We start from the raw sequence: 114127 nt of genomic DNA on the forward strand, positions 1-114127 counted from the left end.
GCCATCGGCAGTGCCCGCTCGATTTTTAGAAAAGGGAACGCCCCCCCGCTGACCCACGCCGCAGTCCTCACCTACACAGCGGTGTACACCACCCACATCACAGCAACGGCAATCCCAGGCAGCGTCACCACGCCCGACACCCACCCACGCAGGCGGCGAAAAAATGTCGGATAGAACCACGGCCTTTCCCTGTTCCGCCGGCGGAGTCTCCTGTGGACGGTGCTGGTGCTCTACGGGGGCGTAAAGCCGGGCCGCCGGATTCCTATTTGGAGCCACTCAACCCGCACGGGAGCCCCTTTTTCTTTGGATTCCAAAAACCGTTCTTTTTCCAGCAGGGAAAAAGAAACGGGTTTTGAACCGTCTCTCCCGTCCTTTCACGTAACAGAAAGACAAAGAAACGAAACGCAAAACCACACCTCAATGCTCCCCCTCATCCGGCGGCTAACGCCGCCACCTTCCCCCCAGGGGAAGGCTCACGGACAAGGGGCCTCCCCTTTACCCTTTGTACTCCAGCAGCACAGCCCCCAGGGCCCGAGCGAACATCCGGGCGGCGGCGAGGGCCTCCTGGAGGGTGTTGCCGTGGCTGCCCACCTCCACCAGCATGGCGCCGGGGGCGGTCTGCTGGTTGTAGCGGTTCTCCCGCAGGCCGATGGGACGGGCCAGGGTGGGCCAGAGGGTGTTCATCTCCTTCTGGACCTGCACCGCCAGGGCCAGATTTTCCAGCCAGTTGGGGTGGTCGTAGAGGGCGTTGGAGCCCATGACCAGCATGACCTGGGCGCACTTCTCCCCGTTGATGGTGGTGATGGGCTTGTAGACGGTGCCGTCGGAGCCGATGAGGGCGTCCCGGTGGACGTCCAGCACCACCTGGATGGTGGGGTACTGCGCCAGCCAGTTCTCCACCGCCGCCAGGGAGCGGTCATAGGCGCCGTTGTACTCGGGGTAGTCATAGAGGGCGGTGTCGTGGACCACGGTGAGGCCCATCTCGGTGAGCACCTTGGCGATCTCGTCCCCCACCCGGACCACGCTCTTCTCCGTATCGGTGGTGCGGCACTCCCCGGTGGCCACGTAGGTATCGGTGCCGTCGGGGGTATAGGCCTCGCTGCCGTGGGTGTGGACGATGAGGACCTGGGGGCCCTCCTCGGGAAGGGTCAGGGTGAGCTGGGTCTGAGCTAGCGCCGCCACGTCCAGGGCCAATCCCGGCCGGTTCTCGATGTACACCCCCTGGGCGCTGTCATAGCCCTCGCCGCTGGTGGGGAGCAGGGTCCTGCCCACGATGTCCTCCGGGGCCACCGTGACCTCGGGCACCTCCTCCGGGTCCTCCGGGTCGTCGGGCTCGCCCGTGGGCTGTGGGGACTCCTGGACCGCCTCCCCGGTCTCCCCCTTGCCCACACCGGCGGAGAGGGTGGGGGACTGGCCCAGCACCAGCTTCTGCCAGCCGGTGAGACCGGTCTCCTCCTCCTCCGGCAGGTTGCCCAGCTCCGCCCGCAGGGCCGCCGACACAAAGGCCGGGCTCTCCGCCAGGGTATGGAAGGTCTCCGCCGCCGCCCCCATGTCCGCCGTCAGCGACAGCACCCACACCGTCACCGTGGTCAAAAAGAGGGCCACCCCCCTCCGCAGCATCCTCGTCCACCGGCCTTGTCCCTTTTTCATGGCTCTCCCCGTCCTTTCTTTCGTTTCTTGGAGAGTCTATGCGCCGGGTCCGGCTCCTATGTCCCCCGAAAAACGACGGGAAAGCCTTTGAGATTCTCCCCGTCCTGTGATATACTGGATGGACACTTCAGATAAAGGCAGGTAGGGCTATGCGGGCGATGTGGGACTCCTCGGGGGTGCGCTTTATACGGGAAATGGTCACGGTGTACTTCGACCGGCGGGTCTCCCGCTCGGCGGCGGAGCTGGCCTATTTCCTGGTGCTCAGCTTCTTCCCCGTCCTCATCTGCATCAACGCCTTCGTGGGTCTGATGCGGCTAGACGTCAACCTGGTGCTGGAGGCGGCGGACGGCTTTCTCCCCCAGGAGATCCTCCCCATCCTGGGGGAGTACATCCGCTATATCTCCATCAACCAGTCCAACGCCATGTTCTTCGCCGGGCTCACCATGGTCCTCTTCTCGGCCTCGGCGGCCTTCCGGGCCCTCATGAACATCATGGCCGACATCTACGAGCGCCCCACCTACCGTGGGATCGGCCAGATCGTGGCCAGCGTCCTCTTTTCCCTTCTGTTTTTGGTGACCATCTACCTCTCCATGGTGGTCCTCCTCACCGGAAACTGGTTCCTCCACCTGGTGGAGGGCCGTTTCGTCTGGATCGCCCGGCTGGTGGGTGACTGGCAGTCCATGCGCTTTTTCATCCTCTTCTGCCTGGTCCTTCTCTTCGTTCTTCTGGCCTACCGCCTGGCCGCCCCCAAGGGTCACCCCCGCCCTCCCGTCCTCACCGGCGGCATCCTGGCCACGGTGTCCCTGGTGGCCGCCTCCATGCTCTTCTCCTGGTTCATCGGCCTCTCCTCCCGCTACTCCCTGGTGTACGGGTCCCTGGCCTCCGTCATCATCCTGCTGGTGTGGCTCTACCTGTGCGGCAACATCTTCATTTTGGGCAACGTCTTCAACTATGTCTGGTACAAGCACCGGAAAAACTAAATGACCGCCCCTCTCCCAAGCCTTTCCGGCCGGGGGATGGGCGGTCCTCTTTTTCGGACTCGTCCGTTTTAAAAGTCCGTTTTATTGTACTTTCTTTCTGTTATCTTTGAGATACAACAAAGGAGCGGAAAGGAGCGCTGAAAGATGGAATACAGCATGCGTTGGGTAAGAGGACACATCGAAGTCTATGACGGGGCCGGGCGGTTCCTCTTTTCGGCGGACAGTGAGTGGGAGGCCGAACGGGAGCTGGAATCCTCCGCGGCGTAAAAACGGAAAGCAGGGACCTTCCCAGCTTCACAGCCTTTGTGGAGATGGGGAGGTCCCTTTTTGATGTGGGGCGCAGTAGTCTCCCTGAAACGCCCCCTCTTCTGCGGCGAACATGCACCAGCTGCCCCCTTTCCGTATAGAATGGGGGCAGCACAGGGAGAAGGACGGTGACCGGGAGATGGAGGAAGACATCCTGGCGGGGGAGGCGCGGACACTGGACGACTCCCTGGGCTACATACTGGCGGTGATTGGGTCGGTGCTGCTCTCCTACAAGGCCACGGCCCTCCAGCGGGACGGGGTGTGCCTGGCCCTGGCCGGGGACGACACCGGGGCGCAGGACGCCCAGGAGCGGGTCCGGCAGCTGCGGCTGCTTTCCGGGGCGGTCCTCATCGGCGCCCTGGGGTATTTCCTCTGCCTGGCCCTCCGGGCGGTGGATCAGGCCAGGGGCGACCCTGCGGCGGAGGGCTCCGCCCGGACCAACCTGACGGCCTCGGTGCTGGTGCTGCTGGCGGCCCTGCTGCGGTTCCTGGACCAGAAGGGGCAGACTGCCGCCTGACGCCGCATCGGGAGGAATACCATGACAGATCTGGAGCTTTTGGCCCGTATCATCCAGTGCGAGGCCGGGGGCGAGGGGGAGCAGGGCATGAAGGCGGTGGCCTGCGTGGTGATGAACCGGGTCCAGGTGGACTACGGCGAGTATGGCCGGCTGGAGCCCACCATACGGGCTGTGATCTACCAGCCGGGGCAGTTCGACTGCGCCCGGGAGTCCATCGGGGGCCGCTACAACGCCCAGAACATCTACAACATGTCGGTGGAGCCCATCCACTACGAGATCGCCGAGTGGGCCATCGCGGGGAACCGGCTGACCAATCTGGGCTTTGCCCTCTGGTACTTCAACCCCTTCAGCCCCACCTGCCGGCAGAACTTTCCCTCCAAGGTGGGGGAGTTCGTGGTGCGCATCGGCAACCACTGCTTCTACAACCCCACCCCCGCCTACGCCGATACTTAGCAAGGAGGATCGCTATGAACCAATTCTATCCCAACGCCGTCCGCAGCATCGCCATGGACCAGGCCCAGGGCTCCGGCGGGCTGGTGACCCCGCCGGAGGAGAACTTCAACACCGACACCATGCGGGGCTCCCTCCAGCAGATCTTATCCGACAATCTGGGGGCCTACGTCTCCTGCGAGTTCCTGGTGGGGCTCCAGGCCATGATTAAGAAGGAGGGCATCCTCTACTCCGTGGGCCGGAGCTACCTTACCCTCTACGAGGAGGCCACCCAGACCTTCATGGTCTGCGACATCTTCTCGCTCAAATTCATCACCTTCTACCTGCCTGGCCGCCGGCCGGGACAGACAGGAGCCTCCACGGTGCCCACGGTGACCGTCCCCGGTGTGGGGGAGGTGCCGGCGGGCAATTACGGCCTGGGCACCGGCAACATCTCGTGGAACGTGGGCCGGGGAGGCTGAGGTCAGTCTCCCTCCGCCCAGCGGCAGAAGCCCTCCCAGAGCTCCATGGCCTTGAATTTGATGACATAGCCCTCGCTCTCCCCGGTGAGGAGGGCGGCCTCCTCCTCACCCAGGGCGGCCAGGACGGGCTGGGCCTCGGTGGCGGAGCTCTGGCACAGGGGCGGGAAGACCACGCACCACCAGTTCCGCCCGGCGCCCTCTCCCAGCACCACCCGCAGGGCGGTATACTGTCCCTGGGGGAGGGCGAAGCCGTCATAGGTCTTGGTGGGGAACCACACATCGTCCTCCAAGGAGGCGGAGACCGCGCAGTCGGCTCCGGCGGCCGTCACCGCCTCCTCCGCCGCCGTCTCCAGCGCCGGCAGGGCCTGGCGGAGCAGATCCACCGCCTCCTCGGCGGTCTGAGCGCCGGCGCAGGCCTCTGCCGCCGCCTCCAGCACCCGGTCCCGGACCTGGAGCTTCAACGCCTGGTCGGCGTCGGAGTCGGAGTTTGCGATGACGTGGAGCCGCACCACCTGCTCTGCCAGGTCGGCCTGCTCCCGGTCCAGCCACACCCCCGTCAGCAGGGCGATGGCCAGCCCCGCCATCAGGGCCGCCTCCCAGCGGCGCAACCGCTGTCCGCCGTTTTTCCACACGCTTTTTTGTACAAGCTCCATATCCGCTTCCTCCTTTGTCTCAGCTGCCTCTATTGTGCCCGCCGCCGCCCCGTTCCAGACGGGAGGGCGGCAGTTTTTTCCACCCCTTTTTAACCAAATTTTCATCTTTCCTTGCCCTTTTCTTTTAAAATCACATGGTATCCTTGCAGTACAGACAGGAAAGGAGGATTCGCCATGTTCACTCTGTTCGCCCTGACGCTGCTCTGCCTGGCCGGCGTGGCCGCCATCAGCGTGGTGGTCGCCCTGGTCCTCACCCTCATCGGCCTGCCTCTGGCCATTTTGTTCAGCCTGCTGCCCTGGCTGCTGCGGCTGGCCGGCATCGTGCTGCTGGTGAAGGGCTTGCTGGACCGCCCCTTCCAGCCGGAGAACCTGCTCCCCGCCGTGGGCGCCTTTGCCGCCAGCTGGCTCCTGGGCCTGCTGTTCTGATGCGGCTTTGTGATGTTTTTCTTACGTTTCCCCCCAGTCGTTGACTTTCCCCGCTGTCAGCGGCTATAATCATAGCCAAACGGACTGTGAGGAGGGGAGCGTCATGGAGGTCCATATTTTGGTGGTGGATGACGAGCCGGAGATTGCCGATCTGGTGGGGGTCTATCTGCGCAGCGAGGGCTTTGTCGTCCACACCTGCGGCACCGCCCAAGAGGCCCTGGACACCCTGGCCCACCAGAGCGTGGACCTGGCCATTCTGGACGTGATGCTGCCCGACAAGTCGGGCTTCGACCTGTGCGGGGAGCTGCGGCGGGAGTACCGCTTCCCGGTGCTCATGCTCACTGCCAAGAGCTCCGACATGGACAAGATCACCGGCCTCACCATCGGGGCCGACGACTACATCACCAAGCCCTTCAACCCCCTGGAGCTGGTGGCCCGGGTGAAGGCCCAGCTGCGGCGGTACACCCGCTACAACAGCAGCCAGGAGAAGGCCCCGGGCAGCGAGGTCATCGACTTCAACGGCCTGGTCATCGACCGGGGCACCCACCAGTGCACCCTATACGATAAGGAGCTCAGCCTCACCCCCATCGAGTTCGACATCCTGTGGATGCTCTGCTCCAACCGGGGACAGGTCATCTCCGCCGAGCGCCTCTTCGAGACGGTGTGGGGAGAGAAGTACCTGGACCGGAACAACACCGTCATGGTCCACATCCGGCGGCTGCGTGAAAAGATGGGGGAGCCCAGCCGGGACCCCCGGTTCATCAAGACCGTCTGGGGCGTGGGCTACAAGGTGGATTGACCCCCCCTCAACAGCAAAGAAAATTCTTCAGGAAATTTTGATATTTTAGTTGACAACCGGCGGGACATCGGGTATACTATCTCTTGCCCTGTTCATGAGGGCCGATATGGCGGCATAGCTCAGTTGGCTAGAGCACTCGGTTCATACCCGAGTTGTCCCCGGTTCAAATCCAGGTGCCGCTACCATGCAGCGTATGCTGCACCGCATGGCGCGTTGGTCAAGCGGCTAAGACACCGCCCTTTCACGGCGGTAACACGGGTTCGATTCCCGTACGCGTCACCAACGTCTCCCATATGGAGGCATAGCTCAGCTGGTAGAGCGCTCGCCTCACACGCGAGAGGTCACAGATTCGAGTTCTGTTGTCTCCACCACGAAGAAAGACACGACTTACGTCGTGTCTTTCTTTTTTCTTCCATATGAAACGGCCCGATCCCGCAAATGGGATCGGGCCGTTTTTTGTCTCAGGGGAAGGCATAACCGTAGGCCTCCCCCACGGCCAGGGGCACCTCCATGCGGCAGGTCACCTGGGGGTCCACCATCTGGCAGATCCGCACGTCACCCGCCACGCTCAGCAGCATACCGGCCTCGTGGGCCTCCATGCCCACCTGATGGATGAGGACGTCCCGCATGCGCAGGGTGGCGTCGGAGGCGGCAGCCTCCAGCGTGGAGGCGGAGGAGATGGTCATGAAGGCCGTCTCCGTGGTGAGGAAGGGTGTGGGCAGGGGGCAGTCGTGGAGCACCGTCACCCGGACGGTGACCCGCCCGGCGATCTCCACGCCGCACACCACCACCTCGCCGTCCCCCATGACGGCGTGGAGGTCCCCCATGGCCAGGAGGGCCCCTTCCACCGCCACCGGCAGATAGAGGGTCGCGCCGGGGCCGATGCGCTTGCAGTCCATGTTCCCGCCGTGGGGGCCGGGGGTGCCGGTGGGGACGGCCCCCGCCGCCGGGGCGGTGCCGATGACCCCGATCATGGGCCGGATGGGAAAGGAGAGCTTGTCGTTGAAGACCGCCCTGCCCGCTCGGATGGGGATGAGCTTGGTGGACTCCTCCGTGAGGACGGCCCCAATGACCCCCTCGTTGGGGGCGTCGGTCATGACCCCGTGGTCGGCCAGGGCGATGTCCAGGATCTCCACCTTTAATACATCGCCGGGCTGTGCCCCCTCCACGTAGAGGGGCCCCGTGGCCGGGTTGATGTTGTCCCAGTCCAGGCCGCCCAGCCGCTGCTCCGGGCTGGTGATCTGCCCGCCGAAGCAGTCGATGGTCTCAAAGCACACCGTGGCCCCGCTCTCCGCCCGGGCGGCGGGGGGATTGTCGGGAGACATGGCGTAGATGACGGTCTTTCTGCTGATCTCCATACGCAAAAACCTCCTGTCCTGCGGCCGTTCCCGCCTTTGGAGGGCAAACGGCCCACTTGCTTGTCCTCATTGTAATCAACGCCATAGGGGGTGTCAAGGCCGCCCAAAGGAGCGGAAAGGCCCGGGACANTTCTGTGAGGCCAATGAGATGATTGACCGCTATATCAATTTTTACAACCACGAGCGCATCCAGCTAAAAACTGGAGTGGCGCCGCTCACGCTGCGCCACTCCGCTTAAAACTTCATATTTCCCTACATTGAGGCCTTTTTGTGCTGTCCGCACAATTTGGGGCGGTTCACAGGTCCGCGGCCTTTTTTCAGGAAATGAAATGGTGTTACTCCGCGTCGGCGGTGAGCAGGGCGCTGGCACGGACCATCAGGGTGGCCAGCTCGGCGCGGGAGGCGTTGCCCTGGGGATTCAGGGCGCCGGTGTCGCTGCCGGTGAGGAGGCCGTTCTCCACAGCCCAGGTCACAGCGTCAGCGGCCCAATCGCTCACGGAAGCGCCGTCGGGATAGGCGGTCAGGTCGCCCTCGGCGGCGGGGCTGCCGGCGTAGCGCCACAGCATGGTGACCAGCTGCTCGCGGGTGAGCACGCCCTCCATGTTGGTGCCGTCGGACACGCCGTTCTCCACGGCCCAGGCCTGTCCGTCGGCGTACCACACATCGCTGACGGTGGTGTCATCGCCGGCGCAGCGGGCCAGGATAGTGACCAGCATGCCGCGGCTGGTATCCATGGCGGGGGAGAAGGTGGTCTCGCTAGTGCCGTTCATGAGGCCCAGCTCGGTGACGGAGGCCACGGCGTCGGCGTACCAGGCGTCGGCGGGGACATCGACAAAGCCGGTGGTCTCAGTGGTCTCGGCGTTCAGCACGCTCACAAAGGCGGCGTTGGAGATGAAGTTGAACTCATCCCGCTGGTTGACCTTGTTGGTGAGGGTGTTGGCGAAGAGGACCACGTCCAGACCGGCATCCTGATAGGAGATGGCCTGGATGGAGTTGTTGAGGAAGTCGTCGTAGTGCTCGCCGTCGGCGGGGAGGAAGCCTTCCAGCAGCTCCTTGGAGCCGTCCAGCTGCACCAGCACCTGGGCGCCCTCGGGGATGGCGGCGAAGTAGCCGGCGCCGTAGCCGTAGAGGATATCGTCACCCTCGGCCACATAGCTGGCGGTGATGAGGCTGTCGGTGGGGTAGGTCACATAGGCCAGGGCGTCCATGGCGTTGTCGCTGACGGTCTCCCGGACCAGAGCGCCTTCGGCGAAGAGAGCGGTGGCGGAGTCCACGGCGTCGGCGCCGTAGCCGATGTAGGGGGTGCCGCTCTTGACGGCGGCCAGGGCCTGCTCATCCAGCTCGGCGGCGCCGATGATGAGGTCGGCCTTGGAGGCGTCGTCGGTGACGGTGAAGCCCAGCAGCTCCATGGCCTGCCGGTCGTAGTTGTACTCGTAGGCGCCGCTGACCAGGGTGGTCTTGATGAAGCCGGCGTCGTTGTCGGCGGGCTTGCCGGAGATGTAGATGACGGGGGCCTTGGTGAGGGCCTGGGCGGCGGGAGCCTCCTCAACGCCCACGCCGGAGATCAGGTAATCACCGGCCACGCTCTGCCAGTCGGCATAGGAGCACAGGAAGCTGCCCTTGTACTCGCCCTCGGTGATGAGGGAGACGGCCTTGCCCGCCTTCAGCAGGGCGTTGACGGCGGCGGTGGAGTCCTCGGAGGCGTTCATCAGCACCACCTGGGCGTTCTCCACACCGGTGAAGGAGGAGGTGAGGGTATCCACGTAGGCCAGGGTGGCCTCGTAGTCCATGGCGTCGCCGCAGGCGGCAGCGATGGTCTCGTAGGCGGCGGGCTCGGCGCACACCACCATGTCAAAGCCGCGGGTCTTGTCGAAGGCGGTGATGCCCTCGGAGTAGAGGACGGGCCAGCCGGTGATGACGGTGCCGTCATAGAGGACGCCGTTGGCCACGCTCCGCTTGGCCTGGTACATGGAAACGATCAGGGTGCCGGCGGGATACTCCACACCGTTGTAGTTGAAGGCCTTCTCGGTGAGGTTGACCTTCACGCCGTTGCGGGTCAGGTACACCATCATGTCGGCGGCGTCCTGCAGGTTGGACTGGTTGGCGCCGTCCATGGGGATGATGTAGCACTCGGGGTAGAAGTTGCCGTTCTGGCCCTCGCCGTCATACTCGGGACGGAAGAGCTCGGCCTCGGCGCCCTCCACGTCGTACTGGTCGCAGAACCACTGGCCCACCAGCTCATAGGCGTCGGAATTGGCGTTGGTCACGCCCCGCTCGAAGATCTTGGTTTGGTCCAGCAGGTAGCTCTCCTTGTTGTTGGCCACATAGACGCCCTGGCCCAGAGCGCCGTAGGCCACCAGGTCCACCGCGTCGTCGTTGTGGCTGGGCAGCTCCACCGTGTAGGAAACGGTGCCGTGGAGCATGGCGTACTGGGGGGTGTAGCTGGTGGACATGTCGTCCCAGGGGTCCAGCCACTGGGTCTGATAGGAGCCGTCCTCGTTCACCTCGCCGGTGTAGGACAGGTAGTCACGCTGGGGGGTGGAGTAGCTGTTGAAGGTATCGTTGTTGGCCACAGCCGCGATGCCCAGCGCCTCACCGCCGCTCATCAGGTGCTCGGCCAGCAGGTCATACTCGAAGTTGGGCTCGTGGGGGGGATCGCAGGGCTCGCACTGGAACTCCTTGTGCTGACCGTGGAACTCGGTGAAGCTCACAGGGTTCCACTCAGTGATGAGCTGGGTCATGTTCTGGGTCTCGGCCTGGGTCTGGAAAGAGTTGTCCCGGTTCAGGTCAAAGCCGCCGGAGGAGGTACGGGTCACATAGGTGCGGCCCTCCACGTTCTCCTCGGGCACGATGAGGAAGAACACGTCGTCCAGCAGGTCGTCCATGTCCACCGTGACGGTCTCTACATTATAATACTTCTCCAGGTCCAGCTTGTAGGAGGTGGTCCAGGGGGAGACGGTGCCCTCCTCGTCGGTAGCCTTGATAAAGCCCAGATAGGTGGCGGTGTCGGCCACCAGGTCGGGGATGGCGATGCTGCCCTCCTCGCCCACAGGGCCCATCTGCTCGGCCAGCTTGGCCTCGCCCTCGGCGGTGAAACCGGTCATGTTGTCGTAGGAGATGGTGCCCTCCTCGCTGGCGGCGGCCTCCACCAGCATCCAGGCAAACTTCATCACGCCGTCAGGGGCGGCCACCTCATTGGCGTGGACGTTGGAGAAGAGGACGGGGACCTGGTAGTCGCCCAGGGTGCCGTTCTCGATCTTCTCGATGAGCCCGGTGGGGTCGCTCTCGGCCTCGGCCTTGATGCTCTGCCACTTCTCCACCGCGGCCTCGCTCTTGGCCACGATGAGGTAGGGCATGTCCAGGCTCTCCATGCCGTTGTCGCCCTGGCTCATGCCCATGGACTCCTTTACCACATAGAGGTCAGTGTTCTCCTCGGCATAGGCCACCAGCTCATCCATGCTCTCGTAGAGCTCTTTCATGGTGTTGAAGTCGTCGTAGGGGGTGATCTTGATCCCCTCCACGGCGCCCAGCACGGTGCCGTCGGCGGCGGTGGCGGTCAGGTCATACCAGCCGCACAGGTCCAGATAGGTGCCGCCGTTGGTCTGATAGCCCCGCAGGTTGTTGGGCATATCGGCAAAGAGGTCATAGTAGTAGTCGTTGGCAAAGGTCAGCTTCAGGTAGACCTGGCCGTCCTGGGTGACCGCCTCGGTCTGGACGTCGGTGAACAGGTTACCCTCGCCGTCCTTCAGCTTCCAGCTGTCCAGGGTGCCGCCCTGGGTGTGGTTGGGGTAGAGCTCCGGGTCCACATAGCCGGACGCCTCATCGTAGTCCAGGGACCACACCACCGTCTCGGCGGCGGCCTGGGCCTCCTCCTCAGTCATGTCCACGGGGAGCATGGCCTGGAAGGTGCGGGCGTCACACAGGCTGATGTAGTTTTCCCCACCGTCACCGGTGGTGTTTTCAAACGCCGCAACAGGGGTGGCGGCGGTGGTATCTTCCGCGGCGTAGGCCGGGAGGACACACATGGACAGCAGGAGCGCGCCTGTCGTTACCAGCGACAGGGCGTTCCCAAGGAACTTGTGCTTCTTCATGCTCATCACCATTCTCTTTCCTTCAAATCCTCGATGAAATAATATTCATATAGGTTGAATATTGTTTATGAATAATACCACTAAACCCCAGAGACGTCAAGTATAGAAATGCATAAATCTCAGTTGTTAATCGTATTTATTCTCCAGTGCACAATACGGAGGGGAATATATGAATATATATTTATCTATTTTAGTACAATACATAATCACCGTGCGAAAGAGATGAGCGAATAAAGGGCCGGGGCGGCCGCCTATATCAAGGCGGTCGCCCCGGCCCTTTGTGTCTCTCATTTACCGGTAACAGCGTCACGCTCCCGCCGACACAAAGCATGGAGCCTCTCTCTGCACCTTATTCAAAGTACCGTATCAGGGCCTGGGTACCCAGATCTCCCATCCCGCGGTCGGCCAGGGTCTGATACATGGTTAGCACCTGGTTTGTGATCGGGAGGTCGGTCTGAACCGCACGGCTCTCCTCCTCCGCAATAGAGAGGTCCTTGACCACCTATAATGGTAGTCTTACAGAACGCGAGCTTCTTCTTTTGGCCGAAAATGAAGCCCCATCTGTACTTTTGTGCAGTGGAATTTATTATGAAAAATGGCAGCATATTTGTGAGAAACTGACCAATCAACCGCTTTTGGTCAATTTGGATGAGTCCGGACCCAACGGCTATGAAAAATGGTTGGCTGAGCCAATCGATTTGCCTGATTTTCTTCCCAGTGCCGAGGATATCTTGATGCTGATCCATACTGGTGGAACAACTGGTGTTCCAAAAGCTGCAAAGCTTTCTTATCGAGCAATCACAAATAACTCCATCAGTACTGTCTTAACCCATAACCTCACTCCGAACGATGCCACGTACCTCATGCTCCCATTGTTTCACACGGCGGCTTGGAATAGTGTTTCGCTCGGGATTTTGCTGGCAGGCGGAAGGCTGGTTTTGAAGCGGAAGTTTGATGTAGACACCACCTGTGATATCATTGAAAGCATTCGCCCCTCGTTCCTATTGGGCGTTCCTACAATCTATCAAGCTCTTGCTCAATCTCCCCGCTTTCAGACAACAGACTTTTCCTCATTGAAAGCCCTCCGATGTGGAACGGCACCTCTCCCGAGATCGCTGTTTCAGCTCTATGATGCCCACAATCTTCCCCTATGTAATGCCTATGGCCTAACTGAATGTGGTCCAAGCAATTTCTCATTTGCCATGCACTTGGTTACACAGGACATCCTACGAGCCAAAGTAGGTTCTGTTGGTCAACCAATGTATTACAACCGGGTCCGTATCGTGGATGATAGCGGCAATGAAGTTCCACCTGGACAGCCAGGTGAGTTACAGTTTTCCGGCCCTCTGGTGTTTAGCGGCTATTGGAACAATCCTGAGGAAACCCAAAAAGTCATCTGCGGAAATTGGGTCAACACAGGTGATATTGCCACCTGTGACAGTGATGGATTTTATTTTATTATTGGCCGCAAAAAAATATGTTTATTACCGGGGGAGAAAATATTTTCCCTATTGAGATCGAAGATGTTCTCATACAGCACCCTTCCGTGCAGGACTGCTGTGTAATCGGCGTGGAGGACTGCCATTGGGGTGAGGTTGGAAAAGCATTCGTTCAGTTGCGGTCAGGCTGTGAGGAAACACCAGAATCTATAATAAATTACCTGGCCGAGTATTTACCAACCATAAAGCAACCGAAGTATATTTCTTTTGTAGACAATATCCCAAGGAATTCCGTCGGAAAACTTTTGCTCTCTAAGGTAAGGGCGCTCCATGACGAGGAAATGCGGAAAAACCCTGCACCAAAGAAGATTGTACCAACCAAGAAATCCGGTACATACGCTATTTTGTTGCTTTAGCACAATCTCCGCCTTTTTTCAAACAAGCCCTAGTCAGGCGGAAATTACTTCCATCGTTGACTGCGTCACTACCGTGCCCTGTTCACAAATTGTATATTATTTTCCTGGAAAAATTTTATAAACGCAAATTGCAATAACAAGTTGGACACGCCGTGGTAGACAGCCTCGGTCTCGGATGGAGCCGCAGGCTCTGTCCGGGACCGAGGGTGCCGCAGCCGTCAGGCTGCGTATACAGCGTCCAGGAACGATTCAAACAACTCCTCCGAGGTGCGGTAGCCGAGCTTTCTGCGGGGCCGTCCGTTCAGCTCGTCAGCAGCGGCGAGGATATCCTCGTCGGTGAATTGCTCAATGGACTTGCCCTTGGGGAGGAAGGCCCGAAACAGGCCGTTGTGGCGCTCGTTCTGGGGCCGCTCCCATGAGGTGTACGGGTGAGCAAAGTAGACCTTGGTGCCCCATTTTTCTATCTGAGCGAAGTCAGCGAATTCGCTGCCGTTGTCCACAGTAATCGTCTTAAAGACCTGGTCGAAATGCTCGCCGTACTCGGCATGGAGGGCGGTCATGGCTGCCATCACCGCCTCGCTGGTTTTGCCGGGGATACGGAACGCAAGGTAGTTCTGGGTCTTCTTCTCCAGCAGAGAGAAGACTACGGACTCCTTTCCAGACCTCCTTCCAACCACGGTATCGCCCTCCCAGTGGCCTTCTTCCATGCGGAGAGAAGCAATCTCCGGACGGTCTGAAATGCTTGCGCCGTAACGCTTTTTGTTCTCCCGAACCCGGTGCTTCTTCGTCTTTCGCTTCAATGCTTCAGGCAATTCCGTGGGATGGATGGGCAGACATCCTCTCCACACCATATTGTAGAGTGTGCGGGAGCAAACCATCTTAGACGGCTCAAACAGGTGGTGCAGCTTGGCGTAGCCGCAGCAGGCATCCAGCGACCACTTGTGTTCCTGTACCTGCCGGATCACCCACTTGGAGAAGTCCTGGCAACCGTCCGATTTCGGGTTCCTGTGGCAGGTTGCTCTGTTTGCCTTGTACACCGCCTCTCCCAATTTCGGGGAGTAGCCGGGGGCTTTCCCCTTGGTGCTCTTACGAACCGGTGTACCACGCCGCAGCTCGTTTGTAATGGTGGATGGAGCGCAGCCCACCTCTCTGGCAATGGCCCGTATGCCAAGGCCTTGCTGTTTGAGGGCCTTAATGGCACCCCGTTCTACCATACCGAGATGCTGTCCCTTCTTGCGTTCTGCTGCTACTGTGATATAATCTTGGTAGTCCATAGTGATTGCCTCCCATAGTGAATTTGGTGTAGCAACTTCATTCTACCACGGGAAAAAATCACTATGGACTTTTCTCTTCAAGTGTCCAACTTGATTTTACAATCAACCAAAATTTTATAAAAAGAGGTTTAACACTTAAGAACAGGGTATCTGCCGGCCAGTGTGGTCGATGGTGTAGTCGGTGTTATAGGTACCGGGTAGGATGAGCTCCGACACCGGCACCAGGGTGTAGCCGTCCTTCAACAGGGCCTCGATGATGCCAGGCAGAGCCTCCGGGGTGTGGAGGGCAGCGTTGTGGAAGAGGATGATGGACCCAGGCTGCACCTTGGAGGTGACCCGCTGGGTGATCTCACCTGCCGACAGGTCCTTCCAGTCCAGGCTGTCCACGTCCCACTGGATGGGCTCGATGCCCAGGGCACGGACGGCAGTGATGACCTTGTCGTCGTACTCGCCGTAGGGGGGGCGGAAGAGGGTGGGCCGGACCCCGGTGACCGCCTCGATCTTATCGGCGCAGGCGGAGACGTCGGCCTGGATCTCCTCCCGGCTGAGCTGCGACATGTGGGGATGGGTGTTGGAGTGGTCCATGACCTCATGCCCCGCGTCGGAGAGGGCCTTCACCGACTCAGGGTATTTGTCCACCCACTCGCCCACCACAAAAAAGGTGGCCTTCACGTCGTACTTTCCCAGGATGTCGATGAGCTGCTGGGTATCCTCGTTGCCCCAGGCGGCGTCGAAGGTGAGAGAGGCCACCTTCTGGTCCCGGGCCACGCAGTAAATGGGCAGCTGCCGGGTGGTGGCCGACGCCCCCACGATGGCCGGATGGTTCACCACATAGAGCATGGCCGCCGCCGCCAGCAGACACAGCCCCACCGTAAAGACCCGCCGCCGGATCAGGTACAGTTTCATTCCATACGCCTCCTTATTGGTTCCCCCACAACGGGGTGTCTTGCACAGTTCCACTATATGACGCCCGGTCCGGCCTCATGTTTGGTCCACGCCTGGAGCTGGACATCGCCGCCTGCCGTAAAAAGGCATAGTAAATTTGTAGGTTTTTCACCAGAACCAGGCAGTTACACAAAATAATTCTCACGTATTTTATGAAAATAATTTGTAACTGTTTTTAGTTGTATTTTGGGTCCTTTCTTCGCTATAATCACGAGGCTGCCCAGGGCCAGATCTCACCGGCCCGGGACAACACCGTGATAGGAGAAAGAGAAGAAATGAGCAGATTGAACCACCTTCGCAGAGCCGTTTCCGGGCTTTTGAGCCTGGCCCTGACCAGCTCTTTCTGTACCATTGGATATCCTGCCGCTCTGGCTGCCAGCGGAGCGGAACACGAGGCCGACCCCACCGGTTCCATCGCCCTCACCGTCCGCTTCGACCTGCCCCAGCAGGCCGACGAGGTGGCCGACCAGGACCTCCGTCTGACCCTGACCGGCAGCGGCAAGGCCGTCACGGTCTCCCTGGCCGACGGCACCGCCGACGGCGCCGACGGCCTTGCCGTCTCGGTGGAGGCGCAGAACATCCACGGCGTCCCCCTCACCACTGAGGAACAGATCGGCTACTACCAGGTGACCGTGGACGGCCTGGCCACCGGGGACTACACCATGGCCCTCTCCGGCCGGGGCTACACCACCTGCCCACTCCGGTGGAGCTGGAGACCTATTCCCAGCACGTGCTCATGAGCACCGGCAACGGCAGCTTTGCCCTGGGCGACGTGGACGGCGACGGTGCCGTCACCACCGCCGACCGGGACGCCATGGACGCCCAGCTGGGAAAGACCAGCCGCCTGGATACCTACGACCTCAACGGCGACGGGGTGGTAGACGTCACCGACCTCTCCTATATCAATAAGATGGTGGGCCTGGAGGGCGGCGGCACCATGACCGTTCCCTTCAATATCGCCGCTCCCGACGGGGTCCACGCCACCGGCCGCACCGCCGGCCAGAGCGTCATATCCATCAACCTGGGCAAGAAGGTGGCCGTGACCAAGGTCACCATCACCGTCACCAAGGTGGAGGGTCAGACCGGCGAGACCCCGTCGTTTGCCGCCGTGACCCAGATCCAGTTCCTCAAGGACATCGTCTCCGACGCCATCCAGGCCGACACCCAGGTGAAGGGCCTGTCCGCCGCCAGCGGCGACGGGGAGGTGAAGCTGGTGTGGGACAGCGTGAAAAACGTCACCGGCTACACCGTCTCCTATGGTCAGGACCGGAACAACCTGAACCAGCGCCTGTCGGTGAACACCAACAAGGCCACCCTCTCCGGCCTCACCAACAACAAGACCTATTACTTCCAGGTGTCCGCCGCCAGCGACGGCTGGAGCGGCACCCCCTAGGCGGTGATCTCCGCCGTGCCCACCCCCAGCAGCGCCCCCGGCGCCCCCTCCAACATCCTGGTGGAGGCCGCCGACACCGCCCTGCGCCTGACCTGGGGCTCCACCAAGGACGCCACCTACTACCAGGTGTTTTACCGGGAGAAGGGCGAGAGCGACTTCCAGCGCTGGGGGAGCGACATCGCCTCCACCGGCACCGTGATCACCGGCCTCACCAACGGCACCGAGTACGAGGTGGCGGTGAAGGCGGGCAACCTCCGGGGCACCGGTCCTCTCTCCGCCATCGCCCTGGGCACCCCCAAGAAGGAGGCCTTTGACATGCCGGAGCTGCCCACCGACGGGCGCATCGACAATTCCTCCATCACCTCCATTGTGATGAAGGACCCCTCCAACGTGGATAAGAGCCTGTGCCCCAACTTCGACGTGACCACCCACCTCACCGACGGCGACCCCAACACCTACTGGGTGGCCCGGGACTACCGCCCCTCCAGCGACATCACCTACACCTTCGACGGCTCCTATGATATGAACTATGTACTGGTGGTGCCCTATCTGGACGCCCGGTACAAGGGCCGCATCAAGACCTTCAATGTGACGGCCCGGGACGCCGCCGGGGAAGTGATCTACACCGCCGAAGGGCTCTCCGCCGACAGCATCACCGCCGACAGCTACGTGGTCCTGGCCTTCCCCGAGCTCAAGGGGGTCCATAGCCTCACCATCGCCCTCAATGAGATGGAGGGCGGTCCCCGGGTGAGCATCTCCGAGATCGCCTTCTACAAGAGCAACACCCTCAGCGACGACATCGCCGCCCTCTTCGCCAACGGCTCCTTCACCGCCCTGAAGTACTCCGTGGAGCAGAGCCACATCACCGCTCTGCGGGAGCGGCTCACCGCCCTGAGCAGCTTCTATCTGGACCGCACCCGGCTGAAGGACGAGCTGGATCTGGCCCAGGCCCTGCTGGAGCGCAAGGACAACGCCCTGGCCCTGGTGAAGAACGACTTCCAGAGCCGCTCGGCCTCCGCCGCCGGCGACCGGGCCGCCGGTCAGACCGCCAGCGCCCTCCAGCCCCTTGGGATCACCGCCAGGGCGGGGGCCACCGTGGCCATCTACGCAGACCTGCCCGGCGACCAGCCCGTCTATGTGGTGCCCACCCAGTTCTACGGCGAGTCCGGCGTGTGGAAGGGCAGCCCCATTGAGCTGAAAAACGGCCGCAACTACATCACTGTACCCGAGATCGGCTCTCTGAAGGACACCCGTGGCGGCGTATTCTACCTGACCTACGCCGGGGACCGGCCTGAGGACATTGAGATCCAGATCCGCAACGCCTCCAACGTCTGGCAGATGCCGGTACTGGAGCTGTCCGGCTGGTACGACATGGACGAGGGCGGCCGCAAGGACGTCATCCGGACCTATGTCCAGGATTTGGAGGCCTATGTCTCCGGCCTCACCGGCACCAGCCTCACCACCGATATCCGCAACGCCACCGAGATCGCCACCCCCAGCGCCCTCCTGTCCCTGCCCGCCGACCAGGTCCTCACGGGCCTGAAGGGAGTGAGCCACGATGAGGACGCCATGGTGGAGACCATGTACCAGAACGTGCTGGCCTGGGAGGAGGAGCTCTTCGTGGTCAACCAGGTCCAGGGCATCATCGACGCCGGCGCCGACCTGGAGAGCTACCGCTATCCCATGACCACCCGCCAGAACATCCGTTACATGCGCATGTTTGCCGGCGCCTTCATGTACGCTGCCGGGGAGCACATCGGCATGGAGTACGGCTCCACCGCCGCCCTGGTCCAGGGCAAGCCCGCCGCCCAGACCGCCGGGGAGCCGGAAAACGGCCTCTTCGGCTGGGGCATCGCCCACGAGATCGGCCACAACATGGACAAGCTGGGCAAGGCCGAGTGCACCAACAACCTCTATTCCCTGGCCACTCAGGCCTGGGACGGGGAGGCCATGACCCTCTCCACCCGGCTCACCGCCGACAGCCGCTGGGCGGACATCTTCAATAAGGTGGCCCAGGCCCGCCCCGGCACCGCCAACAACGTCTTTGTCCATCTGGGCATGTACTGGCAGCTCCACCTGGCCTACGACGGGGCAGAGGAGCCCATGGCCTTCTACAACCAGTTCTTCCGGCTGTGGAAGTCCGGCGCGTACAGCGGCTACGGCTATGACGAGCGCTTCGCCCTTATCGCCGCCCAGGTGGCCGACCGAGATCTCACCGAGTTCTTCACCCGCTGGGGCATGGAGCTCAGCCCCTCCGTGAAGGCCACCCTGGCCGAATACCCCGCCGAGGACCGGGCTATCTGGTACCTGAACGACGCCTCCCGGAACCACCGGCTGGAGGACGGCGCTGCCGCCTACGGTGAGGCCTCCGTTGCCGCCTCTGTGGAGGAGTCTGAGGTGACCCTGACCATCGACCACACCGACAGCGCCCACATCCTGGGCTACGAGATCCGCCGGAACGGCACCGCCATCGGCTTCACCACCGAGGACGTCTACGTGGATGACCTGGGCGCCGCCAACAACCTGACCTACACCTACTCTGTGGTGCCCGTGGACCAGCTGGGCAACCTGGGCAGCGAGGCGGAGGCCAATAAGGTCCGGGTGGCCTACGACAAGACCATCGACCCCGACCTCTATGATTTGGAGCGGTCCGGCGAGACCATCACCATGAAGGAGGGGGCCGTTCCCGTCACCGGCATCAAGGTCACCGGCGGCGACCTCAGCGGCGGTTACACCGTGCGGGTGAAGGCCGACGCCGAGGCGGAGGACTGGACCGACGTCAAGGTGGGCGCCCTGTCCGACGGCCAGGCGGCCTACTTCCAGAAGCCGGGCGCTTCCGAGGACGACACCCGCATCTGGACCTATGACGCCGCCGTGCTGGAGCTCACCGGTATCCCGGAGGAGGCCAGCGTGGAGCTGCTGGACTACCCCGGCGATCGGGTGGACTTCTACGACGGCGCCGCCGTGGGCATCCTGGCCGACGACTACGAGTACAGCGACGGCGAGGTCATCGAGGCCGGTACCCTGGTCATCCTGGGCACCTACCGGGGCGACCCCCGCTACAACTACGTGGAGGTGGAGGCGGTCTACAACACCACCGCCGAGGCCGGCAGCATCACCACCATCACCCGTCCCATGAACGGCTACGGCCTGCTCCTGGCCGAGATCCCCACTGACGGGGCGGTCGGCGACACCAGCGACGGCTTCCTCCTCTTCGTGCCCGACCTGGAGGCCGAAAAGTCCCTCAACGCCCAGAGCGGCGTCACCGACGACTACCCCCTGGAGATCCGCATCAACTTCTACCGCACCGACGTGCCCGGCGACACCAGCAGCAAGCGGCTCACCAGCCGCACCCTGTGGCTGCCCTTCCCCGACGGCGGGGAAGGCACCGCTGAGGACCCGGGCTCCCTGCCCCTCATCGAGCTCAAGAGCGACAACAGTCAGGAGGACACATAACATGCCCCGCAGAACTTCCTTCCTCTCCATCCTGCTGGTCCTGGCCATGACGGCCGCCGCCCTCACCCCCTGGGCGGCGGCTGCCTCCGGCGGCCTGGCCCTGGTGACCTCCAGCCAGGAGGCCACCAGCCAGACGGTGGGCTTCACCGGCGTGCCCGCGGACTGCCAGAGCCTCCAGGTCACCTTCATCCTCTCCCAGTCCGGCCCCAGCTATGACTTTGCCCTGGACGGCTCCCTGGCCGCCCTGCCCGGCGTCCACGCCGCCTTCCAGCAGGAGGGGGACAGGGTCACGGTCTACGTCACCCTCCGCACCGGGACTCTCACCGACAACGGCAGCCTCACCCTGGGCACCATCTCCACCACCGGCACCGCCTTTACCGTGACCGGCTTTTCCGACAGCAAGCTGCTGGGGAGTGACAGCGGGGAGCTGGACACCGGTACTTCCGACAGCGGCAGCTCCGGCAGCAGTGCCGACGATGACGACGACCTGTGGTCCATCCAGGTGGACCGGCCCACGGGCGGCACCCTCACCGCCAGCCGCTCCCAGGCATCCAGCGGCAGGACCGTCACCCTCACCGCCGTGCCCGACGAGGGCTACGTGCTCCAGGAGGTGACCGCCGTCACCTCCGCCGGCAAGTCCCTCTCCCTCACCAAGCAGAAGGACGGGACCTACACCTTTACCATGCCCGCCGCCAAGGTCACCGTCTCCGCCGCCTTTACCCCGAAAAGCCAGACAGAAGGGGAGGGGGAGGAGCCTCTGCCCTTTGCCGATGTGGCGTCCGATGCCTGGTATGCCCAGGCGGTGGCCTACGTCTACCGGCAGGGTCTCATGAGCGGCACCGCACAGGACCACTTCTCCCCGGACCTCACCACCAACCGGGCCATGCTGGTCACCATCCTGTACCGTCTGGCGGGTAGCCCCGCCGTTGACGGCGGCAGCGCCTTTACCGACGTGGCCAGCGGCGACTGGTACGCCAGCGGTGTGGCCTGGGCCAGCGCCAACGGCATCGTCACCGGCTACGGCGATGGCCGCTTCGGCCCCAACGACCCCATCACCCGTGAGCAGATGGCCGCCATCCTGTACCGCTACGCCGGTTTCGCCGGACAGAACACCGCCGGGCAGGCCGACCTGAGCGGCTATACCGACGCCGGGCAGGGCTCTCCATACGCCGCCGAGCCCATGGGCTGGGCGGTGGACCGGGGGCTTATCACCGGCGTCAGCGCCGACACCCTCGCCACCGGCGGCTCCGCCACCCGGGCCCAGGTGGCCACCATCCTCATGCGCTTTTGTGAGATGGCGCAGAACTGATCCAAGCAGCGCAGAGAGCGGCCCCGGCGGCATGTCGCCGGGGCCGCTCTTTTTTCCCCGTGCACGCCAGAGGCCGCATGGCCGTTGCATTTTTGCCGTTCACCCGGTACAATGGACCATACCAGCGGCGGCTGACCGCCGCGATTTAAGGAGGCTCTTATGGAACAAAAGACCGTCCTCATCACCGGCGCCAGCCAGGGCATCGGCGCTGCCGCCGCCCGGGCCTTCGCCGCCGCCGGCTACGCCGTGGCCGTCCACTACCACGCCTCCAAAGCCGAAGCCCTGGCCCTCACCCGGGAGCTCACCGCCGCCGGACACACCGCCATGGCCGTCCGGGCCGACGTCTCCGACCCGGAACAGGTCCGGGCAATGGTTGACAATGTGTTGGATATTTTTTGTCAACTTGACATTCTGATATGTAATGCCGGCCGCTCCTGGACCGGTCTTCTGTGCGACATGAGCGACCGGGAGTGGCGGACACTGATGGGGGCCGACCTGGACGGCGTCTTCTACTGCTGCCGGGCCGTGTACCGCCACATGGTGTCCCGGAAGCAGGGGCGCATCCTCACCGTCTCCTCCATGTGGGGCCGGTCCGGGGCCTCCTGCGAGGCCGCCTATTCCGCCGCCAAGGCCGGCGTCATCGGCCTTACCCAGGCTCTGGCCAAGGAGCTTGGCCCCTCCGGCATCACCGTGAACTGCGTGGCGCCGGGGGTCATCGACACCCGGATGAACGCCCATCTGGGCCCCGAGGCCCTGTCCGAACTGGCCGAGGAGACCCCGCTGGGCCGCCTGGGCACCCCGGAGGACGTGGCAAACACCCTCCTCTTTCTGGCCTCCCCGGAGGCGTCCTTCCTCACCGGACAGGTCATCGGAGTGGACGGCGGGTTCCTCTGAGGGCGGACATTGTGATTTATGTTCGTAATTTGGGCATATTTCCCCTCCCCGGTTGGTCAAAACAACGGTTGACAATTTACAGGGCACAGGCTTATAATTGTCAACAACCTAAAGGAGGTTTTTGCAATGAAAATGAATCGCGCTTTGTCTCTTGCTCTGGCTGGCGCGCTGGGCCTCAGCCTGCTGGCTGGCTGCGGCGGCGGCAGCACCAGCACCCCCGCCCCCGCCGAGACCGGCTCTTCCGAGACCACTCCCGCTGAGACCGGCTCCACCGCTGCTTCCGGCGTCATCAAGATCGGCGGCATCGGCCCCCTGACCGGCTCCGCCGCCGTGTACGGCCTTGCCACCAAGCAGGGCGCCGAGGTTGCCGTGAACGAGATCAACGCCCTGGGCGGCCTCCAGTTCGAGCTGGACTTCCAGGACGACGAGGGTGACGCCGAGAAGGCCGTCAACGCCTACAACGCCCTCATCGGCGACGGCGCTCAGATCATCTACGGCTGCACCACCACCACCCCCTGCGTGGCCGTGGCTGCCGAGACCAACGCCGCCCGCTACTTCCAGCTGACCCCCTCCGCCTCCTCCACCGACGTGACTGCCGGCCGTGACAACGTATTCCAGGTCTGCTTCACCGACCCCAACCAGGGCATCACCGCCGCCAACTACATCAAGGACAACAACCTGGGCACCAAGGTGGCCGTTATCTACAATAACGGCGACGCCTACTCCACCGGCGTCTACAACGCCTTCCAGGCCACCGCTGACGAGATCGGCCTGGAGATCGTCTCCGTGACCACCTTCCCCGACGACACCAACACCGACTTCACCGTGCAGCTGGGCGAGGCCCAGAAGGCCGGCGCCGACCTGGTGTTCCTGCCCATCTACTACACCCCCACCTCTCTGATTCTGAACCAGGCCAAGACCATGGGCTATGAGCCCACCTTCTTCGGCTGCGACGGCATGGACGGCATCCTGGACCTGGAGGGCTTCGACACCTCCCTGGCCGAGGGCCTGATGCTCATGACCCCCTTCAACGCCTGGGGCGAGGATGAGCGCACCGTCACCTTCGTCACCGAGTACCAGGAAGCCTACGGCGGCATCCCCAACCAGTTCGCCGCTGACGGCTATGACTGCATGTACGCCATCTATGAGGCCTGCCAGGCCGCCGGCATCACCGCCGACATGAGCGCCCAGGACATCTGCGAGGCCCTGATCGCCCAGTTCACCTCCGCCGACTTCAGCGTGGACGGCCTGACCGGCACCGGCATGACCTGGTCCATCAACGGTGAGGTCTCCAAGGCCCCCGTCGTGGTCAAGGTCGAGGGCGGCGTCTACGTCACCCAGTAAGACCCAGAGGAAACAGCCCTGAGAAAAGGGTTGCCGGGCTCCGCCCGGCAACCCTTTTTCACCGTTTCGGGCCTCACGGCCCTTCCCGCCTGTATGGCGGGCACATCCGCAGCCCGAGCCGGCCGCGGATGTGCCTGCCATACAGCCATTCCCCGAGAGAGAAAGAAAGAGGTGACCCGACATGAGTATCCTCAATAACCTCATCAACGGCATCAGCCTGGGCAGCGTCTACGCCATCATCGCCCTGGGCTACACCATGGTCTACGGCATCGCCAAGATGCTCAACTTCGCCCACGGCGACGTCATCATGGTGGGCGCCTACGTCTGCTTCTTCGCCACCGGCCAGTTCGGCCTGCCCCCCCTGGTGGGCGTGCTGCTGGCCATGGTGGTGTGCACCATCCTGGGCATGGTCATCGAGCGTCTGGCCTACAAGCCTTTGCGGCAGGCGCCCTCCCTGGCCGTCCTCATCACCGCCATCGGTGTGAGCTACTTCCTCCAGAACTCCGCCCTGCTGCTGTGGAAGTCCGACCCCAAGGTGTTCACCTCTGTGGTGGGCACCGGCTCGGTGAAGCTCTTTGACGGCCAGCTCACCGTCACCCACGTGGCCATCGTCACCGTGCTGGCCTGCGTGGTCATCATGCTGGCCCTCACCTGGTTCACCGGCCGCACCAAGATGGGCAAGGCCATGCGGGCCTGCTCCGAGGACAAGGCCGCTGCCCAGCTCATGGGCATCAATGTGGACCGCACCATCTCCATGACCTTCGCCATCGGCTCCGCCCTGGCCGCCATCGCCGGCGTGCTGCTGTGCTCCACCTACCCCTCCCTCATGCCCACCACCGGCTCCCTGCCCGGCATCAAGGCCTTCACCGCCGCCGTCTTCGGCGGCATCGGCTCCATCCCCGGCGCCATGCTGGGCGGCATCCTGCTGGGCATCATCGAGATCTTCGCCAAGGCCTTCAACACCAACATCTCCGACGCGGTGGTCTTCGCCGTGCTCATCGTGGTGCTGCTGGTCAAGCCCACCGGCCTGCTGGGCAAGGCCGTGCGCGAGAAAGTGTGAGGTGGTCCCTATGAAAACGATCGCTCCCGGCCGCAAACGGCTCGTCAACAACGTCATTACATACGGCATGGTCATCGCCGCCTTTGTGATCCTCCAGATCCTCAACGCCGGCGGCATGCTCTCTCCCTCCCTCCAGGGCCAGCTGGTGCCCATCTGCGCCTACGTCACCATGGCCATCTCCCTCAACCTGGTGGTGGGCATCTCCGGCGAGCTCAGCCTGGGCCACGCCGGCTTCATGAGTGTGGGCGCTTTCTCCGGTGTGGTGGCCAACCTCTCCCTCCAGTCCGCCATCCCCTCCGGCCCCGTCCGCCTGCTGGTGGCCATGGTCATCGGCGCCATCCTGGCCGGTATCGCCGGTACCATCGTGGGCGTCCCCGTCCTCCGGCTCCGGGGCGACTACCTGGCCATCGTCACCCTGGCCTTCGGCGAGATCATCAAGAACATCATCAACATCCTCTATATCGGCGTGGATGAAAACGGCCTCCACTTCTCCACCCAGAACGAGATGGCCCTCAATCTGGCCGAGGGCGGCAAGGCCATCCTCAAGGGGCCCATGGGCGTCACCACCAACGTGAAGCTCTCCACCTTCACCGCCGGCTTTATCCTGGTGCTCATCGCCCTCACCGTGGTCCTCAACCTGGTGAACAGCCGCTCCGGTCGGGCCATCATGGCCCTGCGGGACAACCGCATCGCCGCTGAGAGCGTGGGCATCGGCGCCACCAAGTTCAAGCTCACCGCCTTCGTCACCTCCGCCGTGCTGGCCGGTGCCGCCGGCGCCCTCTACGCCATGAACTACTCCTCCCTGGCCGCCAAGAAGTTCGACTTCAACACCTCCATCCTCATCCTGGTCTTCGTGGTGCTGGGCGGCCTGGGCAACATCCGGGGCTCCATCATCGCCGCAGCCCTCCTCTACGTGCTGCCCGAGCTCCTGCGTGACTTCTATGACTACCGCATGCTCATCTACGCCATCGTCCTCATCCTGGTCATGCTGGCCACCAACAGCCCCTTCTTCCGGGATCTGAAGGGCCGGTTCCAGGAGTGGCTCCGGGAACGGGCCATGGCCAAGGCCGATGCCAAGGCGAAAGGAGGCGAAGGCCATGAGTAAGTTCCAGAAAGAACCCACCAAGCTGGTGCCGGTGCCCAGCACCAACAAGATCCCCGAGCGTGACGTGGACAAGTCCCCCATCCTGGAGGCCCGCCACCTGGGCATCGACTTCGGCGGCCTCACCGCCGTCAACGACTTCAACATGGCCATCGGCCGCACCGAGATCGCCGGTCTCATCGGCCCCAACGGCGCCGGCAAGACCACCGTCTTCAACCTGCTGACCAAGGTCTACCAGCCCACCCGGGGCACCATCCTGCTGGACGGCCACGACACCGCCGGCAAGACCACCGTGCAGGTGAACAAGATGGGCATTGCCCGTACCTTCCAGAACATCCGCCTCTTCTCCAACCTGAGCGTGGAGGACAACGTGAAGATCGGCCTGCACAACCACATCGGCTACGGCCTCTTCAGCGGCCTTCTGCGCCTGCCCAACTACTGGAAGGAGGAGAAGATCGCCCATGAGCGGGCGTTGGAGCTCCTCTCCATCTTCGACATGCAGGACCTGGCCAACGCCAAGGCGGGCAGCCTGCCCTACGGCGCCCAGCGCCGGCTGGAGATCGTCCGGGCCCTGGCCACCAATCCCAGCCTGCTGCTGCTGGACGAGCCCGCCGCCGGCATGAACCCCTCCGAGACCGCCGAGCTCATGGAGAACATCGTCAAGATCCGGGACACCTTCCAGATCGCCGTCCTCCTCATCGAGCACGACATGAGCCTGGTCATGGGCATCTGCGAGGGCATCGCCGTGCTCAACTTCGGCCAGATCATCGCCAAGGGTACGCCCGATGAGATCCAGAACGACCCCGAGGTCATCAAGGCCTACCTGGGTTCGGGAAAGGGGGAGTGACGCCATGAGCATGCTCCAAGTGGACCACATCAACGTCTATTACGGCGCCATCCACGCCGTCAAAGACATTTCCTTCTACGTGGACGAGGGGGAGATCGTCACCCTCATCGGCGCCAACGGCGCCGGCAAGTCCACCACCCTCCAGACCATCTCCGGCCTGCTGCGCTCCCGCACCGGCTCCATCGAGTTCCTGGGCAAGCCCATCCAGAACGTCCCGGCCTCCAAGCTGGTGGCCCACGGCCTGGCCCAGGTGCCCGAAGGCCGCCGGGTCTTTCAGCAGATGACCGTGGAGGAGAACCTGGAGATGGGCGCCTTCACCCAGGCCAATTCCACCATCGCCCCCAACATGGAGCGGGTGTACGAGCAGTTCCCCCGGCTCAAGGAGCGGCGGCGGCAGGTGGCCGGCACCCTCTCCGGCGGCGAGCAGCAGATGCTGGCCATGGGCCGTGCCCTCATGTCCAACCCCAAGCTCCTCATGCTGGATGAACCCTCCATGGGCCTGGCCCCCATTCTGGTGGAGCAGATCTTTGAGATCATCGAGCGTCTCCACAAGGCGGGCACCACCATCCTCCTGGTGGAGCAGAACGCCCAGATGGCCCTCTCCGTGGCCGACCGCGGCTACGTGCTGGAGACCGGCCGCATCACCCTCACCGGCCCCGGCCAGGAGCTGCTGGCCGACGAGGCCGTGAAAAAGGCCTACCTGGGCGGCTGATCACCTTCATTTGATTTCGCCGTCTGCGGACGGCGAAACTCTGCGAGGCTTTTTCCAAACATCCAGCTCATATTGGTTTTTCAATCTGGAGCGCCCGGCGAAAAAATTCGTCGGGCGCTTTCGCTTATCGAAAAGACCTTTTCCACAAGCGAAATGCTTTCCTGTTTTGCGAAGCCCCTCTGTCAACCGCCAGTTGACGCAATGGAAGGGGGCGCTTCTTGCCATTTGAAGAGAAATCGGATAGGATAGAGGCAAAAAGGGAGGCGGCTTTATGACATTGGGACAGCGCATCCAGGCCCACAGGACCAGGCTGGGTCTCTCCCAGGAAGGGCTGGGGGACAAGCTGGGAGTATCCCGTCAGGCGGTAAGCAAATGGGAGGCCGACGGAGCGGTGCCCGACACCAACAAGCTCATCGCCCTCTCCAAGCTGTTTGGCATCAGCCTGAATGAGCTGCTGCAAGTAGATGGTCCGCCTCCGGCAGGGGAGCGCCCTCCTATCCGCCGCCCCGGGGCAAAGGCCGTTCTGGCCGGTGTGCTGGTCCTGGCTCTACTGGCCCTGACGGGCACCACCCTCTCCCTGGCCGCCCGGGTGACCGCCCTGGAGGAACAGGTGGCCGCCCTCCAGAGCGGGGCACAGGAGCTGGACCCCGCAGAGCTGGTGGCGGGCTGGGACTTTGGGGTGATCAATGACAACGAAGCGGGCCGGACCGTTGAGTTTCAGGTAACCGCTGCCCGGTATGATCCGGAGGAGGAGCTGGAGGTGTTCTTCCTGCTCAGCGGGCTTGGCGTGGGTGCAGATCGGGCGCAGGCTGACAGGATTTCGTCCGCACAGGACGCCGGCGTATACACCGCCACCATCAATCTGGAGCAGCGGCTGTCCAACGACCCCTTTACCCTCTCTGTGGGCTTTGTCAAGGACGGCGTGGAATACCTCCAGCCTCTGGCGGACTTTTCCTTCCTGGACAGGACATCCAGCATCTATGAACCCCTCTGGCCATAAAAACGCCTCCGGCCAGATCGTCAGCCCCGGCGCCGGGCGAAGCTTCGCCGGGCGCTTTTTCTCTTTGGCGAATTTTCCACTTTCCCCGGGACGGAAATGGTGGTAAAATACCATCCGAATCCCTGTTTTATTGAAAAAGGAGAGAGCGGTCATGCCCAACTACTTTGCCCATCTGACCTTCGGCGCCCAGTGTCTGGACCGCCTGCCCCGGGAGCTGCGCGCGCGCCTGGAGCGGGAGCGTCCCGCCTTTGATCTGGGCTGTCTGGGCCCGGACCCTCTCTTTTTCTACCGTGTGGGCAGGCCCAACGCCGTCCGCCGTGAGGGCATGACCATGCACGCTAAGTCCGCCATGCCCGCCTTTGAGCGCCTCCGGAGCGCCCTGGAGGAGGGACTCCCCATGGCCTCCGGCTACGCCGCCGGTTTCCTGTGCCACCTGGCCCTGGATCACGCCTGCCACAAGTGGGTGGACCAGCAGGCTGCCGCCGGCCCGGTGACCCACCTGGCCATGGAGGCAGAGTTCGACCGGCTCCTCATGGAGCGGGCGGGGCTTGTCTCCCTGGGCAAGTCCTACCTGCCCGCCCCACCGGAGGCCGCCGTCTTTACTGCCGCCGCCCGGGCCTACGTTAAGTCCTCCCCCGAGCAGGTGGAGGAGGGCTACCGCTCCATGCGCCGGGACACCGCCCTCTTTGCCCGTCTCTCCGGCCACAAGCTCAGCCGTCCGGTGAACCACCTGGTGGGCACTCTGCCCGCCCTGCGGGCCCTCCGGGGCGTCTTCCTCACCGCCGACTCCCACAGCCGGTACGCCAAAAGCAACGATTTCCTCACCCGCCGCCTGGCCGATACCGTCCCCGAGGCCGCCAATCAGATCGTCCGCCTTTTCCGGGCCGTGGAGACCGGCGCCGCCCTGGACCCCTGGCTGGACCGGGATTTTAAGGGGCTCCTGCCCCAGGAGGAGTTCCACAGCATCCCCACCTCCGCCCCCGCCTATTGAGGTCCGTCTCTACATCATATAAATGTATGCTGAAGACCCGCCGCCAGCGTTTGCTGACGGCGGGTCTTTTACCGTGCCCGGCCCGTCTGGCCGGGGACATTGCCCCAACCCGGACCGGCCCGGATTTTCGGGACAGGGGACCATATGGTTCCAATTCCGCTGTCCGTTTCCCCCTTCGTCGGAGGAAACGCCCCCGTCCTTTCGCCTTTCGCCAGAGGGTGACGTCACCCGGCACCGGCTTAAAAGGAGAGGTCTTTGTCCAGGTCCAGCGGACTGCCTTTCGGCCTGTCCGAGTCTAGTATGTCCCGGCCCATGCGGAACATACACACCATTTTTTGGTATAGGACCTGTCATATTTGTCCAAAATAGGCATAGAGTCTACTGAAAACAGGTACGACCGGAAAGGAGGCGCTGCCATGGTGGAGGCCCAGCGCAAAAAAGTCTTTTTCTTCCGCCGCCGGGGGGAGAGCGTACGGGAAGGGGAGCTCCGCGCCCTGAAGGAGGGCCTGGACCGCACCCGCGTCCTCATCAACCAGGCCTACGCCGGCTTCAACGGAACCGACGACCCCGACCTCATCGAGTCCTACGTCTTTGAGATCAATTCCCTCCAGGCCCGGTACGCCTATCTGCTGCGCCGGGTCAAGAGCCTGGAAGGGCAGGTGAAGGGCGATGGCCATGCTGGGTGACACCCTGCCCTGGCTGCTGGTGGGGCTCACGGCGGTGGGCGCCCTGCTCCTCCTCCGGGAGCCCATCCGCTGCCTGGGCGGCCTGTGCCTGCGCACCCTGGTCTCCCTGGGCGCCCTGGCCGCCTTCAGCCCCCTGGGCGCCCTTCTGGGCTGCTCCCTGGGGGTCAACCTGGCCAATGCCCTGGTCATGGCCCTGCTGGGTGCCCCGGGCTTTGGTCTGCTCCTCCTCCTCAACTGGGCCCTGGCCGTCTGACCGGGGCCTGAGGCTGTCGACAAAGTCGACAGCCTCTCTCAAAAATGCAAGCATTTTTTCGAAGAGATACAGGCCACTGCATCGCACGGCGCAGCCGAAGAGGCTGCGCCGCACGTTTGCGGCCTGAGCAGTGTTTTTTCCGAGGCACATGTCCCCGGAAAAAACAAATTTTATTTCATTCCATCGTCTGCGGACGGCGGAACTCTGCGAGGCTCTTGCAAAAACTTTGAAGCATTTCTACTTTTTCGACAGACTGGGGCCCTGGCCGTCTGACCGGGGTCCTTTTTCTTTTTTCGACCTTGTTCACATTTTAGAAACAAAAGTAGGATAAAATGTACCCTGCTCAAATACCATGCCCGCCCCTCTCACCGGCGGGACATAGAAAAGCAGGTGACTCCAAGGATGAAACGAACAATCTGCGCGTGGCTCCTGGTCCTGGGACTGGCCGTCGGCACTGCCGTCCCCGCCTCCGCCGCCGCGTTTACCGATGTGGCCTCCGATGCCTGGTACGCCCAGGCGGTGAACGAGGTCTCCGCCGCCGGCATCATGAACGGCACCACCACCTCCACCTTTTCCCCCGACGAGCAGGTGACCCGGGGCATGGTGATGGCTGTCCTCTGGCGGCTCGCCGGCAGCCCCGCCCCCAGCGCCCCCAGCACCTTCCCCGACGTGGAGGACTGGTACTACTACGCCGACGCCGTGGCCTGGGCCCAGCAGGTTGGCATCGCCAGCGGCCTGGGTGACGGCACCTTTGGCGGCGGCAACATCGTCACCCGGGAGCAGCTGTCCGTCTTCCTCTACCGGTACAGCCAGTACGCCGGCCAGGAGCTGGCCAACGGCGTCCTGGACCTCTATAACGATGTGTACAGCGTCCACACCTGGGCCAAGGAGGGCATGGCCCACGCCGTAGGCGCCGGCCTCATCACCGGCACCGACGAGGGCAATCTGGAGCCAGCCGGCCCCGCCACCCGTGCCCAGCTGGCCGTCATCCTCCAGCGGCTCATGACGCCCGCCGTGGGCTGACGGTGTCATCCCTTCGCCATTTTCAGTCAAACAACGTCCCCTGACTCTCTGCGCACTCCCGCCCACCGGTGGAAGCCGACGGGCGAGAGTGCCTTTTTTGTTATTTTCCGGAAGATAAAGTGGGCGATATTTTTCGTTATGTTACAGAATTGTTACGGCAAAATCACGAAATTTTCCATCGGCGCCGGGGGGACAAGCCCCCCATTTCAAGTACCATATCGGTAAAAACATGCGAAATAACATTGTAAACCAATGTTATATTCACTTTTTCCCGTTTAAAAGGTGCTGCGCCGCCCGACCTGCTTCGACCAAAAAGGACTTGACGGTGGGGGGGAAAGCGTGTATCATTCCTTTGTAACCTTTTGTAATCATTTATGTTCGGTTTGTCATTTTTGTCCGACTATTCCAGTCGGAATTTCTGTAAATCGTGCAAGGGAGGCATCACCTGCATGGATGAAATCCTGCATTCACCACAGCGAGAACTGCCGCGCCGTCGGCAGCGCAAAGGCTCCGTCCCCGCCGGGGAAGAGAGGGCCGAGCGCCTGAAGGAGCGGTTTTCCAAATTCATGGACGCCGCCGGCGCCAGGAGCGAGGTGCTCCGCCGGCAGGGCACCCGGGTCTATCACCGGGCCTGGTCGGCCATCGCCGGCAAGCCCAAGATGGCGCCGCTGCCCTTCCTGGCCATCAGCGTCGTCATCGGCGTGGCGGCCGTGGTGGGCACCATGTACACCCCCGCCTATGTGGTCACTGTGGACGGTACCGACGTGGGCGTGGTCCGGGATCAGGCCGTGTTTGAGCAGGCCGCGGCCCGGGTGGAAGAGCGGGCCAGCGAGATCCTGGGCTATGACTACACCCTGGATCACACCGTGACCTACGCCTCCGCCCTGGTGGAGCAGGATGAGCTCACCCCCGCCGCCGAGCTGGAGACCTACCTCTTCGATCAGATCGGCGAGGTCATGAAGAGCTACGTCCTCACCGTGGACGGACAGGTGGTGGGCGCCGCCGAAGACCGGGCCGCTCTGGACCAGCTGCTGGAGGACCTGGCCGTCCCCTATGTCAACGAGAACACCATCTCCGTGGACTACACCAAGAGCGTCCACATCACCCGTGAGTACGTTCCCTCCACTGTGGAGCAGGACGTCACCAACATGATGGCCGCCCTCACCGCCAACACCAACGGCCAGACCACCTACGAGGTCCAGGCGGGCGACACCTTCATGGCCCTGGCCTTTGACAATGACATGACCATGGCCGAGATGGAGGCCCTCAACCCCGACGTGGACATCAACAAGCTCTATATCGGTCAGATCCTCAACATCAAGGAGGAGATCCCCTTCCTGGGCGTGGAGACTGTGGACTCCCTCACCTACACCGAGGCCATTGAGTGCCCCGTCCGCGAGGTGGAGGATGACAGCATGTACCAGGGCGAGTCCAAGGTCCTGGACGGGGGCATCCCCGGTGAGGCCCTCATCACCGCCGACGTGACCTACGTCAACGGCGTGGAGCGGGAGCGCAACATCACCTCCACCACCACCGTCCGCGAGGCCACCGAGAAGGTCATCTCCGTGGGCACCAAGGAGCGTCCCACCTGGTACCCCACCGGCAACTATATCTGGCCGGTCTACGGCTCCATCACCTCCCGGTTCGGCTACCGCTATATCTTCGGCTCTTACAGCTACCACTCCGGCCTGGACATCGCCGTTCCCTACGGCACCAGCGTGAAGGCCTCTGACGGCGGCACCGTCACCTTCGCCGGCTACAAGGGCAGCTACGGCTATCTGGTCATCATCGACCACGGCAACGGTGAGCAGACCTACTACGGCCACAACTCCAAGCTGCTGGTCTCCGCCGGCGACAAGGTCTATCAGGGCCAGGTCATCGCCAAGGCCGGCTCCACCGGTCGCTCCACCGGCAGCCACTGCCACTTCGAGATCCGCATCAACGGCACCGCCGTTAACCCCTCCGCCTACCTCAACTAAAATGCAAAGCAGCCCCTGAGCCAACGGCCCAGGGGCTGCTTTTTTATGCCCGGCGGCAAAAAGGGAGGGGCTGCGGCAGATGCCGCGGCCCCTCCCGTCGTCTTTTACATGCGTCCCTTCCGCTGGAGGCGGATGTCCTCGCCGAAGAAGGGGAGGACCCGGTACTCGCCCTCCAGCCTGGAGGCGATCTGGGGGCTGTACCGCCCCCGCACGTCGTCCATGGTCAGGTTGGAGCTGATGACCGTCCGCTTCTCCGCCGTCAGCCGGCTGTTCACCAGCTGGTAGAGGGCCGACTGGACAAAGGGGGTGGTCATCTCGCTGCCCAGGTCGTCCAGGATCAGCAGGTCGCACCTCAGATACCGCCGGGTGTCGTCTCGGGCCTCCCGGGCGTCCTCCTCGTCCCGGGAAAACTTCTGGGTCTCAAACCGGGCAAAGACCTCGCCCGCTGTGTCGTAGACCACCGAAAAGCCGTTCTCCGACACCGTCCGGGCGATGCAGGCTGAGAGGAAGGTCTTGCCCAGGCCGGTGCTGCCGCTGAGAAAGAGGTTGTTGAAGTAGTAACGACCGAAATTCTGGGCATAATCCCGGCAGATCTTCAGCACCTTCTCCATGTTCTCCCGGGGCGACCGGCCCCAGGCCGGCCACACCTCCGGAGAGTAAAAGCCCAGATCGAAGGTGTCGAAAGACTGCTCCCCCAGGTCCAGAAGCTGGGAGAGCTCCTTGATCTGCTCCTGGGTGCAGAGCACCTTCAGGCAGTCGCACATGTCGGAGCCAACCCAGCCCGAGTCCCCGCACTTAGCGCACAGGGGCTTGTCGTCCAGGGCGTCGGCGGGGAAGCCGTGGCCGGTGAGCAGTTCGGCGCGCTCCTGCTGGAGGGCCTGGTTCTTCTGACGGATATCCGCCACCTCGGCGGTGGGATCGCCCCCCTCCCGGAGGGCGGCGGCGATGACCTGGGCCATGGTGCGGCGCAGCAGCCGGTCGATCTCGGCCACCCGGGGCAGCTGGACGTACACCTGCCGCCGCAGGGCATCCTGCCGTGCCTGCCGCTCTTCCCGCCGCTGGGAAAGCCGGGCCTGGGCCCGGCGCAGTACATTGGGGCTGTATGACATGGCTTACTCCTTTCCCCCGGTCTGCTCCAGGAAGCGGTCCATCCAGTCCATGTCCTCCTTGAGCCGCTCCACCGCCTTGCCGGTGGGCTGGGCGCCGGGACCCTGGGGCGCCGGCGCCTGGGCCGGACGGTCCTTGGGCCAGGCCGAATCCCCGGCCTCCACCTGCTGCCGGGTGTGGAGGCCCTTCTGGTGCCAATTGCGCAAAATGGAGTTCATGTACGGCCAGTTGAGAGAGCCCTTCTTGAGGACGGTCTTCTCGTAGGCCAGGGCGATGGCATCGTCGTCGAAGCCCATCTCGACCCAGGCGTTGATGTACTTGCGCTCCCCCTCCACCGGCACGCGGCCGGAGATGCCCAGCAGGGGGAGGAGCCGTCCCTCCCGGCTCCGGAGTGCGGAGAGGGCCCGGACGTGGGCGTCGGCGGCCTCGGGGGTGTCCACCCCCAGCCGCCGCCACACGAAGGCCTCCTTCTTGAGCTGGGACATACGGGGCTTCCGGCCGGGGCCGTACTTCCGCTCGGTCTCCTCGATGCACCAGGTGGCCAGCAGCAGAATGACCTCCGCCGGCAGAGCCAGGTAGTCGAACATGGTATAGAGCATCTTCAGGTCGGAGGCGGAGAGGACCTTCCCCAGCCGCCGCTCCAGCTCCCGGACCAGGTGAGGGAAGGCGCCGGGGCCCTCCATCTCCCGGGCGATGTCGGCAGAGGTATAGTCCGGCGGGCTGTCCGGCTCCGGCGGGGCCGGGGCGGGGGAGAGGTCGGCGTCCTTCCGGGCCAGGCCCAAATCGGCCAGCTGGGTGTAGGTGGTGGAGATCCGGTCCACCGACCAGCCCAGGGCCTTCCGCACCCCCTCCGCGTCGAACTGTCCCCCCTGACGGAGGAGCTGGAGATACAGCAGGGCGGCGTCCCCGCTGCCGGACCGGACCAGCCGCTCCGCCGCCGAAGACGTCATGGAGAGCACGCCACCCGGGAGCAGCACCCCTGCGGCCATATCCATCTCCTCCTTTCCTCATTTACGTAGGAACTATTTTATCTCAAAATCCGTCGGAAGAAAAGACAAATTTCTGCCACTTTCCCTCCTGCGGCCCAGGTGGGAAAGCCCCGCCGCCCCTTGTCCCGGCGGGGGGAGTTATGGTATAATATTCTCCAAGCATCTTTGCTCCGGTCTATGGGACTTTTCCCGCCGGAACACGCCTGAAAAACAGATAGGGAGGGCCCGTCGTGAAAAATAAGATCACAGTCAATATCGCCGGTCAGAGCTATACTCTGGTGGCCGCCGAGGACGCGGCCTATATGGAAAAAGTGGCGTCCCATGTGGACGCCAAGGTCCAGGAGGTTTTGGATGAGTCCAAGGTCTCCCTGGTGGACGGCGCCATCCTGGGCGCCCTCAACATCGCAGACGAGTATTTTAAGGAGGTGGAGGCCTCCGAGAACCTGCGCCGCCAGCTCAAGGAGTACCTGGAGGAGGCCACCAAGCTGAAAATGGAGCTCTCCGAAGCCAAGCGGGAGATCTTCAAGCTCCAGAACAAGAAATAAGCAGGGGTTTGCGGGCGGCCAACGCACCCCCCACGCCTCAGTCCCCGCCCACGCAACAATGAGCGCCGCCCCACGTCGCAGCAACGGTAATATCAGGTAGCGGCGCCACGTCCCGACGCCCACCTGCGCAGGCGGCGAAAAAAGTGGGGATAGGAGCACAGCTTGTCCCTGTTCCGCCGAGGTAGTCTACCGTAGACGGTGCTGGTGCTCTATGGGGGCGTAAAGCCAGGCCGCCGGATTCCTATTTGGAGCCACTCAACCCATTTAGAGGCCCCTTTTTCTTTGGATTGCAAAAACCGTTCTTTTTCCAGCAGGGAAAAAGAAACGGGTTTTGAGCCGTATCCTCCGTCCTTCTACGTTGCAGAACGGCAATGGACCGAGATGTGGTTTGCGCGCAAGTAAGGGGCTCCGCGCGAGCCCAGCGCAGCGGGTCGCGTGGGGAGAGGACAAGCAAGGGAGCGGAGCGTGTTTTCGCCGTCAGGCGGAAACAGAGCACAGCGGACTTTGCGAGGACGACGTCGCGCCCCACGTCAAGGTGATGCCACAATGTCACCCTCCCCGCAGGAGCTGACTGCTCCCGCGGGGAACCCCTTCTAATTTCACATCCTCGGGGCAAGTGAATTGCCCCTGCGGCAAGGTTTTGGGCCAAGCCCAAAACGCTTGTGCGGCGCACTGCGCCGGGCCGGCTTGCGCCGGCCGCGGCGGTGACGTATCCACCTCATTTTTCCCTTGGAGGACTTCTGCCATGCTGGAACTGCTTGCCCCCGCCGGGTCGCCGGAGGCCGTCACCGCCGCCATCCAGGCAGGTGCCGACGCCGTCTACCTGGGCTACGGGGACTTCAACGCCCGCCGCAACGCCAAGAACTTCTCCCTGGAGGAGCTGGCCTCGGCGGTTTCTTACTGCCATGTCCGGGGCGCCAAGGTCTACCTGACCCTCAACACCCTGGTCACCGACCGGGAGCTCCCCGCCGCCGCCCAGGTGGCCGCCCAGGCCGCCGAGGTGGGGGTGGACGCCGTCCTCATCCAGGACCTGGGCATCCTGCGGATGCTCCGGCAGGCCGCCCCCGGCCTGGCCGTCCACGGCTCCACCCAGCTCACCGTCCACTCCCTGGACGGCGTGCGCCGCTGCGCCGAGTTGGGTATGTCCCGGGTGGTCCTCTCCCGGGAGCTCTCCCGGGACGCCATCGAGCACATCTGTCTCAACTCTCCCATCGAGATCGAGACCTTCGTCCACGGTGCTCTGTGCATGTGCTACTCCGGCCAGTGCTACTTCTCCTCCGTCATCGGCGGCCGGTCGGGCAACCGTGGCCTGTGCGCCCAGCCCTGCCGCCTCAAATACGGCTGGGGCAAGAAGGCCGACGGCAACCCCCTCTCCCTCAAGGACATGTCCCTGGCCGGCTACATCCAGGACCTGAAGAAGCTGGGGGTCAAGTGCCTGAAGATCGAGGGGCGCATGAAGCGGCCGGAATACGTCTCGGTGGTCACCGGCGTGTACGCCCGGGCCATCAAGGAGGACCGGGAGCCCACCGATCAGGAGCTCCGGGACCTGGAGGCCGCCTTCTCCCGCCAGGGCTTCACCGACGGCTACTATCAGGACAAAAAAGGCCCCGCCATGTTCGGTGTCCGGGAGGAGACCCCGGAGCCCCGGGAGCTCTTCGCCCAGGCCCGGAGCCAGTACCAGAGCGGCGAGCTCCAGCGGGTGGACGTGATCCTCTACGCCATGATCCGCCCCGGTGAGCCAATCCAGGTGGGGGTCCAGGACGTGGACGGCCGGGTGGTCACCGCCGCAGGGCCCGTCCCCGAGCCTGCCCGCACCAAGCCCCTCACTCCCGAGGCGGTGGAAAAGCAGCTCGCCCGCACCGGCGGCACGCCCTACCGCTGCGCCAAGGTCCGGGCTCTGGTGGAGCCCGACCTCTCCGTGCCGGTGGCCGCCCTCAACGCCCTGCGCCGCCAGGTACTGGAGGAGCTCACCCGCCAGCGGGGCGCCGCCCCCGCCGCCCCCAACGTGGGTCCCTTCCACGCCGGGGTCCGGTACGAAAACCGCAAAGAGTCCCCCGTCCTCACCCTGTCCCTCCGCTCCGCCGGGCAGCTCACCCCGGCGCTGCGCGATTTGAAGCCCGCCCTTCTCTATCTCCCGGCGGAGGAGCTGGCTGCCCACCCCGAGGCCGCCGAGACCGCCCTGGCCGCCGGGGTCCGGGTGGGGGTGACCCTGCCCCGGATCTGCTGGGACCGGGAGCGGGAGGCGCTGGACAAGCAGCTGGAGGCCGCCCGGAGCCTGGGGGTCACCGACGCCCTGGTGGGCACGCTGGACCTCATCGCCCCCGCCCGGGACCACGGCTTCACCCTCCGGGGGGATTTCGGTCTCTCCGTCTTCAACTCCCAGGCCATCAAGGAGCTCAAGCGCGTTGGCTTCGCCTCCTGCACCGCCTCCTTTGAGCTCAAGCTGGCCCAGATCCGGGACCTCTCCAAGCTCATCGACCTGGAGGTGGTGGTCTACGGCCGGCTGCCCCTGATGATCACTGAAAACTGTATCCTCAAAAACCGGGACGGCGGCTGCAAGCGGTCCTGCGAGGGCCAAAACCGCCTGCTGGTGGACCGGAAGGGGGAGCGCTTCCCCGTGCTCCGGGCCCCCGGCTGCCGCAACGAGATCTTCAACGCCAAGCGGCTCTATCTGGCCGACAAGGCCAATGACTACCGCCGGGTGGGGGCCTGGGGCGCCCGCCTGAGCTTCACCACCGAGAGCGCCCAGGAGTGCCTCCACATCGCCCGGCAGTATCTGGGCCAGGAGCGCCCCGCCCTGGACGACATCACCCGGGGCCTCTACTACCGCGATGTGGAGTGACCCCTTTTCCCTGGAGGTATCTATGGATTTACCCATCAAGGCGGTCTCCCCCAAGATCGGCGGGGAGATCCCCTATCCCTTCTACGCCAGCGCCGGCGCCGCCGCCATGGACCTGCACGCCTGTCTGGATGAGCCGGTCACCATCGGCCCCGGCGAGCTGGTGCGCATCCCCACCGGCATCGCCATCGCCCTGCCCTCGCCGGAGTATGTGGCCCTGGTCTTTACCCGCTCCGGCCTGGGCGTCAAGCACGGCATCGCCCTCTCCAATGGGGTGGGGGTCATTGACAGCGACTACCGGGGGGAGATCCAGGTTGGACTCACCAACCTCTCCCACACCCCCTACACCATTTCCCCCGCCGACCGCATCGCCCAACTGGCGGTGGTCCCCGTGGTCCAGGTCAATCCGGTGCCCGTAGAGAATCTGGACGAGACGGAGCGGGGAAGCGGCGGCTTCGGCTCAACGGGCACATAAGCCATCTCTCGCACGTGCAAGCACGCGCTCGAAAGGAGCATATCCCTATGGAATTCATTCTGGCCTCCGGGTCCCCCCGGCGGCGCCAGCTTCTGGAACAGATCGGCATCCGCGACTTTGTGGTCCGGCCCACCGACGCCGACGAGTCCCTGCCCGACGGCATCGACCCCGGCGCGGCGGTGGAGCTTCTCTCCCGGCGGAAGGGAGAGGCGGCCCGGGCCCAGGCGGGGGAGGGAGACCTCATCCTCTCCGCCGACACGGTGGTGGCCCTGGACGGCGCCATCCTGGGCAAGCCCCACAGCAGGGCGGAGGCCGTGAGCATGCTCACCGCCCTCTCCGGCCGCACCCACCAGGTCTACACCGGCGTCACCCTGGCCCGGGGGGAGGACATCCTCACCGAGCATGAGGTCACCGCCGTCACCTTCCGTCCCCTCACCGCCGCCGAGATCGACGCCTATGTCCGGAGCGGCGAGCCCATGGACAAGGCGGGCGCCTACGGCATCCAGGGCCTGGGCGCCCTGCTGGCCGAGCGCCTGGAGGGGGACTACTTCAACGTCATGGGCCTGCCCCTGTGCCGCCTGGGCAGGATGCTCACCCGCTTCGGCCTGGACCCCCTGGCCGGCGGGACCGGGGAGGAAACGCCTTGAAGGACTTTTTCCGCAACAACGGATGGCTCATTCTGGTCATCGCCGTGCTGCTCTGTGCCATCACGGCGGTGGCCTCTTATGCCTTTCAGGGGGTGCCCAACCCCCTGGGCAACGTGCTGGGCGTGGTGACCACCCCCATCCGCAACGGCATTTCCTCCCTGGCCGGCTGGGCGGAGGGCGTCTACAACTACTCCTTCCGCTATGACGAGCTTCAGGCGGAGAACGTGCGGCTCAAAGCCGAGATCGCCGAGCTGGAGGCCGCCGCCCGGGAGGGCGAGGCCGACAGCAAGGAGAACGAGCGGCTCCGGGAGCTGCTGGGCCTGCGGCAGAAGCGCCGGGAGCTGGTGTTCGAGTCGGCCATGGTGACCGCCCGGAGCAGCACCAACTGGTCCTCAACCCTTACCCTGAGCAAGGGTTCCGACCAGGGGGTGGCGGCGGGCAACTGCGTGGTGGACGCCGCCGGCAACCTGGTGGGCATCATCGACCAGGTGGGGACCAACTGGTCCACCATGCTCACGGTGATAGACGCCAACCTGGAGATGGGCGCCTTCCTCTCCCGCACCGAGTCCATCGCCATTCTGGAGGGCGACTTCGCCCTCATGGCCGAGGGCAAGCTGAAGCTCACCTACCTGCCCGAGAACACCGAGCTCATCACCGGCGACCTGGTGCTCACCTCCAGCATGGGGGGCAACTACCCCTCCGACCTGGTGGTGGGCTCCATCGAGTCCATCCACACCGACGCCTCCGGCGTCTCCCGGTACGCCGTCATCCAGCCCTCCGCCGATCTGGACAGCCTGGTCCAGGTCTTCATCATCAAGTCCTTCGACATCGTGGAGTGACCCGTCTGACAAGGAGTTGTACCCTTTGACCCGACAGGATTTCATCTTAAAATGGCTTTTCTACGGCCTCTCCCTGCTGCCGGTGTGGTGGCTGGACGTCTTTGTCCTCAACCGCTTTCCCGTCCTGGGGGTGAGCCCCCGGCTGCTGCCCGTGGCCGCCGTCACCGTGGCGGTGCTGGAGGGCGCCGTGGGGGGCGCCGGCTTCGGCCTGGCTGTGGGCGTCCTCTGCGACGCCGTCTACTACGGCTCCTGGGGCGGTATGACCCTGGGACTGTGTCTGCTGGGCTGGGGCGCCGGCGCCGCCTCCCAGTACGTCCTGCGCCGGAATTTCGGCGGCTGCCTCCTCTGCTGTGCCGCCGGATTGAGCCTGCTGGAGCTCATCCATGTGGCCTTCGGCCTCTTCACCAGCCTCTCCGACCTCTACTCCCTGCTGCGGGTGGCGGTGCCCGAGCTCCTCTGGTCCCTGTGCTTCGTGTGCCTGCTGTACCCCTGGTTCTACTGGGTCCGCCGGCGCATCATCAAGACCCTTCGACTCTGACCGCCCCCATATCTACACAAGAAAGGAGCCTTCATGGACGGCAAGCAATTTCATTGGCGGGTCCACGGCGTTGTGGGCGTGCTTCTCATCTTCATTCTCCTCTTCGCCTGGGTCCTCTACGACCTCCAGTATGTCCACGGCGCCGACTACCTGGCCCAGTCCCGGCGGAAGATCGCCAAGACCGAGACCGTGGAGGCTGCCCGGGGCGAGATCCTGGACCGCTACGGCCGGGTGCTGGTGACCAACCGGGAGAGCTACAACGTGAGCCTGGACACCTCCTTCATGAAAGACGTGAACACCACCCTCACCAAGCTCCTGGACATCTGCCGGACCGAGGGGGTCACCTGGGCCGACACCCTGCCCATCTCGTCGGAGGCCCCCTTTGTCTTTACCTTCGATACCGCCTCCTCCGGCGCCATCAGCAACCTCTACGCCCTGGCCGAGAGCCTGAAGTGGACGGACACCCTCCCCGACCGGGAGGAGGCCGACAGCATCCGCGCCGCCGCCCAGGAGGGCCAGGGGGTCAGCTACCCCAGCGCCGACGCCTTCCTGGACAAGCTGCGGACATACTATGAGATCGATCCCCTCCTGCCCGACAGCGAGCTTCGGGCCCTGGTGGGGGTGCGGTATGAGCTCTCCCTCCGCTCCCGGGAGATCACCTACACCTCCTATGTCTTCGCCCAGGACGTGGACATGCCCTTCATCGTCACGGTAAAGGAGGCCGATCTGCCCGGCGTCAACATCGACACCACCACCGTCCGGGAGTACAAGACCCCCTACGCCGCCCACCTGCTGGGCCGGGTGGGGCCGATCTACTCCGATGAGTGGAGCGTCTATCAGGAGCTGGGCTATGACTACAACGCCATCGTGGGCAAGGAGGGCGTAGAGCTGGCCTTCGAGTCCTATCTCCACGGCACCCCCGGCAAACGGAACATTGAAACCAACGACCAGGGCAAGGTGGTCAGCGGGGACGACAACTGGGTGGTGGACCAGGCCACCGGCGAGGTGCTGGCCCCCGACCCCGGCGACAATGCGATCCTTACCCTGGACATCAAGCTCCAGGAGGCGGTGGAGCGGGCCCTGGCCAGCGGCATTGAGGGCCTGAAGTCGGAGGACACCGAGGGCGGTGCCGCCGTGGTCATCGACGTCCGGGACGGCGGGGTGCTGGCCATGGCCTCCTACCCCACCTTCGACCTCACCACCTACACCCAGAACTACAACGCCCTCCTGACTGACCCCCTCAACCCCCTCCTGAACCGGGCCACCCGGCAGGTCTATCCCCCCGGCTCCACCTTTAAGATGGTCACCGCCATCGGCGCCCTGGAGGAGGGCATCATTGAGCCGGACACCGAGATCCTGGACACCGGCCGCTACCTCTATTACGACGACTACCAGCCCCAGTGCTGGATCTACCGCGACAGCGGGGGCTGGCGCACCCACGAAGAGGAGAACGTCTCCGACGCCATCATGGATTCCTGCAACGTCTTCTTCTTCGACGCCGGCCGTCGGCTGGGCATCAGTCTGCTGGAGCAGTACGCCGCCGCCTTCGGCCTGGGGGAGTCCACCGGTATCGAGCTCTCCGAGGCCACCGGCTGGATGGACGGCCCCGAATACACCGAGAGCCACGGCCAGACCTGGTACGAGGGCAACACCCTCCCCGCCGCCATCGGCCAGGGCAACAGCCGCTTCACCCCCCTCCAGCTGGCCAACTACGTGGCCACCCTGGCCAACGGCGGCACCCACTATTCCGCCCACCTCCTCAAGGAGGTCAAGTCCAACGACTACTCCCAGGTGGTAGAGCGGTACGAGCCCCAGGTCCTCAATCAGCTGGACATTGAGCCGGAAAACCTCGCCGCCGTCACCGAGGGCATGCTCCGGGTGACCACCGAGGGCTCCGCCAAAACCTACTTCGCCGACCTGGGGGTACAGGTGGCCGCCAAGACCGGCTCCGCCCAGGTGAGCAGCGAGACTGAGTCCAACGCCCTCTTCGTCTGCTTCGCCCCCTATGAGGACCCCGAGATCGCCCTGGCCATCGTGGTAGAAAAGGGCGGCTCCGGCTCCACTCTGGCCAACATCGCCGCCGAGATTTTGGAGTACTACTTCTCCGCCGGCAGCGGCATGGAGACCGTGACCCCGGAAAATACCCTCCTGCGATAATCTTTCATGAGGTGACACACATGGATCTTCCCATCCGCCCCCTGGGCGACTACTGGCAGCTCCTCCAGAAGGAGGGGCTTCTCACCGGCGGACAGGCCCTCTCGCCCGCCCTCCTCTCCACCCCCGTGGAGCTGGTCTCCTGCGACTCCCAGAACGTCCGGCCCGGTACCCTCTTCATCGTCAAGGGAGCCCACTTCAAAGGACAGTACCTCTCCGACGCCCTCCAGAAGGGTGCCTTCGTCTACCTCTCCGACCACGTCTGGCCCGAGGCCGGGGACGCCCCCTGCCTCCAGGTGACCGACGTGCGCCGGGCCATGGCCCTCCTGGCCGACTTCTACTACGACCATCCCAGCTCCAAGCTCCACGTGGTGGGCATTACCGGTACAAAGGGTAAAAGCTCCACCACATATTACCTCAAGTATATCTTTGACGAGTACCTGGCCGCCCGGAAGAAGCCGGAGAGCGGCGTCATCTCCTCCATTGACACCTACGACGGCGTGGAGCGGTTCGAGTCCCACCTCACCACCCCGGAGCCGCTGGACCTCCAGCGCCACTTCGCCAATGCCGCCGGGAGCGGAGTGGAATACCTCACCATGGAGGTCTCCTCCCAGGCCCTGAAGTACGACCGCATGGACTGTGTGGCCCTCTCCGCCGCCGTCTTTCTCAACATCGGCTACGACCACATTTCCCCCATCGAGCACCCCGACTTTGAGGACTACTTCGTCTCCAAGCTGAAGATCTTCCGCCACGCCCCCCTGGCCGTGGTCAACCTGGACACCGAGCGGGTGGAGGACGTGCTGAACGCCGCCGGGGAGGCCGGCGGGCGGCTCATCACCTTCTCCGAGCACGACCCCGCCGCCACGGTCTACGCCACCGACGTACGCAAGCAGGGCCGGGACATCCTCTTCCGGGTGCGGACCCCCCGGTTCAGCCGGGAGTTCCGGCTCACCATGCCCGGCCTCTTCAACGTCCAGAACGCCCTGGCCGCCATCGCCGTGTGCGAGGGCCTGGGCATCCCCGAGCAGCACATCTACGTGGGCCTCATGAAGGCCCGGGTGCCCGGCCGCATGGAGGTCTACCAGAACGCCGACGGCCACATCACCGCCATCGTGGACTACGCCCACAACCGCCTGAGCTTTGAAAAGCTCTTCCTCTCCGTGAAGGAGGAGTACCCGGGCCAGCGGGTGGTCATCGTCTTCGGCTGCCCGGGCAAGAAGGCCCTGGACCGGCGGAAGGACCTCTCGGAGATCTCCGCCAAATACGCCGACAAGATCATCATCACCGAGGAGGACCCCGGCGAGGAGGACGTGCTGGACATCTCCCGGGAAATGGCGGGGCACATCGAGGGCAAGTGCGACTACTCCATCGAGCCCGACCGGGGCGAGGCCATCCGCATGGCGGTGATGGAGGCCCAGACCCCCACCGTCATCCTCATCACCGGCAAGGGAGCCGAGACCCGCCAGAAGCGGGGCACCGCCTATATCGACTGCATCTCCGACGTGGACTACACCAAGCAGTGGCTCCACGAGTACGACGTAGCCCACCACCTGGACGGCATGGAGAAGGTGCTGGGCCTGCTGGACACCCTGCCCCGCTTGGCCCGGAGCGCCGGAAAGACGGTGGTCCTCAAGTACGGCGGCTCCGCCCTGGGGGAGAACGGGGCGGTGGACTCCATCCTCCGGGACGTGGCCGCCCTCCAGATGGCCGGAGTCCGGGTGGTGCTGGTCCACGGCGGCGGCAAGACCATCTCCGGCTGGCTGGAGCGCCTGGGGGAGACCCCCCGGTTCCGGGACGGCTACCGGGTCACCGACGACACCGCCATGGCCGTGGCCGAGATGGTCCTCTCCGCCCAGATGAACAAGCAGGTGGTCATGGCCCTCCGGGGCCTGGGCGTGAAGGCCGCCGGCGTCTCCGGCAAGGACGGCGCCATCCTCACCGCCCGGCAGAAGGACCCCGAGCTGGGCCACGTGGGCGACATCACCGCCGCCGACGGCGAGCTCATCCGCCTTCTCCTCTCCGGAGGCTATGTTCCCGTCATCTCCCCGGTTTGCGCGGGAGAAAATGGGGAAAGCTATAATTGCAACGCCGACGACGCCGCCTGCGCCGTGGCCGAGGCCCTGAAGGCGGACAAGCTGGTCTTCCTCACCGACGTGGACGGCATCCTCATGGACAGCCGCAACGCCAAGACCGCCATCCCCTCCCTCACCGCCTCCGAGGCCCGTGAGCTGCTGGACAGCGGCCTCATCCAGGGCGGTATGGTGCCCAAGCTGAGAAGCTGCATCCGCGCCCTGGAGAACGGGGTGACGGAGGTAGTGGTCCTGGACGGGCGCATCGACCACGTCATGCTCCTGGACGCCGTCTCCGGCCAGACCATGGGCACCACCATCCGCCGGGATGGCTGAGTTGGCTCAAATCCACTCGGGAGAGGTCAGCATGGAAGAAGAACACTACGACATCGAAACCCTGCCCAACGGGGCCCGCATCGTCACGGAGGCCGTGCCCGCCGTCCGGTCGGTCTCCCTGGGGCTGTGGGTGGCCACCGGCTCCCGCCACGAGAAGGCGGGGGAGAGCGGCGCCGCCCACTTCATCGAGCACATGGTCTTTAAGGGCACGCAGCGCCGCTCCGCCCGGGAGCTGGCCCAGGAGATGGACGCCATCGGCGGCCAGGTCAACGCCTACACCACCAAGGAGTGCACCTGCTTTTACGCCCGGTGCCTGGACGAGCACCTGCCCCGGGCCCTGGACCTCCTCTGCGACATGGTCTTTGACTCCAAATTCGACCAGGCCGACGTGGACACCGAGCGGGGGGTCATCCTGGAGGAGATCGGCATGTACCAGGATAACCCGGAGGACCTGTGCTCCGAGCGGCTCATGGCCGCCGTCTACAAGGGGAGCCCCCTGGCCCGGCCCATCCTGGGCCGGAAGGCCACATTGGACAAGATGACGGGGGAGTGGCTGAAGCACTACCAGCGCACCCACTACCGCCCCGGGTCCATCGTGTGCGCCATGGCGGGGAGCTTCACCCCCCTCATGGTGGACGCTCTGAAGGCCCGGCTCCTGCCTCTGGAGGCGGGGGAGACACCCACCGCCGTCCCCGCCGTCTACACCCCCGCCATCACCCTGAAGAAGAAGGCCACCGAGCAGAACCACCTGACCCTGGCCTTCCCCGGCCTGCCCTACGGGGACGAGGACCGGTTCGTCCTCCAGCTTTTGTCCACCATGCTGGGCTCCGGCATGTCCTCCCGGCTGTGGCAGGAGGTGCGGGAGAAGCGGGGCCTCTGCTACTCCATCTACACCTACGGCGCCGGCCACGCCGAGACGGGCGTGTTTGCCATCTACACCGCTCTCAGCAAGGACACCGAGCGGGAGGCCCTGGAGACCATCCTCCGGGTGGTGGCCGACTTCGCCGAGCACGGTCCCGCCCCCGAGGAGCTGGAACGGGCCCGGGAGCTCTCCAAGGCCAACGTCCTCATGGGTCTGGAGTCCACCCAGTCCCGGATGAGCGCCCTGGGCCGGGGACTTCTCCTCCAGGACCGCACCCTCACCACCCGGGAGGTCATCGACGCCTACAACGCCGTCACCGCCGAGGACGTTCGGGCGCTGGCCCAGCGCCTTTTCCATCTCTCCCAGGCTTCCCTCTCCGTGGTGGGACGTCCCGCCGCCGAGGAGGAATACCGCACTTTGTTGGGACAGTGACATCCACAAGTATGTGAAAAAGCCCGCCTTACGGCGGGCTTTTTTCTGTCCTTCGGAGAACCTCAAAAAACGCCATCGTGCCCCGGACGCGCGGCAGAGCGTCCGGGGCACGGTGGCTGTTGGTATGGAGGGGAACGATCCCAGAAAAAAGGGGGGAACTCAGTGTTTGGGCGGCATGACGGTGGCCATGCCCTTGACGACCACATCGCCGTTCTGGTTGGTGCAGATGGTCTCCAGCTTGACGATGTTCTTCTCGGCCACGATCTCACTGACGGTGGCAGTGGCAGTGACGGTGTCGCCGATGTGGACGGGCTTGGTGAACTTGAGCTCCTGGCCCAGATAGATGGTACCGGGGCCGGGGAGCCGCATGCCCAGCACGGCCGAGATGAGGCCGGCAGAGAGGATACCGTGGGCGATTCGGCCGCCGAAGGGGGTCTGGCTGGCCGACACCTCGTCGGTATGGGCGGGGTTGAGGTCACCGGTGATGCCGGCAAAGAGATAGACGTCGGACTCGCCGATGGTCTTCACGGTGCTGGCGGAATCACCGATCTTCATTTCCTGAATGGTCATGGTGTATGCTCCTTCCTATTTGACCTGCGCCGAAGCCGTGGATGGGGCTGGGCACAGCAAGCCGCGGAATTTACATCCCGATGAAGCCCCAGATCAGGGCCAGCAGCAGGGAACCCACCAGGGGGATGATGCAGGTGGTGATGCAGATGTCCATGTAGGACTCCTTGTGGGTGCAGTTGGACACCGCCAGCAGGGTGAGGACGGCGCCGTTGTGGGGCAGGGTGTCCAGACCGCCGGAGGAGATGGAGGCGATGCGGTGGAGGGCCTCCAGGATGGCGGTGTTGCCGGCGGCCAGCTCAGCGTACTTGGGGCCGAGGGCGGACAGGGCGATGGACATGCCGCCGGAGGCGGAGCCGGTGGCGCCGGCCAGCAGGTTGACGGCCACGGCCTCGGAGAAGAGGATGGAGCCGGGCATGTTCAGGGCCAGATTGGTGAGGACGGCGAAGCCGGGAACAGCCTTGACCACAGAGCCGAAGCCCACGGCGCAGGCGGTATTCATGATGGCGCCCATGGAGCCGTTGGCACCGTCATTGATGGCGGGCAGCAGCACCTTGGCCTGGTTCAGGTTGAGCAGGCAGGCCACCAGGATGCCGCAGACCAGAGCGATAACGATGGCGTAGTTGGAGGCCAGCTCCACACCAGTGGCGTTCAGCAGCAGCTTGGGGAAGAGGTTGAGCATCAGGACCACAACGATGAGGGGGATGAGGCCGGTGACCCAGTGCCAGGAGGGCAGGTTGCGGTCACTGAAGTCGGTCTCCTTGTGCTTGGGATCGGGCACAAAGTGGAGGCCCTTCTTGCGGCACTGAGCCGCACGCCACTCCAGATAGAGATAGGCGGGGACAAACATCACGATGCAGGCCACCACGGACAGCGCGGGAGCGGCCATAGCGGTGGTGCCGTAGTACTGGGTGGGGATCATGTTCTGGATCTGGGGGGTGCCGGGGATGGCGGTCATGGTGATGCCGAAAGCGCCGGTGGCGATGGCGCCGGGCAGCAGGGTGCGGGGCAGATCAGCGGCGCGGTAGACAGCATAGCCCATGGGGTAGATCACGAAGACCACCACAAAGAGGGAAATGCCGCCATAGGTCATCAGCAGACAGGGGATAACCACGGCCAGGACGGCGAAGCGGGAACCGATCAGCTTCACCAGGGCGTTGGCCAGGCTGCGGGCGGAACCGGTGAGGTCCATGATCTTACCGTAGACGGCGCCCAGGAAGAAGGCGGGGAACCACTGGAACACATAGTCGGCCATGCCCTTCATGTAGTCACCGATGTAGGCGCCCAGGATGCTGTAGCCACCCAGGACGGCCACCACCACGGCGCACACCGGGGCGACCCAGATGATGGAATAGCCCTTATAGGCCAGGAACATCAGGAGCACCAGGCCCAATACGATGCCCAACAAACTCATAAATATACCTCCTCAACACATTTTCTCTCCCGGAGGAGCGGGGATCTCTCTCTTATCATCTCTCACTTGGAAAGGCCCATGGGTCCTTCCTGGAAAATACGGCTGTCCATGGTCTTCACGTCCCTGACGATGGGGGCGAAGTCCATCAGCTCCAGCACGTCCTTCTGCAGATCGACGCCGGGGGCGATCTCCTTGAGCTCCACACCCTCGGGGGTGAGCTCGAAGACCGCGCGCTCGGTGATGTAGAGCACCGGCTGGCCCTTCTCCACGGCGTACTCGCCGGAGAAGGTGACCTGCTCCACCTGCTTGAGGAACTTTTTGTCACGGCCCTCCTGCAGGATCTGCAGCTTACCGTCGGCCACACCGATCTTCAGACCGCCGGCGGTAAAGGTGCCGCAGTAGACCACCTTTTTGGCGTTCTGGGTGATGTTGATGAAGCCGCCGCAGCCGGCGATCTTGGGCCCAAACTTGGAGACGTTGATGTTACCCTTCTCATCGGCCTGCGCCAGGCCCAGGAAGGCCACATCCAGACCGCCGCCGTCATAGAAGTCAAACTGATAGGGCTGGTCCAGGATACAGTCAGGGTTGATGGTGACACCGAAGTCCTTGCCGCCGGCGGGGATGCCGCCGATGGTGCCGGCCTCGGTGGTGAGCACCATGCCCTCCAGGCCCTCCTCGGCCGCCACCGCCGCCACGCCCTCGGGCATGCCGATGCCCAGGTTGGTCACGGCGTTGGGCACCAGCTCCATGGCCGCCCGGCGGGCCACGATCTTCCGCTGGTCCAGCTTCAGTGGCCTCACCGAGCTCATGGGCACACGGATCTCGCCGCAGTAGGAGGGGTTGTAGCCGGTGCCGAAGGTCTGCATGTGGTTCTCCGGCGCGGCCACCACGATGGCGTCCACATAGATGCCGGGGAGCCGTACCAGCCGGGTGTCCAGCGCGCCGTACTCCACCACGTCCTCCACCTGAACAATGACCTTGCCGCCGGAGTTCTTGGCGGCCTGAGCGATGGCCAGGGTCTCGGCGCTGACGCCCTCACGCTGGAAGGTGCAGTTGCCGTTGGTGTCGGCGTAGGTGGCCCGGATCACGGCCACGTCGATGGGCAGGGCCTTATACAGCAGACGGGTCTCGCCGCCGATATCGATGCGCTCCACCAGAGGTCCGGCCTCCCGGGCCTTGTCGTTGAGCATACCGCCCTCCAGCTCCGGGTCCACAAAGGTCTTCATGCCCACGTGGGTGATAAGGCCCGGCTTACCGGCGGCAATGTCGCGGAAGAGCTGGGAGATCACGCCCTGGGGATAGTTGTAGGCCGCAAGTTTGTTCTCCAGTGCCAGCTTCTGCAGCCGGGGAACCAGGCCCCAGTGCCCGCCGATGACCCGGCTGAGCAGGCCCTCCTCGCCCAGGTGGTTGAGGCCACGCTGGTCGGAGTCGCCCTGGCCGGCGGCATAGATGGCGGTGAGTCCCTTGGGAGAACCGGTGCTCAGATAGAGCTCCTGGATGGTCTTATTGACCTCTTCCGGCACCATAGCGCCCACAAAGCCGCCGAAGGCGACGGTGGCTCCGTCATGGATGTAGGCCTGGACGGCCTCCTGTGCTGACATGACCTTGGGCATGGAACACCACTTCCTTTCCTGACTTGCGATTGTGTTTTTTGTCCCGCGCCGTTCGGGGGCAGACGAAAACAGTTTTGGGAAAAATGGCTGTTGGACGCCTGCAAGCCACTCGGCGTAGCCAAAGTATAGTCGCAGAAAGCCGAAGGTGTAAAATGCCGTTTCCGGCGGCAAGCATGCAAAAAAATAATACTTTACACCTTTCCAAAGAAAATATTTCCGCTTTTTTGTGGAAGTTCTCCAGAACTATACCCTCAGGTTATCGGTCCATGCATTCAAGGAATGGATTTGTGGATTTCCCTCAAAAAACGTGAAAATTATTTAGATAAATTTTATTGGAAAAACGGGCCGTTTTCCGGTATTATAATGGGCACAGTTATGAAATTATGGGGAGGCAATGTTACTGTTCCGGCATTTTTGAGAGAATATGGAGGGATAGGTATGGAGATCCAACAGCTGAAGTATTTTGTAGAGGTGGTTCGTCAGCAGAGCTTTACCAAGGCGGCAGCTCAGCTCTTCGTCACCCAGCCTATGCTCACCCGCTCCATCAAGCATCTGGAGGAGGAGCTCAACGTCCGGCTCATTGAGCGCACCAGCAAGAGCTTCTACCTTACCGACGCCGGACGCATCCTCTATGACCGTGCCCTGGACTTTCTGCTCCAGTACGACGATCTCTTCCAGACCATGGACGACGTGCGCTCCGTGCGGGTGGGGGAGGTCCACCTGAGCATCCCCGGCGTGCTGCTGGACGTCTATTTTCCACCGCTGCTCACCCGGTTCCACCGCCACTTCCCCGGCATTGACATCTCCGTGGTGGAGGAGGGCTCCAAGCTCACCGCCGCCTCCGTGGGCTCCGGTCGGGCCGACCTGGGCCTGGTCATGCTGCCGGTGGATGAGCCCTACCGCTTTGAGAGCAAGACCCTCATCAGCAACGTCTGCTCCCTGGTGGTGAGCCGCCACCACCCCTTTGCCCAGATGAGCAGCGTACACATCAAGGACCTGAAGGATGAGACCATCCTCACCTACAGCGAGACGGCCACCCTTCACGACAGCTTCATCCGCATGTGCGGCGAGTGCGGCTTTGCCCCACGCATCGCCTACAAGAGCCTGATGACCCGGTTCTGCCTGAAGATGGTGGGCATGCAGCAGTGCATCGCCGTGCTGCCCCTGCCCATCCTCCAGCCCGACCTGTGCGAGGAGCTGGTCACCGTCCCCCTGGTGCCGGTGATTCCCTGGGAGATCGCCATCATCCGCCGCCGGGAGGGCTACCGCTCCTTTGCCGCCAACCAGCTCTTCAGCCACATCTGCGACCATTTCGCCTCCCTGGACCACCAGAGCATGGACGCCAGCCTCTGGGGCGCCGCCACCTCCGTATAAGCGCTGACAGACAAAAAAAGATCCCGTGGACTGTGAACAGATCCAGTAAAAACGGACAGTGACAAAAGCCCCCCTGATGTAGGAAAATAGACTACATCAGGGGGTTTTGTCATGAAGAAACGAAATTACACACACGTTCAAATGCTTTTACCAGAGATCAAGGCCATGTTGGCAGAGGGGAAAACACAGCGGGAAGTCGCAGAATACTATGGCTTCCGGAATAAGCAGGTGGTAAAAAGACTACTTGAGCGTGAGCGCCGTAAAGAACGAAAACTGGAAGCCGGAATCCGCCCACGACCGAAAGGACGGCCGAGAAAAGATGCTGCGCCAGGAGACGTTGTGGCAGAGCAGGCCTGTGAGATCCAACGGCTTCGCATGGAAAATAAACTACTGCGGGATTTTCTGCGCTTCACAGAAAGGAAGTGAGAGCAAAGGTAAAGTATCATATCATCTATCGTCACAGGACAGAGTATCCAGTGGCAGTCATGTGCAAATTCTTTGGAGTGTCCAGAAGCGGCTACTATGCTTTTGTCCATCGCCTAGGCAAGCCAGAAAAGGATGCGGCTCTTGCGGGGCTCATCGCACAGCAGCGGGAACGCAGCTTCCGCACCTACGGCTACCGGCGGATGTGGCTGTGGCTGAAAAGCCGGAATATCTTCTGCAATCCCAAAACTGTGCTGCGAATCATGAAGAAATATGATCTGCTCTCGGAGATCCGCCGCCGCAGGAAATGGCAGCAGATGGGGCGGCAGGCACACAAATACAGGAATCTGCTGAACAGGGAGTTCCATGCGGACAAACCTAACAGCAAATGGGTAACAGACATCTCCTACATCCACACCAGGCAGGGTGTGCTGTACCTTTCCATAATCCGGGACCTCTATGACAACAGCATCATCGCCTACAAGACTGGAACCCAGCAGACAGTGAATTTGGTTCTGGATACCGTTCATCTGGCAATGAAACAGGAGAAAAAGAGGGTCGCTGCGGAGTTGCAGCTCCACAGCGACCAAGGATTTCAGTACACCTCTGCAGCATACTTCAATCTGACTCAAGCATACGGAATCACACCATCCATGTCAAGGAAAGGAAACCCGTACGACAACGCCATGGCGGAAAATTTCTTCTCTATCCTCAAAACAGAATGTATTTACCGCCACAAACCGGCGACCTTTTCCGAAGCCAATGAGATGATTGACCGCTATATTTACTTCTATAACCATGAGCGCATCCAGTTAAAAACTGGAGAGGCGCCGCTGGCGCGACGCCTCTCCGCTTAAAACTTAATCTTTCCTACTAAGGGCTCTTTTTTGTACTGTCCGCACAATCTGGGGCAGTTCACTGCCGTCCACGGGATCTTTTTTGTTTTGGGGTTCTTATACGGTGCCCTCGTCCAGGGCCTTGGCCAGGTCGGACAAGGGGTTGGGCTGGTAGTCCTCCACGCCGCCGTTGTCGCAGGCGGCGGCCAGAGCCGGGTCGATGGGCAGCTTGGCCAGGACCTTCAGGCCCAGATCGGCGGCCACCTGCTCTATGTGGCTCTCGCCGAAGATAGCGTGCTCCTTGCCGCAGTCGGGGCACTTGAAGTAGCTGTAATTCTCCACCAGGCCAAGGATGGGGATATTCATCATCTCGGCCATCTTCACCGCCTTGGTGACGATCATGCTCACCAGGTCCTGGGGAGAGGTCACCACGATGACCCCGTCCACGGGCAGGGACTGGAACACGGTGAGGGGCACGTCACCGGTCCCGGGAGGCATATCCACGAACATATAGTCCACGTCGCCCCAGATGACGTCGGTCCAGAACTGCTTCACGGTGCCGGCGATGATGGGGCCTCTCCACACCACGGGGTCGGTCTCGTGCTCGGTGAGGAGGTTGAGGCTCATGAGCTCCACGCCGCCCTTGCTGACGGCGGGATAGATGCCCAGCTCACTGCCGACGGCGTGCTCATGGATGCCGAAGGCGGTGGGGACGCTGGGACCGGTGATGTCGGCGTCCAGCACCGCCACCTTCTTGCCCAGCTTGGCCATGGCGGTGGCCAGGGAGCAGGTGACGGTGGACTTGCCCACGCCACCCTTGCCGCTGACCACGGCGATGACCTTGCCCACGCTGGACAGGCCGTTGACCGGCTCTCTCAGGTCCATGGGGGCGGTGCGCTCTCCGCAGCTCTCGCCGCAGGTGGAACAGTCATGGGTACATTCTGACATGGTGTGTTTTCCTTCTTTCCTTTGTTGTACCCCCGGGTCGGGGGAGGATCAATAGTGATAGCTGCCGCCGCCGATGAACTCACGGATGAGGGAGTCGGCGGGGACCAGGGCGGGGTCCAGGGGCTGGAAATAGCCAAAGGCGTCCACCATGGCCTCCAGCTCGGCCCGGCGCTCATTGTCCGCCGGCACCTCCTTCACCGCCTCCCGCAGGGGAGCGGCGTAGTTGGCAAAGACGGGGACCTCGTAGCGCAGGGAGGAGTCGATGATGACGTTGGCCCGGCCCTTGAAGGGGGAGATGTGGAGTTTCTCGCCCCGGCGCACATTATACCACATGGAAAGCGTCTCCACCAGGTCGGTGCCCCGGAAATTATAGTCCCGGACCGCCCGGCGGGAAATACGCATCCAGGTGCCCTTGAACCGCAGTTCCTCCCCCTCCAGAATGTTGGAGCGGGCGGAGATGTAGAGGGTGGTGGCCTCGGGGTGGCGGCCGGCGATGTCGTCGTTGAGGGCGTGGATGCCCTCAAAAATGGCGATCTCGTTCTTGTCCAGCTTCAGCAGGGTGCCCCGGCTGTCGTTTCTCATCTGCCGGGCGAACTCGAACTTGGGCACCACCACCCACTCCCCACGGGAGAGCTTGGTGAAGGTCTCGTCCAGCAGGTCCATGTCCAGCAGCTTGGGGGACTCGTAGTCGATATCCCCCTCGGCGTTCCGGGGGGCCGTCTTTCGGTTGAGGGTCTTGAAGTAATTGTCCATGGAGATGGTGTGGGTCTGCACCCCCCGCCGCTCCAGCTCCTGCTCCAGCTTCAGGGCGGTGGTGGTCTTGCCCGAGCCGGAAGGCCCCGACAGCAGGACGATGGGGCTCTCCTTCATCCGCTCCAGGATGCGGTCGGCGGCCGACTCCAGCCGCTTCTGGTACACCCCGTCGCACTCCGCCACGAATCCCGCCGGGTCCTCTTTCAGTCGGCGGTTGATCTCCTCTAGCTGATAGGCCACGCGATCTCCTCCTTCTGGGCGATGATGTCGTCGATGTGCTCGATATACTCCTTGGGGAATTTGGGGTTGCTGAGCCGCTTCAGGCTCCCGGCGGCGGGGTCGATGAGCTTGGTCACCCCGCCGGAGCCTAGGGATACAATGGTGTGGAGCTCCTCCATCATGCAGATGTTGTAAAGGCTCTCGGTGCCCGGACGGCACCAGCCCACGTTCTCAAAGCCGCCGGACATGTACTTCTGGCGGTAGAGGTAGTAAGGGACGTACCCGGCAGCGCGCAGGGTCTGCCAGGCGTAGTCAAGCATGGCGGCCACCGCCTCCGGCGTGGGGAGGCCGCTCCCCTCCAGCATGAGCCGGGAGCCCTTTTTGAGGGCCAGGGTGTGGACGGTGATGTTCTCGGGGTCCAGGGCGATGACCCGGTCCAGGGAGTCCCGGAACCCCGCCTCGCTGTCAGCGGGGAGCCCGGCGATGAGGTCCATGTTCCGCACCGGGAAACCCGCCTGGGCCACCAGGTCCCAGGCTTTGAGGATGTCCTCCGGGGTGTGGGAACGGCCGATGGCCCGCAGCACCGCCTCCGACATGGACTGGGGATTCACCGAGATTCGGTCACAGCCGTGCTGTCTGAGGACGGAGAGCTTTTCCGCCGTGATGGTGTCGGGCCGCCCCGCCTCCACGGTGTACTCGGTGCAGCCGGAGAGGTCCACATGCTGCTCCAGGGCGGACATGACCAGGTCCAGCTGCTGGGCGGACAGGGTGGTGGGGGTGCCGCCCCCAAAGTAGACCGAGCGCACCTTCCGCCCGGCCCGCTTCAGCATGGCCCCGGCGGCGGCGATCTCCCGGCACAGGGCCTGGGCATAGGGCTCAAGCATGCTCAGGGTCTTGCCCACGTCGGCGGAGACGAAGGAGCAGTAGGCGCACCGGGTGGGGCAGAAGGGGACCCCCACGTAGAGGGAGAGCTCCTCCGGCTTCAGGCTGTCCCGGACGGCCAGGGTGGCCCGGGCGCAGTCCATGGCCAGCCGCCGCCGGTCGGGGGAGACCCGGTAGAGGTCCCGGAGCTGCCGCTCGGCCTGGGCGGGTGTGAGGCCCTTGGTGATGGCCTTGGTGGGGACCTTCACCGGACGCACCCCGGTGAGGGCACCCCAGGCCGACTCCCGGCCCAGGGCGTCGGTCCCCGCCCGGTAGAAGGCGTTCTTGAGCACCCGCTGGAGCACCCGGTCCCGCTCCAGGCGGTCGTCCTCCCCGGGGTCAGCCGCCCAGGCAAAGCGGCTGTAACGCCGCCCCTCCCAGGTGAGCACGGCGTGGCCGGTGGCCCGTCCCGCCGTCCGGGACAGGGTGAGCACCAGGCTGTCCTCACCCTCCGCGGTTGGCTCGGCCGGATACTCCGGCCGCTGACCTGGGAACAGCATCAGGAGCATCTGCTCGGTGGCGTATTTATAGTCGTGTCCCTTGAGGTAGAGCTTCATAGCATATGATCCAATCTCTTACAGAATGACGGGGGCGGGCTCAGCCCTCCACCGCCGCGCGCATATAGTAGTTCTGCCGCCGCTCGGTCTCCAGGGTGGAGAGGCCCTCATGGCCGGGGCAGACCCGGTAGTCCCCGGGCAGGGCGGCCAGCCGCTTCAGGGAGGCCATGATCTCCTCGTAGCTGCCGCCGGGGAAGTCGGTGCGGCCCATGGAACCACGGAAGAGGGTATCCCCGGTGAAGAGGATGTCCCCGGCCTTCAGCACCACCGAGCCCTTGGAGTGGCCGGGGGTGTGGAGCACGTCCACGGGGATGGAGCCCACCATGACCCGGTCCCCCTCGTCGTAGTAGGTGAGGGCAATGCCGGTGAGGGGCGGGAAAACGGAGGGGCTGGCCCCCTCCACATCCCCCTTGTGGATATAGACGGGGGTGTTGGGGCAGGCCTTTTCCAGGTCGGCCACGCCGCCGGTGTGGTCGAAATGGCCGTGGGTCAGGAGGATGGCGCTCAGGGTGAGGCCGTCGGCCTTCAGCAGCTCCAGGATGCCGGCGGCGTCCCCGCCGGGATCGATGACGGCGCAGACCTTTTCTTTTTCGTCCGCCAGCACGTAGCAGTTGGTGCCGATGGGGGGCACCTGCATGGTCTTGACCAGCATATTCAACACCTCACATTGTATCGGTATCCAGCAGGATGGTGACGGGGCCGTCGTTCACCGAGGCCACCGCCATATCGGCGCCGAACTCCCCGTGCTGGGGCGGGAAGCCCAGGGCTTCACACTGTTTCAAAAACTCCTCGTAGAGGGGGATGGCCAGGTCCGGCTTGGCGGCCCCGGTGAAGCTGGGGCGGCGGGACTTGGTGTCGGCGTAGAGGGTGAACTGGCTCACCACCAGCAGCTCGCCCCCCACGGTGGCCAGGTTCAGGTTCATCTTCTCATTCTCGTCCTCAAAGACCCGCAGGCCCACTACCTTGTCGGCCAGCTTGGCGGCCTGGGCGGGGGTGTCGTTGGGACCGATGCCCAGCAGCACCAGGAAGCCCCGGCCGATGGCGCCGTTGACCTTGCCGTCGATGGTCACCGAGGCGGAGGTCACTCTTGTCACGACTGCTCTCATGGCGTAAAAAACTCCTTTTTATCTGTATACCCGCTTCAGGCCCTTGGCGTAGAGCGGGTCCACCTGGAAGACGGCGATGTCTCCCGGGGCACACTTGATGTTGGTCACGTCCACCAGGGTCTCGATGGCGCCGATCTGGCCGATGACCCAGGCCTTCTGCTCCCCGATGCGGAGGTACCGGCGGCGGCTCCGCCGCCAGGCGCTCAGGAAGGAGAAGAGCCCCGTCTCCCGGGGGCGCTCCACCCCCAGGCCGTTCTGGTAGCCCACCGGCACCACCGCCACCCGGGTGGGCTTTTTCAGCTTGACCAGGGTGCTGTTTCCCACGGTGTGGCCCTTGGGGAGCCAGCGGATCTCCTCGATGGCGGCCTCGCCGGTGCCCACGGTGGTGAGCCGGTCCCCTCGGCTGCGGCGGCACCGGCCCAGGAAGGCTGACCCCACCCGCACCGCGTCCAGCCGGGCAAACTCGTAATTCATGAGGGCGCTGGACCCGGCGGCGTGGACGGTGCCCGTCTCAAACCCGGCGGCGTGGACGGCCTCCACCACCTGCTGGAAGATCGCCAGCTGCTCCGCCGCCTCCCGGCCCTTTTTCCCAGCGGCGTGGATCTGGGTATAGATGCCCGAGAGGGCCACGTTGGGGAGGTACCGGTACATGGACAGGACCTTCTCCGGCTCGGTGGCCAAAAAGCCGCCGTAGCCCATGCCGGTGTCCACCTGGATGTGGGCCTCCACCACGGTGGAGCGGGCCTCGGCCAGGCCGTTGAGGGCCACCCCCGTGTCGTGGGAACCGATGGTGCACACCACATTGAGGTCGATGAGCTCCTCCAGCTCCTCCCGGTCGGTGGTGGAGCGGAGCATGAGAATCTCCTCGTCCACAAAGCCCGCCTTCCGGAGCTGCCGGGCCTCCTCCGGCTCGGACACGGCGAAGCGGCCGATGCCCTCCTCCCGCAGGAGCTTGGCCAGGTCCACCAGCCCGGCGCCGCAGGCGTCCCCGGTGAGGACGGCATAGATGGCGGCACTCCCCGCCTTTTCCTTGATGACCGCCGCATTGCGGCGGATGGCTTCCTTTTCGATCACCAGTGTTTTCACGGCGTCGCCGCCTTTCTCTCGTCTATGGTGTATCGTAGACAACATTATATCAGTCCCCGGCAGAGGCGTCAACGAAAAGCCCTTGCCTTTCCAGGGGAAAACTCCGGCGCTGCGCTTGTATTTCCGGGGAAAAGCTGATAAAATGAAGGGAAAACCGTGAACCGATGGAGGAACCGCCGTGAACCAGAAAACCACCCGCATCTCCCCCGAGGAGATCGCCCGGCAGAAGGACTTCTGCGCCCAGATCCACGCCATGAACGCCGCCCTGCCCGCCCAGCCCCTGGCCTACGTGGACACCTACGGCTGCCAACAGAACGAGGCCGACTCGGAGCGGCTACGGGGCTACCTGAGCGAGATGGGCTACGGCTTCACCGGCGACGAGAACGCCGCCGACGTCATCATCCTCAACACCTGCGCCATCCGGGAGCACGCCGAACAGCGGGTCTTCGGCAACCTGGGGGCCCTGGTCCACGCCAAGCGGAACCACCCGGGGCAGATCATCTGCGTCTGCGGCTGCATGGCCCAGGAAAAGCACGTCTCCGAGCGCATCAAGCAGTCCTTCCGCCACGTGGACCTGGTCTTCGGACCCCACGCCCTGTGGCGGTTCCCCGAGCTTTTGTGGCGCATCCACACCCGGAGAGGCCGCATCTTCGACACCCCCGACGAGGCCGGCTCCATTGCCGAGGGCATCCCCGTCCGCCGGGAGGGAAAGGTGAAGGCCTGGGTGTCCATCATGTACGGCTGCAACAACTTCTGCTCCTACTGTATCGTCCCTTACGTCCGGGGCCGGGAGCGCTCCCGCCAGCCGGAGGACATTCTCTCCGAGGTGCGGGCGCTTGCCGCCGAGGGCTACAAGGACATCACCCTCCTGGGCCAGAACGTGAACTCCTACGGCAAGGACCTGGGCCGGGAGGGGGTGGACTTCGCCTGGCTCCTGGAGCAGGTGAACGCCGTCCCCGGGGACTTCCTCATCCGCTTCATGACCAGCCACCCCAAGGACGCCTCCGAGCGGCTCTTCGACGTGATGGCCAAGTGCGAGAAGGTGGCCCCCCACCTGCACCTGCCCTTCCAGGCGGGCAACGACCGGGTCCTGAAGGCCATGAACCGGGGCTACACCCGGGAGCACTACCTGGGGCTCATCGCCGCCCTGCGGCAGCGCATCCCCGACATCGTCCTCACCAGCGACATCATCGTGGGCTTCCCCGGTGAGACCACCGAGGAATTTGAGGATACCCTGAAGGTGCTGGAGGCCGTCCGCTTCGACGCCCTCTTCACCTTCATCTACTCCCCCCGGGAGGGCACCCCGGCGGCCAAAATGCCCGACCCCATGTCCAAGGAGGAGAAGGCGGCCAACTTCCAGCGGCTGGTGGACCTCCAGAACGCCATCTCCGCCGAGAAGCAGGCGGCCTACGTGGGCAAGACCATGCGCTGCCTGGTGGACGTGCTCAGCGACGACCCACGGCACAACCTCAACGCCCGCACCGCCGGCGGGCGGCTGGTCCACTTCTCCGGGGACGAGTCCCTGCTGGGGCAGTACGTGGACCTGAAGATCACCGACTCCTCCACCTGGGCCCTTTTCGGCGAGCTGGCCTGACGTGGTCCGGCAATGACCTTCCCCCTTCAGGGGGGAAGGTGCCCCGCAGGGGCGGATGAGGGGACGCAGGAAGAAGGAAAACGGCAGATTTTTTATCTCACGCACCCTCATCCGGCGGCTACGCCGCCACCTTCCCCCTGGGAGGGGGAAGGTTTTATCAGGCGCACCCCACAACAAGAGAGATGGTCCTCCAGACAGCGGCACAGACCGTCTTCATGATTTTTACCTTATTTCCAGAGGAGGAATCCCAATGCCCGCCGAAATCACCCCCATGATGAAACAATACCTCCAGATGAAGGCGGAGCACCCGGACTGCATCCTCATGTTCCGGCTGGGGGATTTTTACGAGATGTTCAACGAGGACGCCAAGCTGGTGTCCCAGGAGCTGGACCTGACCCTCACCACCCGGGACCGGAACAAGCCCCCCGAGCAGCGCACCCCCATGTGCGGCGTGCCCTACCACTCGGTGGAGGCCTACCTCTCCCGGCTCATCGCCAAGGGCTACAAGGTGGCCATCTGCGAGCAGATGGAGGACCCCGCCACCGCCAAGGGCCTGGTAGACCGGGACATCATCCGCATCGTTACCCCCGGCACCCTCATCGAGTCCTCCATGCTGGAGGAGGGGAAGAACAACTTCATCGCCGCCGTCTGCCTGGACGGGGAGGCCGCCGGGGTCTGCTTCTGCGACATCTCCACCGGCGAAGTGTCCGCCGCCGCCTTCACCGGGCCGGGCTGGGAGGAGCACCTCACCAACGAGCTGGGCCGGTTCTCCCCCCGGGAGGCCGTGCTGGACGCCGCCGCCTGGGACTGCCAGAGCCTGCGGGACTTCCTGAAGGCCCGGCTGGAGTGCCGGTGTGAGAAGGGGAATGAGGCCGACTTTGCCCCCGACCGGGCCATGGAGCTGTGCCAAAAGCAGTTCCGCTCGGGGCTGGACAGCCTGCCCCCGGAGGGGGAGTACGCCGTCCGGGCCTGCGGCGGCATGCTCACCTACCTCTACGACACCCAAAAGACCGACCTCTCCCACCTCACCGCCTTCCACTACACCGCCGGCGGCGAGTTCATGGAGCTGGACCTCACCGCCCGGCGGAACCTGGAGCTCACCGAGACCCTCCGGGGCAAGGAGAAGAAGGGCTCCCTCCTGTGGGTGCTGGACAAGACCCGCACCGCCATGGGCGGGCGGCTCATCCGCTCCTGGATGGAGCGGCCCCTCCTGTCTCCCGCCCAGATCAACAAGCGGCTGGACGCCGTGGAGGAGCTGGTGGGGGACGCCATCGCCCGCCAGGAGCTCTCCGCCTGCCTCCGGGAGGTCACCGACCTGGAGCGGCTCATCGGCCGCATCGTCTACGGTACCGCCGGCGCCCGGGACCTCACCGCCCTCTCCTCCGGCCTGGGGAAGCTGCCCCGGCTCCGGGAGCTGCTCTCCCCCTTCTCCTCGTCCCTCCTCACCGTCCTCCGGGAGGCCATGGACGACCTGCCCGCCCTCCGGGACAGCCTGGACCGGGCCCTGGTGGAGGAGCCCCCCTTCTCCGTCCGGGAGGGTGGCTTCATCCGGGGGGGCTGGAACGCCGACGTGGACTACCTCCGGGACATCCAGACCAACGGCAAGGGCATGGTGGCCCAGGTGGAGGCCCGGGAAAAGGAGCGCACCGGCATCAAGAGCCTGAAGGTGGGCTACAACAAGGTTTTCGGCTACTACATCGAGGTCTCCAAGTCCTACTACGACCAGGTCCCCGAGGACTACATCCGCAAGCAGACTTTGGTCAACTGTGAGCGCTTCATCACCCAGGAGCTCAAGGAGATGGAGCACACCATCCTCTCCGCCCAGGACAAGCTCACCGCCCTGGAGTACGAGCTCTTCTGCCAGCTCCGGGAGGCCGCCGCCGCCCAGGTGGACGCCGTCCAGCGCACCGCCGCCGCCGTGGCCCAGGTGGACGTGCTCCTCTCCTTCGCCGCCGTGGCCGCCGAGGGCCGCTACTGCAAGCCGGAGGTGGACCTCTCCGACCGTCTGGACATCGTGGAGGGCCGCCACCCGGTGGTGGAAAAGGTACTCAAGGACGCCCTCTTCGTCCCCAACGACGTCCACCTGGACGGAAAGGACAACCTGGTGGCCATCATTACCGGCCCCAACATGGCGGGCAAGTCCACCTACATGCGCCAGACCGCCCTCACGGTGCTCATGGCCCAGATGGGGTCCTTCGTCCCCGCCAAAAGCGCCCGCATCGGCGTGGTGGACCGGGTCTTTACCCGCATCGGCGCCAGCGACGACCTCTCCGCCGGACAGTCCACCTTTATGGTGGAGATGACCGAGGTGGCCGAGCTTCTGAAGAACGCCACCCCCAAGAGCCTCCTCATCCTGGACGAGATCGGCCGGGGCACCTCCACCTACGACGGCATGGCCATCGCCCGGGCGGTGCTGGAGTACTGCGCCGACAAGCGCCGCCTGGGGTGCAAGACCCTCTTCGCCACCCACTACCACGAGCTCACCTGCCTGGAGGGGGAGATCCCCGGGGTGAAGAACTACAACGTGGCCGCCAAGAAGCGGAAGGACGACGTCATCTTCCTGCGCAAGATCGTCCCCGGCCCCGCCGACCAGAGCTACGGCATCGAGGTGGCCTCCCTGGCCGGGGTGCCCGACCGGGTCATCCGCCGGTCCCGGGACATTTTGTCTGAGCTGGAGAGCCAGGGCTGTCCCGCCCCCGCCCCCGTTCAGGCCCCCGCCGACGACCAGGTGTCCTTCCTGGACATGGGGGCAAACCAGGTGGCCCAGCGCCTGCGGCAGACCAACCTGGACACCCTCACCCCCATCGAGGCCCTCAATCTGGTCTATGAGCTCAAGAAGCTGCTGTAAGGACAGTTGATATGATGGATGTGGGGCCCGCCGCCCCCACCATACACCCGAAGGAGGCCCTTCCCATGTACCCCAAACGACAGTGGAAAGCCCGCTTCACCCCGTCGGAGTTCTGCCGGGGCTGGGTGTTTTTTTCCCTCTACCTGCTGGTCTTCCCCCTGCTCATGGGGTGGCTCCAGATGCTGCTGAGCCAGCGCTTCCAATTCTTCCTCCAGGCCCCCGAGTTCAGCCTCATCTACTACTTCCTCCTCCTGTGCGCCACCCTGCTCCTCTTCTGGAACTTCCTGCGCCAGGGCTTTGACATCCTCCTGGACGACCTGCCCGAAAACCTCACCGCCTTCCTGGCCGGTCTGGTGGTGGGCGGCGTCCTCCAGGTCCTTTTTTCCCTCCTCCCCCTGCCGGCGGAGGACCCCAACCCCGCCTCCTACGCCGAATCCTTCTTTCTCGCCCCCGCCGCCACCGTGGCTGTGCTGGTCCTCCTCATGCCCATCATGGAGGAGGTCCTCTTTCGGGGGCTCCTCTTCGGCAGCCTGCGGCGGTACAGCCGGGGGCTGGCCTTCGCCGTGTCCATCCTGGGCTACGACCTTTTCTGCGTCTTTCCCCTGGCATGGACACCCCTAGGAATTGACCCCGCCTGTCTGCTCCTGCTGGTCCGCTACCTCCCCATGAGCGCCGCCCTCACCTGGTGCTACGACAAGGGCGGCTCCATCTGGTCGGCCATCGCCCTCCACATGGCCCTCAACGGCCTGAGCCTGGCCATGGCCCTCCTCTGATCCTCCCCGCAGAAAGCTGGTGAACCTATGCCCCACATTCAAGTTCTGGACAGCCACGTTGCCGACCTCATCGCCGCCGGTGAGGTGGTGGAGCGCCCCGCCTCGGTGGTGAAGGAGCTGCTGGAAAACGCCATCGACGCCGGTGCCCGTGCCGTCACCGTGGAGATCCAGCACGGCGGCATGTCCTACATCCGGGTGACCGACAACGGCTGCGGCATCCCGCCCGCCGACGTGGAGACCGCCTTCCTCCGCCACGCCACCAGCAAGGTGCGCACCGAGCACGACCTGGCCGCCATCGGCACCCTGGGCTTCCGGGGCGAGGCTCTGGCCGCCATCGCCGCCGTGTCCCGGGTGGAGATCCTCACCAGGGCCGACGGCAACGACCTGGGTGTGGCCCTCACCCTGGAGGGCGGCGTGGTCACCGGCAGGGAGGACGCCGGCTGTCCCCAGGGTACCACCATGGTGGTCCGGGACCTCTTCTACAACACCCCCGCCCGGCTCAAGTTCATGAAAAAAGACACCGCCGAGGGGGCCGCCGTCTTTGCCGCCGTCCAGCGGGAGGCCCTGGCCCGGCCGGAGATCTCCTTCAAATTCCTCCGGGACGGCAAGCAGGAGCTCCTCACCCCCGGGGGCGGCAAGCTCCAGTCCGCCCTCTACGCCGTACTGGGTCGGGAACTGGCCCTGGGCATGCTCCCCGTGAAGGGCTCCGGCGAGGACGCCGTCACCGTGGAGGGCTTTGCCTCCCTGCCCGCCTGCTGCCGGGGCTCCCGGAACTACCAGTTTTTCTTTGTGAATGGCCGCTTCATCAAGTCCCGCCTCCTCATGGCGGCTCTGGAGCAGTCCTACCAGAACCAGCGCATGGTGGGCAAGTTCCCCGCCTGCGTCCTCCACCTCACCACCCGGCTCAACGGCGTGGACGTTAACGTTCACCCCGCCAAGACTGAGGTCAAGTTCGTCAGCGAAAAGAAAATTTTCGACGCCGTCTACCACGCCGTGCTGGGGGCGCTGGAGGCCAATGCCAAGCCTCCACAGGCCCACCTGGACGCCCCCAAAAAGCCCGCCGGGCACGACACTGTCACCCCCAATCAGACCTTCCTCAACCTGTCGTCGGAGGAGTACCGCCGCGCCGTCCAGACCCGGAGCCAGCCCAAGACCTGGGCGCCAGCCCGGCCCAAAACAGAGGTTCCCCGGCAGGAGACGGTCCGGCCGGTGCGGCAGGCGGGAGGGGTGCCCCTCCACGACTTTGCCCGGCCCACCTTTCCAACACCCGCCCCGGTAAAGTCCAGGCAGGAACCGGAACCGGTGAAAGAGAAGGACGTGCCCACGGCAGTGCCTACACCGGAGCCGGAGACGGTCCCCACATCCGTGGCCGTTGCCGAACCGGAGCCGGTGGCCGAGCCCGTCCCGGCCACGGTGAAAACAAAGCCCCAAATCACCCAGCCGGAACCCGCCCCTCAGCCGGAGCCCGAACCGGAACCCCAGCCGGAACCGGAGCCCTGGACCGTCCGGGGCGAGCTCTTCCAGACCTACGTTCTGGTGGAGCAGGGGGAGAAGGCCTTTTTCATCGACAAGCACGCCGCCCACGAGCGGATGAATTTCGACAAGCTGAAGGCGGCGGGGTATACCCCCATGGTGCAGCTGCTCCTGACGCCGGTGGTGTTCACCCCCGCCCCGGAGGAGTATGCCGCCCTGCTGGAGCACACCGACGAGCTGGAGCGGTTCGGCTTCTCCTGCGAGGACTTCGGCGGCGGGGCGGTGGTGGTCCGCCAGTGCCCCGACTACGTGGACGCCGGGGAGGTGGAGGCCACCCTCCTGGAGCTGGCCGGGAACCTGCTGTCCGCCCGGCGGACCGACCCCGACGGGGTGCGGGACCACCTGCTGGCCACCATGGCCTGCAAGGCCGCCATCAAGGGCGGCCAGAAGAACGGCCCCGCCGAGCTGGAGCGGGTGGCCGAAGCCGTCATGTCGGGGAAGGTCAAATACTGTCCCCACGGCCGCCCCGTGGCCATCGAGCTCACCCGAAATCAGCTGGAAAAGCTCTTCAAGCGGGCGTGAGGGTTTACGAAACGCCCCCTCATCCGTCATTTGCTCCGCAAATGCCACCTTCCCCCCTCAGGGGGAAGGTTTTACAGGCAGCACTTTCTCTTACCTTCCCCCTTCAAGGGGGAAGGTGGCCCGCAGGGCCGGATGAGGGTGCGTCTCGGAAGTAGTTTGGCGCAAATCAGGGGCCCCGGGAAAGCGCGCAGCGCTTTTCTGGGGAGAGGAGGGGCAAGGGAGCGAAGCGAGACGCGGCCGTCAGGCCGGGGTGAGCGGTGCGGACTTTGCTCCGACGACGTCGCACCCCACAACAAGAGCGGACGCGTGACACCCCACCCCATCACCCCGAAAGGAGGTCTCCATGGAACATCAACCCAAGCTGCTGGTCATCTGCGGCCCCACGGCCTCGGGCAAAACCGCCCTGGGTGTGGCTCTGGCCCAGACCCTGGGCGGCGAGGTGGTCTCCGCCGACTCCATGCAGATCTACCGGGGCATGGACATTGGCACCGCCAAGCCCACCAGAGAGGAGATGGGGGGCATCCCCCACCACATGCTGGACGTGGCCGACCCGGCGGAGGACTACTCCGTGGCACGGTACGTCCACGACGCCGACGCCTGCGTCCGGGACATCCTCGCCCGGGGAAAGCTCCCCATCGTGGTGGGGGGCACCGGCCTCTACATCGACAACCTCATCGCCGGCCGGGACTTCGCCCCCTTCACCGGCGCCTGGCGGGAAAAGCTCCAGGCCCGGGCCAGGGAGGAGGGCCTGCCCGCCCTCCACGAAGAGCTCCGGCGTATCGACCCGGACCGGGCGGAGCGGCTCCATCCAAACGACGAAAAACGCATCCTCCGTGCCCTGGAGGTGTGGTACGAGACGGGGGAGACCATCACCGCCCACGATGAGCGGACCCGGAGCCTCCCCCCCAAATACGACGCCCTGCGGGTGTGCCTTCAGTTCTCCCAGCGGGAGGACATGTGGGACCGCATCGACCGCCGGGTGGATCTGATGATGGAGGCGGGTCTGGAGGAGGAGGTCCGCAGCCTCCTCACCTCCGGCGTGCCCCCCACCGCCACTTCCATGCAGGCCATCGGCTACAAGGAGTTCGCCGCCGCCATCCGGGGCGAGGAGCCCATCGCCCAGGCGGTGGCCGAGGTCAAGCTCCGCTCCCGGCAGTACGCCAAGCGGCAGCTCACCTGGTTCCGCCGCACCCCGGACATCCGGTGGCTCACCTGGGAAAATACCCCAGACCTGGCCCTGGGCCGACAGAAAGTGACAGCATATATGGAAGAATTTGGTATATGATGGGTACATTCCAACAGAAAGAGGAGTGTACATACCATGCAGACCAGATTCAACCTTCAGGACACCTTTCTCACCCGGGCCCGCCGCAGCCGGATGGGGGTGACGCTCTTCCTCATGAACGGCTACCAGCTCCGGGGCGTCATCACCGGCTTTGACTCCTTCGTGGTGGTCCTCATGACCGACAGCAAGCAGCAGATCATTTACAAGCACGCCATTTCCACCATCGTCCCGGAGCGGGCGGTGCCCCTGGAGGGGGAGACGGCCCAGGAGGGCTGACCGTCCGGCGGGGGAGGGAATGGGCAGAAATCGAGGATCTTGACCTATGAAACAGGGTACCGTCATCACCCGCATCATGATCGTTCTCATGTTCTTCATGGTGTGTGCCTATCTTCTCTTCTCCGTTCTCCGCAGCCTGGATGACCGGACCTACACCGTGACCACCTATGCCCACACGGTGGACGACGCCGTGGAGGCCACCGGACTGCTCATCCGGGCGGAGACGGTGGTCACCGGCCAGACCGCCGCCATCGTGGACGTGCTCCCCGACCAGGGGGAGAAGGTCCGCGCCGGGGCGGCCGTGGCCTACCTCTACCAGGACGAGAGCGCCCTGGACCGCCGCCGGGAGCTGCGCACCCTGACCCTGGAGCAGGAGCAGCTCAAATACGCCCTCCAGGGCCAGGACGGCACCGACGCCAGCCGCCTGGACCAGAGCATCGTGGACGCCATGGTGGGCCTGCGGACCTCCGCCGCCTACGGCGACCTCACCAGCCTGGAGGAGCAGTCCCTGTCCTTCAAGAGCCTGGTCATCCGCCACGGCTACGCCAGCGACGCCGGGGTGGACGAGCTCTCCGCCGCCATCACCGCCCTGGACGCCCAGATCCAGGCCCTCCAGAGCGCCTCCGCCCTGGACACCACCACCGTATACGCCCCCTGCGCCGGCACCTTCTCCGCCATGGCCGACGGCTACGAGTCTACCCTCTACCCCGACATGCTGGAGACCCTCACCGCCGCCAGCTTCAAGCAGCTCATGGCCCCGGACCCCACCGCCCCCGCCGGCGCCGTGGGCAAGCTCATCACCGACTCCAAGTGGTACCTGGCCACCACCGTCTCCCCGGAGGTGGCCGAGCGGCTGGTGGTTGGCCGGTCTGTAACCGTGCGCTTCTCCCGGGACTGGTCGGGCGAGGTCTCCATGAAGATCGAGCGGGTGGACAAGGCCGCCGACGGCGCTTGTCTGGTGATCCTCTCCTCCACCCGGAACCTGGCCGACACCAGCATGCTGCGCAAGCAGACGGTGGACATCGTCTTCAACAGCCTGGACGGCATCCGGGTGCCCAAGAAGGCGGTGCGCACCGAGAACCGTGAGGTCACCGATCCGGAGACCGGGGAGACCACCACCAAGCAGGTCATCGGCGTCTACGTCCTCACCGCCGCCCAGGCCGAGTTCAAGGCGGTGGAGATCCTGGCCGACGACGGCGACTACTACCTGGTCCAGGCCGTGCTCCCCGACGTGCCCACCGACAACCAGCTCAAGACCGCCTTCCGCGCCGGAGACCAGGTCATCGTCTCCTCGGACGAGCTCTACGACGGCAAGGTTATGACCAAATGATCCCAGAGAAAGACAGGAGGGAATCCACCATGTCACTGGAAGAAAATATTGCCCGGGTAAAGGCCAATATGGCCCGGGCCGCCCTGGAGGCCGGCCGGGACCCGGCGGAGATCACCCTGGTGGCCGCCACCAAGGTCCAGACCTCGGACACCATCCGGGCGGCCATCGCCGCCGGCATCACCATCTGCGGCGAGAACCGGGTCCAGGAGCTCACCGCTCACCTGGACGACTACGCCTACGACGGCGCCAAGATCCACTTTATCGGCCATTTGCAGACCAACAAGGTCCGGTTTGTGGTGGGCCGGGTGGACCTCATCGAGTCGGTGGACTCCCCCCGGCTCCTGGAGGCCATCGAGCGCCAGGCCGAAAAGCTCAATCTGGTCCAGGACGTCCTGCTGGAGGTCAACATCGGCCGGGAGGAGAGCAAGGGGGGCTGTCTCCCCGAGGATCTGCCCGCCCTGGCCCGCCAGGCCATGGACCTGCCCCACGTGCGTCTCCGCGGCCTTATGGCCATTCCCCCTGTGGCCGCCGAACCCGGCGCAAACCGGAGATTTTTTGCCGCTACCCGGCAGCTTTATGTTGACATAAGACGTCAAATAGGGGATAATGACACTGATATAGACTGTCTGTCCATGGGTATGAGCGGCGATTATGAGGACGCCATCCGGGAAGGCGCCACCCTGGTGCGGGTGGGGACCGCCCTCTTTGGTCCCCGGCCCCCCATGCACCCCTGAGCCTGCCGGGACCGGCAGCGTGAGGAAGAAGGAAAGGAAGTTACCGCTATGGGATTCATTGATGAGATCAAGCGTCTGGCCCGTCCCTATGAGGACGAGGAAGACGATGAGGAGTTCGACGACTACGACGCCCCTGCCCCCCGCACCGAGCGCAAGGACAAGGTCCGGGACATCCGTGAGAGCACCGGCGCCATCTACGCCGCCGAGCCGGAGCCCCGCCGGAGCAACAAGGTGGTCAACATCCACACCACCACCCAGCTCCAGGTGGTGCTGGTGAAGCCCGACCGTTTCGAGAACGCCGCCGAGATCGCCGACCACCTGCGGGAGAAGCGCACCGTGGTCCTCAACCTGGAGCAGACCAACAAGGACATCGCCCGGCGCCTGCTGGACTTCCTCTCCGGCGTGGCCTACGCCAACGAGGGTAAGATCAAGAAGGTGGCCATCTCCACCTACATCATCACCCCCTATAATGTGGATATCTTGGGCGATCTCATCGACGAACTGGAGAACAACGGTCTCTACTTCTAACATATCGTTTTGCGCCCCCGGGGCGCCGACGACGACCAAAAAGAGATTATAAAAGCGGGGAGTGACCCTTTATGCTGACGCCGCAGGAGGTCTCCGAGCACGCCTTTGCCAAGGCGGGCTTTGGCGGCTACAATATGGCCATGGTGGACGAGTTTCTGGACCAGCTCACCGAGGACTACACCACGCTCTACAAGGAAAATGCCGTCCTCAAGAGCAAGATGAAGGTACTGGTGGACAAGGTGGAGGAGTACCGCTCCACCGAGGAGGCCATGCGCAAGACTCTGCTCACCGCCCAGCGGATGGCCGATGAGATCGTGAAAGAGGCCCAGGCGAGCAAGGACACCTTGGTACATCAGGCGGAGGAGGAGGCCAGGGCCCGTGTCCAGGGCCTGCGCCGGGAGGTGGAGGCCGAACAGCTGCGGCTCACCGCCGCCCAGAACGCCACCGCCGCCTACGTGGCCAAGCTCAAGGAGCTCTATCAGCACGAGCTGGACTATCTGGGCAGCCTGAGCAAGCTCACCCCGGAGTCTGCCGCTCCCGCCGACCCGGTGGACGCCGCCGCCGAGGAGATCCAGGCCACCATGGACCGAATCGCCCAGGAGGAGGTCCCCGCTCCGGCCCAGGCCGAGGAGGAGGATGATGACATCCCTCAGGAGGATGAGCGCCCCGGCGGGCTTTACAGCGACCTCACCGCCACCTTTGTAGACCGGGATGGTGAGACCGAGCGGAAGATCAAGGTGAACCCGGAGCGCCGGGCCGCTGAGATGGCCGAGGCCAAGGAGCCCGTGGACGACGAGCCCACCAAGCGTCTGAGCATCGATCTTGAACACCTTCAGTTCGGGAAGGACTACGAAATCAAGTGAGCCTACATAAAACGCGGGACCGCTTGAAACGGTCCCGCGTTTTTTTGCGTTTCGGGCAGGTCAAGGCACCCAAAGGCCGCATCTATGTTCCGGGCACCGGCGGCGTTACGGAGTAAGCCGACGATGCAAGTGACGTAGCAGTAGAACAGCCCCGGGGGGTACATCCAATAGGGGGGCCGAGGCCCCCCTGTGCTTGGTCGTTTCAAGGGGAGAATTGTCAAGGAGGGGGAAATCGAAATCCCCCTCCTTGACTGACTCTTTCGCCCCTTTCTGGTCACTCAGAAAGGGGCCCGCCGGAGGCCGCTCTCCACAAAAAGGACAGGGGGACTGACACCCTCTTATTTCAACCCTACTCCTCGGTCACGATCTCCCCGTGCTCCTGTTCGTATGCCTTCAAATAGCTCTCCACAGCAATACACAGCTGCATATTGATGGAGCGGCGGCCTTCCTTGGCCAGTACACGAATCTTGTCCATATGCTCTTTTTCCAGCCGCAGGGGATAGGGATTGGCCTGTACAGACATCACGGTCACTCCTTATGACTCTAATAGATGCTACCATCATATCTGCCTTTTGGTATTGTCTCAATAGTTCTAAAAGATACAAAAAGATATTGACATTGTGTATCTATATGATATTATATAGATACAAAATGAGTGAGGAATATGTCTTATCCCAAAAAAGACCAGACCATCTCCATTCAGGTAGACCGGGATACCAAAGCAAAGGCCACCTATCTGGCCGCCCAGGCCAACCGCAGCCTATCCAGCCACGTCCGCCAGCTCCTCCGCTTTCACATTAGGGAATATGAGTTCATCTACGGCCCCATCCGCATAGAAAAAGAGACGTTCACCGGTGAACAGATCCAGTAAAAACGGACAGTGACAAAAGCCCCCCTGATGTAGGAAAATAGACTACATCAGGGGGTTTTGTCATGAAGAAACGAAATTACACACACGTTCAAATGCTTTTACCAGAGATCAAGGCCATGTTGGCAGAGGGGAAAACACAGCGGGAAGTCGCAGAATACTATGGCTTCCGGAATAAGCAGGTGGTAAAAAGACTACTTGAGCGTGAGCGCCGTAAAGAACGAAAACTGGAAGCCGGAATCCGCCCACGACCGAAAGGACGGCCGAGAAAAGATGCTGCGCCAGGAGACGTTGTGGCAGAGCAGGCCTGTGAGATCCAACGGCTTCGCATGGAAAATAAACTACTGCGGGATTTTCTGCGCTTCACAGAAAGGAAGTGAGAGCAAAGGTAAAGTATCATATCATCTATCGTCACAGGACAGAGTATCCAGTGGCAGTCATGTGCAAATTCTTTGGAGTGTCCAGAAGCGGCTACTATGCTTTTGTCCATCGCCTAGGCAAGCCAGAAAAGGATGCGGCTCTTGCGGGGCTCATCGCACAGCAGCGGGAACGCAGCTTCCGCACCTACGGCTACCGGCGGATGTGGCTGTGGCTGAAAAGCCGGAATATCTTCTGCAATCCCAAAACTGTGCTGCGAATCATGAAGAAATATGATCTGCTCTCGGAGATCCGCCGCCGCAGGAAATGGCAGCAGATGGGGCGGCAGGCACACAAATACAGGAATCTGCTGAACAGGGAGTTCCATGCGGACAAACCTAACAGCAAATGGGTAACAGACATCTCCTACATCCACACCAGGCAGGGTGTGCTGTACCTTTCCATAATCCGGGACCTCTATGACAACAGCATCATCGCCTACAAGACTGGAACCCAGCAGACAGTGAATTTGGTTCTGGATACCGTTCATCTGGCAATGAAACAGGAGAAAAAGAGGGTCGCTGCGGAGTTGCAGCTCCACAGCGACCAAGGATTTCAGTACACCTCTGCAGCATACTTCAATCTGACTCAAGCATACGGAATCACACCATCCATGTCAAGGAAAGGAAACCCGTACGACAACGCCATGGCGGAAAATTTCTTCTCTATCCTCAAAACAGAATGTATTTACCGCCACAAACCGGCGACCTTTTCCGAAGCCAATGAGATGATTGACCGCTATATTTACTTCTATAACCATGAGCGCATCCAGTTAAAAACTGGAGAGGCGCCGCTGGCGCGACGCCTCTCCGCTTAAAACTTAATCTTTCCTACTAAGGGCTCTTTTTTGTACTGTCCGCACAATCTGGGGCAGTTCACCGGTCGGTGAACGTCTCTTTTGGTTTATGGTGTTATGATTACTCGCCCACCACAGCGGCGCAGCGGTCGCACAGCTCGGCGTGATGGCCGGCGGTGCCGATGGTGTCGCAGTGGTTCCAGCAGCGGGGGCACTTGGGGGCCTCGGACAGCTTGACGGCGATGGTGCAGGGGATGAGGGACTCCTCGTTCTTCTCGCCCTCCACCGCATCGGTGGTGACGGTGACCTTGGACACGATGCACAGGCTGGCCAGAGCCACGTCCTTCAGGAACTCCGCGTCGGCGGCGTTCACGGAGATGGTGACCTCGGTGTCCTGTGCCTTCTTGAACACACCGGCGTTGCGGGCATTCTCCAGAGCCTTGTTGACGGCGTCGCGCAGGGAGATGAGCTTGCCCCAGCGCTCCTGGTCGGCGGTGCTCAGGGTGAAGGCGGCGTTGTCAGAGGGCATGTCATTGAGCAGCACGCTCTCGGCGTTGACGCTCTGAGCATGCTTCATGGCGTGCCAGATCTCGTCGGAGGTGAAGGCCAGGATGGGGGCGATGAGGCGGGTCATGCCGTCCAGGATATAGTAGAGGGCTGTCTGGGCGGAGCGGCGCTCGGCCTCGTTGCCGCAGTAGAGCCGGTCTTTGATGATGTCCAGATAGAAGTTGGACATGTCCACCACGCAGAAGTTGTAGACGGCGCGGTAGACCCCGTGGAACTCATAGCGGTCGTAGGCGGCCCGGACGTTCTTCACCAGCTCGTTGAGGGCGTGGAGGGCGTAGCGGTCCAGGTCCATCAGCTTGTCCAGGGCCACGGCGTCGGTGTCGGGGTCGAAGTCACACAGGTTGCCCAGCATGTACCGGGCGGTGTTGCGGATCTTCAGGTAGGCCTGGGAGAGCTGCTTCATGATCTCCTTGGAGATGCGCATGTCCTGGGTGTAGTCGGCGGAGGCCACCCACAGCCGCAGCATGTCGGCGCCGTACTCCTTGATAACCTCATCGGGGGAGACGGCGTTGCCCAGGGACTTGTGCATGGCCTTACCCTCGCCGTCTACGGTCCAGCCGTGGGTGGCGATCTGGTGGTAGGGAGCCACGCCGTTCACGGCGATGGAGGTGAGCATGCTCGACTGGAACCAGCCGCGGTACTGGTCGCCGCCCTCCAGATAGAGGTCGGCAGGATACTTCAGGTAGGGGCGCACGTCGGCCACGGCGGCCCAGGTGGAGCCGGAGTCGAACCACACGTCCATGATGTCGGTCTCTTTGGAGAAGTGGGCCTTGCCGCACTTGGGGCACACAAAGCCCTCGGGCAGCAGATTCTTGGCCTCACGGTCGAACCACACGTTGGAGCCGTGCTCCCGGAAGAGCTCGGCCACGTGGGCAATGGTCTCGGGGGTCACGATATCGGCGCCGCAGTCGTCGCAGTAGAAGATGGGAATGGGTACGCCCCACACGCGCTGACGGGAGATGCACCAGTCGTTGCGCTCGGAGATCATGGAGATCATGCGCTCCTTGCCCCAGCCGGGGTGCCACTGGATCTCGTCGCAGGACTTGACGGCGGCGTCCTTGATGGCCTCCACGGAGCAGAACCACTGCTCGGTGGCGCGGTAGATGATGGGGTGCTTGCAGCGCCAGCAGTGGGGGTAGGAGTGGGTGATCTGCTCCTTGGCCACCAGGAAGCCCTCCTTCTCCAGGTCCTCCACCACCATGTCATTGCCCTTGGCGTAGAACTGGCCGTTGTAGCGCTCGTCGGTCATGACGCCCTTGGCGTTGACGGGCACGGGCACACCGATGTTGGTGAGGCCGGCCTTGTCGTACTGCTGGCAGATCTGGAAGTCCTCGGCGCCGAAGCCGGGGGCGGTGTGGACGCAGCCGGAGCCGGCGTCCAGAGTGACGTGCTCGCCGTTGAGGATGACGGACTCCCGGTCGAAGAGGGGGTGCTTGGCGGTCATCAGCTCGAACTCGCTGCCCTTCAGCTCGGCCAGGACCTTGCAGGCGTCATAGTCGATGTGGGCGGCCTTGCAGACGGACTCGGCCAGGTCCTTGGCCAGGACATACACGTCGCCGGAGGGCACCTGGAGGAGGACATAGTCGAAGTCGGCGTTGAGGCAGATGGCGAAGTTGCCGGGGATGGTCCAGGGGGTGGTGGTCCAGATCACGAAGTAGGTCTTGGAGAGGTCAGTGTACTGGGCCAGCTTGCCCTTGTCGTCCAGCACGGGGAACTTGACAAAGATGGTGGTACAGGGGTCGTCGGCGTACTCGATCTCGGCCTCGGCCAGAGCGGTCTGGTCGTGGGGGCACCAGTACACCGGCTTCATACCCTTGTAGATGAGGCCCTTCTCGGCCATCTTGCCAAAGACCTCGATCTGCTTGGCCTCGAACTCAGGGAGCAGAGTGATATAGGGGTTGTCCCACTCGCCCAGGACGCCCAGACGCTTGAACTGCTCGGTCATCTTGGCGATGTAGCTCTCGGCGTACTCCCGGCACTTGGTGCGGAACTGGGCGGTGGTCATCTCCTCCCGCTTCACGCTCTTGTCCTTCAGCACGGCGGACTCGATGGGCAGGCCGTGGGTGTCCCAGCCGGGGACGTAGGGGGCGCAGAAGCCCGTCATGTTCTTCTCTTTGACGATGATATCCTTGAGGATCTTGTTGAGGGCGGTGCCGATGTGGATGTTGCCGTTGGCGTACGGAGGGCCGTCGTGCAGCACAAAGGTGGGCTTGCCGTCGTTGCGGGCAACCATCTTCTTGTAGAGATCGTGGTCGTACATCTCCTGGAGCATGTCGGGCTCCCGCTTGGGCAGCCCCGCCCGCATGGGGAAGTCGGTCTGGGGCAGATGGACGGTCTGGTTGTAATCCATGGGTGTGGTCTCCTTTATATGAATTTATTTTGAATCCTTTGGGGAAAAAGGGAGTGAACTATGCGTCAGGGAAAGAAAAAACGCGCCTTTGTCTCTTCAAGAGACAAAGGCGCGTAAACCTCTGCGGTACCACTCTCATTGCCCGGGACATGCCCGGACCACTTTACGGCCGATAACGGTGCCTGCCGTCCCCGCTTACTGCGATTTTCAGCGGGCCGCTCCAAGGTGATCCTCCCGTCCCCTCGTCCTCCGCCTTGCACCAGTACGGCGGCTCTCTGTGCGGCGATGGGGGCGGTACCTGTCCTTTTCCGCGCGTTTTCCATATATGCGAACAGTATCTTATCCGTTTCCGGGCCGTTTGTCAAGCCCCGGAGGGCCTCAGCCGCCGTAGCGCAGGTCCAGAATCCCCACCACCTGGGCGATAAAGTCCTCCTCGCAGGGCCGCAGCACGGTGGCTCCCCAGTCCTTCACCGCCTGGGCGCAGTTGCCCGGGGCGAAGGGGATGGCCGACGCCGCCAGCATGGGGATGTCGTTCTGGTTGTCACCGGCGCAGTAGATGTTGGCCCGGTCGATGCCCAAGAGCTCCGCCAGCTTCAGGACCATGCCGCCCTTGCTGGCCGTCTTGGCGGTACACTCCAGCAGCACGGCGTTGGAGAAGATGGCCTCGTACCGGTCCCCCCAGCGGTCCCGGATGATCTTCTGGGCCTTCAGCAGGGCCTCGTGGTCGGCCTGGATCACCGCCTTGCTCCAGGGTGTGGGCATGTCCAGCAGGGCCCGCTCGGTCCACGTGGTCTTGACCCGCTCCACATGGCGCTGGGTGTGGGCGTTGGGGCGGTGGATGTAGACGTCGTCCCCGTGGTAGCACTCGATGCCCAGCTCGGGCATCTCCTCGCTCAGCGCGGTGAGGTCGGCCGCCGCCGTAGCGGGGAGGGGCAGGTCCACCACCACCCGGTCGGCGGAAAAGTCGTAGAGCATGGCCCCGTTGGAGAGCACCACCGGGGCGTTGATGGGTACGGTGTGGGCATAGGGGGCGAAGGTCCGCTTGGCCCGGCCGGTGGAGACGGTAAACACGCCGCCCTCGGCGGTGAAGTGTTCCAATGCGGCCCGGTTGGCAGGGGAGAGGACACAGCTGTCCCCCACCAGGGTGTCGTCAAAGTCGCTGGCCAGCAGCACGCCCGTAAATTTGCCCAATCAAATCACACCTTATCCAATGAGATCGCTCCCCGCGTAGTATTTCTTCATGGGCACGTACAGCAGCGCCGCGATGACCAGGGCCAGCACGGTGTTGGGGAGCATGTAGGAGCCGTTGTAGACCACGGAATAGAGCTCGGGGTTATCAAAGACCGTCCCCAGCACCTCGGTGGGGGCGGCGATACGGTAGATGGTGACGCCGCTGATGTAGTGGATGACGAAGCGGGCGGCGCAGCCCAGCACGGTGCCGGGGAAGATGCCCCAGGCCTTGCCCTTGAAGAGGCCGGCCAGGCCGAGGGGGGTGAAGGCCAGCAGGTAGTCCAGCAGCATGGACTGCCAGCCCAAGGCGTAGGCGCCGTCAAAGATCAGCTGCAAAAGGCCAAAGACGAAGCCCGCCAGCAATCCGTCCTTCAGGCCCCAGCGCAGGGCGAAGAGGAGGATGGGGAACATGGCGGGGGTGAGGGAACCGCCGTTGGGCAGCTCCATGAGCTTGATATAGCTGAGGATCTGGGCCAGAGCCACCATGATGGCACCCTCGCAGAGCATGCGGGTGGTGTTTTTGCGGCGGGCTCTGGGCTTGACATACGCGGTGTTGTCCATATCAATTTCTCCCTTTGCAAAAATGTACCGCAGCGCAAACCTGGATACTCTGCGCAATGCGGTACGGGAGAAACGACAAAAGGTCGAATCCTCTTCCTACGCCGGCATTACCCGGATCAGGTTCAAGGGACCGGGGGAAGCACTATTCCCCTGCATCTCAGCCGGCCTTGCGTCCAGCGCCCCTGTATTCGATTTGTCCTGCGGTCGGACCTCATTTTATCTCACCGCACGGGGATTGTCAAGAAAGGGGGGCAGGGGGGTGCCCCTCCGCCCCTCTTTATTCTTCACGATTCACTTTTCCCTCTTCCTTTTATTTGTGGGGCGCGACGACCCCGGCGCGCCCCACAAATGAAGCGCACCCTCATCCGCCCCAGTGTGCTCACTGGGGCACCTTCCCCCTTGGAGGGGGAAGGTATAAGAAACCACCTCCCACAAAACCTTCCCCCCTCAGGGGGGAAGGTGGCGGCGCAGCCGCCGGATGAGGGGGCGTTTAGGGATGGGAGATGCGGATTCTTCGGCTTCGCCTCAGAATGACGGGAGTGAAAAGCGTTGCAGTTGGCGGCGGCTCCTCACAGCCGCCCGTGCTCCAGCTTGTCCAGCACCGCCGTGAACCAGTGGGGCAGGGGGCACTCCACCGTCATGCGCTCCCCGGTGCGGGGGTGGACAAAGGAGAGCTTCCGGGCGTGGAGGCACTGGCCCGCCAGCCCCGGCACCGGCTTTTTGGCGCCGTACACCGCATCCCCCAGCAGGGGATGGCCGATGGAGGCCATATGGACCCGGATCTGGTGGGTGCGGCCCGTCTCCAGCCGGCAGCCGATGTGGGTATAGCCAGAATAACGCCCCAGCACCTCCCAGTGGGTCACCGCCTCACGGCCGTTTTTCCGGTCCACCGCCATCTTCTTCCGGTCCACCGGGTGGCGGCCGATGGGGGCGTCCACGGTGCCGCTGTCCTCCTTCAGACCCCCCACGCACACCGCCTCATAGTAGCGGTACAGGGAGTGGTCCTGAAGCTGGGCCGCCAGAGCCAGGTGGGCGGCGTCGTTCTTGGCGGCGATGATCAGCCCCGAGGTGTCCCGGTCGATGCGGTGGACGATGCCCGGCCGCAGTTCTCCGTTGATTCCGGAGAGACTATTTTTACAGTGATATAACAGAGCGTTGACCAAAGTGCCGTTGGGATGGCCGGGGGCGGGGTGGACCACCATGCCCACCGGCTTGTTGACCACGATGACGTCGGCGTCCTCGTAGACCACGTCCAGAGGGATGTCCTGGGGCAGGACGTCCACCGGCTCCGGGTCGGGGAGGGTGAGGTCCACCGCGTCCCCCACGGCGGTGCGGGCGTTCTTCTTCACGGCCTTGCCGTTGCAGGTGACCGCCCCCTCCTCAATGAGCCGCTGGGCCGCCGAACGGGTGAGGCCCTCCACGCTCCGGGCCAGGAACTGGTCCAGCCGCTCTCCGTCCTGGTCAGCCGTCAGCCGCAGATCCGTCATGGTCGTGAGCCCCCTCCTTTTTCTCCAGCTTGTCGTAGTAGAAGAGGAAGTAGAAGCAGAAGGCGATGCCGCCGCAGACCACGCAGATGTCGGCCACGTTAAAGACGGCAAAGCGCATGAACTGGAGGTTGAACATGTCGGTGACGAAGCCGAAGAGGGCCCGGTCGATGAGGTTGCCCACCGCCCCGGCAAAGACCACCGTCAGGGAGGTGACTCCGAAGGGGTGGCGGATCACCCGGCGCAGCAGGGCCACGGCGATGGCCACCGCCACCACCGCCGAGATGAGGGTCAGGACCCAGGTGTGGTCGGAGAAGATGGAAAATGCGGCGCCGGTGTTCTTCACGTAGGTGAGCTCCACCAGGCCGGGGAGGAAGGGGACGGAGGTCCCCAGGGGGATGTTTGCGCGGACCAGGTACTTGACCACCTGGTCGGCGGCCACCAGGACCGCCGCGAGCAGGGCATACAGCATAGCGGTAAAAACTCCTTGTCTCCGGCCCCAGGCCGGCCTGGCCCTTCAGAGGGCCGGTATCATACCTTTTCATTATATCAAAATCCGACCGGTTTACAATCACCTTTCTGCCCCGTCCTCTTTTTGGGACCGGCAATGTGATTTTCCCCCTTGACAGCAATCGAACATTTGTTGTATGATCGACTCGAACAAAAGTTCTGGAAACCTTTTGGGCACTGGTACCGTCTAAGAAAGTAAAAGGCACCCAATCAAACGGCGGCAGGCCCGCAGCATAGGAGGGATCGCGGTATGCAGACCATTTATTACAGGACGGAACACTTCATTCGCCACCAGGGGAACCTGGTGGATCTGGCGGCCTACCGCCAAAAGCTCTCCGCGGTCTCCGGCGGAGATCTGGCCCCCGTGCTGGAAGAGCCGGTGCCCGACCCGGAGCCCAGGGACCAGGGGCCCGAGCTCTATCTGCTGCCCAAGCCCGCCCCCATGAGCCCCCGCCGGCGCTCCGCGCGGCGGCAGCGGCGGCTCCGCCGCGCGGCGGTGGTGCTGGACCTGTGCGCCAGCGTCGCCGTGGTGGCCCTCACCGCCGGGGCCCTGGCCGCCTTCCTGAGCCTGCTGGGGTAGAGGTCATATCTGTCAGCGCCACCACGTCACAACGCCCACCCACGCAGGCGGCGAAAAAAGTTTGGATAGAACCACAGCTTGTCCCTGTTCCACCGGCGGAGTCTCCTGTGGACGGTGCTGGTGCTGGGCGGGGGCGTAAAGACGGGCCGCCGGATTCCTATTTGGCACCACTCAACCCGCCTGGAAGCCCCTTTTTCTTTGGATTCCAAAAACCGTTCTTTTTCCAGCAGGGAAAAAGAAACGGGTTTTGAGCCGTCTCTCCCGTCCTTTCCGGCGAAACCCGTCCAGCATAGCTGGCCGGGCCTACGCTAAAAATGTGCCGCCGGCACATTTTCTTTACGCTGCGGCCTCATCCGTCTGGCCTCTGGCCAGCCACCACGGGTTAAGGAAGAAGTCATTTCTTCTGACTGTCCACCGGACAGTCAGACCCTCAGGGGAAGGCTCACCCTACGCCGGGGCGGTTTCAGTATCACAGCATCCGCGCAGCGGACCTTTCCCCTTCGGGAAGGCCCGCTGCGCGGAATTTTTTTTGGCAAAACAGGAATTTTTCCTTTACTTTACGGCAAGGATATGATAATCTACTAAGGTATGAAAAGTGCCAATACCGCCCAGATGCCTCGTTTCGGGACACAGCCCGCTCTCACGCGGGGGTTTTCACCCGCCCGTTACGCAGCCCTCGGGCAAATCAAATGAAAGGTGGAATTTCCCATGATCCGTAAGGACGAAAAGACGGCCGTCATTGAGGCCAACCGCACCCACGCTACTGATACCGGTTCCCCCGAGGTGCAGATCGCCATTCTGACCGCCCGCATCCAGGAGCTCACCGAGCACCTGAAGATCCACATCCACGACAACCACAGCCGCCGCGGCCTGCTGAAGATGGTCGGTAAGCGCCGTAAGATGCTGGACTACCTGGCCAAGAAGGACGTGGAGCGTTACCGCGCCATCATCGCCAAGCTGGGCATCAGAAAGTAAGAAGTGAATGAGGGTGGTGTGGGCTTCCGCACCACCCTTTCTTCCAATCCGCCCCATTTTTCACCCGCGTTCAGAGCCCAAACGGCTTTTTTAGCAGTTGAACCTGTGCCCGGAGCGCCCGGACCCACGTTCAAATGCTAAAAACGGCCAGACGGCTCTGACGTGCATCCAGATTACAAAGGAGGAACAACATGTCAACCGTCATCACTCACAAGCAGTTCCCCAACCACAAGACCTACAAGATGGACCTGTGCGGCCATCCCCTCACCATCGACGTGGGCAAGGTGGCCGAGCTGGCCACCGCCTCCGCCATAGTCTCCTACGGCGAGACCACCGTGCTGGTGGCTGTCACCGCCGCCCCCCGTCCCCGGGACGGCGTGGACTTCTTCCCCCTGAGCGTGGACTTTGAGGAGAAGCTCTACGCCGTTGGCCGCATCCCCGGCTCTTTCATGCGCCGTGAGGGTCAGCCCTCCCTGCCCGCCGTGCTGGCCGCCCGCGTCATCGACCGCTCCATCCGTCCCCTCTTCCCCTACGACTTCCGCAACGATGTGGTGGTCACCTGCACCGTCATGAGCGTGGACCGGGACTGCTCTCCCGAGATGACCGCCATGATCGGTGTGTCCGCCTGCCTTGCCTACTCCGAGATTCCCTGGGCCGGCCCCATCGGCTGCATGGAGATGGGCTACGTGGACGGCCAGATTGTCAAGAACCCCACCCAGGAGCAGAAGCACGCCTCCAAGCTGGACCTCACTGTGGCCGCCACCGACGGCAAGGTCATCATGATCGAGGCCGGCGCCGACCAGATCCCCGACGACATCATGTATGACGCCATCCTGCAGGCCCACGAGGAGTGCCGCAAGCAGGTGGCCTTCATCAACGAGATCGTCGCCGAGATCGGCCGTGAGAAGATGACCTACGACCATGCCGCCTTCGACCAGGAGCTCTTCGACGACATCGTCGCCAACTTCATGGACGAGGCCAAGGCCGCCATGGACACCGACGACAAGAACATCCGGGAGTCCCGCTGGAACGCCATGATCGAGAAGTGGCACGAGAAGTACCTGGAGAGCCACCCCGACATGGACCAGTACCTGGAGGAGATCACCTACAAGTTCCAGAAGAAGATCGTCAAGGCCTGGCTCCTGGAGGGCCACCGCGTGGACGGCCGCGCCAAGAACGAGATCCGTCCCCTGGCTGCCGAGGTGGGCGTGCTGCCCAAGGTCCACGGCTCCGGCCTCTTCACCCGCGGCCAGACCCAGGTCCTCTCCATCTGCACCCTGAACACCCTCTCCGCCGCCCAGAAGCTGGACACCATCTGGGAGGAGGAGGAGAAGCGGTACATGCACCACTACAACTTCCCCGCCTACTCCACCGGTGAGGCCCGTGCCGCCCGGTCCACCAACCGCCGCGAGAAGGGCCACGGCGCCCTGGCCGAGCGCGCTCTGGACCCCGTCATCCCCCCTGTGGAGGAGTTCCCCTACGCCATTCGCGTGGTTTCCGAGGTCCTGAGCTCCAACGGCTCCACCTCCCAGGGCTCCATCTGCGGCTCCACCCTGGCCCTCATGGACGCCGGCGTGCCCATCAAGGCCCCCGTGGCCGGCATCTCCTGCGGCCTCATCCAGGACGATGACGGCGGCTTCACCACCTTCATTGACATCCAGGGCGTGGAGGACTTCCACGGCGAGATGGACTTCAAGGTGGCCGGCACCAAGGCCGGTATCACCGCCATCCAGATGGACATCAAGAACGACGGCCTCTCCCACGCCATCATCAAGGAGGCCCTGGAGATCACCAAGGACGCCCGCTACGCCATCCTGGACGAGATCATGCTCCCCTGCATCTCCAAGCCCCGGGAGGACGTGGCCGACACCGCCCCCAAGATGGTCAAGATGAAGATCGACCCCGACAAGATCCGCGAGGTCATCGGCTCCGGCGGCAAGGTCATCCAGAAGATCTGCGCCGACACCGGCGCCAAGATCGACATCGAGGACGACGGCACCATCTACATCGCCGGTGTGGACAAGGCCTCCTGCGACGCCGCCAAGAAGACCATCGAGACCATCGTCTTCGTGCCTGAGGTGGGTCAGCTGTACTACGGCAAGGTGGTCCGCATCCTGCCCTTCGGCGCCTTCGTGGAGTTGGCTCCCGGCAAGGACGGCATGGTCCACATCTCCAAGCTCTCCAACCGCCGCGTGGAGAAGTGCGAGGACGTGGTCAACATCGGCGACATGATCTGGGTCAAGGTCATCGAGATCGACGAGAAGGGCCGCGTGAACCTGTCCTACAAGGACGCCCTCCGCGAGCTGGAGAACAACCCCGGCCTGAAGAAGTAAGAACGCCCAAGTGACCGGGCGGGCGGAACCACATCCGCCCGCCCGGTTTTTTCTATGGTGCGCAAACAGCCGGGGCAGCCTTTGCCGCCCCGGCTGTGATCCGGCGCTGTTTTGCTATTTTCCATACCGGAAGTGGAAGGTCTTCTCTCCTGTGATCGGCTGGTAGAGGGTGTCTGTATCCGGCTCGTAGACCAGCTGACTCGTGAGGCCCTCCGCCCCATAGGTGAGCCACACCTGCCAGCCCCCTTCCGTATCATAGACGATATACAGGAGCTCGTCCAGGCTGGAGATCCCCCGCAGCCCCTGGCAGTCCGGCAGCCAGTCCTCCAGCACATCGGAGGTGTAGGTGCCCGTCTCCAGAGGCTCGCCGTCGTTGTCCAGCACCTCCGTGGTCTCAGGGACGCAGTGTGTCAGCAGCCCTTCCGCGGTGAGGGCGGTCTTTTCCCCGTCGGGCGGGGTCACCCGGTAGAGGCCGTAGGCCTCCCGCTCCTGGTCGGACATGGACACGGTGCGGCTCTGCCCGTTCCACCACCGGACCCCCAGGACACCCGCCAGAATAAGCGCCGCGGCCAGAACCAGCAGACCCCACTTCCACCTGCTCCGGCGGCCGGTATACCCTTTCATATGTCCCGCTCCCTTCCATCTGTTTTTGTCCGGGCCTTTTCAGCCCCATCATATCCGATTTTTCACACTCTGTCAACCTGGAGCGCCCGCCGCTCCCCGCGAAGCTCACGAAAGGGGTGCCCGCCATGGAACTGGATACGCTTTGGAGCCAGGCCGGAGCCGCCGGGTGGGGGACCTGCGCCTACGCCGACCTGCTGCCCCACATGGATGAGCATGCTCAGGCCAAGGCGGAGGGGCTCTGTCCCGCCCCCGCCGGGGTGTATGTGGCCGCCTTTCCCTACTACGCCGGGGAGGTCCCCGGCAACCTGTCCCGCTACGCCCGGGGAGAGGACTACCACACCGCCCTGGCCCGGCGGCTCGCTCCTGTCTGCGCCGCCCTGGAGGAGGCCCATCCTTTCCACAAATTTATCCCACTTGTGGACAACTCCCCCCTGCCGGAGCGGGAGGCCGCCCATCTGGCCGGGCTGGGCCTGCGGGGAAAGAACGGCCTCGTCATCCTGCCCCCCTGGGGGAGCTGGCTCTTTCTGGCCACGGTCCTCACCGACCTGCCCCTGCCCTCCGCCCCCGCGCCCTCCCCCGACTGCATGGGCTGCGGCGCCTGCCTGGCCGCCTGTCCCGGGAAAGCCCTGGGCCCCAATGGGTTTGACATTTCCATCTGTCTCTCCGAGCTCACCCAGCGCAAGGGGGAGCTGACGGCGGAGCAGACTGACCTTCTCCGCCGCCACGACCTCATCTGGGGCTGCGACGCCTGCCAGACCGTCTGCCCCTACAACCGTGATGTCCCCACCACGCCCCTGCCGGAGTTCCGGGACAAGCTTCTTTCCACACTGACCACCAAAGATGTGGAAAACTCCACCCGGAAACAGTTCCAGGCCGCCTTCCCGGACCGGGCCTTTACCTGGCGTGGCCCCGGCGTGCTGGAGCGGAACCTGAAGCTGAAAGAAGAGAAATAAAAGAGCGCCGGCTTTGGACGAGAGTCCAAAGCCGGCGATTTTTGTTAGTTCAGACGCCCCATGCCGTGCAGAAAGAGGACCAAGCCCACGCCGCAGGCAGCCGCTCCCAGCAGGAGGGCCCAGCCGGTGCCCAGGTCGGCGGCAGCCCCAAAGGCGGGGTTTAAAGCTGCCTCCGTCAGCTCCATGACCATGGCGTTGCAGGAGAGCTGGGCGGCGGCGCATCCCGGAGGGGCGGCGGCGTTCTGGAGGTCCAGGGAGACCGGCTCAAAGAGGGCTCCCGCCGCCCGAAGCCCCATGATCCCCAGCACCGACGCCCCAGGCAGGGGAAGGAGGGCCATCATGAGGCACAGGGCGGCGCTGCCCCCCAGCAGCAAAAGGACACCGCCCCGCCTTCCCAGCCTGCCGGTGAGCCGGTGGGACCGGACCCCCGCCAGAGCGGCCAGGGTGACCAGGAGATAGAGGAGGCCGAACCACCGGAGGGGGATGCCGGAGCGCTGGTACTGGAGCTGGGAGAGGAAAACGGTGACGAACTGCACCGTCTCGGTGAAGAGGGCGGCCCCCACCAGCAGGGGGGCGTGGGCAAGGCTCCACCCCAGGGCGGCGCGGAGGGGCGGGCGCTCCTCCGCCGGGGGCGCCGCCCCCTGGGGCTCGGTGAGGAAGAGGGTGAGGAGGGCGGCCAGGCCGTAGGTCACCACCGTCCACCCGGCGGCGGAGCGGTAGTTCTCCCCAAAAAAGAGGGTAGAGCACACCCCCGCCGTCACCAGTCCGGCGGTCTGGACGGCTCCCCACATGCCGAAGCGCCGCTGTCCCTCCTCTGGGGCGCCGCAGGCGTAGAGGTAGGCGGAGTCACAGCCGGAGAGCCCGGCCAGGGCCACGGCCAGGATGACCCGCTCCAGCAGGAAGTCCCCAAAGCCGTCCGCCCGCCAAAAGACCACCTTGGAGAGGGCGTAGAGGGCGGTGGAGAGGACGATGACCCGCCGGTGGCCCAGCCGGTCGGCCACACGGCCCCAAGGGATCTCCAGCAGGAGCATGAGGGCCACCGACACCGACTCGATGAACCCCATCTGAGCCAGAGTGAGACCGGCGGACTGGCGGTAGAGGGTGGCCACAGGGGCGTAAAAGCACAGCCCCTCCAAAAAATAGGCAGCAAAAAAGAGCGCGGTATTGCGCCTGGTATCCATCTGTATTTCCTCCTGTTTTCGTTCTGGCGCGGCCAAATGGGCAGCGCCGGAAGGCCCGCCGCAGGCGGACCCAACGAAACAGAGGGGCATCAGATGGGACCAAACATCAACACACGCGCTCCTTTCAAAGATACAGAAATTACAGCCGCCGCAGCAGCAGGCCGCTCATGGGGGAGAGTCGGATGGCGGCCTGGCCGGTCTCGGCGTTGGCGGGCCACACCATGGACCCGTCCACCTGGGCCCAGCTGCCCGCCACGGTGAGAACGGTGGGCCGGTCGCCGGCGTTGGCGGCGCAGAGGACGCTGTCCCCCTCCCAGGTCCGGGTGAAGGCCAGCACCGCTCCCTCCGCCCTCACATAGGCGATGTCCCCCTTCCGCAGGGGGGTGAGCTCCTTCCGGGCCCTGCCCAGGGCGGTATACCAGGCGGTGAGGTCCTGGTCCTCGCTCCCCCAGGGGAAGGTGCGGCGGTTGAAGGGGTCCTCGAAGCCCTCCATGCCCGCCTCGTCGCCGTAGTAGGTGGTGGGGCTGCCCGGGAAGGCGTACTGCACCAGGGAGGCCAGCCGCAGCCGCTGCACCCCCAGGGCCCGCTGCTCCGGGGTGAGCCGGTAGGTGGACCGCCACTCCTTGCTCTCCCCGCCGCAGTCGCCCCCCACCCCCAGCAGGGTGAGGATGCGGGGGGTGTCGTGGGTGCCCAGGGAGTTCATGGCGGAGTAGAAGGCGGCGGGGGGGTAGTTCTCCCGCAAAGTCTCCATGGTCTCCCGAAAAGCCCCGGCGTTGTGGGAGAGGAGCCAGGTGAGGAGGGCGCTGCGGAATGGGTAGTTCATGAGGCCGTCCAGATAGCCCCCCAGCAGGTGCTTGCGGCGGACGCCGTAGGCCACCTTGTTGGAGCCGTCCTCCCACACCTCGCCGATGATGACGGCCTCCGGCTTCACCGCCCGGGCGGCGGCGTGGAGCTTCCCCACGAACTCGTCGGGGAGCTCGTCGGCCACGTCCAGCCGCCAGCCGTCGGCCCCCGCCTCCAGCCACCGGCGGACGATGCTGTTTTCATTCTCGATGATATAGTCCACATAGCTGGGCTCGCTCTCGTTCACCGCCGGCAGGGAGTAGATGCCCCACCAGGACTCATACCGGTCCGGCCAGTGGGAGAAGTGGTACCAGTTATAGTAGGGGGACTCCTTGGACTGGTGGGCCCCCAGATCGGGGTAGGAGCCGTCCCCGTTGAAATACTTGCTCACGAAGCCCTGGTGGTTGAAGACCCCGTCCAGCATCACCCGCATGCCCCTGGCCCGGGCGGCGGCGCACAGCAGGGAGAAGTCCTCGTTGGTGCCCAGCATGGGGTCAATTTTTTCATAGTCGCCGGTGCCGTAGCGGTGGTTCTCCGGGGCCTCGAAGATGGGGCAGAAGTAAAGGGTCTCCACCCCCAGGCTCTGGAGGTAGTCCAGCTTCTCCACCACTCCCGCCAGGGAGCCGCCGAAGAAGTCCCGGTTGCGGACCTCCCCCCGCTCATCGGGCCGCCACACCGGCTCCTCAAACCAGCCGGTGTGGACGCTGCGGCCCCCCACCATGCCGGTGGGGTCGGGGACGCTGGTGCGGCGGAATCGGTCGGGGAAGATCTGGTAGGTTACACCCTCCCCGAACCAGGCAGGCACCTCCGCGGTACCGTCGTAGACGGTGAGCTGCCGCTCCGGCAGCTCCAAACACTTGCCGTCCAGCCGCTCCAGCCGGAAGGAGTACCACACCAGGCCCAGATAGCCGGCGGTGTCCAGTTCACAGGAAAAGAGGTCCCGGTCCCCGTCCAGCCCCGTCCAGGGCATGGGGAGGGTCACCGTCTCGTCGTTCCGAAACTCAAACCGTGCCTTCACAAAGGCCCGGGACCAGCCGTCCCCTCTCCAGGGGCGGAGGGTGAGGCGCACCGGAACGCCCGATGCCACCGCCCCGTAGGGGGTCTTGCACCGGGGGTCCCGGGAGTCAAAAATAGGCGTGTCAGTCAAACTACATCACTCACGATCGCGCAGAATGGGCAGCGGGCACCTCAGTCCGGCCGGTGGTAGTACTTTCTGAACTTCACGAAGTGGCCCAGCTGGTTTTTCTCCAGTCTCAGTTTACGCTTGAAAGCGGCGTCGGGTCCGTAGAGGAGGGGGTTGGTCACCGCTCCCGCCCGGATGAGGGCCTTCATCTCCTGGTGGTAGCGCTTGGGGGTATAGTCGAAGGCCACCTTGTGGGGGACCACCATCCATAGGGAGCGGTTCCGTGTGACGGTGAGCTCCAGGTCCTTATGCTCCACCCGGTCCTCCACCAGGAGCTTGGCCAGATTGTAGCCCGCCCCGGTCACATAGTAGTTGCTGCGGCCCTGGCGGGTGTTGATCTCAAAGGCCTTGAAGTTCCCGTCCCGCTGGTCGTACTTGATGTCGAAGTTGGAAAAGCCGGTAAAGCCCACGTCCTCCAGGAAGGCCTTGAATTTTTCCGCCATACCGTCGGCGGGCTCGGTGATGATGACGGCGTGGTTGCCGATGCCGTGGGGGGTGTGCTCCTCCAGGAGCACATGGCCCAGGCACATCAGCTTCACCTGAGCATGCTCATCGGAGTAGCAGGTGAGGACCCGCATGAAGCTGTCGTCCCCGGGGATGAACTCCTGGATGATCATGGCGTCGGGGTAGCCGGCGGCGTAGACCTTGTCCAGGGTGGCCTCCAGGCTCTCCCGGTCGGGGAGGGTAAAGACCTTTTCGCTCCCTGGGAAGTCGTGCTCCCAGTAGTGGACGCCGTTGGCCGGCTTGCAGATATAGGGCGGCTCGAAGGGCAGCTGGAAGTCGTGGCCCATCTCCTTGTGGTAGACGAAGGTGGCCGGGTGGTCAATGCCGTACTGGTCGCACAGCTCATAAAACCGCTCCTTGTCGGTGAGCTCGTCCATGAGCGCCAGGTCGATATAGGGGGCGATGACGTTGGCCGGGAACCGGTCCTTGTACTGGGCCGCCAGCTTCACGTAGCTGTCGCCGCAGCCGATGACCAGCACCGTCTTGTCCGGGTTGGCCCGGGCGAACTTGCACACGTTGTCGTAGAAGGTGGGCCCGTCCTCGTTCTTGGCGCACACCCGGTAGTCCAGGATGGCGCTCTCATAGCACACGCCGGTGGCGAACTTGCCGTAAGCGGTGGAGCGGATGCCGTAGGCCTCGTGGAAGGCCCGGGCCATGCTGTACACGTTGATGTCCCCGCCGAAGAGGAGGGGGAGGAAGGTTGTCTCCATCATTGTTCAGCTCCCTGAAAGATGATCTCATACCAGTGCTTGTCTCCGCCGGGGCCCATGGGGACCACCCGGACGGGATACCGGGCCGCCGCCCAGGCGGCCTCCTCGTCGGTGAGCCGCAGCTCCCGGCGGCGGATGCCGCCCCCGGCAAAGGCCTCGGACAGCTTCTTGTCCAGTTGCGCTTCTCTCTCTGTCATGGCTTGGCTCCTCGGCGGGCCATCAGCCGGTGGCCCGCTTGACCTGATAGACGCCGGAGATCTGGCCCAGCTTGTTGATGAGGCCGGTGAGCTCGTTCTTGTCCTTGACCTCCAGGACGATGGACACCAGGGCGTAGCCGTCGGGGAGACCACGGGCGGAGAAGTTGCTCACCTTCACCTTGGCGGCGGTGAGGGCCATGGTCACATCCAGGGCCAGGCCGTCCCGGTCCTTGGCGGAGATCTCCAGAGAGGTCTGGTAGGTGCTCTGCTCGCTCTCGCCCCAGGAGACCTTCACCCAGCGGCCGGCCTCCTCGGGCTTGCGCTTGGCGGGGTCGGCGTTGGGGCAGTCCTGCCGGTGGACCGACACGCCGAAGCCACGGGTGATGAAGCCCACCACCGGGTCCCCGGGCACCGGGGTGCAGCACTTGGCAAACTTCACCAGGCAGTTGTCCAGGCCCTCCACGATGATGCCCGACTCGCTGCGCTTGGCGCCGGGGATGAGCTTGGCGGGGGCGGAGAGCTGGGGCGAGGTGGTCTGGGCGGCCAGCTGCTCGGCGGCCGCCTTCTCGTTCTTGTCCCGGGTGAGCCGCAGCAGCTCGTCCCGGATGCGGTTGACCGCCTTCTGGGCGGTCATGCCGCCGTAGCCGATGGCGGCGTAGAGGTCGTCCAGGCTGCCGGATCCCACCTTCTTGAGGAGGTGGGGGAAAACCTCCTCGCCGGTAATGGCGGCCAGCTGGATGCCGGCCCGCTTGAGCTCTGACTCGAACATGGACCGGCCGGTGACGATGTTCTCCTCCCGGCGCTCCTTCTTGAACCACTGCTTGATCTTGTTGCGGGCCTCGTTGGACTTGCAGATCTTCATCCAGTCCCGGCTGGGGCCGTGGGCCGACTTGGAGGTGATGACCTCCACGATGTCGCCGGACTGGAGCTGGTAGTCAAAGGTGACGATGCGCCCGTTGACCTTGCACCCCGTCATGGCGTTGCCCACGGCGGAGTGGATGTTGTAGGCGAAGTCGATGGGGGTGGCCCCGGCGGGCAGGTTGACCACGTCGCCCCGGGGAGTAAAGACAAAGACCTCGTCGGCGAAGAGGTCCACCTTCAGGGTGCGGACGTACTCCTCGGCCTCGGTGTCCTGCTGGCTCTCCAGCAGCTTGCGGACCCACTCGAAGGCCTCCTCGGTGCCCAGCTTGTCGTTGGCCAGGCCCTGCTTGTACTTCCAGTGGGCGGCGATGCCGTACTCCGCCGTGTGGTGCATGTCCCAGGTGCGGATCTGCACCTCGAAGGGGATGCCCTCCCGGCCGATGACCGTGGTGTGGAGGGACTGATAGCCGTTGGGCTTGGGGGTGCCGATATAGTCCTTGAACCGGCCCAGCACCGGCTTGAAGAGGTCGTGGATACAGCCCAGGACGTTGTAGCACTCGTTGGTGTCGTCCACGATGACCCGGAAGGCATAGAGGTCGAAGATCTCGTCCAGGGTCTTGTTCTGGGCGAACATCTTTCGGTAGATGGAGTAGATGTGCTTCACCCGGCCGTACACCGTGGCCTGGATGCCCTCCTCCGCCAGCCGCTCCTGGATCTTTTGCTGGATGCTGGCCATGAACTCCTCGTGGGCGGAGGAGCGGCGGATGAGCTCGTCCCCGATCTCCTGGTAGCCCACCGGGTCCAGGTACCGCAGGGAGATGTCCTCCAGCTCCCACTTGATCTTCTGCATGCCCAGCCGGTGCGCGATGGGGGCGTAGATCTCCATGGTCTCCAGGGCCTTCTCCCGCTGCTTGCGGGGGGTCTGGTACTCCATGGTACGCATGTTGTGGAGCCGGTCGCAGATCTTGATGAGGATGACCCGGATGTCCTTGGCCATGGCCATGAGCATTTTTCGCAGGTTCTCCATCTGCTCCTCTTCCTTGGAGGTGTACTGCACCCGGGTCAGCTTGGTGACGCCCTCCACCAGGTCGGCCACCGTGGGTCCGAAGAGCTTGGCGATCTCCTCATGGGTGGCGCCGGTGTCCTCGATGCAGTCGTGGAGGAGGGCGGCGATGATGGAGTCGGTGTCCAGCTCCAGCTCGGCCACGATCTCCGCCACCGCCAGGGGGTGGGTGATATAGGGGGAGCCATCCTTGCGCAGCTGTCCCGAGTGGGCCTGGTCGGCGTACTGGAAGGCGGCGTAGAGCCGCTTGGTGTCCAGGTTGTGGTTATACTGCTTGATCTTTTCTTCCAGGGCGTGATAGCTCTCTAAGACGGGGTCCATACGATCACCTCTTTTAAAATGCGCCCCGTCCCGGCCTTCAGCTCTGGGAGAGGCGGCGCAGCCGCTTCATGAGGGTGGAGTCCTCCAGGTCCACCTTGCCCTCTACCTCACACAGGTCGATGCGCAGGTGGTCGGTGGACTGCTCCACCCGGATGAGTCCGTGCTCATCCAGGACCTCCAGGCAGACCATGGTCCGCATGACGGTCTCCTTGATGCCGTAGGTCCGGGAGACCCCCCGGGCCAGACGGCGGGCGGTATCCTCCACCCGGCCCTGCCGGGCGTGGCCGCTGAGATACCGCCACACGGCGGCAAATTCCGCCCGGCTGGGGATGAGGGTGGCCGCCTCCCGGGCGGTCAGGCTCTCCCCCTGCCGCAGGCGGTCGTAGAGGGCCTGCTCGGCCTCCATACGGGTGGGAGCGGGGCGCAGGTCGCACAGCTGGAGCTGCACCGACCGGGTGCCCCGGAATTCGTTGATCTGAGGGGTGAAGGCCACGTCCACCCGGTCCCCGGGGGCAAGACCCGCCATCTGGGCCGTCATCGAGAAGAAGATGGCGTCCAGACTGTGGCCGCAGCGGCTCAGGCGCAGCTTCAGGTGCCGGCCGCCGCCCACCTCGCTGAGGGTGGACACGGTGCAGCCCGTCAGGGAAAACACCGGCTTGGGGTTGCCCGCCCCGTAGGGCTCCAGCACGCCAAGGCCGTGGACCTCCTCCACCGTCAGCAGATTGGGGGCGGGGAGCTCAGCGTCCACGTCCAGCACCGACACCAGCTCGGCCCCGCCGCTCCAGGCCTCCACACATTCCTCCATCCGCTTCCGGAAGGCGTCGACGTGTTCCTCCAGAATGGTAAAGCCGGCGGCCAGGGCGTGGCCCCCGAAGCCCTCCAGCAAATCGGCACAGGACTCCAGTGCCTTAAAGAGGTTGAAGCCCCCGAAGCTCCGGCAGGAGCCCTTTCCCTTGCCGTCCTGGAGGCAGATCATGAAGGTGGGGCAGGAATACCGATCGGCCAGGCGGGAGGCCACGATGCCCACCACCCCCTGGTGCCAGTGTTCCCCGGAGAGGACCAGAGCACGGCGGGGGGCGGCCGATTCCCGCTCCAGGCGGGCCAGGCACTCCTGGTAGATGTCGGCCTCGATGGCCTGCCGCTCCCGGTTGAGCTCACACAGCTCCCTGGCCAGCAGCTCGGCCCGGGCGGGGTCGTCGGTGAGGAGCAGCTCGGCGGCCACCCAGGCCTTCCCCATGCGTCCGGCGGCGTTGATCCGGGGCGCCAGGGTGAAGCCGATGCCTGTGGCGGTGAGACACCGGCTCTCCGCCCCCGCCTCCCGGATGAGGGCCTTGAAGCCGGGCCGCTTGGTGTGGGCCAGGGTACGCAGCCCCTGCCGGACGATGGTCCGGTTCTCCCCGGTAAGGCTCATAACGTCGGCCACCGTGCCCACGGCGGCCAGGTCGGAGCAGCTCTCGAAGACTGCCTGCCGCTCCTCCGGCGGGGTGAGGGCCAGGGCCAGCTTCAGGGCCACACCCACCCCGGCCAGGCAGGGGAAGGGATAGCCGCAGTCGCTCCGGTGGGGGTCCACCACCGCCGCGGCGGCGGGGAGGACCTCCTTGCACTCATGGTGGTCGGTGATGATTACCTCCATGCCCAGGCTGTTTGCGTACTCGGTCTCGGCGGCGGCGGTGATGCCGCAGTCCACCGTCACGATGAGGCTCACCCCCGCCTGGTGCAGGTGGTCCACCGCCTCACGGTTGAGGCCGTAGCCCTCCTCCAGCCGGTCGGGGATATAGGGGATGACCTGACCCCCCCGGCTCCGGAGGAACTGGGTCAAAAGACAGGTGGACGTGATGCCGTCCACATCGTAGTCGCCGTAGACGGCGATGGATTCCCCCCGCTCCAGGGCCAGCGTCAGCCTGGCCGCCGCCTTGTCCATGTCCCTGAGGAGGAAGGGATCATGGAGGGGCGCCTCCCCGGCGGACAGGAAATCCTGGGCCGCCGCCGGGTCATCCAGCCCGCGGGCGCACAGCACCAGGGCTGCCAGAGCCGGCAGCCCGGCCCTCCGCAGCCCTTCCACGGCGCTCCTTTCCGGGGCTGCCAGATTCCATTTCTTGTACTTCATCCGTTTGGCCTCAAATTTCAAAAAATCAACTTTTATTATACCAAATCCCCCCGGCACTTACAAGGGAAAGTCCGGGGTATGGCAAAGGGAAAAGGACCCGTCCCTCCGGTGGAGGAGGGACGGGTCCCGAATAAGGACAAAAAGGACAGAAAGGGCGGCGTGGTGTCTGTCCGGCGCACCACACAAATCAAGGGAAGAGGTAACAGTGAAAAGTGAATAGGTAAGAAAAACGGACCCACACCCGCGACAGAAGGAATACCGGGCAGCGGCACCACGTTTCGACACCCACCCACGCAGGGGCGAAAAAATGTGGGATAGGACCACCGCTTGTCCCTGTTCCGCCGGGGTAGTCTACCGTAGACGGGGCTGGACCTCGATGGGGGCGTAAAGCCGGGCCGCCGGATTCCTATTTGGGACCACTCAACCCACACGGAGCCCCTTTTTCTTTGGATTCCAAAAACCATTCTTTTTCCAGCAGGGAAAAAGAAATGGGTTTTGACCGTCTCTCCCGTCCTTTTACGTAGCAGAAAGACAAGGAAACGAGACGTAGCACTACACTGCAAGGCTCCCCCTCATCCGTCTGGCCTTCGGCCAGCCACCTTCCCCCAGGGGAAGGCCCAAGGGCGGCCAAAAGCCAAACACAGGCGCAAATGGGGGTCCCGGTCAGACCCTTACGCACACTCCAGATAGAGGGCGATGAGCTTGATGGTCTCCCGCATGCCGTGGAAGTGGGTGCGCTCCATGCCGTGGGAGGCCTGGACGCCGGGGCCGATGAGGGCGGCCTTGGCGTCGCTGCCCGCCTTCCAGGCCACCGCTACATCGGAGGAGTAGTGGGGGTAGACGTCCACGGCGTAGTCCACACCGCCTTCCTTGGCCAGGGCCACCAGGCGGCTCACCATGTCGTAGTCGTAGGGCCCGGCGGAGTCCTTGGCGCAGATGGACACCTGCTCCTCGGTGCAGGTGAGGTCCAGGCCCACGCAGCCCATGTCCACCGCCAGCAGCTCGTCCAGGTCCCAGGGGATGGTGGCGCCGCCGTGGCCCACCTCCTCATAGACGGTGAGGTGGATCTCGGCGTCATACCGGGGCTTTGTCCCGGCGTCGGCCATCAGCTTCAGAAGGGTCAGCAGGCAGGAGGCGCTCCCCTTGTCGTCGATGAAGCGGGACTTCAAAAAGCCGCTCTCGGTGACGGTGGTCTTGGGGTCGTAGCAGACGTAGTCGCCCACCTCGATGCCCAGGGCCCGGACATCCTCGGCGGTCTTGACCACCTCGTCCAGGCGGACATACATGTTCTGCTCGTCCCGGGGACGGGTGGCGGCGTCGTCAAAGACGTGGGTGGCGGGGGAGAGGGAGAGGACGGTGCCGGTGTACACCTTGCCCTCCCGGGTGTAGATTTTGCAGTACTCGCCGTCCAGGGTGGGCATGAGGGGACCGCCGATCTTGGTCACCATCAGCTCGCCCTTGGGGCTGATGGACCGGCACATGAGGCCCAGGGTGTCGATGTGGGCGCACAGGCCCACCTTCTTGGTGTGCTCCCGGCCGGGTACCTCGATGACCAGTCCGCCCTTGTTGGTGCGGCGGGTGGCGTAGCCTAGGCCCTGGGCGATGCCCTCCGCCGCCTCCACCGCCCGGCGGGTGAAGCCGCTGGGGGAGTCGGTGGTCAGGAGGGTCTTTGCCGTCTCCATGAGAAAATCCTTGCAGCCGTTAAAGTCCATATGGTTCCTTCCTTCCCGTTTGTGTTTTCATCCCCCTATCATACCCGCTTTCCCGGGAAAAGGCAACGAAAAACCGGCCGTGGGAAGGTCCCACGGTCGGTCTGTTTGATAGAACGTATGGCGGAAAGGTCACTCCAGCTCCACCGACACCTCACCCCGCTCGTCCCGGGTGAGCTTATTGAGCCCCATGGACGGCTCGGCGGTCCGGGTGGAGAAGGTGTCGAACCGGGGCGTCCTGGCCCGGTTCGATACCACCGCCGTGGCCTCCGGCTGCGCCCCGGAGACGCTCTGGGTGGAAGAGGCGGCGTCCACCTGCCGCTCCAGCTGGTCGATGCGCCCCTCCAGCGTCTTTTCCTGGGTCTCCCGCTCCTCCTCGGACAGGGTCCGGTCGGTCTCCACCTGCTGGAGCTGGACCTCCAGATGCCGGAGCCGCAGCTCTATGGTGGCCTCGTCCTGGCCGCTCTGCCGGCTGCCGCCGCTCCCCATGTCTCCGATCACCATGGCAGTTCACCTCTGTTTTCCCTTTGAGATGGACCCAGTCTACACCGCAGATCTAACATTTTCTATGGCGATTTTACAAAGAAAATCTAAACTTTTTGGGGCCGCGCCCTCACAGCTCCACGCCGGGGAAGAGCTTGCGGAAGGGGACGGGCAGAGGGGCCTTCAGAACAAGGTCCTTTTTGCTCCGGGGGTCGGTGAGGACCAGCACGTCGGCGTGGAGGGCCAGCCGCCCCATGGGGTCGGTCTGGGCGCCGTACTGCCGGTCGCCGGCGATGGGGCAGCCCAGGTCCTGCATGTGGACCCGGATCTGGTTTTTCCGGCCGGTGTCAATCTCCACCGCCGCCAGGGTGTAGCCCCGGTTTTCCGCCACCGCCTGGTAGCGTGTCACCGCCTCCTTGGCCTCCCGGCCCTTGGGGCCGGAGTAGACCAGGTGGGTGGCCGTCTCGCGGAGCCAGGAGCGCACCGTCCCCTCCGCCTGGGGGAGGTGGCCCTCCACCGCCGCCACATAGCCCCGCTTTTTTACTAACTTTTCCCAGTTGTCCTGGAGGGCCTGCTTGAGCTTCTCGTCCTTGGCAAAGACCAGCACACCGGAGGTGTCCCGGTCCAGCCGGTGAACGATAAAGATGCGCTTGCCCGGCTCCCGGGCCTTCACATACTCGGAGACCGCCCGGTAGGCGGTGCGGCGGCGCTCCCGCTCGTTGCCCATGGAGAGGAGCCCGGCGGGCTTGTCCACGGCGATGAGCCCGGCGTCCTCATAGAGGATGGGGAAGGGGAGCTCGGCGGCGCCGGCGGCGCTCTTGGGCAGCAGCTCTACCGTCTGGCCGGGGGTCAGGGGGGTGTCGAACCGGGTGACCACCTTGCCGTCCACCATCACCTGCCGCCGGGACAGCAGACCCTTCACCGTGTTCCGGGACTTGTCCTTCACCCGGAGGAGCAGGAAGGGGAGGAGGGTGGTCTCCTCCTCCACCGTCAAAAGCCGTCTCTCGTCCATAGGGGACCTCCTTATCTCTGATGTACCGCTATTATAACACTAGGATGCCCAGGTGTTCCAGCAGGATCTTGCAGCCCATGAGGATGAGCACGATACCGCCGAAGCGCTCGGCGGGGGCCTTCCACCGGTCGCCGAAGAAGCCGCCCACCCACACGCCGATGGCGGAGAGGACCAGGGTGGTGCAGCCGATGAAGCCCACGGCGGGTCCGATGTCCACGCTGAGGAAGGCGAAGGTGACGCCGATGGCCAGGGCGTCGATGCTGGTGGCCACCGCCAGGGGGAGCATGGCGGCGGGGGAGAAGGAGGCGGAGACCTCCTCCTCCTCGTCCCCGAAGGACTCCCGGACCATGTTGCCGCCGATGATGCAGAGGAGCACGAAGGCGATCCAGTGGTCCACGGTGGTGATGAGGGTCTGGAACCGGGTACCCAGGAGCCAGCCGATGGCGGGCATGAGGGCCTGGAAGCCCCCGAACCACACCCCACAGGTGAGGGCGTGGCGGGGGGATACCCGGCCCACCGACAGCCCCTTACAGATGGACACGGCAAAGGCGTCCATGCTCAGGCCCACAGCGATGATAAACAGTTCCCACAAGCTCATGATGACATTCCTCCCTGATGCAGATCCGGCAGAGGGGTCCTGGGACAGGGTATGCGTCGGGGCACAAAAAAAGAGACCCATCTGCCCAAAGCAGATAAGTCTCGTCATTGAAAACAAAGCCAGGAGCGCACCGCTCCAGCATGTTGGCTCCGTTACGCGGTGGCCGCGCCGACTACTCCCTTATGCTTGAAAAGTATGGTAACATGAACTTTTTCCCCTGTCAAGCAAAATCCGGGCAGGCCAGCACAAACGGGACCTGGGAGGGCTCCTGGGCCCAGTTCTCCGCCCGGCTCGCCTGGGTCCAAACCCCCAGAAACAGCAGCGCCGCCGCCGCTACGGCCACCAGTCCCACCACCGGCAGGAGCGACCTCTTTTTTCTTCCCGTCATGGCGTGCCCTCCCTTCTCCTCCGCCCCGGCGGAGGTCCTTCTGTAGGGTATATCGACCGGGAGGGCCCTTTTGTGACAGGTGAAAAAAATTTTTTTGAAGGGCAGGGCGGTGCGCCAAACCACGTATCGGCCCATTGCTTTCTGTTACGTGAAAGGACGGGAGAGACGGTTCAAAACCCGTTTCTTTTTCCCGCAGGAAAAAGAACGGTTTTTGGAATCCAAAGAAAAAGGGGCTCCCAAAGGGGTTAGGTGGCTCCAAATAGGAATCCGGCGGCCCGTCTTTACGCCCCCATCGAGGTCCAGCCCCGTCTACAGTAGACTACCTGGGCGGAACAGGGACAAGCCGTGGTCCTATCCCAACTTTTTTCGCCGCCTGCGTGGGTGGGCGTCGGGACGTGGCGCCGCTGCCTGGGATTCCCTATGACGCGGCGTGGGTTGGTGGGCGGCCTGTGGCCGCCCGATGGTTAGAACGGAGGGAGGGGGACGCCTGACGGCGTCCCCCTCCTCGTGGGTTTATTTTCCCTTGAATTTCTTCAGCAGGCCCAGGAAACCGCCCTTTTGGGGCGGCTCCTCGGGCTTCCGGGCGGTGGCGGCCCGGAGCTCCTTCAGGGCCTGGGCGGCGTCCCGGTCGCCCAGCTCGGCGGAGCGGCAGTAGAGCTCCTCCGCCCGCTGGAGGTCCTTGGCCACCCCCCGGCCCTCGGCATAGCACCTGCCCAGCAGATAGAGCCCGCCGGCGTGGTCCCGCTCGGCGGCCCGGCTCAAAAACTCCGCCGCCAGCCGCTCATCCCGGCGCAGCCGGTCTCCCTCCAGATACTCGCTGCCCAAGAGGAACTGGGCCTGGGTATGGCCGTTCTCCGCCGCCGCCCGCAGAAGGGTCTCCCCCTCCTTCGGGTCCTTTCTGAGCCGCTCCCCCAGCAGCAGGCACCGGCCCAGGTGATACCGGGCCTCGTTGTGGCCCTGGTCGGCGGCCTTTCTCAGCCAGGACTCCCCCTCATCCGGGTCCTGGGGCAGACCGGTGCCGTAGAGGAGGCAGCGGCCCAGCTGGCACTGGGCGTAGGCGTAGCCCCGCTCCGCCGAGCGCCGGTAGAGCTCCGCCGCCTTGGCCTCGTCCTCGGCCACTCCCCGGCCCAGCTCGTAGCACAGGCCCAGACTGGCCAGGGAGGGGGCGTAGTTCTGATCGGCCCCGCGGCGGTAGTATGCCGCCGCCTGCTGGTCGCTCTGCGCCACGCCGTCGCCGTTCCAGCAGCAGTCCCCCAGGAGGTCCAGGGCGCGGGGATAGTCCAGCTCCGCCGACTTCTCCAGCCAGGGGATGGCCTTGGCCGGGTCGGGATCGGTACCGATGCCGGTGAGATAGCAGTAGCCCGCGTTGCAGGCCCCCGCCGGCTCCCCACGCTCGCCCGCCCGGCAGTAGAGCTCCAGGGCACGGGCCGGATCGGCCTCCACCCCCCGGCCGTTCTCATAGCACAGGCCCAGGCTCACCATGGCCGGCGGATAGTCCAGCTCCGCCCCCCGGCGGTAGTATTCCGCCGCTTTGGCCGGGTCCTGCTCCATGCCGACGCCGTCGGCGGCGCAGCCTCCCAGCAGGTCGAAGGCCCGGGGGAAGTTATGCTCCGCCGCCCGCTCCAGCCAGTGGACCGCCTGCGCGCCGTCCTTCTCCACGCCGATGCCGTGGAGGCAGCAGAAGCCCAGGTTGCACTGGGCCCGGGGATAGCCCCCCTCGGCGGCCTGGAGGTAGAGCGCCGCACCCTTGGCCTTGTCCTCGGGCACGCCCTCGCCCACCTCGTAGCACAGGCCCAGGTCGCAGATGGCGGGCAGGTACCCCTGCTCCGCCGCCTTCCCATAGAGCTCCGCTGCCCGCTCCAGGTTCCGCTCCGTGCCGCGGCCCGCCTGGAGACAGTCGGCCAAAATGCTCTGAGCACGGGGGAACTCCTGCTCCGCCGCCCGCTCCAGCCACACCACGGCCTCCTTTTCGTCCCGGTCCATCCCGATGGCGCTGAGACAGCACACCGCCAGATTGCACTGGGCGGGGGCATAGCCACCCTCCGCCGCCCGGCGGTAGAGCTCCACCGCCCGGACCGGGTCGGCGGCCACGCCGGTGCCGCTCTCGTAGCACAGGCCCAGGTCGCACACGGCGGGCAGGTAGTCCTGTTCCGCCGCCTGCTCATAGAGGGACACCGCCCGCTTCAGGTCCTCCGCCGTCCCGCGGCCCGCCTGGAGGCAGTCGGCCAAAATGCTCTGGGCACGGGGAAACTCCTGGGCCGCCGAGCGCTCCAGCCAGTCGATGGCCGTGCCCTCGTCCTCCTCCACGCCGATGCCGTTGAGGTAGCACACGCCCAGGTTGCACTGGGCAGGGGCGTAGCCCTGCTCCGCCGCCTGACGGTAGAGCCGGGCGGCCTCCACCAGGTCGGTCTCCACGCCGGTGCCGTTCTCCCGGCACACGCCCAGGATGCTCTGAGCACGGGGGAAGCCCTGCTCAGCGGCCCGGCTCAGCCACTCCGTACCCCGGGCAGGGTCGGCCTCCACGCCGATGCCGTTGAGATAGCACACGCCCAGGTTGCACTGGGCGGGGGCGTAGCCCTCCTCGGCGGCCTGGCGGTAGAGCTCGGCGGCCCGGACCGGGTCCACCTCCACGCCGTCACCTGCCTCATAGCAAAGACCCAGGTCGCACACGGCGGGGAGGTAGCCCTCCTCCGCCGCCTGGTGGAAGAGCTCCGCCCCCCGGACCGGGTCGAAGTCCACGCCGTCGCCCGCCTGGCAGCAGCGGCCCAGGGCCTCCACCGCCCGCAGGTCTCCCGTCTCCGCCCCCACGGCGAACCAGTGGGCGGCCTCCTTCAGGTCGGCGTCCACACCGTCCCCCTGGGCGTACCGCAGCCCCACGTCGTAGGCCACAGCCGGGTCCTCGTGGGCCTGCTCCAGCAGGGCCCGGAAATCGGCCTGAGACCGCTGGACCTGCTCCATGGCGCGCCAGATGAGGGCCGTATTCACGAATACCACGTTCTCCTGCCCCTCCGGCGTCCCCTTCTCCTTTTCCTCCAGCATGCTCTGCCGTCACCCGTCCTTTCCGCCCATGCGCGGGCGCTTTGTTTTTCATTCTACATCACCCGGGCAGCGGATTCAAGAACCTTCCCGTCTCCGACTTTCCCCATGAACTGGAAAATTTACTTACATCCTTTGAAAAATTGTGGTAAAATAGAAAAAGAGAGCTTTTACCGTTGATTCAGCCGGTTTTTGTGTGTGAAAGGAGGCACCGCCATGTACCAGGCGGGAGATCGGATCATTTACGGCGGCAGCGGCGTCTGCCAGGTGAAGGCGGTGGGGCCCCTGGAGGGGAGCAGGGAAGACCGGCTCTACTACACCCTGGAGCCCCTCTACGGCTCCGGAATCGTCTACGCCCCCGTGGACGGCCCCGTCTTTTCCCGCCCCCTCATGACGCCGGAGGAGGTCCGGGATCTGCTGGCACAGTTTCCCCAGATCCCTGCCGAGCCCCTGGCCGAGCGCAGTCTCACCGCCCTCAAGGACCACTATGTGTCTGTGCTCAAGAGCCACAACTGCCAGGCCCTGGTGGGTCTCATCAAGGGGGCCTATGAAAAGGTCCGGCGGGCCGCCCGACGCGGCAAGCGCCCCGGCGCGGTGGACCAGCGCTACCTCAAGAGCGCCCAGGAGCTTCTCCACGGGGAGATCGCCGCCGTGCTCGGCATCCCCCTAGAATCCGTCCCCGACTATATCCGCACCGCCGTGGAGGGGGAGGCCGACACCTGAGCATGCTCAGATGTCCTCGCAAATTTCCGATCCCTCGTCCCGCCCCGGCGGCCCGCCAAACCGCGCCGTAATCCCACCCCTGATGTCGTCCTTTGGACCCGCTTCCCCCCTACGTGGGGAAGACTTTTTTGTTATGGCTCCCCATGCACGTCTCCTGAATTTTTATGCTTGACAAGGCCCCCCATGGAGCGTATACTGTGCCTCGTAAAAACTGGATAGATCTTCAGGGCAGGGTGAGATTCCCTACCGGTGGTATAGCCCACGAGCCGCAAGGCATGATTCGGTGAAACTCCGAAGCCGACCGTACAGTCGGGATGGAAGAAGATCGCAGGACGCAGGACCTGTCCGCAGGTCCCCCCACGTCATACGGCTGCTCTGGTATGTTTTGACATTCCAGAGTTTTTTGTTGCCCGCGCCCCCATGGGGCGCCGGTTTCTCGCCATTTTTTCGCTGCCCTGGATCATTTGTCCGGGGCAGCTTTTGTTTTGCCCGACGGAGGGATGCGAGATGGAAGACCGCGACTATATGGCCCTGGCGCTGGAGCTGGCGGAGCAGGGGGCGGGGTGGACCTGCCCCAACCCCATGGTGGGGGCGGTGATCGTGAAGGCCGGCCGGATCATCGGCCAGGGCTACCACCACCGCTGCGGGGAGCTCCACGCCGAACGGGAGGCCCTGGCCGCCTGCACGGAGGACCCCGCCGGGTCCACCCTGTACGTGACCCTGGAGCCCTGCTGCCACCAGGGGCGGCAGCCCCCCTGCGTGGATGCCGTGCTGGAGGCCGGCATCCGCCGGGTGGTGGTGGGCACCACCGACCCCAACCCCCTGGTGGGAGGGAAGGGCATCGCCCGGCTGCAGGAGCATGGGGTGGAGGTGACCGTGGGGGTGCTGGAGGAGGAATGCCGCGCCCTCAACCGGTTTTTCTTCCACTACATCCGCACCAGGCGGCCTTACGTGGTGATGAAATACGCCATGACCATGGACGGAAAGATCGCCGCCTACACCGGGGACGCCAAGTGGATCACCGGGGAGGCGGCCCGTGAGCACGTCCACCGGCTGCGCCACCGGTGCCGGGGCATTCTGGTGGGAGTGGGCACCGTGCTGGCCGACGATCCCATGCTCAACTGCCGCCTGCCCGGCGGCCGGGACCCGGTGCGGATCATCTGCGACAGCCACCTGCGCACCCCCCTCACCGCCCAGGTGGTGACCACGGCGGGGGAGGTCCCCACCCTCCTGGCCACCTGCGAGACAGACCCGGCCAGGCACGCCCCCTACCAGGCCGCGGGCTGCCGGGTGCTCGCCCTGCCGGAGCAGGCGGGAAAGGTAGACCTGGCCGCCCTGCTGGACGCCCTGGGGAAGCTGGAGATGGACAGCCTCCTGCTGGAGGGGGGCGGCACCCTGAACTGGTCCTTCCTGGAGCAGAGGCTGGTCCAGAGCGTATACGCCTACATCGCCCCCAAGCTGCTGGGGGGCGCCACGGCCAAGTCCCCGGTGGAGGGGACAGGGGTCCCCAGCCCCCAGGCGGCCTTTTTTCTCAAGAACACCAGGATACAGACCTTAGGCGAGGACTTTTTGCTGGAGAGCGAGGTGGATGACCGTGTTCACGGGGATTGTTGAGGAGGTGGGCACCGTGACGGCAGTGGACCGGGGGCGGCACTCCGCCGTCCTCACCATCCGGGCCGAAAGGGTGCTGGAGGACGCCAAGGTGGGGGACAGCATCGCCGTCAACGGCATCTGCCTCACCGTCACCGGCCGGACGGCGGGCAGCTTCACCGCCGACGTGATGCACGAGACCTTGGACCGCTCCTCCCTGACCGGGCTCAAGCCGGGCACTGAGGTCAACCTGGAGCGGGCCATGGCGGCGGGCGGGCGCTTCGGCGGCCACATCGTCTCCGGCCACGTGGACGGGGTGGGCCGGGTGCAGTCGGTCCGCCGGGACGACAACGCCGTGTGGTACACCGTCTCGGCGCCGCCCCACCTGCTGCGCTACATCGTGGAGAAGGGCTCCATCACCGTGGACGGCATCAGCCTGACGGTGGCCCGGGTGGACGGAAACAGCTTCGCCATCTCGGCCATCCCCCACACGGTGGCCCAGACCGTCCTTCGGAACCGAAGGCCGGGGGACCTGGTCAACCTGGAAAACGACATCATCGGCAAGTATGTGGAAAAGCTCCTGACCCCCGCCCCGGAAACCAGGGCGGAGGGGGGCATCACCAAGGAATTTCTGGCCCAGTACGGCTTTTAGGAGGAGGAAACAGTCATGGCTCAGTTCCACACCATCGAGCAGGCCCTGGAGGACCTGCGGCAGGGCAAGCTCATTCTGGTCACCGACGACCCCGACCGGGAAAACGAGGGCGACCTCATCTGCGCGGCGGAGTTCGCCACCACCGAGAACGTCAACTTCATGGCCACCCACGGCAAGGGCCTCATCTGCATGCCCATGTCGGAGGAGTACGTGCGGAAGCTCCGCTTCCCCCAGATGGTCCAGTACAACACCGACAACCACGAGACGGCCTTCACCGTCTCCATCGACCATGTGAGCACCACCACCGGCATCTCGGCGGCGGAGCGGTCGGTGACCGCCCTCAAGTGCGTGGAGGAAAGGGCCGAGCCGGAGGACTTCCGGCGGCCGGGGCACATGTTCCCCCTGCTGGCCAAGAAGAACGGCGTACTGGAGCGGGAGGGCCACACCGAGGCCACCGTGGACCTGTGCCGCCTGGCGGGGCTGAAGGCCTGCGGCCTGTGCTGTGAGGTCATGCGGGAGGACGGCACCATGATGCGCACCCCCGAGCTCATGGAGCTCTCGGAGCGCTACGGTCTCACCTTCATCACCATCAAGGACCTGCAGAACTACCGCAAGTGCCACGACCAGCTGGTGGATGAGGTGGCGGTGACCAAGATGCCCACCAAGTACGGCAATTTCGTGGCCCACGGCTTTGTGAACCGCCTCAACGGCGAGCACCACGTGGCCCTGGTGAAGGGGGACATTGGGGACGGGGAGAACGTGCTCTGCCGGGTCCACTCCGAGTGCCTCACCGGCGACACCTTCGGCTCCCTGCGCTGCGACTGCGGCGAGCAGCTTGCCGCCGCCATGCGGCAGATCGAGCGGGAGGGGAGGGGCGTGCTCCTCTACATGCGCCAGGAGGGCCGGGGCATCGGCCTCATCAACAAGCTCCGGGCCTACGAGCTCCAGGAGCAGGGCATGGACACCCTGGACGCCAACCTGGCCCTGGGCTTTGCGGGGGACCAGCGGGAGTACTACATCGGCGCCCAGATCCTCCGCACCCTGGGCGTGAAGAGCATGCGCCTTTTGACCAACAACCCGGACAAGGTCTATCAGCTCTCCGAGTTCGGCATGGAGATTACCGAGCGGGTGCCCATCCAGATCGAGGCCACCGACTATGATCTTTTCTATCTCAAGACCAAGCAGGAGCGCATGGGCCACATCCTGCACTATTAAAAGGAGGACATTGACATGAAGACACTGGAAGGAAAACTTGTCGCCAAAGGCATTCGGGTGGGCATCGTGGCCGCCCGGTTCAATGAGTTCATCACCTCCAAGCTCCTCAGCGGCGCCATGGACGGCCTGGTCCGCCACGACGTGCAGGAGGAGGACATCCACGTGGCCTGGGTGCCCGGCGCCTTCGAGATCCCCCTCATCGCCTCCAAGATGGCCAAGAGCGGCAAGTACGACGCCGTCATCTGCCTGGGCGCCGTCATCCGGGGCTCCACCAGCCACTACGACTACGTGTGCAACGAGGTCTCCAAGGGCATCGCCGCCGTGGGACTGGACAGCGGTATCCCCGTCCTCTTCGGCGTCCTCACCACCGAGAACATCGAGCAGGCCATCGAGCGCGCCGGCACCAAGGCCGGCAACAAGGGCTACGACTGCGCCCTGAGCGCCATCGAGATGGTCAACCTCATCCGGGAGATCGAGGCATAATCCGTTCATCACACCATATTAAATATAGAAGGGAGACCGGCCAAAACCGGTCTCCCCTTTTGGTTTGCTGTTTACCAGGGCAAAAACTTTTCGCCCAGCTCCACCCCCGGGTAGCTGGCTTCCGGCGCCCGCCGGACCGCCCGGTTCTCCGTCAGATGGCCGTCGGAGAGGGCATAGGTCCGCACCCGGCTCTGGTAGACGAAGGTGAGGGCCTCCGGCGTCCAGAGCACCCGGCGCAGCCGGGGGGTGACCACCCCCTGGTTAGGGATGCCCTCCAGCTCTCCGGCAAAGGCCCAGTGCTCCCCCTCCCGTCGAAAGAGGAGGACCCCGGCGTCCACCCCCCGGAGGAGAACCACCAGATGGGCCTCGTCGGGGGTGAAGAAGGCCCGGGCGGGATTGGGCGTTGCCTGGAGCTCCTGGGCCGTCCTGCCGGCGGCCTCATCCACGATCCGCAGGCGGTTGTCCTCGGTGCGTACCGACCACCGCCCATCGGCGGAGCGGCACCGGGTCCGCTCCACCGGCCAGCCGCCGGTGGGCCAGGTCCGGGCAGCAGGCCGGTCCATGGTCACCCGGATGGTGTCGGTGCGGAAGACGGTCACCTCTTCCTGTGTCAGCCCCAGGACGGGCAGGAGGGCCTCCAGCCGCTCCAGGTCCCCCAGGCCGTGGCAGCCGAAGTACCAGGCCGCCCCACGGGGCAGGACCTCCTCCACCGCCCGGAAGTAGTCCCAGTCCACCGGGGAGAGGGAGTGGCCCACGGTGACGACGGTCTCCATGTCTCCCAGACTCCGGAAGAAGTCCCGGTGGGCCTCCAGAACCCCGGCGGAGTCCTTGGTGAGGGCCCGGTCGCTCTCGGCCAGGTGCCAGAGCACCTGGTTCTGGGCCGCCTCGAAGAGCTCCCGCCGCCGCCGGCTCTTCCGGGTGGACCATTCGGGCATGGGGTAGGCGTCGTCGCTGGCCCCCGGCCTGTGGCCCAGGACGAGGGGCTCCGGGGACCTGCCCCGCTCCCTCCGGCGGCAGCCGTGGAGGTAGCACACCGCCTCCCGGGGCACCCCGTAGAGGGTCTCCACGAACTCGGTGTAGTTGAAGCACAGCACCTTCCCGCCCCGGAACATGGCCCGCAGGGGCCGGTCCGCGGTGCCGGGGGCCAGGCCCTCCACCCACCGCCGGAACCGCCCGGGCAGCTCCTCGGCGATGGTCCGCAGCGGGCCGCCCGCCGCCTCCACCGCCATGAAAAAGTCGGCGGCAGTGGCATCCTTGTCATAGGCCCCGCAGTCGTCCAGCCACTGGTCCACCAGAAAGCCGCTCCCCATGGCCCGTCCGTTAAAATGGCCCAGGGCCTCCTCAAAGTCCGCCCAGATGTCCTCCGGGGTGAGGAAGGTCTCCAGGTGCCAGCGAAGATCACTGCGTTTCCCCATGGAATCCCGGAAGGCGTAGTAGCTGGACCGCACCCCATGCATGAGATCAAAGCCGTTGCCCAGAATATAGAGGGTCCGGTCGCTCTTTGGCCGGACGTCCTCCACGGGCACCGTCCGCCAGGCCGTCAGCTTCTCCTCAAACCGGGTCTGCTCCTCCGCCTTCTTTTTCTGCCAGGCCGCGTTTTCCCGCTCCTCCGCCGCCTTCCGGCGGCGCTCCTTCACCGCCACCCGGCAGTCCGGACAGCGCTTGGGGGCGGCCCAGCCCAGATCCCGGTACCGGTCCTGCTCACAGCTCCGGAACAGAAACTGCCCGCCGCAGTCGGTGCAGATACACACCCGAGTCTCTCCGCCCATAGATGCTCCCCCTCTCCTGAGGCCCGAAACGGGCCGCAACGCATATGAAAAAAAGTCGGAGCAAGCGATCAGACGCTTGCTCCGAAGTGGCACCCCCGGCGCGACTCGAACGCACTACATTCCGCTTAGGAGGCGGACCCTCTATCCCGGTGAGGTACGGGGGCATATGGTCCCTGGCGTGGGACGAACTTCATTTTAACCCAAAGCCGCCGGGCTGTCAACGGCGGCTTTGCCCCTTCTTTTTCCCCTCCTGTGAAAAAAAGTTGCGTTTTTCCTTATTTAGAGGTATAATACGTCGTTATGAATCCCGCGGCCACCCGACAGCACACTGCCGGGCGGTCTTGCCATATGAGGAGGAAGGTAAAAAGCATGCAGAATCAGAAATTGCGCAACGTCGCCATCATCGCCCACGTCGACCATGGCAAGACCACCCTGGTGGACGAGATGCTCAAGCAGGGCGGCGCGTTCCGCGAGAACCAGGCCGTGGCCGAGCGCGTCATGGACTCCAACGACCTGGAGCGCGAGCGCGGCATCACCATTCTGGCCAAGAACACTGCCGTGCAGTACGGCGACGTGAAGATCAACATCGTGGACACCCCCGGCCACGCCGACTTCGGCGGCGAGGTGGAGCGTATCCTCAAGATGGTCAACGGCGTCATCCTGCTGGTGGACGCCGCTGAGGGCCCCATGCCCCAGACCCGTTTCGTCCTCTCCAAGGCCCTGGAGCTGGGCCACCGGGTCATTGTGGTGGTCAACAAGATCGACCGCCCCGACCAGCGCATCCACGAGGTCTGCGACGAGGTCCTGGAGCTGCTGATGGACCTCAACGCCACCGAGGAGCAGTTCGACTCTCCCACCCTCTTCTGCTCCGGCCGCAACGGCACCGCCTCCTACTCCCCCGACGTGCCCGGCACCGACTTAAAACCCCTCTTTGACACCATCATCGACTATATCCCCGGCCCCGAGGCCGACGTGGACGCCCCCTTCCAGATGCTGGTCTCCTCCATCGACTACAACGAGTTCGTGGGCCGCATCGCCATCGGCCGCATCGAGCGGGGCACCGTGAAGCAGAACCAGGAGATCGCCGTGTGCAACTACCACGATCCCGACGCCGCCCCCCAGAAGGCCAAGGCCACTGCCCTCTACCAGTTCCAGGGCCTGAGCAAGGTGCCCGTCACCGAGGCCGACGCCGGCAACATCATCGCCATGAGCGGCATCGGCGACATCACCATCGGCGACACCATCTGCGCCCCCGACTGCGTGGAGCCCATCGAGTTCGTCAAGATCTCCGCCCCCACCATCGAGATGACCTTCTCCGTCAACGACTCCCCCTTCGCCGGCCGTGAGGGCAAGTTTGTCACCTCCCGCCAGCTCCGGGAGCGCCTTTTCCGGGAGACCCTCAAGGACGTGTCCCTCCGGGTCGCCGAGACCGACTCCACCGACTCCTTCAACGTGGCCGGCCGCGGCGAGATGTCCCTCTCCATCCTCATGGAGACCATGCGCCGCGAGGGCTACGAGTTCCAGGTCTCCCCGCCCCGCGTCCTGTACCAGGAGATCGACGGCAAGAAGTGCGAACCCATCGAGCGCCTGGTCTGCGACGTGCCCAGCGACGCCGTGGGCTCCGTCATCGAGAAGATCGGCTCCCGCAAGGGCGAGATGCTGGAGATGACCCCCGTGGGCAGCCGCATGAAGCTGGAGTTCCTGGTCCCCGCCCGGGGCCTCTTCGGCTACCGCAACGAATTCCTCACCGACACCAAGGGCGAGGGCATCATGGCCTCCGTCTTTGAGTGCTACGCCCCCTACAAGGGCGACATCGCCCGCCGCTCCAGCGGCTCCCTGGTCTCCTTCGAGACCGGCGAGAGCGTCACCTACGGCCTCTTCAACGCCCAGGAGCGCGGCGTCCTCTTCATCGGCGCGGGCGTGCCCGTCTACGCCGGCATGGTGGTGGGCGAGACCCCCAAGAGCGAGGATATCACCGTCAACATCTGCAAGAAGAAGCAGCTGACCAACATGCGCGCCGCCGGAAGCGACGAGGCCCTCCGCCTCACCACCCCCCGGCAGATGTCCCTGGAGCAGTGCCTGGAGTTCCTGGCCGACGACGAGCTGCTAGAGGTCACCCCCGAGTCCCTCCGCCTCCGCAAGCGCATCCTCAGCCACGCCGACCGCATGAAGGTCCTCAAGGGCAACAAGTAAAACACCCGATATACAAAAAGACCTTCCGTCTCCAGACGGAAGGTCTGAGCCTGTCGACAAAGTCGACAGGCTCTCTCAAAAATGCAGGCATTTTTTCGAAAAGATGCAGGCCGCTGCATCGCACTCGCTTCGCTCGCACGTTTGCGGCCTGAGCAGTGTTTTTTCCGAGGCACATGTCCCCGGAAAAAACAGACTGTACTTGATTCCGTCGTCTGCGGACGACGGAACTCTGCGAGGCTCTTGCACAAAATCTGACGTATATGCCCTTTTTCGACAACCTGAGACCTTCCGTCTCCCGACGGAAGGTCTTTTTGTATATGCTTCGGCTCAGGTGCGCACGAAGTACCGTACGCCCTCCCGGATCACGATGTCCATACGGCCCACGTCCACCAGATACTCCGCCATGGCGTCGATGTTGCGGGCGTAGAGGGCCGCCTTCTCCACGTGGGTGGTGAGCAGCTGCTTCTTCCGGTAGTAGGCCAGGCACAGCTGGTCCATGCTCACCGGCTCCGGCGAGAGCTCCAGCAGGTCCTCGCACAGCCGGTCCAGGGCGGCCAGGTTGGCGTCCACCAGGCCGGGCAGGTCCTCCGTCACCCCCTGGTGGGCCACCACGCACACCGCACAGGGCGTGCGCCGCAGCTTCTCCATGCTCTGCCGGGCCTCCTCGTGGAGACCGTGATAGGGAAGCTTGGCGCTCTCCAGCACATGCCCCGCCATGAGGGCGTCGGCGGTGTAGAGGACCCCGTCGGGGGTGATGGTGCAGATGTGGTCGGGGGTGTGGCCGGGGGTGTGGACCACCTGGAGGGGCACCGAGCAGAACTCCATGATCCCGTCCCGCACCCCCACCGCCTCGTCCACCGGACCCAGCAGGTGGCCGTTCCGGTGCTCCAGGCTCCGGGGGGTAAAGGCGTTGTACACCGCCTTGTACATGGTGAGGCTGGCGCTGAGGGCGGCCTCACCCAGGGGCAGGCAGATCCTGGCCCCGTACCGCTTGCGCAGGTAGTGGTTGTTGCCGGCGTGGTCCACATGGGCGTGGGAGCAGAACACCCCCACCGGGGTCAGTCCCGCCCCCTCCAGAGCGGCGGTGAGGGCCTCTCCCTCGAAGGCGTGGCCGCTGTCCAGCAGCACGCACTTGTCCCCGGGCAGGCGCACCAGGGGGATGAGCTCCGCCCCCTCCAGGCACCAGGTATCTCCCTTGATCTGCTTCAGCTCCAAGCCGCCTCGCTCCTTTCGATCCAGGCGCTGCCCAGCACCACGTCCCCCTCATAGAAGACGGCCAGCTGGCCCGGCGTGGGCGCCCGGGCGGGCTCCGTGAGCTGCACCTCCACCCGCTCCCCGGCCCCGGGGAAGAGCACGGCGGGGGTCTCGGTCCGGGAGTGGCGCAGCCGTACCGTCACCTCCATGGGGCCGTCCAGGCCGTCGGCGGCGATCCAGTTGGGCCGCACACAGATCACCTGCCGGGCCATGAGGTCGCTGCCGTCGGAGAGGGTAACGGTGTTATGGACGGGGTCGATGGCGGTGACGAAGTACCGGTGGGGACCCGACACCCCCAGGCCGCGGCCCTGGCCGATGGTGTAGTGGTGATAGCCCTTGTGGCGGCCCAGCACGTTGCCGTCCTGATCGATAAAGTCCCCCGGCGGCGGGGTGCCGCCCCGGCGGTCCAGCCAGGCGGCGTAGTCCCCGTCGGGGATGAAGCAGATCTCCATGGAGTCGGGCTTCTGGGCCACAGACAGACCCAGCTCCGCCGCCATGGCCCGGACCTGGACCTTCTCATAGGGCCCCAGGGGGAAGACCACCCGGCGGAGAATGGTCTGGGTCAGCCGGGAGAGCATGTAGGACTGGTCGTTGGCGGGCATACCCTTGCGCAGCAGCACCCGGCCGTCGGGGCCGGGGGTGACCCGGGCGTAGTGGCCGGTGGCCACGTACTGGGCGCCCTCCGCCTCGGCCACGTCGATGAGGGAGGGGAATTTCACCAGGGGGTTGCACCGGGCGCAGGGGAGGGGGGTCCGCCCCGCCAGGTACTCCCGGTGGAAGTCGGCGCAGACAAAGTGCTCCAGCAGATCCCGGATGTCCACGGTCCGGAAGGGGAGGGACAGGCTGTCCGCCAGGGCGGCGGCGGCCTCACCGCCCCCCAGACCGATGTCCAGAAAGACGCAGCTGACGTCATAGTTCTCCCGAAGCAGGGCGGCAGATACGGCGGAGTCCACCCCGCCGGACAGGCCCAGGATCAGTTTTGGCTTCATAGATACCTCCATAAAATGGGGTGAGGATGGGGTTCAGGGGGCGGACAGGACCTGTTGGACAAAGGACTCCTTGCCCTGGGTATACCGCTGGCGGTCATCGGGATATTGGGCGGCAAGCTGCTCCTTCAGCGCCTGATAGGCCTGCCGCAGCTGGGGATTTTGGATCAGCCGGTCCCGGAACAGGATCTGGCCCCGCCAGGAGGCCGAGCCGTACACCTCACAGTGGAGATAATGGGTCCGGCACTCCTCCGGACCCTTGGCAAAGAACAGGCGCTCCGGGGTCCCGCTCTTGGGTCGGTAGACATAACCCAGCTCCTCCAGGGGTCGGACCAGAGAGGCGGCATCCTCCATGGTCCACAGGCCCACCGCGATGTCCAGAATGGGCTTGGCCTTCAGGCCGGGGACCGACGTGCTGCCGATGTGCTCGATGGCCGCCGCCCTTTCGCCCAGTACCACGGCCAGGCGTGCACGTTCCGCCTGGAAGATCTGCTCCCATTCCGAGTCGTATTCCGACAGGCGCACATCCGTGCGTCTCATGCCAAGGCTCATGGCATCTGACCACCTTTCTTTGCTCCATCATGCGGGGAATTTATACCTCTTTTGCGCGGGGCGCGACGACCCCGGCTCGCCTGTGAGACCTTCCCCCTGGAAGGGGGAAGGTGGCATGGCCGGAGGCCATGACGGATGAGGGTGCGTGGGATAGAAAATCTCCCTTTTCTTCTGTCCGGCGCCCCCCTCATCCGCCCCAGTGTACGCACTGGGGCACCTTCCCCCCACAGGGGGGAAGGTTTTGTGGCGGACCATTTGCCTTTCTTTTACCCGTTCCGGTGCTCCAGCCAGATCATCAATGCCGCCACGTCGGCAGGGCTGACGCCGGAGATGCGGCTGGCCTGCCCCAGGCTCAGGGGACGGATCTGCTGGAGCTTCTGGCGGGCCTCCAGACGCAGCACCGAAATCTCCATGTAGTCCAGGTCCGGGGGCAGGGGACGGGTCTCCAGCTTGCGCATCTCCTCCACCTGCCGCTGCTGCCGGGCGATGTACCCCTCGTACTTGAGGGCGATCTCCA

At 64.3% G+C, this 114127-nt stretch carries 102 protein-coding genes, 4 tRNA genes, 2 riboswitches and 1 other annotated feature (1 of these 109 running past the window's edge); of the genes, 63 read left to right on the forward strand and 43 right to left on the reverse strand.

Annotated elements, in window-relative coordinates; genetic code table 11:
• Window positions 1-495: 495 nt before the first annotated feature.
• Window positions 496-1650: a stage II sporulation protein P gene (gene spoIIP / locus E0E29_RS18975; protein WP_130848719.1), complete on the reverse strand. Its 1155-nt coding sequence runs from the start codon at window positions 1648-1650 to the stop codon at window positions 496-498.
• A gap of 149 nt (window positions 1651-1799) precedes the next feature.
• On the opposite strand from spoIIP, the gene E0E29_RS03890 reads away from it, so the two are divergent.
• From E0E29_RS03890 to E0E29_RS03905, 5 genes are all read left to right on the forward strand, one after another.
• Window positions 1800-2630 carry a YihY/virulence factor BrkB family protein gene (locus E0E29_RS03890; protein WP_130848720.1) on the forward strand — a complete coding sequence of 277 codons (831 nt, stop codon included), beginning with the start codon at window positions 1800-1802 and terminating at the stop codon, window positions 2628-2630.
• Window positions 2631-2774: 144 nt separating this feature from the next.
• Window positions 2775-2897, forward strand: a complete 123-nt coding sequence (locus E0E29_RS18980) for a hypothetical protein (protein ID WP_278045144.1) — start codon at window positions 2775-2777, stop codon at window positions 2895-2897.
• 178 nt (window positions 2898-3075) lie between these two features.
• Entirely contained in the window at window positions 3076-3453 is a 378-nt protein-coding gene (locus E0E29_RS03895; RefSeq protein WP_130848721.1) for a hypothetical protein, read from the forward strand.
• Between the two features lie 21 nt (window positions 3454-3474).
• Window positions 3475-3906: a cell wall hydrolase gene (locus tag E0E29_RS03900; protein ID WP_130848722.1), complete on the forward strand. Its 432-nt coding sequence runs from the start codon at window positions 3475-3477 to the stop codon at window positions 3904-3906.
• A gap of 14 nt (window positions 3907-3920) precedes the next feature.
• Window positions 3921-4364 (forward strand): hypothetical protein, encoded by a 444-nt coding sequence (locus tag E0E29_RS03905; RefSeq protein WP_130848723.1) that lies wholly within the window; start codon window positions 3921-3923, stop codon window positions 4362-4364.
• Between the two features lie 2 nt (window positions 4365-4366).
• On the opposite strand, the gene spoIIR is transcribed toward E0E29_RS03905, so the two are convergent.
• Window positions 4367-5017, reverse strand: coding sequence for a stage II sporulation protein R (gene spoIIR / locus E0E29_RS03910; protein ID WP_130848724.1), 651 nt, complete (start codon window positions 5015-5017; stop codon window positions 4367-4369).
• 174 nt (window positions 5018-5191) lie between these two features.
• Here spoIIR and E0E29_RS03915 point away from each other — a divergent pair, with 174 nt between their 5' ends.
• From E0E29_RS03915 to E0E29_RS03935, 5 genes are all read left to right on the forward strand, one after another.
• A complete protein-coding gene (locus E0E29_RS03915) occupies window positions 5192-5443 on the forward strand; it encodes a phage-shock protein (protein ID WP_130848725.1) in 252 nt (83 codons plus the stop codon).
• Between the two features lie 103 nt (window positions 5444-5546).
• Complete coding sequence (vanR, locus tag E0E29_RS03920) at window positions 5547-6242, forward strand: VanR-ABDEGLN family response regulator transcription factor (RefSeq protein ID WP_130848726.1); 696 nt, start codon at window positions 5547-5549, stop codon at window positions 6240-6242.
• Between the two features lie 108 nt (window positions 6243-6350).
• A tRNA-Met gene (locus tag E0E29_RS03925) sits at window positions 6351-6427 on the forward strand.
• Window positions 6428-6449: 22 nt separating this feature from the next.
• A tRNA-Glu gene (locus E0E29_RS03930) sits at window positions 6450-6524 on the forward strand.
• A gap of 13 nt (window positions 6525-6537) precedes the next feature.
• Window positions 6538-6613 (forward strand) — tRNA-Val (locus tag E0E29_RS03935).
• Between the two features lie 90 nt (window positions 6614-6703).
• On the opposite strand, the gene E0E29_RS03940 is transcribed toward E0E29_RS03935, so the two are convergent.
• The 3 genes from E0E29_RS03940 to E0E29_RS19385 all read right to left on the reverse strand — a co-directional run bounded on the left by E0E29_RS03940 (window position 6704) and on the right by E0E29_RS19385 (window position 12193).
• Window positions 6704-7600: an acetamidase/formamidase family protein gene (locus E0E29_RS03940; protein ID WP_130848727.1), complete on the reverse strand. Its 897-nt coding sequence runs from the start codon at window positions 7598-7600 to the stop codon at window positions 6704-6706.
• 335 nt (window positions 7601-7935) lie between these two features.
• Complete coding sequence (locus tag E0E29_RS03950) at window positions 7936-11697, reverse strand: S-layer homology domain-containing protein (RefSeq protein WP_242622364.1); 3762 nt, start codon at window positions 11695-11697, stop codon at window positions 7936-7938.
• Between the two features lie 343 nt (window positions 11698-12040).
• On the reverse strand, window positions 12041-12193 hold the full coding sequence (locus E0E29_RS19385; protein WP_479723845.1) for an NAD-binding protein: 153 nt from the start codon (window positions 12191-12193) through the stop codon (window positions 12041-12043).
• Here E0E29_RS19385 and E0E29_RS03955 point away from each other — a divergent pair.
• Both E0E29_RS03955 and E0E29_RS19195 read left to right on the forward strand, forming a co-directional pair.
• Window positions 12186-13256 carry a class I adenylate-forming enzyme family protein gene (locus E0E29_RS03955; RefSeq protein ID WP_165449782.1) on the forward strand — a complete coding sequence of 357 codons (1071 nt, stop codon included), beginning with the start codon at window positions 12186-12188 and terminating at the stop codon, window positions 13254-13256. The two genes, E0E29_RS19385 and E0E29_RS03955, sit on opposite strands and share 8 nt — an antisense overlap.
• Window positions 13169-13546: an AMP-binding enzyme gene (locus E0E29_RS19195; protein WP_130848729.1), complete on the forward strand. Its 378-nt coding sequence runs from the start codon at window positions 13169-13171 to the stop codon at window positions 13544-13546. The genes E0E29_RS03955 and E0E29_RS19195 overlap by 88 nt, the downstream gene beginning before the upstream one ends.
• Window positions 13547-13764: 218 nt before the next feature.
• On the opposite strand, the gene E0E29_RS03965 is transcribed toward E0E29_RS19195, so the two are convergent.
• Together E0E29_RS03965 and E0E29_RS03970 are read right to left on the reverse strand one after the other, a co-directional pair.
• Entirely contained in the window at window positions 13765-14820 is a 1056-nt protein-coding gene (locus E0E29_RS03965; protein WP_130848640.1) for an IS30 family transposase, read from the reverse strand.
• Between the two features lie 135 nt (window positions 14821-14955).
• Window positions 14956-15726 (reverse strand): polysaccharide deacetylase family protein, encoded by a 771-nt coding sequence (locus E0E29_RS03970; RefSeq protein WP_130848730.1) that lies wholly within the window; start codon window positions 15724-15726, stop codon window positions 14956-14958.
• A 314-nt stretch (window positions 15727-16040) separates the two neighbouring features.
• Between E0E29_RS03970 and E0E29_RS03975 the strand changes: the two genes are divergently transcribed.
• From E0E29_RS03975 to E0E29_RS04050, 16 genes are all read left to right on the forward strand, one after another.
• Window positions 16041-16505 (forward strand): hypothetical protein, encoded by a 465-nt coding sequence (locus E0E29_RS03975; RefSeq protein ID WP_130848731.1) that lies wholly within the window; start codon window positions 16041-16043, stop codon window positions 16503-16505.
• Complete coding sequence (locus tag E0E29_RS03980) at window positions 16502-17158, forward strand: fibronectin type III domain-containing protein (RefSeq protein ID WP_242622396.1); 657 nt, start codon at window positions 16502-16504, stop codon at window positions 17156-17158. Before E0E29_RS03975 ends, E0E29_RS03980 begins: the two co-directional genes overlap by 4 nt.
• A 15-nt stretch (window positions 17159-17173) precedes the next feature.
• Window positions 17174-20614 carry a M60 family metallopeptidase gene (locus tag E0E29_RS03985; protein ID WP_165449784.1) on the forward strand — a complete coding sequence of 1147 codons (3441 nt, stop codon included), beginning with the start codon at window positions 17174-17176 and terminating at the stop codon, window positions 20612-20614.
• A gap of 1 nt (window position 20615) precedes the next feature.
• Window positions 20616-21923 (forward strand): S-layer homology domain-containing protein, encoded by a 1308-nt coding sequence (locus E0E29_RS03990; protein ID WP_130848734.1) that lies wholly within the window; start codon window positions 20616-20618, stop codon window positions 21921-21923.
• A 159-nt stretch (window positions 21924-22082) separates the two neighbouring features.
• Complete coding sequence (gene ymfI, locus E0E29_RS03995; RefSeq protein ID WP_130848735.1) at window positions 22083-22817, forward strand: elongation factor P 5-aminopentanone reductase; 735 nt, start codon at window positions 22083-22085, stop codon at window positions 22815-22817.
• A gap of 132 nt (window positions 22818-22949) precedes the next feature.
• Complete coding sequence (locus tag E0E29_RS04000; RefSeq protein WP_130849075.1) at window positions 22950-24161, forward strand: ABC transporter substrate-binding protein; 1212 nt, start codon at window positions 22950-22952, stop codon at window positions 24159-24161.
• Window positions 24162-24342: 181 nt separating this feature from the next.
• Window positions 24343-25221 (forward strand): branched-chain amino acid ABC transporter permease, encoded by an 879-nt coding sequence (locus E0E29_RS04005; RefSeq protein WP_130848736.1) that lies wholly within the window; start codon window positions 24343-24345, stop codon window positions 25219-25221.
• Window positions 25222-25231: 10 nt separating this feature from the next.
• Window positions 25232-26326: a branched-chain amino acid ABC transporter permease gene (locus E0E29_RS04010; RefSeq protein WP_130848737.1), complete on the forward strand. Its 1095-nt coding sequence runs from the start codon at window positions 25232-25234 to the stop codon at window positions 26324-26326.
• Window positions 26319-27170, forward strand: a complete 852-nt coding sequence (locus tag E0E29_RS04015) for an ABC transporter ATP-binding protein (protein ID WP_130848738.1) — start codon at window positions 26319-26321, stop codon at window positions 27168-27170. The genes E0E29_RS04010 and E0E29_RS04015 overlap by 8 nt, the downstream gene beginning before the upstream one ends.
• A gap of 10 nt (window positions 27171-27180) precedes the next feature.
• Complete coding sequence (locus E0E29_RS04020; RefSeq protein WP_130849076.1) at window positions 27181-27882, forward strand: ABC transporter ATP-binding protein; 702 nt, start codon at window positions 27181-27183, stop codon at window positions 27880-27882.
• A 271-nt stretch (window positions 27883-28153) separates the two neighbouring features.
• Window positions 28154-28882, forward strand: coding sequence for a helix-turn-helix transcriptional regulator (locus E0E29_RS18415; protein ID WP_207303562.1), 729 nt, complete (start codon window positions 28154-28156; stop codon window positions 28880-28882).
• A gap of 151 nt (window positions 28883-29033) precedes the next feature.
• Window positions 29034-29873, forward strand: a complete 840-nt coding sequence (locus E0E29_RS04030) for a zinc dependent phospholipase C family protein (RefSeq protein ID WP_130848739.1) — start codon at window positions 29034-29036, stop codon at window positions 29871-29873.
• 416 nt (window positions 29874-30289) lie between these two features.
• Window positions 30290-30559, forward strand: a complete 270-nt coding sequence (locus tag E0E29_RS04035) for a DUF2508 family protein (RefSeq protein WP_130848740.1) — start codon at window positions 30290-30292, stop codon at window positions 30557-30559.
• Window positions 30543-30812 (forward strand): pro-sigmaK processing inhibitor BofA family protein, encoded by a 270-nt coding sequence (locus E0E29_RS04040; protein ID WP_130848741.1) that lies wholly within the window; start codon window positions 30543-30545, stop codon window positions 30810-30812. Before E0E29_RS04035 ends, E0E29_RS04040 begins: the two co-directional genes overlap by 17 nt.
• Before the next feature lie 402 nt (window positions 30813-31214).
• Window positions 31215-31835 carry an S-layer homology domain-containing protein gene (locus E0E29_RS04045; RefSeq protein WP_130848742.1) on the forward strand — a complete coding sequence of 207 codons (621 nt, stop codon included), beginning with the start codon at window positions 31215-31217 and terminating at the stop codon, window positions 31833-31835.
• Between the two features lie 449 nt (window positions 31836-32284).
• Window positions 32285-33814, forward strand: a complete 1530-nt coding sequence (locus E0E29_RS04050) for a M23 family metallopeptidase (RefSeq protein ID WP_130848743.1) — start codon at window positions 32285-32287, stop codon at window positions 33812-33814.
• A gap of 104 nt (window positions 33815-33918) precedes the next feature.
• On the opposite strand, the gene E0E29_RS04055 is transcribed toward E0E29_RS04050, so the two are convergent.
• Both E0E29_RS04055 and E0E29_RS04060 read right to left on the reverse strand, forming a co-directional pair.
• Window positions 33919-34923 (reverse strand): ATP-binding protein, encoded by a 1005-nt coding sequence (locus tag E0E29_RS04055; RefSeq protein ID WP_130848744.1) that lies wholly within the window; start codon window positions 34921-34923, stop codon window positions 33919-33921.
• Between the two features lie 3 nt (window positions 34924-34926).
• Window positions 34927-35910, reverse strand: a complete 984-nt coding sequence (locus E0E29_RS04060; protein ID WP_130849077.1) for a DnaD domain protein — start codon at window positions 35908-35910, stop codon at window positions 34927-34929.
• A gap of 230 nt (window positions 35911-36140) precedes the next feature.
• On the opposite strand from E0E29_RS04060, the gene E0E29_RS04065 reads away from it, so the two are divergent.
• The 9 genes from E0E29_RS04065 to E0E29_RS04105 all read left to right on the forward strand — a co-directional run bounded on the left by E0E29_RS04065 (window position 36141) and on the right by E0E29_RS04105 (window position 47646).
• On the forward strand, window positions 36141-36455 hold the full coding sequence (locus E0E29_RS04065) for a cell division protein ZapA (protein ID WP_130848745.1): 315 nt from the start codon (window positions 36141-36143) through the stop codon (window positions 36453-36455).
• Window positions 36456-37200: 745 nt separating this feature from the next.
• Window positions 37201-39297: a U32 family peptidase gene (locus E0E29_RS04070; protein ID WP_130848746.1), complete on the forward strand. Its 2097-nt coding sequence runs from the start codon at window positions 37201-37203 to the stop codon at window positions 39295-39297.
• Window positions 39298-39319: 22 nt separating this feature from the next.
• The gene (dut, locus tag E0E29_RS04075; RefSeq protein ID WP_130848747.1) at window positions 39320-39769 is read left to right on the forward strand and encodes a dUTP diphosphatase; all 450 of its coding nucleotides are present in this window, start codon (window positions 39320-39322) and stop codon (window positions 39767-39769) included.
• 47 nt (window positions 39770-39816) lie between these two features.
• Window positions 39817-40416, forward strand: a complete 600-nt coding sequence (locus E0E29_RS04080; RefSeq protein ID WP_130848748.1) for a Maf family protein — start codon at window positions 39817-39819, stop codon at window positions 40414-40416.
• Window positions 40413-41255 (forward strand): rod shape-determining protein MreC, encoded by an 843-nt coding sequence (gene mreC / locus E0E29_RS04085; protein WP_130848749.1) that lies wholly within the window; start codon window positions 40413-40415, stop codon window positions 41253-41255. The genes E0E29_RS04080 and mreC overlap by 4 nt, the downstream gene beginning before the upstream one ends.
• A gap of 25 nt (window positions 41256-41280) precedes the next feature.
• Entirely contained in the window at window positions 41281-41793 is a 513-nt protein-coding gene (gene mreD / locus E0E29_RS04090; RefSeq protein WP_130848750.1) for a rod shape-determining protein MreD, read from the forward strand.
• A 33-nt stretch (window positions 41794-41826) separates the two neighbouring features.
• Window positions 41827-43950 carry a penicillin-binding transpeptidase domain-containing protein gene (locus E0E29_RS04095; protein WP_130848751.1) on the forward strand — a complete coding sequence of 708 codons (2124 nt, stop codon included), beginning with the start codon at window positions 41827-41829 and terminating at the stop codon, window positions 43948-43950.
• A 20-nt stretch (window positions 43951-43970) separates the two neighbouring features.
• A complete protein-coding gene (gene argB, locus E0E29_RS04100) occupies window positions 43971-46352 on the forward strand; it encodes an acetylglutamate kinase (RefSeq protein WP_130848752.1) in 2382 nt (793 codons plus the stop codon).
• Window positions 46353-46383: 31 nt separating this feature from the next.
• Complete coding sequence (locus tag E0E29_RS04105) at window positions 46384-47646, forward strand: M16 family metallopeptidase (RefSeq protein ID WP_130848753.1); 1263 nt, start codon at window positions 46384-46386, stop codon at window positions 47644-47646.
• 159 nt (window positions 47647-47805) lie between these two features.
• Here E0E29_RS04105 and E0E29_RS04110 read toward each other — a convergent pair whose 3' ends face one another.
• The 3 genes from E0E29_RS04110 to E0E29_RS04120 form a co-directional block, all read right to left on the reverse strand.
• Window positions 47806-48216: a MaoC family dehydratase gene (locus tag E0E29_RS04110; RefSeq protein ID WP_130848754.1), complete on the reverse strand. Its 411-nt coding sequence runs from the start codon at window positions 48214-48216 to the stop codon at window positions 47806-47808.
• A gap of 70 nt (window positions 48217-48286) precedes the next feature.
• The gene (locus E0E29_RS04115) at window positions 48287-49627 is read right to left on the reverse strand and encodes a GntP family permease (protein WP_242622365.1); all 1341 of its coding nucleotides are present in this window, start codon (window positions 49625-49627) and stop codon (window positions 48287-48289) included.
• 62 nt (window positions 49628-49689) lie between these two features.
• Entirely contained in the window at window positions 49690-51240 is a 1551-nt protein-coding gene (locus E0E29_RS04120; protein WP_130848756.1) for an acyl CoA:acetate/3-ketoacid CoA transferase, read from the reverse strand.
• Window positions 51241-51678: 438 nt separating this feature from the next.
• Between E0E29_RS04120 and E0E29_RS04125 the strand changes: the two genes are divergently transcribed.
• The 3 genes from E0E29_RS04125 (at window position 51679) to E0E29_RS04135 (ending at window position 53894) form a co-directional block, all read left to right on the forward strand.
• Window positions 51679-52614: a LysR family transcriptional regulator gene (locus E0E29_RS04125; protein ID WP_130848757.1), complete on the forward strand. Its 936-nt coding sequence runs from the start codon at window positions 51679-51681 to the stop codon at window positions 52612-52614.
• Between the two features lie 111 nt (window positions 52615-52725).
• The gene (locus E0E29_RS04130; protein ID WP_130848458.1) at window positions 52726-53040 is read left to right on the forward strand and encodes an imidazolonepropionase; all 315 of its coding nucleotides are present in this window, start codon (window positions 52726-52728) and stop codon (window positions 53038-53040) included.
• Between the two features lie 50 nt (window positions 53041-53090).
• Complete coding sequence (locus E0E29_RS04135; RefSeq protein WP_242622339.1) at window positions 53091-53894, forward strand: IS3 family transposase; 804 nt, start codon at window positions 53091-53093, stop codon at window positions 53892-53894.
• 96 nt (window positions 53895-53990) lie between these two features.
• Here the strand turns inward: E0E29_RS04135 and E0E29_RS04140 are convergent, their stop codons facing one another.
• The 6 genes from E0E29_RS04140 to E0E29_RS04165 are packed head-to-tail and all read right to left on the reverse strand — an operon-like array spanning window position 53991 to window position 59463.
• Window positions 53991-54821 carry an Mrp/NBP35 family ATP-binding protein gene (locus E0E29_RS04140; RefSeq protein ID WP_130848758.1) on the reverse strand — a complete coding sequence of 277 codons (831 nt, stop codon included), beginning with the start codon at window positions 54819-54821 and terminating at the stop codon, window positions 53991-53993.
• Window positions 54822-54869: 48 nt separating this feature from the next.
• Window positions 54870-55814, reverse strand: a complete 945-nt coding sequence (locus E0E29_RS04145; protein WP_130848759.1) for a uridine kinase family protein — start codon at window positions 55812-55814, stop codon at window positions 54870-54872.
• Entirely contained in the window at window positions 55799-57271 is a 1473-nt protein-coding gene (hemZ, locus tag E0E29_RS04150) for a coproporphyrinogen dehydrogenase HemZ (RefSeq protein ID WP_130848760.1), read from the reverse strand. The genes E0E29_RS04145 and hemZ overlap by 16 nt, the downstream gene beginning before the upstream one ends.
• A 40-nt stretch (window positions 57272-57311) precedes the next feature.
• Complete coding sequence (locus E0E29_RS04155; protein WP_130848761.1) at window positions 57312-57923, reverse strand: MBL fold metallo-hydrolase; 612 nt, start codon at window positions 57921-57923, stop codon at window positions 57312-57314.
• A 10-nt stretch (window positions 57924-57933) separates the two neighbouring features.
• Window positions 57934-58377 (reverse strand): D-aminoacyl-tRNA deacylase, encoded by a 444-nt coding sequence (gene dtd / locus E0E29_RS04160; protein WP_130848762.1) that lies wholly within the window; start codon window positions 58375-58377, stop codon window positions 57934-57936.
• Window positions 58378-58395: 18 nt separating this feature from the next.
• Window positions 58396-59463, reverse strand: a complete 1068-nt coding sequence (locus E0E29_RS04165) for an alanine racemase (protein WP_130848763.1) — start codon at window positions 59461-59463, stop codon at window positions 58396-58398.
• Between the two features lie 178 nt (window positions 59464-59641).
• Between E0E29_RS04165 and miaB the strand changes: the two genes are divergently transcribed.
• From miaB to E0E29_RS04215, 10 genes are all read left to right on the forward strand, one after another.
• Window positions 59642-61057 (forward strand): tRNA (N6-isopentenyl adenosine(37)-C2)-methylthiotransferase MiaB, encoded by a 1416-nt coding sequence (gene miaB, locus E0E29_RS04170; protein WP_130848764.1) that lies wholly within the window; start codon window positions 59642-59644, stop codon window positions 61055-61057.
• Window positions 61058-61307: 250 nt separating this feature from the next.
• Window positions 61308-63905 carry a DNA mismatch repair protein MutS gene (gene mutS / locus E0E29_RS04175; protein WP_130848765.1) on the forward strand — a complete coding sequence of 866 codons (2598 nt, stop codon included), beginning with the start codon at window positions 61308-61310 and terminating at the stop codon, window positions 63903-63905.
• A 65-nt stretch (window positions 63906-63970) separates the two neighbouring features.
• On the forward strand, window positions 63971-64678 hold the full coding sequence (locus tag E0E29_RS04180) for a CPBP family intramembrane glutamic endopeptidase (RefSeq protein WP_130848766.1): 708 nt from the start codon (window positions 63971-63973) through the stop codon (window positions 64676-64678).
• 27 nt (window positions 64679-64705) lie between these two features.
• A complete protein-coding gene (gene mutL, locus E0E29_RS04185; RefSeq protein ID WP_130848767.1) occupies window positions 64706-66733 on the forward strand; it encodes a DNA mismatch repair endonuclease MutL in 2028 nt (675 codons plus the stop codon).
• 343 nt (window positions 66734-67076) lie between these two features.
• A complete protein-coding gene (miaA, locus tag E0E29_RS04190) occupies window positions 67077-68018 on the forward strand; it encodes a tRNA (adenosine(37)-N6)-dimethylallyltransferase MiaA (protein WP_130848768.1) in 942 nt (313 codons plus the stop codon).
• A 36-nt stretch (window positions 68019-68054) separates the two neighbouring features.
• On the forward strand, window positions 68055-68294 hold the full coding sequence (gene hfq / locus E0E29_RS04195; RefSeq protein WP_130848769.1) for an RNA chaperone Hfq: 240 nt from the start codon (window positions 68055-68057) through the stop codon (window positions 68292-68294).
• A gap of 46 nt (window positions 68295-68340) precedes the next feature.
• Window positions 68341-69624 (forward strand): biotin/lipoyl attachment domain-containing protein, encoded by a 1284-nt coding sequence (locus E0E29_RS04200; RefSeq protein WP_130848770.1) that lies wholly within the window; start codon window positions 68341-68343, stop codon window positions 69622-69624.
• A 29-nt stretch (window positions 69625-69653) separates the two neighbouring features.
• Window positions 69654-70358 carry a YggS family pyridoxal phosphate-dependent enzyme gene (locus E0E29_RS04205; RefSeq protein ID WP_130848771.1) on the forward strand — a complete coding sequence of 235 codons (705 nt, stop codon included), beginning with the start codon at window positions 69654-69656 and terminating at the stop codon, window positions 70356-70358.
• Window positions 70359-70406: 48 nt separating this feature from the next.
• Window positions 70407-70886, forward strand: a complete 480-nt coding sequence (locus E0E29_RS04210; RefSeq protein WP_130848772.1) for a cell division protein SepF — start codon at window positions 70407-70409, stop codon at window positions 70884-70886.
• A 71-nt stretch (window positions 70887-70957) separates the two neighbouring features.
• Window positions 70958-71749, forward strand: a complete 792-nt coding sequence (locus E0E29_RS04215; protein WP_130848773.1) for a DivIVA domain-containing protein — start codon at window positions 70958-70960, stop codon at window positions 71747-71749.
• Between the two features lie 349 nt (window positions 71750-72098).
• Here the strand turns inward: E0E29_RS04215 and E0E29_RS04220 are convergent, their stop codons facing one another.
• Window positions 72099-72272, reverse strand: coding sequence for an Arc family DNA-binding protein (locus E0E29_RS04220; RefSeq protein WP_130848774.1), 174 nt, complete (start codon window positions 72270-72272; stop codon window positions 72099-72101).
• A 141-nt stretch (window positions 72273-72413) separates the two neighbouring features.
• On the opposite strand from E0E29_RS04220, the gene E0E29_RS04225 reads away from it, so the two are divergent.
• From E0E29_RS04225 to E0E29_RS04235, 3 genes are all read left to right on the forward strand, one after another.
• Window positions 72414-72620, forward strand: coding sequence for a hypothetical protein (locus E0E29_RS04225; protein WP_130848775.1), 207 nt, complete (start codon window positions 72414-72416; stop codon window positions 72618-72620).
• Window positions 72621-72682: 62 nt separating this feature from the next.
• The gene (locus tag E0E29_RS04230) at window positions 72683-72997 is read left to right on the forward strand and encodes an imidazolonepropionase (protein ID WP_130848458.1); all 315 of its coding nucleotides are present in this window, start codon (window positions 72683-72685) and stop codon (window positions 72995-72997) included.
• A 50-nt stretch (window positions 72998-73047) separates the two neighbouring features.
• Window positions 73048-73851, forward strand: a complete 804-nt coding sequence (locus E0E29_RS04235) for an IS3 family transposase (protein WP_242622339.1) — start codon at window positions 73048-73050, stop codon at window positions 73849-73851.
• A gap of 100 nt (window positions 73852-73951) precedes the next feature.
• Here the strand turns inward: E0E29_RS04235 and ileS are convergent, their stop codons facing one another.
• The 5 genes from ileS to lspA form a co-directional block, all read right to left on the reverse strand.
• Complete coding sequence (gene ileS, locus E0E29_RS04240) at window positions 73952-76747, reverse strand: isoleucine--tRNA ligase (protein WP_130848776.1); 2796 nt, start codon at window positions 76745-76747, stop codon at window positions 73952-73954.
• 96 nt (window positions 76748-76843) lie between these two features.
• Window positions 76844-77067, reverse strand: a binding site (T-box leader).
• 58 nt (window positions 77068-77125) lie between these two features.
• Entirely contained in the window at window positions 77126-77938 is an 813-nt protein-coding gene (locus E0E29_RS04245) for an HAD-IIB family hydrolase (protein WP_165449785.1), read from the reverse strand.
• Window positions 77939-77950: 12 nt separating this feature from the next.
• Window positions 77951-78538 (reverse strand): energy-coupled thiamine transporter ThiT, encoded by a 588-nt coding sequence (gene thiT, locus E0E29_RS04250; protein ID WP_242622366.1) that lies wholly within the window; start codon window positions 78536-78538, stop codon window positions 77951-77953.
• 74 nt (window positions 78539-78612) lie between these two features.
• Window positions 78613-78732, reverse strand: a riboswitch (TPP riboswitch).
• 375 nt (window positions 78733-79107) lie between these two features.
• Window positions 79108-80025 (reverse strand): RluA family pseudouridine synthase, encoded by a 918-nt coding sequence (locus E0E29_RS04255; protein WP_130848777.1) that lies wholly within the window; start codon window positions 80023-80025, stop codon window positions 79108-79110.
• Window positions 80000-80494 carry a signal peptidase II gene (gene lspA / locus E0E29_RS04260; RefSeq protein ID WP_130848778.1) on the reverse strand — a complete coding sequence of 165 codons (495 nt, stop codon included), beginning with the start codon at window positions 80492-80494 and terminating at the stop codon, window positions 80000-80002. Before lspA ends, E0E29_RS04255 begins: the two co-directional genes overlap by 26 nt.
• A 288-nt stretch (window positions 80495-80782) precedes the next feature.
• On the opposite strand from lspA, the gene E0E29_RS04265 reads away from it, so the two are divergent.
• From E0E29_RS04265 to E0E29_RS04275, 3 genes are all read left to right on the forward strand, one after another.
• The gene (locus tag E0E29_RS04265) at window positions 80783-81112 is read left to right on the forward strand and encodes a hypothetical protein (RefSeq protein ID WP_130848779.1); all 330 of its coding nucleotides are present in this window, start codon (window positions 80783-80785) and stop codon (window positions 81110-81112) included.
• Window positions 81113-81820: 708 nt separating this feature from the next.
• Complete coding sequence (gene rpsO, locus E0E29_RS04270; protein WP_130848780.1) at window positions 81821-82087, forward strand: 30S ribosomal protein S15; 267 nt, start codon at window positions 81821-81823, stop codon at window positions 82085-82087.
• A 191-nt stretch (window positions 82088-82278) separates the two neighbouring features.
• Window positions 82279-84420 (forward strand): polyribonucleotide nucleotidyltransferase, encoded by a 2142-nt coding sequence (locus E0E29_RS04275; RefSeq protein ID WP_130848781.1) that lies wholly within the window; start codon window positions 82279-82281, stop codon window positions 84418-84420.
• Between the two features lie 114 nt (window positions 84421-84534).
• Here the strand turns inward: E0E29_RS04275 and E0E29_RS04280 are convergent, their stop codons facing one another.
• On the reverse strand, window positions 84535-85044 hold the full coding sequence (locus E0E29_RS04280; RefSeq protein WP_130848782.1) for a hypothetical protein: 510 nt from the start codon (window positions 85042-85044) through the stop codon (window positions 84535-84537).
• Between the two features lie 125 nt (window positions 85045-85169).
• Here E0E29_RS04280 and E0E29_RS04285 point away from each other — a divergent pair, with 125 nt between their 5' ends.
• The gene (locus E0E29_RS04285; protein WP_130848783.1) at window positions 85170-85997 is read left to right on the forward strand and encodes an epoxyqueuosine reductase; all 828 of its coding nucleotides are present in this window, start codon (window positions 85170-85172) and stop codon (window positions 85995-85997) included.
• A 44-nt stretch (window positions 85998-86041) separates the two neighbouring features.
• On the opposite strand, the gene E0E29_RS04290 is transcribed toward E0E29_RS04285, so the two are convergent.
• The 12 genes from E0E29_RS04290 to E0E29_RS04340 all read right to left on the reverse strand — a co-directional run bounded on the left by E0E29_RS04290 (window position 86042) and on the right by E0E29_RS04340 (window position 102196).
• Window positions 86042-87178 carry an MFS transporter gene (locus tag E0E29_RS04290; protein WP_165449786.1) on the reverse strand — a complete coding sequence of 379 codons (1137 nt, stop codon included), beginning with the start codon at window positions 87176-87178 and terminating at the stop codon, window positions 86042-86044.
• 139 nt (window positions 87179-87317) lie between these two features.
• Window positions 87318-89168, reverse strand: a complete 1851-nt coding sequence (locus E0E29_RS04295; protein ID WP_130848785.1) for a glycoside hydrolase family 13 protein — start codon at window positions 89166-89168, stop codon at window positions 87318-87320.
• A 41-nt stretch (window positions 89169-89209) separates the two neighbouring features.
• Entirely contained in the window at window positions 89210-90421 is a 1212-nt protein-coding gene (locus E0E29_RS04300) for an ATP-grasp domain-containing protein (protein WP_130848786.1), read from the reverse strand.
• A complete protein-coding gene (locus tag E0E29_RS04305) occupies window positions 90418-90615 on the reverse strand; it encodes a hypothetical protein (RefSeq protein WP_130848787.1) in 198 nt (65 codons plus the stop codon). Before E0E29_RS04305 ends, E0E29_RS04300 begins: the two co-directional genes overlap by 4 nt.
• Before the next feature lie 22 nt (window positions 90616-90637).
• Window positions 90638-92860: a RelA/SpoT family protein gene (locus E0E29_RS04310; RefSeq protein ID WP_130848788.1), complete on the reverse strand. Its 2223-nt coding sequence runs from the start codon at window positions 92858-92860 to the stop codon at window positions 90638-90640.
• A gap of 37 nt (window positions 92861-92897) precedes the next feature.
• Window positions 92898-94967: a single-stranded-DNA-specific exonuclease RecJ gene (gene recJ, locus E0E29_RS04315; protein ID WP_130848789.1), complete on the reverse strand. Its 2070-nt coding sequence runs from the start codon at window positions 94965-94967 to the stop codon at window positions 92898-92900.
• A gap of 671 nt (window positions 94968-95638) precedes the next feature.
• Window positions 95639-96679 carry a M42 family metallopeptidase gene (locus tag E0E29_RS04320; RefSeq protein WP_130848790.1) on the reverse strand — a complete coding sequence of 347 codons (1041 nt, stop codon included), beginning with the start codon at window positions 96677-96679 and terminating at the stop codon, window positions 95639-95641.
• Between the two features lie 129 nt (window positions 96680-96808).
• Complete coding sequence (locus tag E0E29_RS04325; RefSeq protein WP_130848791.1) at window positions 96809-97180, reverse strand: FlxA-like family protein; 372 nt, start codon at window positions 97178-97180, stop codon at window positions 96809-96811.
• A 109-nt stretch (window positions 97181-97289) separates the two neighbouring features.
• Complete coding sequence (locus tag E0E29_RS04330) at window positions 97290-98171, reverse strand: RluA family pseudouridine synthase (protein ID WP_130848792.1); 882 nt, start codon at window positions 98169-98171, stop codon at window positions 97290-97292.
• A gap of 31 nt (window positions 98172-98202) precedes the next feature.
• Window positions 98203-98769: a manganese efflux pump MntP gene (locus tag E0E29_RS04335; protein ID WP_130848793.1), complete on the reverse strand. Its 567-nt coding sequence runs from the start codon at window positions 98767-98769 to the stop codon at window positions 98203-98205.
• Window positions 98770-98989: 220 nt separating this feature from the next.
• Window positions 98990-99157 (reverse strand): hypothetical protein, encoded by a 168-nt coding sequence (locus tag E0E29_RS18000; RefSeq protein ID WP_165449787.1) that lies wholly within the window; start codon window positions 99155-99157, stop codon window positions 98990-98992.
• Window positions 99158-99670: 513 nt separating this feature from the next.
• On the reverse strand, window positions 99671-102196 hold the full coding sequence (locus E0E29_RS04340) for a tetratricopeptide repeat protein (RefSeq protein ID WP_130848794.1): 2526 nt from the start codon (window positions 102194-102196) through the stop codon (window positions 99671-99673).
• Between the two features lie 213 nt (window positions 102197-102409).
• Here E0E29_RS04340 and E0E29_RS04345 point away from each other — a divergent pair, with 213 nt between their 5' ends.
• The 5 genes from E0E29_RS04345 to ribH all read left to right on the forward strand — a co-directional run bounded on the left by E0E29_RS04345 (window position 102410) and on the right by ribH (window position 106856).
• Window positions 102410-102916: a CarD family transcriptional regulator gene (locus tag E0E29_RS04345; RefSeq protein WP_130848795.1), complete on the forward strand. Its 507-nt coding sequence runs from the start codon at window positions 102410-102412 to the stop codon at window positions 102914-102916.
• Window positions 102917-103131: 215 nt separating this feature from the next.
• A riboswitch (FMN riboswitch) is annotated at window positions 103132-103246 on the forward strand.
• Between the two features lie 177 nt (window positions 103247-103423).
• Entirely contained in the window at window positions 103424-104530 is a 1107-nt protein-coding gene (ribD, locus tag E0E29_RS04350) for a bifunctional diaminohydroxyphosphoribosylaminopyrimidine deaminase/5-amino-6-(5-phosphoribosylamino)uracil reductase RibD (protein WP_130848796.1), read from the forward strand.
• Window positions 104511-105158 carry a riboflavin synthase gene (locus E0E29_RS04355; RefSeq protein ID WP_130849079.1) on the forward strand — a complete coding sequence of 216 codons (648 nt, stop codon included), beginning with the start codon at window positions 104511-104513 and terminating at the stop codon, window positions 105156-105158. The genes ribD and E0E29_RS04355 overlap by 20 nt, the downstream gene beginning before the upstream one ends.
• Window positions 105159-105173: 15 nt before the next feature.
• On the forward strand, window positions 105174-106373 hold the full coding sequence (locus E0E29_RS04360; protein ID WP_130848797.1) for a bifunctional 3,4-dihydroxy-2-butanone-4-phosphate synthase/GTP cyclohydrolase II: 1200 nt from the start codon (window positions 105174-105176) through the stop codon (window positions 106371-106373).
• A 15-nt stretch (window positions 106374-106388) separates the two neighbouring features.
• The gene (ribH, locus tag E0E29_RS04365) at window positions 106389-106856 is read left to right on the forward strand and encodes a 6,7-dimethyl-8-ribityllumazine synthase (RefSeq protein ID WP_130848798.1); all 468 of its coding nucleotides are present in this window, start codon (window positions 106389-106391) and stop codon (window positions 106854-106856) included.
• Window positions 106857-106927: 71 nt separating this feature from the next.
• Here the strand turns inward: ribH and E0E29_RS04370 are convergent, their stop codons facing one another.
• Together E0E29_RS04370 and E0E29_RS04375 are read right to left on the reverse strand one after the other, a co-directional pair.
• Complete coding sequence (locus E0E29_RS04370) at window positions 106928-108625, reverse strand: AbiH family protein (protein ID WP_130848799.1); 1698 nt, start codon at window positions 108623-108625, stop codon at window positions 106928-106930.
• A gap of 87 nt (window positions 108626-108712) precedes the next feature.
• Window positions 108713-108789: transfer RNA gene (locus E0E29_RS04375), tRNA-Arg, on the reverse strand.
• 205 nt (window positions 108790-108994) lie between these two features.
• Between E0E29_RS04375 and typA the strand changes: the two genes are divergently transcribed.
• Window positions 108995-110818 carry a translational GTPase TypA gene (typA, locus tag E0E29_RS04380; protein WP_130848800.1) on the forward strand — a complete coding sequence of 608 codons (1824 nt, stop codon included), beginning with the start codon at window positions 108995-108997 and terminating at the stop codon, window positions 110816-110818.
• A gap of 327 nt (window positions 110819-111145) precedes the next feature.
• On the opposite strand, the gene E0E29_RS04385 is transcribed toward typA, so the two are convergent.
• From E0E29_RS04385 to mnmG, 4 genes are all read right to left on the reverse strand, one after another.
• Entirely contained in the window at window positions 111146-112033 is an 888-nt protein-coding gene (locus tag E0E29_RS04385) for an MBL fold metallo-hydrolase (RefSeq protein ID WP_165449788.1), read from the reverse strand.
• Entirely contained in the window at window positions 112024-113061 is a 1038-nt protein-coding gene (gene mnmA / locus E0E29_RS04390; RefSeq protein WP_130848802.1) for a tRNA 2-thiouridine(34) synthase MnmA, read from the reverse strand. Before mnmA ends, E0E29_RS04385 begins: the two co-directional genes overlap by 10 nt.
• A gap of 33 nt (window positions 113062-113094) precedes the next feature.
• Complete coding sequence (locus E0E29_RS04395) at window positions 113095-113610, reverse strand: GrpB family protein (RefSeq protein ID WP_130848803.1); 516 nt, start codon at window positions 113608-113610, stop codon at window positions 113095-113097.
• Between the two features lie 266 nt (window positions 113611-113876).
• Window positions 113877-114127: the end of a tRNA uridine-5-carboxymethylaminomethyl(34) synthesis enzyme MnmG gene (gene mnmG, locus E0E29_RS04400; RefSeq protein ID WP_130848804.1), read on the reverse strand. Its footprint extends 1624 nt past the window's final position; 251 of the gene's 1875 nt are visible here — the last part of the coding sequence; its start codon lies off the right edge, out of view; it ends in the stop codon at window positions 113877-113879.

The sequence above is a fragment of the Intestinimonas timonensis genome (genome assembly GCF_900626145.1).
In the GTDB taxonomy this organism is placed as follows: domain Bacteria; phylum Bacillota; class Clostridia; order Oscillospirales; family Oscillospiraceae; genus Intestinimonas; species Intestinimonas aquisgranensis.

What these genes read in the sequence shown, in the direction of transcription:
- E0E29_RS03905 (WP_130848723.1), top strand. Translation starts at nt 3,921, where the DNA reads ATGAACCAATTCTATCCCAACGCCGTCCGCAGCATCGCCATGGACCAG.
- E0E29_RS04370 (WP_130848799.1), bottom strand. Translation starts at nt 108,625, where the DNA reads ATGGGCGGAGAGACTCGGGTGTGTATCTGCACCGACTGCGGCGGGCAG.
- E0E29_RS04275 (WP_130848781.1), top strand. Translation starts at nt 82,279, where the DNA reads ATGTCAACCGTCATCACTCACAAGCAGTTCCCCAACCACAAGACCTAC.
- E0E29_RS18000 (WP_165449787.1), bottom strand. Translation starts at nt 99,157, where the DNA reads ATGACGGGAAGAAAAAAGAGGTCGCTCCTGCCGGTGGTGGGACTGGTG.
- E0E29_RS19195 (WP_130848729.1), top strand. Translation starts at nt 13,169, where the DNA reads ATGTTTATTACCGGGGGAGAAAATATTTTCCCTATTGAGATCGAAGAT.
- E0E29_RS04105 (WP_130848753.1), top strand. Translation starts at nt 46,384, where the DNA reads ATGGAAGAAGAACACTACGACATCGAAACCCTGCCCAACGGGGCCCGC.
- E0E29_RS04225 (WP_130848775.1), top strand. Translation starts at nt 72,414, where the DNA reads ATGTCTTATCCCAAAAAAGACCAGACCATCTCCATTCAGGTAGACCGG.
- ribD (WP_130848796.1), top strand. Translation starts at nt 103,424, where the DNA reads ATGGAAGACCGCGACTATATGGCCCTGGCGCTGGAGCTGGCGGAGCAG.
- E0E29_RS03940 (WP_130848727.1), bottom strand. Translation starts at nt 7,600, where the DNA reads ATGGAGATCAGCAGAAAGACCGTCATCTACGCCATGTCTCCCGACAAT.
- E0E29_RS18415 (WP_207303562.1), top strand. Translation starts at nt 28,154, where the DNA reads ATGACATTGGGACAGCGCATCCAGGCCCACAGGACCAGGCTGGGTCTC.
- spoIIP (WP_130848719.1), bottom strand. Translation starts at nt 1,650, where the DNA reads ATGAAAAAGGGACAAGGCCGGTGGACGAGGATGCTGCGGAGGGGGGTG.
- E0E29_RS04095 (WP_130848751.1), top strand. Translation starts at nt 41,827, where the DNA reads ATGGACGGCAAGCAATTTCATTGGCGGGTCCACGGCGTTGTGGGCGTG.
- E0E29_RS04140 (WP_130848758.1), bottom strand. Translation starts at nt 54,821, where the DNA reads ATGTCAGAATGTACCCATGACTGTTCCACCTGCGGCGAGAGCTGCGGA.
- E0E29_RS04265 (WP_130848779.1), top strand. Translation starts at nt 80,783, where the DNA reads ATGCAGACCATTTATTACAGGACGGAACACTTCATTCGCCACCAGGGG.
- E0E29_RS04280 (WP_130848782.1), bottom strand. Translation starts at nt 85,044, where the DNA reads ATGAAAGGGTATACCGGCCGCCGGAGCAGGTGGAAGTGGGGTCTGCTG.
- E0E29_RS04215 (WP_130848773.1), top strand. Translation starts at nt 70,958, where the DNA reads ATGCTGACGCCGCAGGAGGTCTCCGAGCACGCCTTTGCCAAGGCGGGC.
- mutS (WP_130848765.1), top strand. Translation starts at nt 61,308, where the DNA reads ATGCCCGCCGAAATCACCCCCATGATGAAACAATACCTCCAGATGAAG.
- E0E29_RS04055 (WP_130848744.1), bottom strand. Translation starts at nt 34,923, where the DNA reads ATGTCATACAGCCCCAATGTACTGCGCCGGGCCCAGGCCCGGCTTTCC.
- E0E29_RS04290 (WP_165449786.1), bottom strand. Translation starts at nt 87,178, where the DNA reads ATGGATACCAGGCGCAATACCGCGCTCTTTTTTGCTGCCTATTTTTTG.
- dtd (WP_130848762.1), bottom strand. Translation starts at nt 58,377, where the DNA reads ATGAGAGCAGTCGTGACAAGAGTGACCTCCGCCTCGGTGACCATCGAC.
- miaA (WP_130848768.1), top strand. Translation starts at nt 67,077, where the DNA reads ATGGAACATCAACCCAAGCTGCTGGTCATCTGCGGCCCCACGGCCTCG.
- argB (WP_130848752.1), top strand. Translation starts at nt 43,971, where the DNA reads ATGGATCTTCCCATCCGCCCCCTGGGCGACTACTGGCAGCTCCTCCAG.
- E0E29_RS04360 (WP_130848797.1), top strand. Translation starts at nt 105,174, where the DNA reads ATGGCTCAGTTCCACACCATCGAGCAGGCCCTGGAGGACCTGCGGCAG.
- E0E29_RS03900 (WP_130848722.1), top strand. Translation starts at nt 3,475, where the DNA reads ATGACAGATCTGGAGCTTTTGGCCCGTATCATCCAGTGCGAGGCCGGG.
- E0E29_RS03970 (WP_130848730.1), bottom strand. Translation starts at nt 15,726, where the DNA reads ATGAAACTGTACCTGATCCGGCGGCGGGTCTTTACGGTGGGGCTGTGT.
- E0E29_RS04335 (WP_130848793.1), bottom strand. Translation starts at nt 98,769, where the DNA reads ATGAGCTTGTGGGAACTGTTTATCATCGCTGTGGGCCTGAGCATGGAC.
- E0E29_RS03895 (WP_130848721.1), top strand. Translation starts at nt 3,076, where the DNA reads ATGGAGGAAGACATCCTGGCGGGGGAGGCGCGGACACTGGACGACTCC.
- E0E29_RS04020 (WP_130849076.1), top strand. Translation starts at nt 27,181, where the DNA reads ATGCTCCAAGTGGACCACATCAACGTCTATTACGGCGCCATCCACGCC.
- E0E29_RS04310 (WP_130848788.1), bottom strand. Translation starts at nt 92,860, where the DNA reads ATGGACCCCGTCTTAGAGAGCTATCACGCCCTGGAAGAAAAGATCAAG.
- E0E29_RS04115 (WP_242622365.1), bottom strand. Translation starts at nt 49,627, where the DNA reads ATGAGTTTGTTGGGCATCGTATTGGGCCTGGTGCTCCTGATGTTCCTG.
- E0E29_RS04305 (WP_130848787.1), bottom strand. Translation starts at nt 90,615, where the DNA reads ATGACAGAGAGAGAAGCGCAACTGGACAAGAAGCTGTCCGAGGCCTTT.
- E0E29_RS04200 (WP_130848770.1), top strand. Translation starts at nt 68,341, where the DNA reads ATGAAACAGGGTACCGTCATCACCCGCATCATGATCGTTCTCATGTTC.
- E0E29_RS04230 (WP_130848458.1), top strand. Translation starts at nt 72,683, where the DNA reads ATGAAGAAACGAAATTACACACACGTTCAAATGCTTTTACCAGAGATC.
- E0E29_RS03915 (WP_130848725.1), top strand. Translation starts at nt 5,192, where the DNA reads ATGTTCACTCTGTTCGCCCTGACGCTGCTCTGCCTGGCCGGCGTGGCC.
- ribH (WP_130848798.1), top strand. Translation starts at nt 106,389, where the DNA reads ATGAAGACACTGGAAGGAAAACTTGTCGCCAAAGGCATTCGGGTGGGC.
- mnmA (WP_130848802.1), bottom strand. Translation starts at nt 113,061, where the DNA reads ATGAAGCCAAAACTGATCCTGGGCCTGTCCGGCGGGGTGGACTCCGCC.
- E0E29_RS04005 (WP_130848736.1), top strand. Translation starts at nt 24,343, where the DNA reads ATGAGTATCCTCAATAACCTCATCAACGGCATCAGCCTGGGCAGCGTC.
- rpsO (WP_130848780.1), top strand. Translation starts at nt 81,821, where the DNA reads ATGATCCGTAAGGACGAAAAGACGGCCGTCATTGAGGCCAACCGCACC.
- E0E29_RS04035 (WP_130848740.1), top strand. Translation starts at nt 30,290, where the DNA reads ATGGTGGAGGCCCAGCGCAAAAAAGTCTTTTTCTTCCGCCGCCGGGGG.
- E0E29_RS04010 (WP_130848737.1), top strand. Translation starts at nt 25,232, where the DNA reads ATGAAAACGATCGCTCCCGGCCGCAAACGGCTCGTCAACAACGTCATT.
- E0E29_RS04395 (WP_130848803.1), bottom strand. Translation starts at nt 113,610, where the DNA reads ATGAGCCTTGGCATGAGACGCACGGATGTGCGCCTGTCGGAATACGAC.
- E0E29_RS03990 (WP_130848734.1), top strand. Translation starts at nt 20,616, where the DNA reads ATGCCCCGCAGAACTTCCTTCCTCTCCATCCTGCTGGTCCTGGCCATG.
- E0E29_RS04050 (WP_130848743.1), top strand. Translation starts at nt 32,285, where the DNA reads ATGGATGAAATCCTGCATTCACCACAGCGAGAACTGCCGCGCCGTCGG.
- thiT (WP_242622366.1), bottom strand. Translation starts at nt 78,538, where the DNA reads ATGGACAACACCGCGTATGTCAAGCCCAGAGCCCGCCGCAAAAACACC.
- E0E29_RS03890 (WP_130848720.1), top strand. Translation starts at nt 1,800, where the DNA reads ATGCGGGCGATGTGGGACTCCTCGGGGGTGCGCTTTATACGGGAAATG.
- E0E29_RS04220 (WP_130848774.1), bottom strand. Translation starts at nt 72,272, where the DNA reads ATGTCTGTACAGGCCAATCCCTATCCCCTGCGGCTGGAAAAAGAGCAT.
- E0E29_RS04070 (WP_130848746.1), top strand. Translation starts at nt 37,201, where the DNA reads ATGCTGGAACTGCTTGCCCCCGCCGGGTCGCCGGAGGCCGTCACCGCC.
- ileS (WP_130848776.1), bottom strand. Translation starts at nt 76,747, where the DNA reads ATGGATTACAACCAGACCGTCCATCTGCCCCAGACCGACTTCCCCATG.
- E0E29_RS18980 (WP_278045144.1), top strand. Translation starts at nt 2,775, where the DNA reads ATGGAATACAGCATGCGTTGGGTAAGAGGACACATCGAAGTCTATGAC.
- E0E29_RS04285 (WP_130848783.1), top strand. Translation starts at nt 85,170, where the DNA reads ATGGAACTGGATACGCTTTGGAGCCAGGCCGGAGCCGCCGGGTGGGGG.
- E0E29_RS04045 (WP_130848742.1), top strand. Translation starts at nt 31,215, where the DNA reads ATGAAACGAACAATCTGCGCGTGGCTCCTGGTCCTGGGACTGGCCGTC.
- hfq (WP_130848769.1), top strand. Translation starts at nt 68,055, where the DNA reads ATGCAGACCAGATTCAACCTTCAGGACACCTTTCTCACCCGGGCCCGC.
- E0E29_RS04120 (WP_130848756.1), bottom strand. Translation starts at nt 51,240, where the DNA reads ATGCCCAAGGTCATGTCAGCACAGGAGGCCGTCCAGGCCTACATCCAT.
- E0E29_RS04110 (WP_130848754.1), bottom strand. Translation starts at nt 48,216, where the DNA reads ATGACCATTCAGGAAATGAAGATCGGTGATTCCGCCAGCACCGTGAAG.
- E0E29_RS03950 (WP_242622364.1), bottom strand. Translation starts at nt 11,697, where the DNA reads ATGAGCATGAAGAAGCACAAGTTCCTTGGGAACGCCCTGTCGCTGGTA.
- hemZ (WP_130848760.1), bottom strand. Translation starts at nt 57,271, where the DNA reads ATGAAGCTCTACCTCAAGGGACACGACTATAAATACGCCACCGAGCAG.
- E0E29_RS04130 (WP_130848458.1), top strand. Translation starts at nt 52,726, where the DNA reads ATGAAGAAACGAAATTACACACACGTTCAAATGCTTTTACCAGAGATC.
- spoIIR (WP_130848724.1), bottom strand. Translation starts at nt 5,017, where the DNA reads ATGGAGCTTGTACAAAAAAGCGTGTGGAAAAACGGCGGACAGCGGTTG.
- E0E29_RS04210 (WP_130848772.1), top strand. Translation starts at nt 70,407, where the DNA reads ATGGGATTCATTGATGAGATCAAGCGTCTGGCCCGTCCCTATGAGGAC.
- E0E29_RS03980 (WP_242622396.1), top strand. Translation starts at nt 16,502, where the DNA reads ATGAGCACCGGCAACGGCAGCTTTGCCCTGGGCGACGTGGACGGCGAC.
- recJ (WP_130848789.1), bottom strand. Translation starts at nt 94,967, where the DNA reads ATGAAGTACAAGAAATGGAATCTGGCAGCCCCGGAAAGGAGCGCCGTG.
- E0E29_RS04255 (WP_130848777.1), bottom strand. Translation starts at nt 80,025, where the DNA reads ATGACGGATCTGCGGCTGACGGCTGACCAGGACGGAGAGCGGCTGGAC.
- E0E29_RS04080 (WP_130848748.1), top strand. Translation starts at nt 39,817, where the DNA reads ATGGAATTCATTCTGGCCTCCGGGTCCCCCCGGCGGCGCCAGCTTCTG.
- vanR (WP_130848726.1), top strand. Translation starts at nt 5,547, where the DNA reads ATGGAGGTCCATATTTTGGTGGTGGATGACGAGCCGGAGATTGCCGAT.
- E0E29_RS04015 (WP_130848738.1), top strand. Translation starts at nt 26,319, where the DNA reads ATGAGTAAGTTCCAGAAAGAACCCACCAAGCTGGTGCCGGTGCCCAGC.
- E0E29_RS04040 (WP_130848741.1), top strand. Translation starts at nt 30,543, where the DNA reads ATGGCCATGCTGGGTGACACCCTGCCCTGGCTGCTGGTGGGGCTCACG.
- E0E29_RS04000 (WP_130849075.1), top strand. Translation starts at nt 22,950, where the DNA reads ATGAATCGCGCTTTGTCTCTTGCTCTGGCTGGCGCGCTGGGCCTCAGC.
- E0E29_RS04125 (WP_130848757.1), top strand. Translation starts at nt 51,679, where the DNA reads ATGGAGATCCAACAGCTGAAGTATTTTGTAGAGGTGGTTCGTCAGCAG.
- dut (WP_130848747.1), top strand. Translation starts at nt 39,320, where the DNA reads ATGGATTTACCCATCAAGGCGGTCTCCCCCAAGATCGGCGGGGAGATC.
- E0E29_RS04330 (WP_130848792.1), bottom strand. Translation starts at nt 98,171, where the DNA reads ATGGACGAGAGACGGCTTTTGACGGTGGAGGAGGAGACCACCCTCCTC.
- E0E29_RS04180 (WP_130848766.1), top strand. Translation starts at nt 63,971, where the DNA reads ATGTACCCCAAACGACAGTGGAAAGCCCGCTTCACCCCGTCGGAGTTC.
- E0E29_RS03965 (WP_130848640.1), bottom strand. Translation starts at nt 14,820, where the DNA reads ATGGACTACCAAGATTATATCACAGTAGCAGCAGAACGCAAGAAGGGA.
- E0E29_RS04320 (WP_130848790.1), bottom strand. Translation starts at nt 96,679, where the DNA reads ATGGACTTTAACGGCTGCAAGGATTTTCTCATGGAGACGGCAAAGACC.
- E0E29_RS04155 (WP_130848761.1), bottom strand. Translation starts at nt 57,923, where the DNA reads ATGCTGGTCAAGACCATGCAGGTGCCCCCCATCGGCACCAACTGCTAC.
- E0E29_RS04340 (WP_130848794.1), bottom strand. Translation starts at nt 102,196, where the DNA reads ATGCTGGAGGAAAAGGAGAAGGGGACGCCGGAGGGGCAGGAGAACGTG.
- mutL (WP_130848767.1), top strand. Translation starts at nt 64,706, where the DNA reads ATGCCCCACATTCAAGTTCTGGACAGCCACGTTGCCGACCTCATCGCC.
- typA (WP_130848800.1), top strand. Translation starts at nt 108,995, where the DNA reads ATGCAGAATCAGAAATTGCGCAACGTCGCCATCATCGCCCACGTCGAC.
- ymfI (WP_130848735.1), top strand. Translation starts at nt 22,083, where the DNA reads ATGGAACAAAAGACCGTCCTCATCACCGGCGCCAGCCAGGGCATCGGC.
- E0E29_RS03975 (WP_130848731.1), top strand. Translation starts at nt 16,041, where the DNA reads ATGAGCAGATTGAACCACCTTCGCAGAGCCGTTTCCGGGCTTTTGAGC.
- E0E29_RS04205 (WP_130848771.1), top strand. Translation starts at nt 69,654, where the DNA reads ATGTCACTGGAAGAAAATATTGCCCGGGTAAAGGCCAATATGGCCCGG.
- E0E29_RS04030 (WP_130848739.1), top strand. Translation starts at nt 29,034, where the DNA reads ATGCCCAACTACTTTGCCCATCTGACCTTCGGCGCCCAGTGTCTGGAC.
- E0E29_RS04345 (WP_130848795.1), top strand. Translation starts at nt 102,410, where the DNA reads ATGTACCAGGCGGGAGATCGGATCATTTACGGCGGCAGCGGCGTCTGC.
- E0E29_RS04325 (WP_130848791.1), bottom strand. Translation starts at nt 97,180, where the DNA reads ATGGTGATCGGAGACATGGGGAGCGGCGGCAGCCGGCAGAGCGGCCAG.
- E0E29_RS04300 (WP_130848786.1), bottom strand. Translation starts at nt 90,421, where the DNA reads ATGATGGAGACAACCTTCCTCCCCCTCCTCTTCGGCGGGGACATCAAC.
- lspA (WP_130848778.1), bottom strand. Translation starts at nt 80,494, where the DNA reads ATGCTGTATGCCCTGCTCGCGGCGGTCCTGGTGGCCGCCGACCAGGTG.
- E0E29_RS04060 (WP_130849077.1), bottom strand. Translation starts at nt 35,910, where the DNA reads ATGGCCGCAGGGGTGCTGCTCCCGGGTGGCGTGCTCTCCATGACGTCT.